Below are 115,343 nucleotides of genomic sequence, written 5' to 3'. Positions count from 1 at the left end.
GTTCCCGGCGGGCCGGTGATCAGAAGGACACGTTCGCCGCTGGTCAGCCACGATCGCAGTCGACTCGTAATCCATTCTCGCGGAACGAGTTCAGCACGCAGCCGCTCCTGGTCGGGGATGCCGAGGGTGGGGTCCACCGCGATCAGCCGGTGCGACGGTCCGGATCGACACCGACGGCCTCGCCTCCCGTTGCGATCGAATCGACTCTTACCGTGGAGTCGATCGAGGCGACGCCCGACGCGAGCGCACCCAGGGCCCCCGGTGCCAACGGATCAGACAATCCCCCACCGCCTTCGATCACTCGATGCCGAACCAGCACCGCGTCCTATCGTCCCACCACCGGGTCACCGCACAACTCGAATCCTCGATCACGGCCAGTGCGCCACCACCTCGATCGCACAGGGCCCGGACGGCCACACCAGCGGACAGCCACGACTCGGATCGCGAGGAACGGTTCGGTAATCGGGCCTCGGCCTTCGAGTCGTCGGCGGGGCCGGTGAGTTATCGTCGAGCCTCTGAGGGACATGCCAGCCGCCTCGAGGGACGGTTTGCCCTGGCGTCCAGTACTGACCTGAAATCGATGTCAGGGAGGAATTGTGGACATTACCGAGCTGATCCTCGACGACCACCACGAGCAGCGGCGGCTGTTCGCGATCCTGGAGCAGATCGATCGCACGGAGACCGGAGTGCTCTCCGCGATCTGGGGCAGACTGGCGGCCTTCCTCGAGCTGCACGCGCAGGCGGAGGAGGAGATCTTCTACCCCGCGCTGCTGCAGGCGGGTATCGCGGCCCGGCGCGCGGGCGGCGTGGAGGACGAGACGATCGACGCCATCCACGATCACAACGAGATCAGGGACGCGGTCGCCGAAGTGGCGCGTCATCAGGTCGGCACCGATGACTGGTACGCGGCTGTCGCGGCGGCCAACCTGGCCAACAGCGATCACATGGCCGAGGAAGAACGCGAGGGCCTCACCGATTTCCGTCGTCTGACCGGCCTGCCGCGCCGCCATCAACTGGCCGTCGCCTTCGCCGCCTACGAGGCGCGAAACTACGCAGGCGTCCAACCCGTCGACAAGGATCCCGTCGGCTACGTCCGCGCGACGGAGAAGAAGCTGCGGACCACCGCGAGCGGCTCGCTGAGTGTCGGCAGCATGAAACGGACCTGACCCGGCAGAGCGGCCGCGGCGCGAATATCCGCCGAAGCCGCTACAACGTCCGTCGCACCATGGCGAATCGGGTGCGCGCTACGGCACGGTGAACTTCTTCGCCTGTCCGGATACCACGATCCCGTCGCGGTCGACGAGTGCCACTCGCACCTGCGCCTCGGAACCCGAGGTCGGCTGGGGCTGGCTGGGGTCCGTTGTCAGGGGGACGGTGGCGCTCTGTGGCGAACCGTCGCACTCGACGGAGTTCTGGATGCCCTCGGCGGCGGGACGGTCGCCGTTGGGGTCGCCCATCATCGCCTGGATGCTCACCACCCCGGCGGAGTCGTCGCAGCTGTAGTCGACCTGGACCATGTTCGATCCGGCGCCGGTGATGTCGAGAGTCGCGGCGGCGAGCGCTGGAGCGGCGGCCACCACCGAGGCCGCGGCCATCGCGGTGAAGACAACGGCGACGCCGACAGGGCGCCGAGAGTTCGGGGTCGTCATCATGGGATTTCGTTCCTCCTGTGTGGCGGACATGGATCACGGAACACAACGGGAAGAGACGCGGTACGCATCGCACCGCCCGCATCCATGGTCCAGCCCATTGCTCGCCGCGGTGTCAGAACCGCTCGAATCGGCTGTCACGGCCTGCGCCGACCGGAATCGGGGAACCGGGCACGGGCGTCGAATGTGACGAAATCCGACCAGGGAACGTGATGCACGTCATTGCCCGAGAAGGCATGGTTGGGCATCGTCATCAATTCGTTATCGGAAGAACCTGGTTGGAGACGCCCCAATGGCCGACCACAATTTTGTTTACGACCTCACGCTGGACGAGGCACGGCGGCGCAGCGCCGTCGTCGCGGCGCTCGGTGACAACTGGGATCCGGTGGCCGCGCTCGCCGAGGAAGAGCGGGCGTACGACATGCTGTACTCAAATCTCGACGATGAGCAACAGCGAATCTACGACGAACTCGTCCAGGCCGGGATCCTGCCGGAGAGGACGACGGGCCGTATCGCCGGCTGATCTCACCTGACATTTTCGACCGCTGTGGCGTCGGAAGGTCGTAAGCACCTTCGGCAAAGCAGGAGTTCGGGACATGATCAGAATCGGCATCATCCTCGGCAGCACCCGGTCCAACCGCAACGGCCCACAGATCGCACAGTGGGTTCTCGACACGGCATCACAGCGCGGCGACGCCGAGTTCGAACTGATCGATCTGCGCGACCATCCACTCCCGCATCTGGACGAGGCCACCCCGCCGCTGTTCGGCCCATCGGTCAACGAACACACTCGAGCCTGGGCCCAGCGGATCGCCCCGTTCGACGGCTTCGTGATGGTGACACCGGAATACAACGGCGGCGCACCCGGCGTGCTGAAAAACGCCATCGACCACCTGTGCGCGGAATGGACCGACAAGGCGGTCGGATTCGTCTCCTACGGCGTGCACGGCGGCGCCCGCGCCGTAGTACAGCTGCGGACGGTCTGCGGCACGCTCGGCATGGCCGACGTGGGCTATCAAGTCGCCATTTCACTGCTCACCGACTTCGAAAACCACACGACCTTCACACCGCGCGACCACCACGCCGCCGCCCTGAGCAAAACACTGGACCAGCTCCTCGCCTGGAGCGCAGCGCTCGCGCCGTTGCGGACAGCCACCGAAACCACCCTCGTAGATTCCTGAGGAGCTGATCATCACGCAAGGTCGCCCGCGATAGCACCGCGGGCACCGGGCGCACGGCAAGTGGCCGAAATTCGCACCGGTCTCATTGGTGCAGCGCAGGCGATTTCCGGGAACCGGATCGAGATTCCTGACAAACTCCTCGCCGCTCTGACCGTCCCGCGAACCATCACGCGCGGATGAGGCCGACGCTCACGACAGAACAGATTCGCCGAGGAAGGCCGAGATGCACACAACCACAATGCCCCAGCAGGCGACCGACGAGAAGTCGGCCCCCGCCGCACGAAAAGACCGAGACTCGAGCCGGATCCGACTCATCGCCTTTTGGGCCACCACATTGGTCATAGTCTTCGAATTGGTCGCGGGATCGGTGTGGAACCTGGTGCCGATCGAATGGATCGAAATCCAGTTAAAACACCTGGGATATCCGCACTTCCTCGCCTACGTCCTGGGTGCGTGGCAGGTCGGCGCTGCCGTCGCGATCATCGCGCCGGGGCTGCCGCTGATCAAGGAATGGGCATACGCGGGTGCCTTTTTCCTGTGGTCGGGGGCCGTGGCGTCACATATGGCGGTCGGCGACGGCTTCGGGTCGTGGTCGGCGGCGATGTTCTTCACGATCTGCGCCATCGCGTCGTGGATGCTGAGGCCGGCCGACCGGCGGCTCCCGCGGACGCGGCTGCTTCGGGACCGCACCGTCGGCGCCGGACAAAACGAGGCCGGTCTGCCGGGAGCCGGCGTTCGCGGTTGGACCGTCGCGCTCGGGATCCTCGTTGTCCTGTATGCCGTTTCGTTCCTCACGCTGCCCGTCGTCGAAGACGTCATGCACGAGAATGCGGTCGAGCTCGGCTGGATCGACGAGTAGCCGCGCAGTCGGTGCTCACTGCCGGTCCGGCAGTGAGCACCGACAAGGTCTGACGGGATCAGCCAGGCAGACCCGCCTCGATGGCGGCGATGATGCGTGGGCGCATGTCGGAGGCGCTGATGATGGCGTCCACCGAACCGACTTCGACAGCGCGCTGGATGTTGTGCACGCGATCGAATTCCGCCGCCACCTCGCCGAGCTTCTCGGCGCGCACCGACGATCGGACCTCGTCCAGCTCCGCGGTCAGAGCCATGCGGTCGGCGCCGGCCGCGTTCGCCGCGCGCGCCTCCAGCTCCCGCACTCGGGGATCCGCCGCGGTCCGAGTGCCGACCTCACCGGAGAACACCACCGCCGCGGCCGGTGCGCCGCCGAGCACCGAGGCGAACGAACCTTCCAGCGCGAGCACGGTCATATTCGGGTTCAGCGCCTTCGAGAACACCACGAACGCGCCGCCGTGGTAGCGGGAGATCACGCAGAACACGATGGGCCCCTGGAAATTCACGATCGCGCGACCGATTTCGGCGCCGTATTCGAGCTGCAGCTTCCGCATCGATTCCGGTGAGCCGTCGAAGCCCGACAGGTTCGCCAGCACCACCAGTGGCCGGTTGCCACTTGCCGCGTTGATGGCGCGCGCGGCCTTCTTCGACGACTGCGGGAACAGCGTGCCCGCCGTGTAGGTGTCCGGACCGTCGGTGGACGGGAAGCCGCGCCTCGGCACGCCTCGGGATTCGATGCCGAGCAGGCACACCGGGATGCCGCCGAGCCGCGCGTCCTGCACCACCGCCGTCTCCGCGTCGGCCATGCCCGCCCAGCGTTCCAGCACCGGGTGATCCTGGTCTGACAGCGCCCGCATCACGGTCCGGATGTCGAAGGGCTTCTTGCGGTCCGGGTTGGCGGTGGCGGAGAAGATCTCGCCGACGGTCGTGAAGTCGCTGTCCGCCATGGCATGCGGGAAGTCGGAGATATCGCGATCGAAGGGGTCGTCGGTCCGCGACCGCCGCGGCGCTTGCTCACCGGGCGCCACATAGGTGTGGTCGTAGTGCGACATCAGCACGTCTCGCGCGGCGAGCAGATTCGGCGCCCAGTACTGAGCCTGCCCGTTGGGGCCCATCACGCGGTCGTAGCCGCCGATGCCGAAGTTGTCCTCGGCCGACACACCGCCGGAGAAGTCCAGCGACTGCTTGCCGGTGAGCACCATCGCGGATTCCGGCGTCATCACCAGGATGCCCTTGGTGTGCATGAGCATCGTCGCCTCGGCGTTCCAGTACGGCTGGGCGCCGACATTGATGCCCGCGACCACGATGTTGATCTCTCCGCCGTCCTGGGTGAACTCGACGATCCGCTTGAGCGCCGCCGCCACCCAGTCCATGTTCTCGGTGCCCGACGTCATCGAGATCCGGGCGCCCGAGGACAGCGCGTACCACTCCAGCGGTACCTGCATCCGTTCGGCGAGGTCCAGCGCGGCGATCACCCTGCGGCATTCCGGTTCGGACAGTGCGCCGAGCGATTTCGTGGGATCGCCGAGCAGCACCACCCTGGCGACGCCCTCCGGATGCCGCTCGGTCGGCGTGGTGACCACGCCTGCGACGATCGCGGCCGTGTTGTTTCCCTTGGGCCGGTCGACCGGAACGAGCGTGTGGTCGTCGTCGAGGTCGTACTCGGCGAACTCACCGAGCAGCCCGGTCAGTTCGTACGGGTACACGGTGTTGCGGCTGCCGGCTCGCAGCACCTTCTGCCGGTATTCGTCGAGCGGCTCGATCACCTCGTCGGTCCGTTCGCCGATGGTCACCGTGGTGCCGCCGGTGACGTCGAAGGCGACTCGCACGACGATCTTGACCAACTCGCCGGTCTCCGGATCGGGCTGGCGGGCGATGAGGAGGAGCTCCTCCAGCCCGGCGCCCACGGCCGTGGCTTCCACGCGCTCGACGATCGACTCCAACTCGGCGTGGGTGAGGTCGAGCGGGGGCCAGACGTACATCACGATCCGGTTGGTGTGCAGGCGTTTGCCCGACGGCCGCCGGGACTGCACTCGCCGAATCGCGTCGACGCAGGCGGTGATGGTGCTCTCGGCCGTCGGCAGCGCGAGCAGCCTGCCATCCTGCTCCCGCAGTGCGGCCAGATCACGGACCTGCGTGAACGCGATGAGTCGCTCGTCCGACGGATTCTCTTTCGCGACGCACCGGAACAGATAGACCTCTTCGTCCGAGGACGGCAGGCGGGTGAGGTCGAACTTGCGCAGCCGCTTCAACTGCATCCGCTCCGCGATGTACGGGTGCAGGCCACGGATCAATCGCTCTTCGGCCAATCCGGTGGCCGTCGGGCGGAAGGTGAAATGGTGGTGCATCACCGCACCGCCGCTACCCGCGACCGTCGCGGTGATTCGACTGACCTGATTCGGCAGCGGCTGTGCGCTGAGCGCCTCCTGCAGAGCCGCGGCCATCGCGTCGAAGTCTTCCGGCTGCTTCTCCCAGCCGAGGTAGATGTCGGCCTCGATGGACGGGGCGCCGCTCGCCAGTTCGGCGAGCCCGCGCAGCACGGTGCCGAGGGCGTCGAAGCGCACGGCGGCGGAGACGAGGGAGAGACCCCGGCGCTCGGCGATCACGAACGCGCAGCCGCCGACCTCACGGGTCCGAACGTCGGCAAGGCCCTTGTTGCCGTAGTACCGCCGGGTCAGCACCTCCAGCATGACCGTGTTGTCGGCGCTTCCGCGCGCCAGCCGCTGGCCGAGCAGCCGCACCAGCGGCTCGGTGCTCCGCACCATCTCGGCGAGGCGCTCGCCGCGATCGGGCGCGTCCGGGTGCGCGTCCAGGTGGCTCAGGTGCTTGCGAACATCGGCGTACACGCGGGCGCGATTACGCCGCAGCAGCGGCTGGCCGAACCACGCGTACACCAGTCCGCGAGTGAGGTCCGCGATGACGGGGAAGCGCACCTGTGTCGCGGCCACCAGCCGCTCCAACGTCAGACCGACGGGCTCGCGAAGCACCCGGTCCGGGACCGGCTCCCGCAGCCACTCGCGCAGCAAGGTCGTGATGATCGTGACGGTGTCGGCCGGACGTTGCTGGGCGAGGAAGATCCGGAAGACCGCGGCTTCGAGGTCGGGAGTGCGCGCCAGATCGGTGACGCCGTAGTGCTCGAGCGCCTTGCCGAGTTTGGCCTGGTAGGACGCGGGCAGCCCGGCACGCTCGACATCGAGGCTCTGCAGATAGGTGTGGAAGTACTCGCGGGCACTGTGGACGTGGCTTTGGCCGCCGTCCTCCTCCCAGGACCGGTTGTGGCTCAGTTCGGCGAGGTCGGCGAACACCTGCACGAGCTCGAGTTCTTCGGCGAGGGGCCTGCGGTTGTCGGCGATGGCGGCCCGGCGCGCGACGAGATAGTCGTCGACCACTCGGCGGTCGTCGTGCGGGTCGACGTCGAAGCCGAGGAGCAGGCTGCGCAGATCCTGCTGGCCGCGGGTCAGACGCTCGTGCGGTTGAACCGGTGCGGGCTCGCCGGGCAGATCCAGCTCGACCGAGCCGACCGCCGCGGTGTCCGCGTTCTCGTCGTCTTCGGCGAGCGGTTCCAGCCGCAGCAGTGGCGCGCCGGTCTCGACCTGAGTGCCGACGGAGACACCGCACTCCTTCAACCGGGCCCGGAACGGCGCGCGCAGCACGGTTTCCATCTTCATGCTTTCCAGCACCAGGACCGGCGCGCCCGCCTCGACCTCGTCGCCGACCTCGAGCGGCGTCGCGACGACCAGCGCGGGGGCCGGAGAGCGGACGACACCGCCCTCGTCGCGGCTGATCCGATGCGCCACGCCGTCGACGTCGACCATGTGGATCGGGCCGTGCGTGCCGGTGATCAAGCGGTACCGGGCACCGTTGACGACGATCTGCCCGGAGTGCCGATCGAAGCGTTCGAGATCCACGTCGGCGGTACGAATATCGCCACCCGCCTCGATACCGACGCGGAACCGATGGGCACCGACGCGCGCGACGCGCACGCGGTAGCCGACTCCGCGCAGCTTGAGGTCGTGCGGCCTACCGCTCTCGTGCTGCACCTGGGGTCGCCCGCCGGACGCCGTGGACAGCAGACGGTGCCGCTCCACCCGCTCTTCCTCTTCGTAGGCGTCGATGGCGGCAGCGGCCAGCGCGATGGTGGAGTGGCGGTGCGACACGAGACGGCCTTCGCCGCGTACACGGTCGATCCAGCCGGTGTCCGCGCTGGCATCGAGTACCTCGGGCTGGACCAGCAGGTCGAGCACGAAGCTCTTGTTGGTCACGCCACCCTCGATGACGACCCTGGTCTGCGTCAGTGCCCGGCGCAGCCTTGCCAGCGCTTCGTCACGATCGCGGCCGTAGGCGATGATCTTCGCGATCATCGAGTCGAAGTCGGCGGGAATCGTGTCGCCCTCGCTGACTCCGGTGTCGACGCGGATGCCCGGCCCGGCGGGCAGATCCAGCCGGGCGATGCGGCCGGGGGCGGGCGCGAAATCGCGGTCCGGGTCTTCGGCGTTGAGCCGGGCCTCGATGGCGTGCCCGCGTTCCGCCGGAGGTTCGCCCTCGAGCCGGCCTCCGGAGGCGACGAGCAACTGGGCCCTGACCAGGTCGAAACCGGTGGTGGACTCGGTGATCGGATGCTCGACCTGCAGGCGGGTGTTGACCTCGAGGAAGGCGAACTGCTTGTCACCGGGGTGGTACAAGAACTCCACGGTCGCGGCGCCGCGGTAGCCGACGGCGATGGCCAGCCGCTCGGCCGACGCCTTGAGCTCGGCCGTCTGCTCGGGGAGCAGGACTGGCGACGCCGACTCCTCGATGATCTTCTGGTTGCGCCGCTGCACCGAGCAGTCGCGCACGCCGAGTGCCCAGGCGGTGCCCTGGCCGTCCGCGATCACCTGAACCTCGACGTGCCGGGCGCCGGTGACCAGCCGCTCCAGGAAGACCACGCCGCTGCCGAAGGCGCGTGCGGCTTCCTGACGGGTGCGCTCGTAGGCGTCGACGAGTTCGGCTTCGTTCGTGATCACGCGGATACCGCGGCCGCCACCGCCCGCGGTCGCCTTCAGCATCAGCGGGTAGCCGATCTCGGCCGCGGCCGCCAAGGCGGCGTCCACGCTCTCGACCGCACCACGGCTCCACGGCGCGACCGGCACGCCCACCTCCTCGGCGATCAGCTTGGCGCCGATCTTGTCGCCGAGTTTGCGCATGGCCTCCGGGCTCGGGCCGATGAAGGTGACGCCGATCTGCTCGCACAACTCCGCGAACGCCGGGTCCTCCGCGACGAAACCCCAACCGACCCACGCGGAGTCGGCCCGGGTAGCCACCAGCGCACGCTCGAGTACCTTGAGATCCAGGTACGGGCGTGCCGACGCCGCACCGAGGTCGTAGGCGATGTCGGCCTCCCGCACGAACGTCGCGTTCCGGTCGACGTCGGTGTACAGGGCGACGGTTTCGATCGGTAGCCCGGTTTCCGCGGCCAGATCTCGGGCGGCGTGGATGAGGCGCATGGCGGCCTCTCCCCTGTTCACGATGGCGATGCGGCTGAACACTCGCCGGCTCCTTTCACAGAACTGGCCCGGGCGGGCGGGTTGGGACTACCGGTCCCGGGTAGTGTGCACCTCCATTTCCGCAGGTGCACGGCGTGCGGCTGTTACCCACGCGTAGCGTGGGGAATCTCTCCACTGAGGTTATGACAACAGTGGACGAATTCCCCGGCGGCTGACGGAATCGTTCGAACGCGTCGGTATACCTCATAGGTATTGACTCTGGACGCGGGAGCGTTTCGGGTCTTCGAGACGCGCACCGTCACTACCGTGACATCGACCTCGTAGGCGCAGGCTGCACGCGTACCCGGACGACGTGCCCGACGGTGACGAATCCAAGACGTCGGCAGATCCGTTCTCCGTACGGCGCGGCGGTGAGCACTACACGCCCGACGTCGGCTTCCAGCGCCAGCGCGACGGCGCGCTCGGTGAGTGCGGTGCCGATGCCCTGGGAGCGGTGCCGAACCAGCTGGACGGTTCGCCGCATTCGCTCGCGCAAAATGTGTTGTCTCCCGTTTCTCACATGGCGACTCGCTTGCCGGCTTCCAGATACATCCGGTCGGCGGGCTGGACACCGTACGCGGTGTAGAACTCCGGCATATTGCGAACCACCTGATTGACGCGGAATTCGACGGGAGAGTGCGAGTCGAGCCCGAGCATCATGGCCTGGTACTCGGGGCTCGCGCACTGCCGCCACATGCGCGCGTACGCCTGGAACAGCGAGCGGTAGTCCGGATTCGCCACGCCGCGACGCTGTTCGGCGAGCCGGAAGGCCGCCAGCGCCGTGGTCAATCCGCGCAGGTCGGCGAAATTCTCGGTGACGGTGAGCGTGCCGTCGACATGCTGCTCTGGTGTCAATCCTTCCGGTACGAGCGGGTTGTACTGGTCCACCACCAATCGCGCCTTTGCCTCGAAGGCCGCCTTGTCCTCCGGTGTCCACCAGTCACGCAGGATGCCGTCCGCATCGTATTTGGAGCCGCCGGTATCGAAACCGTGGCCCATCTCGTGCGCGATCACGACGCCGATGCTGCCGTAGTTGACCGCCGCGTCGGCATCCGGGTCGAAGAACGGCGGTTGCAGAATGGCCGCGGGCAGGCAGATGTGATTGAGTTCCCAACTGTAGCTGGCATTCACGTCGGCGGGTGTCATGAAATCCCATTCGCCGCGATCCACCGGCCGCTCCAGTTTCGCCAATTGCCAGGCGAATTCGAAGCCGTCCGCGGCGCGCAACGCGGCGACGAAATCGCCCTGCCGAATGGTCATTCCGGTATAGTCGCGCCCGCGCAAGGGCACGCCGACCAGTGCAACGACCTTGTCCACCTTGGCGACCGCCGTCTGCCGAGTGGCCTCCGACATCCACGAAGCCTCTCCCAGCGCGGTTCGGTAGGCACGCAGCAGATCCGCGACCAGCTCTTCGGCGAGCTTCTTGGACTCGGCCGGGAAATGACGTGCGGCATACGCACGACCGAGAGCGTCGCCGAGCCGTTCCCGTACCACCCGTACGGCCGTGCGCCACTGCTCCGGCGGCTGCTGGGTTCCCTGCAACGTCCGGTCGTTCCAGTCGAAGTGCGCCTCGGTGAACGCGGTGGACAGCGCCGGTGCGTAGCGTGAGATCACCCTGAGTCGCAGATAATCCCGCCACACGGCGATGTCTGTTTCGGCCCACAGCCGGGCGGCCACGGGCAGGTATCCGGGCTGGTCGACCACCACCGTCTCGAATCGCGCCGGCCGGTCGGTCACCCCCGCGAGCCAAGCGTCCCAGTCGAATCCCGGTGCCAGGTCGCGCAATCCACTCCACGAGTGGGGGTTGTACGACGACATGGATTCGATGACGGCTGCGAGATCCACGTGCCCGCCGGCGATTGCGTTCTCCAGCTCGTACACCCGCGTGGCGAGCACGTCCGGCTCCGGTACGCCCGCCGCGCGTCCGAGGCGTTCGAGGTAGGTACGGTAGGCGGCCTGCTGGTCGGCGTACCGCCCGTCACGGTAGAAGGAGCCATCGGGCATCCCGAGCCCGGATTGCGACAGGTAGACCCGGTGCCTGGTCGGATCCGTGCGATCGGCGTGGACTCGCACTGCGACCAGCCCCGGTACCCCGAGTGCGGTGAGCCTGCCCATCACCTTCGCGAGATCGGGTTTGCCGGTCGCTCTTTCGATATCGGCGAGCAGATCCGCGAGCGGGGTGATCCCGGCCCGGTCGCGCGCGGCGGTGTCGAGGCATCCGGTGTAGACCGCGTGCATGCGCTGTTCATCGGTCCCCGCCGCCGCGCCCGCCAACCCCTCGAGAATCTCGCGCAGTCGCAGCTCGGTGCGATCGGTGAGCTCGTCGAACGTGCCGTAGGTTGGCTTGTCCGGCGGTAATTGGAAATCCCGTAACCACGTCCCGTTGATATGCCGATACAGGTCGTCCTGCGGCCGGACGGCGGCGTCCACTCCCGACAGATCCGGTCCGGTCGATCGTTTCGGCGCAGTATCCGAGGTGCAGGCGGCGATCGACACCAGCAGTGGCACCGCCGCGGTGGCGCGAAGGAACCGCCGCCGATCCAGTCGCTGCCGTTGAAGTGATTCCGAATTACTGTCGCACCCAGTCATATTCGCGACAGTAAAAGCAGACGCGCGTTTCCGAATCGAGCAATCGGATGATCGTCGCTAACGCTGACGATGGACCCCGACCCTGACCGCACCCCGAGGCGAGCCCGTGATGGACAGTGCTTGTGCCCGCCTCGATCAAGCGGTCTTGTCGAGTTGGCTGCTCGCGCTGCGCAGTGCGTCGAAGTCCGATGGCCAGGCGGTGAGCTTGGAGGGGTCGGCCAGCACCGCGCCGTCGCGTACTTCGGCGCTCAGGTCCCGGCCGAGGATCGCGCTGGCCGCCTGCCGTCCGCTGAGCATGGCGCCTTCGGTCGCCGGGCCCCACGCGGTGCTGGTGCCGGCGAGGTACAGCCCTTCGACAGGAGTTCTGGTTCCCGGCCGCAGCGGGCCGATCTGCGTGGGAGTGACGTCGAGGCCGAACGGCGCGCCGCAGGTGTTCCCGACGTATCGTTCCTGGGTGGCCGGGGTGGCGAGTTCGCAGAATCTGATAGCGGACCCGGCTCCGGGGAACGCTTGCTCCATCCGCTGAGCCATGCCCTCGAGGAGGATGGCCTTGACGTTGTTGTAGGTGCGGTCGTTGCGGTATTCGTGGCCGTCGATGTCGTAGCCGTCGACGCCCCACAGACGCGGCCGGTGCGGGACGATCGACTGCACCTCGACGGTGGCGTGCCCGGCGGGTGCTGCCGCGGCGTGGGCGGGATCGCGCCGCGAAGACGATTGGACGAACATCGGCTGGCGGGCCGCGACTCGGCGCGCCCACTGCTCACCGTCAGCGAAGCCGGCGCCGCCCAGCAAGGTGCGTTGCATGTTGGCCAGCTTCAGCAGACTGGTGGCGTCGTCCCAGGTCGGAATTGCGAAGAAGTTGCAGTTCGGTGCGGTCGACAGATCCATCTCGATACCGAAATAGGCGTTGATGAACGGCAACGACATCTTCAGCTGACTGATGCGCGCTCGATACGGTAGCGGCAGGTGTTCGTGGCCTACCAGGTCACGGAAGGTACGCAGGATGTCGGCGGCGGAGACGACCGAGGACGCGGTGATCGTCTCGCCGCCGGCCAGGCGTACCCCTCGGACGCGGTTGTTGTCGATCAGGATCTTCTCCACGGCGGCGTTGCGGCGGATCGTGCCGCCGTGACTCGCGGTGACCTCGGCGAATCCGGCCGACAAGGCCTGCCCACCGCCGCGGGGATAGTAGGCGCCGCCACCGACGTAGTTGTGCAGTAGCACCGCGTACAGCGCGGTCGTCGCTCTGGTCGGGGTCGATCCCAGCAGCCCGCAGTGCACCGAGAGGGCGAGAATCGTGCGCGGTGCGAGCCCGCACATGGTGAACAGGCTGATCACCGGTAGTGCGGCGAAGGCGGCCGCGGGACCGGTCTTGCGGATCCACGACCACTGCGCGGAAATCGTGGCGGGGGTGCGGTCGCGGTCCCACGGTTCGCCGATGGCACGCAGAATCCGGACCATCCGGCGTAGCCCTGTGGCGTCCTGGGGAAAGGCGGCCACAAGGTTGGCCTCGTAGCCGTCCCAGTCCGCGGGCAGCCGGAATTCGAGATCCGGCCCTCGCACGGTGTCGAATCCGGCAGCATCGAGCGGAAGCCACGTGATGCGGTCGTCGAGGCCCAATCCCCGCATCAGCGTCGGGATCTGCCCGCCGGGCCCGCAATCGCCGACGTAGTGCACCCCGCAGTCGAACTCCCATTTGCCTTGCCGGCGGAAGACATGCGAGCTGCCCCCGAGAACCGAGTACCGCTCCAACAGAAGCACCCGCTGACCCGCGGCCGCCAGATGTGCGGCGGCCGAGGATCCACCCAGCCCTGATCCGATGACGATCGAGTCGAATTCCGGCATCGCAGCTTTCTCCTTCAGGTCGTGGTCGATCACACCGAGACGACAGAACCGCCCTGCATCGAGCGGCGGATCTGCTCGCCGAGCCGAATGTCTCTGGGGAAGGTGCGGATCTGCCGGCCTCTCAGGGCGGAGGCCCTGTGCAGGGACGAGACCGGCAGATCCGCTGGACGTCGGCGGGCGGCTCGAGCCTGTCCGACGTCGGTCTGGAGGTCGTTTGCGACCGTAGATCTATCTGTAACTGCCAGTGGCATGTAACTCTAAGGCTTCTGCCTGCCACTGGCAAGTAGTAGTGGTTCCGGCATAGTTGGACCATGGTTGCCACACGTAAAGCGCCGGCCGGTCGACGGCGGCCATCAGAGGTGCGCCGCGCGATATTGACCGCAGCAGCGGCCGAACTCGCCGACGTCGGTGCGGAACGGGCCAGCCTGCGATCGATCGCACGCCGGGTGGGTATCAGCCATCAGGCGCTGACCTACCACTTCGCCGACCGGCGAGCGGTTCTGACCGCAGTCGCGGTCGACGGCTTCACGCGGCTGACGGCCGACATCGCCGACGCGCTGGCGCAGGTGCCGACCGACGTGCCCCTCGGGGAACACGCCATCGCGGTCGGGGCAACCTATGTCGCGTTCGCCCGCGAGCATCCGGCGTTGTTCACACTCATGCTCGGATCCACCCAGGTCGACGACGCCAACGCCGAACTCGTCGACAAACGCCTGCAGATTTGGAACCTGCTCTTGCAGACGGCCGCACAAGAATCCGACCGCGGGTGGGGTGGCGGCGTCGAACCGCAATACATGGCACTGCTCGCCTGGACGGTCGTGCACGGCTTGGCCACCCTGGATCGCTCCGCCCCTCGAGCCGCCGACGTCGCCGACCTGCTACGGGTCCTCAACGGCGCCATCATTCGGCCCGACACGGATTGACCGCCGCGCGGAAGGGCCGAGCGTCGCCTGCTGAACAGCTCTGCGTTTCACCGAGAACGGCCGAGCGCGGCCGAACAACCTGCCCAAGGGCTCCAGCCCTCGGCGGCGAGTACCCGCTCGGCGACGGCGATCTGCTGTTCACGGGTGGCTTTGTCGGCAGTCAGCGCATACGCGACACCCCCATAGGCAGCCCAGGTGCCCGGCGAGAACTGCAGCCCGCCATGAAAACCGTTGCCGGTGTTGCTGCTCCAATCACCACCCGACTCGCACGCGGCGAGGCTGTCCCATTCCTGATCGGTAGCGGCGGACGCTTGGCCGACGTACGCCATGCCGACACCGCCGATGACCGCGCTGATGGCGACGATCTTTTCGAGTGGGGTGCCCAGAGCGCTCATGTCCAGTTTCCTTTCGAGTCAGCAAACCTGTGCAGGAGTCCAAGCATGAAAGGTGATCACTAGATCTTCGGGCCCGTTCGAGTCTGTGCTGGGCGCGGTGAGCTGGAGTGACGGTCCCTCGATATCGTGTCCACATCGAGATACGAACTCCTGTCGTACGTGGACCCCACTCGCGCGCGGCGGTGCGCCGATGAACACCGTCGTCGTGACCCCCTCATCCCGGTCGGCCGGTGCGGATATTCGCTGGCGGTAAGCAGCCTCGACGCGGGATCATTGCTCACCTGCATCGCTCGTTGACTCGAGACGCGAGGGGGGAGCATGAGTTCACGCGCAACGGCGGTCAAGCTGGTGCTGCGTTTCTACGGCCGGGAAATGGCCTCCCGCAAGGCTTTGACGATTCCGGCGCTGCTGGCGCCGGCACTCGGCAATATCTGCAACCTGTACATCGCACCGCTGATCGTCGCCATGGTGGTCGGCCGGGTCGCGGTGACCGGGGATACGAGTTTCGGGGCCCTCGCTTCGTACATCCTCGCCTTCGGTGGCGCCCTGCTGTTCGCGGAAGTGCTGTGGCGCATCGGGATTCACTGCCTGAACCGAGTCGACGCCTACGGTATCGAGCACCTGTACGTGCTCGCCATGGACGAGTTGCTCGCCAAGGACGCGGCGTTCTTCCACAACAACTTCGCCGGTTCGCTGACGAAGCGCTCGCTCAGCTTCGCGGCTCGGTTCGAGCAGTTCGTGGACACCCTTGCCTTCGAGGTCTTGGCAGCGCTGGTGCCGCTGGTGTTCGCCTCGGTTGTGTTGTGGCGCTACGACCCCGTGCTGGTCGTCGTGCTGATGGGAATGATCGTCGTGAGCGCGCTGGTCGTCATGCCATTGATCGCGCGCCGCCAGAAGCTCGTCGACGACCGCGAGGCCGCCATCGCGCGGGTTTCCGGGCATGTGGCCGACAGCCTGGCCAATATGCAAGTGGTGCGCGCGTTCGCCGCCGAACCGCAGGAGGCGGCCGAGCATCGGCGGCGGGTCGCCTCGTCGCGGCGTAAGTCGTTGCGCTCCTGGGATTACGCGAACCAGCGGATAGATACGCTGGTAGCGCCGCTGTTGGTGCTCACCAACGTGATCGGCCTGCTGATCGCTCTGGGCCTCAGCGGCGGGAATGCGGGAGTGGAGGCCATCGTGGTGGCATTCACCTACTACTTCAACGCCACCGGGATCATGTTCCGGTTCAACCAGATCTACCGACGGCTGGAGACCGTGCTCACCGAGGCGGCGCAGTTCACCGAACTACTGCTCGACGAACCGAAGGTGCTCGATATCGAACATCCTGAACCATTGCGGCCCAAGAGCTTCGACGTCCGGTTCGAGGGAGTGAACTTCACCCACGATGGTGCGCGGCAGCTGTTCCACGGCTTGGATCTGCACGTGCCCAGCGGCGCCAAGGTAGGCCTGGTCGGACGATCCGGTGGCGGCAAGACCACCATCACCCACCTGCTGCTGCGGTTGATGGATATCCAATCCGGAACGATCCGCATCGGCGGGCAGGACATCGCCCGGTTGCGGCAGGCGGATCTGCGCAGTCTGATCGCCTACGTGCCTCAGGATCCGGCCATGTTCCACCGGACCCTGAGCGAGAACATCCGGTTCGCGCGCCCAGACGCCACGGACGAGGACATCCTGCGGGCCGCCGAGGCCGCGCACGTCACCGAATTCGCGGACGCGCTGCCGCAGGGTATGGAAACGCTCATCGGCGAGCGCGGCGTGAAACTGTCCGGCGGCCAGCGCCAGCGGGTCGCGCTGGCCCGGGCAATCCTGCGGGACTCGCCCGTCCTGCTCCTGGACGAGGCCACCAGCGCACTCGACTCGGAAAGCGAATCGCTTGTGCAGCAAGCGCTCTGGGAGTTGATGGAAGGACGTACGGCGCTGGTCGTCGCGCACCGGCTCAGCACGGTGGCCGGGATGGACCGGCTCGTGGTGCTCGACCACGGGCGAGTCGTCGAGGAGGGGACACACGAGGAGCTGCTGTGCGCGCAAGGAACGTATGCGCAGCTGTGGCGGCACCAGTCGGGTGGCTTCCTCGGCGAGGACGTGGTCGCCCGTTGACCGGAGGTCGGTGGGGCCTGCGGCCGACGAGCGGACCGTGTGACCGTCCGAGCCCTGCAGACCAACCGTGACCGTCTTGTCCGAAAAATTCGGATCAATCGCGGAACGGTGTCGGTTGTGCGACGGATCGGTGGAGAAACCGCTCGTTGGCGTCTCGGCAGGCGCGTCGCTGCCACATGCTGGCGGACGGAGCGTTGGCCCTGCTGCACCCAGCGAAGGGAGTTACGCGGTGGTATTGGGACGTCGTCGGCTGCTGATCGGCTTCGCCGGTGCGGGTGGCCTCGCTCTGGCCGGATGCGGGCAGGAACCCGCGCCCCCCAAACCCGCCACCATCCGATTCGATCCGCCACCCGGCACCCTCGACGTCGATCCGCGCAGCCACGGCACGGTCACGGTCACCGACGGGACACTGCGGTCGGTCGAATGGATCGACGAAACGGGCAGATCACTGCCCGGCGCACCGGCACCCGATCATCGGACCTGGACCAGCGCCGAGCCGCTCGGCTACGGACACACCTACACCGCGAAAGCCGTGGCGCACGGCGAAGCCGGAGACGTCACCGCGACGACGACCTGCACCACGGTGCGACCGCGACAGCTCATCGACGTCTCCCTGCGCTCCGCCAATCTCGTCGAGCTGGCCGAGAACGACACCTACGGCGTGGGTTTCGTGCTCGTCGCCCGTTTCGACGAACCCGTCGACCGGGCCGCCGTGGAACGCCACCTGAAAGTCACCACCCAGCCCGCCGTCACGGGCGCCTGGTACTGGCTCGACGATCAGAACGCACACTGGCGGCCGGAGCACTATCACGCGCCGGGAACCAGGATCACGATCGAGGCCGAACTGTTCGGACGCGCGCTCGGCGAGGGCCGCTACGGCCTGCGCGACCAACGGGTGTCGGTGATGATCGGCCCCGCGCACGTCGCGATCGCCGACGACGACACCAAACAGATCGAGGTCTTCGACAACGGGAACCTGGTGCGCACCATGCCCACATCGATGGGCAAAGGCGGCACCACGGTCGTCGGCGGCCGATACCTGTCGTTCTGGACCCGTCCCGGCATCTACACCGTGCTGGACCGGAACAACCCGGTGATCATGGACTCCGCCACCTACGGCCTGCCCACCAACGCCGGCGGCTACCGCACCAGCATCGACCACGCGGTCCGCATCAGCCACGACGGCATCTTCGTGCACGCGCTGGCCGCGAGCATGTGGGCTCAAGGCAACACCAACGTCTCACACGGCTGCCTGAACCTCTCCCCCGCCGATGCCGCATGGTTCTACGACTTCGTCATCCCCGGCGACGTCGTCGAGGTCCGCAACACCGGCGGCGAACCCCTCGACATCTGGCAGAACGGCGATTGGAGCATCCCGTGGTCCGAGTGGCTTCGCGGCGGCACCCCGGCGTGAGTCGAGTCGGCGGACCGACCGCCGTCACACCCGGACCATGGCGACCAAGCGGCGGCGGCGCAGATGGCGGTAGCGTTCGGCCATTCGGCGCGCGGCGACCATAGCTGCCACGCTCGCCGCCGCGGCGGCCACTACGGCGGTGACCAGTGTGAGGCCGGTCGGTGGCTTTTCCAGGAGCACCCAGGCGGCGCCGACGACCGCGACCGCCGTCGCCGAAGCGCTGACGACGAGGCCCGCGGTGTTCGACGGCCCGCCGCGCCCGCGCCGCAGGGCACGGAAATTGGACTCCAGGTAGGCGATCGCGAACAACGCCAGCAACGCGACACCCACCGCCACCCCCGTTGTCGTCGAACGCTGTCGGGTGCGGAATTCGATTCGCTGCGTGGCGATTTCGGTTCCGCCGCGCAGCAGTGTCAGTTCCCCGGTGGTAGCCCCGGCCAGCACGTAGGGGTTGACCGGCGCCGCAAGCGATGCGGGAGTGCCGGGCGAGAGGGCGGTGGTCGATCCACCGAGCCTGGCGCCGAGGACGTTCAGCGACAACCGCGCCGCGTCGGCGTCGATTCCATCGACCTGTAGCGGAATCGGGGCGGAGAGGTCGAGCAGGACCGGTGTCGTCGTGACCGGGTCGGCGCCGGAGAGAGTGACCGCCCCCGGTGCGAGGTCACCGCCGACGGCCGGGCCGCCGAGGCCCAGCAGCGCGATGGCGCAGGCCGTGGCCGCCAGAACCGCCGCGATCACGAGCGGGATCCGTGGCGATTCGGCAACCATGACTTCCCGGATGGGCACCATATCGTCGCGGTCGATATCGATCAGGCGCACGCCGCTCGGCGCCTCCTCCTTCGGCCGCACGCGAGGCGAGGTCGCCGCCGCCTGTTCGGGCGCGGGCATGGTCCAGGTACCGACGTTCTGGCGCGTCGGTGACCCACCCGCCCCGGCGACCGTTTGTTTCGGGGGTCCATCTTCCGCCCGCACCGATCCGGGGCGACCGGGTCGGTGCGGGACTGTCGGGTATCCGACCGGACCGCGGCCGGTACCACCGGACGGACTGTGCCCGAGTACTCCCGGCGCATCGAACGCCGCGGTCGGCGGCGCGGCCATGCCCGACGGCGGCGCACCCACATCGCCGGGTCGGGGCACCGTGCCGGAAGCACCCGCCCTCCTGCCGATGCGCCGGCCGCCGCCGGTGGCGGCCGCCACGATGGTGTCCGCGCCGATGACCGGGATGCCGACCGGCGTCAGCCAATCACCGCCCCAGCAGTAGGCCGCGGGTTCGGCCAGCGCGATGCCGAAATCCTCGGCCGAGGCGAATCGCTGGGCTGGATCGGTGGCCAGACCCCGCATCACCACCTCGGCGATGGGCTGTGGAACACGCGGGGCGGTCTCCGCCAGGGGCACCGGCTGTCCGAAGGCGTGGGCGAGAAGGGTTGCCCTGGTGCTGTCCGCGGGCGGGAACGGCAGGACACCGGAAAGCAACTGATAGAGCATCGTCGCCAGCGAATAGACATCGGTGGCCGGGGAAAGTTCTTCTCCGAGTATCTGTTCCGGCGCCATGTAGGACGGCGTACCGATGATCTCGCCTGCCTTGGTCGCCAGGGTCTGATCACCGCCGACGATCTTCGCGATACCGAAGTCGGTCAGCTTGACAGCGCCGCCCGTACCGAACATCAGATTGGCCGGTTTGACATCTCGGTGCAGGATGCCGTGCCGATGCGCCGCGTGCAGTCCGGCGGCGCACGCCAGTCCCACCGCGACCGCCGAGGTGGCTGCGAAACCCTCGCCGTGGAATCGGCTACCGACCGTCCCGCCCGGCAGGAATTCCATGATCAGCAGACACAGCCCCTCGTGTTCGAGGTAATCGAACACCCGCACCACGTGCGGATGATCGATGGCAGCCATCACTCGCGCCTCGTCGACGAATCGTCTACGCACTTCGGCGTCGTCGGCGAACCCGGGCGGAATCTGCTTGATCGCCACCGACCGGCCCAATCGGCGATGGGTGCCCGCCAGCACGACCCCACAGCCGCCTCGGCCGACCTCCTCGCCGACGTCGTAGCCCGGCAGCGCCTCGCGCACCCGGTGGATACCGGCACTCACCGCGACTCCGCTCTCGCTCACGCGACCGGTCCCGCGTGCGGGACACTCCCGACTGGCGTCTCGCCGGCGCCGCCGAGGAAATCAATGTCCTCGGCGTCCGGCTCCTCGGACCCGGTCGCGGGTGTCGGCGACAGGTAGCCGAGCAGGAAGCCGACCGCCGCCGCGCCTCCGGCGACAGCCAGCCACAATCCCGTGGCGGGCACCCACCAGCGCAATACCGAGGCGGTGAAGCCGAAGATCAGCCCTACGCCGACGCCGGGCGCCAGCAGACGCACGCCGCGTTGCCACCGGTTCGCCGAAAGCCGGTGGCGGGCAATGCCCAACGCGGCGTCGACGGCGGCCAAGGCGGTGAGCACCGCGAGCGCGATCCCGAACAGACCGTAGACCGAGCGCATCGAGCCGCGTACGTCGGTCACGGTCGCGACGCTGGCCAACTCCTCGCCGTCGGCGCCGCTCACCGTGAGCCGACCGCTGATCAGCCCGGTGGCTTGCCCGTCGAGTCCGGCGAGATCCAATGCATAGCTCAGGGTTTCGGTCTTGCCGGGCGCGACTTCGAGACCCACCGCCGTCGAGTACGAGAAGAAGTTCAGCCCGAGCACGTGCCCGGTGAGCCCGACGCGCCGGACCTCGATCTGCTCACTGTTGTTGTTGGTCAGCGTGATCGCGATGCGCGCCGTGCTGTCCGGTGTGAGCTGGATCGGTTCGCGCCCCGACGCCCCACCGATATCCCGATCGTCGATGGTGGCGGTCATCTCGACACCGCCCGTATCCGCGTGCGCCGCACCCCCGCCGAGTAGTCCCGCCCCGGCGAACACGACGGCGATGGCGCAATGAGACAGGGTGGCGCGCAGTGTCCGGCCGATTCCCTCTCGGCCGCCGAGGTATTCGCGAAGGCTGTTCATTCTCTCCCCTTGGCGGGTTGACGCGATACGAGCCGATGGCCGAAGAACCAGCCACCGAGCAACAGGAAGAACAGGATCACCGCCACCGTCGCTGTGCCGCTGCCGACACTGCTGACCAGCACGATGTCCAATTCCGCGGCCAGCGCGCGACCGCACCACGCCTGCACGTCGTGGCGGCCCACCTCCAGCGCGGATAGCGTCAACGGGGCTTGGAAGGAGCCGTCCGATGCCGCTACCGCGTTGCCGACCGGGGCGTCGCCGATCTTCAGGGTCACCGCCGAACCCGGTGTGCAGCCGCGTCCGGCCGCGGTCACATCGTCACCGGGTGCGATGGCGCTCGGCGTCAGTTCCATTGCGACGGGCGGTGTTTCGGGTTTCGACGGCGGAGGCGGCGCGGAGGGCGGAGGCAGCGGCGCGACCGGCGGAGGCGGCGCGACCGGCGGAGGCGGCGCGACCAGAGGCGGCGGCGCGACCGGCGGAGGAGCGACCGGCGGAGGAGCGACGTGCGGAGGAGCGACGTGCGGAGGCGGCGCGACCGGAGGCGGCGGCGCGACGGGTGGAGGCGGCGCGACGGGTGGAGGCGGCGCAACCGGCGGAGGTGCGACCGGAGGCGGAGGCACAACCGGCGGAGGAGCAACCGGAGGCGGAGGCACAACCGGCTCAGGCCGCACAACCGGAGGCGGCGGCGCAACCGGCTCAGGCGGGACAACCGGCGGCGGCACTACCGGAGGCGGCGGCACAACGGGAGGCGGAGGCACGACCAGCGGCGGATCGACCGGCGGAGGCACGACTAGCGGCGGATCGACCGGCGGCGGAACGACCAGCGGCGGCGGATCGACGGTTTGGCACGACGGCGGCGGAAACTCGTAATCCGAGCAATCCATCTGAGCAACGAAACCTGGCTCGGCAACGCGCCCCGGATCGGGCGCCGGCTCGTACCCGCGTGCGGGCGTTGTGGCCGTAGCCGGGGAAGCGAGAGCAGTCGTCATGGACAGTTGTGGCACGGCGAGAGCGACACCGAGGCACACCCAAAGCCTCATCCATCGATGCGCGGCCCCGCCGCCGATATCGTGATCCGTCGTGTCCCGCAAGGCCGTCTGCCGACGGTTTCCGGCAGTCCACACGTGCAGCCGAGCCAGCATCCTCATCAGTCCCCTGCTGTCGATCGGATTCATCGTAATCCCCTGCGCGCCAACGTCGTGTGTTTCGCACGCAGTACGCATACTGATCGCGTTGCGCCCCTCCACCGCAACAGATTCCCGGCACCACATTTCCGCGAGTTCGGCCCACCCCACCGTCGGCAACCAGAACGATGCCATGACGCCCCAGTTCACGACAGGCGTCCGGTCTCACCGATCGAGCCGCCGACTGAGCCAGTCGATGGTGACCTCGGCCGAGTGGCTCCGCGGCAGGGCCTGGTGCGGTCGGCAACGGAACAGCGGCCGCCGCCGGGCATACGCGCGGCGGAACACGGGCAGGCCGACCCGGAGCATCGGCGCGGACCCCCAGCACCCCTGACGCCTACATCGTCGACCAGTTCTCGGTGCGGTCGGCAGCTTCTGCCGGGCGGGAGTTCACGGTCAGTCCCCAGCGGACGGCGGTCGCGGCGGCGACGGTTCGGTTGGGGACGTGGAGTTTCCGCAGGATGCGTTCGATGTGGGTGGCGATGGTGGAGGGTTCGACCCGCAGGTCGGCGGCGATGCGGGCGTTGGAGCTGCCTTGTGGGAGCAGTGCGAGCACGTGGAGTTCACGGGGTGTGAGGCCGTGGGGCGGATCGACGCGGCGGTAGGCGACCAGGGTCCCGCCGGAGTGGACCGGCTGCATCCGCGTCCGGTACACGACATCGCCGTCGAGCAGCAGATGGTCACCGGGACGGCCGGACACCGCGACCGCCCGCGCGAGTTCCACACCGGCGCTGCCGGATACGAACGGGTGCGCCGCGGCGGGCGCCGTCACCGGGTGCACTGTCCCGCCCGCGGTGGCGATCACCACCGACTCCTCTCGGTCGACTGGCGCCGCGATGCCGCGGCAGGGATCGATGGCGGCGCCGACCACGTCGGCCAGCAGCGCGAGCGCGGTCACCGACATCGTGGGGAACGGCGCGTGCGCGGTGGTGCTCATGTTCAGCATGCCGAGGTAGCGGCCGTCGGCGGCGAAGAGGGGTTGAGTCAGGCCCTCGCGATAGCCGAGCGGGAGGATGACCCGATCGAAGATCGGACCGTACCGCACCTCGGCCGGTACCTCGCACAGGCGAATCGGTAGCTGGTCGTGCTGGAGCCGGGTGAACAGCGGATGCGTGTGCAGGCAAGAGTTGGTGACCTCGAGCGCGGCCTGCGGGTAGCCGACGCTGGCCGCCGTGAGGTGCACCCGGCCGACCGGGTCCCACCGCGACAACGCGGCGTGCTGATAGGCGACGACCCGCGACAGCTCGAACAGCACCCGGCCCAGGCCCGACCGGTCCGGTGTGGCCGCCCTGATCGCGTCTCGCACTCGGACCGCGACAGCGGGGTCCAGATCTCGATCGGGTGCAGCAACCACTCCGACAGTATGACGCCGGTCACTTCGACCGGATCCGGCGGTCGCTCACGCCGACGCACAATCGCCGTTTCGCCGCGTCCGTCGATCGACGGACGCCGCGCCTCGCGCACCGCCCTAGGTTCTCCCGCACCAGCACAACGAACCGGGAGGTTACCGATGGATGTCGCCGATTACGCCGGACGAGACGCCACAGAGCTCGCCGAGCTGATCCGGCAAGGCCAGGTCAGCGCCGCCGAGGTGCAGGACGCGGCCGCCGCCGCGATCGCGCAGGTAGACCCCGAGCTCGGTGCGGTCGCGGGCGAGGTGTTCGAGCGACCGCTGGCCTACGACGCGGCAGGCCCGTTCGCGGGAGTGCCTTTCGCGATCAAGGACCTCATCCTCCACGCGGCAGGCGTGCCGCAGCGCAACGGCAGCCGGTTGTTCGGCCCCGGCGTGGTCCACGCCGACGACACGGCATTGATGACCCGCTTCCGGCGAGCGGGACTGGCGGCGATGGCGGTGACCACCTCCCCCGAACTCGGTTTCAACGCCACCACCGAAGCCGTGGCCTATGGCGCGCCGACGCGCAACCCGTGGGACCCGACCCGCGCCGCGGGCGGATCCAGCGGCGGCGCAGCGGCATTGGTCGCCGCCGGAGCGCTGCCATTGGCCCATGCCAACGACGGCGGCGGCTCCATCCGCATCCCGGCCGCGGCATGCGGGCTGGTCGGACTCAAACCGAGCCGCGGCCGCATCTCCGCCGGACCCGACTACGCCGATCCGCTGCTGGGCATGGGCGTGGAGTTCGCCGTCACCCGCACCGTCCGCGACTGCGCGGCGTTGCTCGACGCCGTGCACGGCAGCGAACCCGGCGACAAGTACCTGTTTCCCGCCGAGACGGCGAGCTACCGCGAACTGATCTCGCACCCGGTGCGCGCACTGCGCATCGCCGTCGCGGCCGACGTCTCCCAGGCCGACCCCGCCTGCGCCGACGCGGTCCACCGCGTCGCCGAACAATTGACCGCCCTGGGGCATCACGTCGAGGAAGCCGCTCCCCGCATCGACGCCGAAGCCTTCCATCACGCCAATCTCGACGCCTGGTGCAGCTTCCTCGCCCACACCGTCACCACCGCGGCGAAGGCGCTGGGCATCGACCCTGGGACCGACCATCTCGAGGCCACCACCCGCGCCTGCGTCGCCTACGGCGCCACCAGGACCGCGGCGGACCTGTACGTCGTAGAGGAGACGTTCAATCTCGCGCGCCGTGAAGTCGCCCGGCTCCTCACCGACTACGACCTCTACCTCACTCCGACCACTGCCAGCCCGAATCTGCCACTCGGCCACCTCGACGCGGACGACTCGGCCTTGACCGCACACGAGTGGTACCGCAAGATCTTCGACTTCGCGCCCTTCACCGCTCTGTTCAATGCCACTGGCAATCCGGCGATCTCACTGCCCTTGGCCCGCTCGGCCGAGGGCTGGCCGATCGGTGTGCAATTCGTCGCCCCCTACGGCGACGAGGCCACCCTGCTCACCCTCGCCGCCGATCTCGAACGGCGATTCCCCTGGCGCCAGCATCGCCCGGCGATCCACGCGCACTGACCACAGGCCGATCGATCGCGTCGCTCAGCCGCTGATCAGTTCGGCGGTGGGACGCAGTCCGTCGACGCGGCCAGGGGTGATCACGGCGAGTTCGTAGCCGTGGCGTGCGGACGGCTGCCATTGGCCACCGGCCAGCGGCACGACGGCGACGTTGGGGACCGGTCCCGAGGTCCAGTCCAGCCGTCCCGCCACCGTCTCCACGTCGGTGCGGCGCAGGGCCGCGGCGACCGAGGCAGGGTCGGCGGGGTCGTCGGCGATGCGCAGTGCGTGAACGGCGACCTCGAACAAGGCGTGCGCGAGGCCGAGGGGCTGCAACCACTGCCGGCCGGTCCGCTGTTCGTAGGCGTCGGCGAGTTCGGCGGCGGTGAGCCCGTCGATCGAGGATCGGTACGGGTGGCCGGGCGACCAGTAGACCAACGTGCCCACGTTCGCTTGCGGGGGCGGACCGTCCGGGCCGGTCGAGCCCGGCGGGTAGGCGAGCCAGCGCGAGCAGGTGATCAGGCGGGGTCGCCAGCCGGAATCCGCTGCGCTGGTTCGGAAGAGCTTCAGATCGCGGGCGGTGGCGGCGCTGGTCACCATGTCGACGCCGGCCTCGCGAAAAGAAGTCAGATGGGCGTCGAGGTCGGCGGCGGGCTCGCGATAGGCGTGGGGGTCCACGAGCTGGTGACCGCGTGCGCGGGCCGCGGGTGCGAAGCCGTGGCGGTCGTGGCGGGACCACGCGCCCTGCGGGCCGTCGTTCCACAGGCAGCCAACGGTACGGCCACCGCCGCCGGCGCGCTCCCATAGATCGGCGAAGACCTCGGCGATATCGTCCAGTCCCCAGCAGAAGTGAAAGGTCCGGCTGAACGGCCGCTCGCGGTCCGCACCCCGCCCGTAGTAGTACACCTGCCACGGAAAGGTGCTCGAGATGCAGACGACGCCGAGTTCTTCGCAAGTGTCGGCGACCACCGGCAGAACCTGCGTGCCCGCCAGAGTGAGAACGATGACCGCCCGCTCGTCGCGGACGAGCTGGACGACCGCCTCCCGCGCTCCTTCGGCGGTGGACCTGCTGTCACGGCTCGCGAGCCGGAGCCGATTGCCGTGCGGCGCCATGCGCTGAAGTTTCGGCTCCAGATGCGACATGACGAAGTCCAGCGGGTCGCCCAGACTCGACAGCCGACCCGAACGAGCGACTCCGACACCAACCGTCAGATCGCGTGAGACAGAATCCGCGACAGGTCGGTCGCCCGCCGCATTGTTCGCACCCGCCTTGCTTCCGTTCATCGCATGCCTTTCGGTGGAAGTAGCACCTGAATGCTGTCGGCTGCGCCCGCGCGGTAGGCCACGCGCGGCGTTGTCAGCGGTATCGAGAACCTCGATGACCGACGCCGCCGACCACGGGCCGAGCTACTGCCTCGACTGTTCCGGAAAGATCAACGAACGGTTGTTATAGCCAAAAGGTATCACCGGTTCTGTCGGTGTGTTGGGCTTGTCGTGACGAACGGCTGATGATCGCGCGAGGCGCAGTGCTCGACGGAGCGCCGCCGACCGGAGCCGTTGCGCGAGACCAGGGCGGCGTGCCTGATCGAACGGTGTAGGCCACGCCGCACCGGCACCGCAACCGCGGCAGGGGTCGCGGCGGAGAGGCCGACCCCCGGCGACCAGAAATACGGGCGACGGCGGGGTGCCTGCTTTGCGATCATGACCGGGTGACCGCATCGACGATCTTCGACGGCGACTTCGAAGCGCACCTCACAGTACGCGGCGCCGACGCCGAAAAGCTCGAACACTATGCCGCGGCAACGGGTTCGAAGTTCGTGCACATCGTGCTCGCGCGCGGTCGCGTGACCGAGCAGCCCATGCTCACCATCCGGGAATCCGGCCCCTTCGCCGCGGTGCGGGATTCGGTCGTGGCATCGCGGAACCGGCTGGAGGCGGCAGGTTTTCCGGTGGTCCGCACCAAGATCGAGGCCGTGCCGTCGGCCGCCGGAGTGCCCGCCACCGACGCCGAGGCCGTCGCGCTGGGCGACAGCTACTACTTCGAGCACCACATCAAGTTGCTGCTGGACCCCGACACCGACACGAGCGCCTTGGGCCACCTGGCCGCAGCGCACGCGGCACATCTGTCGGTGAATGCCCGGCGCGTCCGCAACGACGGCCTTGTCGAGCGCTTCGTGACCCAGCGGTGCCGTCTGGTGGGTGCGGCCGTCGCCGCCGCCCGCTGCACGGCCCTGGTGACCGCGCTCGAGGCGGAGAATTACCGAATACTTTCGGCTGAAAGAGAATTCGTCGTGTACGACAGTGACGAGTCCATCGATTCCGGATGGATCGACGAGCACGAGGAGCGATCGTGACCACGGAGGCGGACCGCTCGTGGAAGGAGCTGGGCATCGGAGGGTGGTCGGCGGACGCGGTCGTGCCGCACGATCCTCCGACGGAGCAGATCAGGACATGGATCGGTCTACCGCCGACACTGCGCCCGGTCCGGGCCGACGGCGTGCGCCAGACGCCGGTGTTCGACCCCGCCGCGAAGTCACATTTCGCGGCCATGCGCCTGACCGATCCCAGATTCGACGATCCGGAGGTCGCGGCGGCCTGGTTCGCCGCACGCCGCGCCGCGCTGGACACCGTGCTCGCTGCCATCGCCGCTTCCCCGTGGGCCCGTGATCTCATGCTGAACGGCAGCGCACTGCTCCGCGCCTGGCTCGGGGAGCGGGCTCGCGAGCCCGGCGACCTCGATTTCGTTGTGCTGCCGCGGGACTGGGAGTTCAACAGCGACCGTACGGACCAGCTGCTGACCGATGTCGCCACACGGGTCGCGGCCGCGACCGAGGCTCCGGACAGCCCCATCCGCGCCCGGGCAGAAGACGCCGTCGAGGACGACATCTGGACCTACGATCGGGTGCCTGGCCGCCGCCTCGTGCTGCCGTGGTCCGCGACACGCTCCGGGATTCCCGGCGGCACCGTGCAATTGGACTTCGTGTTCGACGACGCGCTGCCGCAGAGCCCGCAGTGGACCGAGATCCCGCGACTGGGCACCCCCGGCCCGCCCGGCACCCTGCTCGCCGCCACCCCAGACCTCGCCCTGGCCTGGAAGCTGCTGTGGGTCTACACCGATGCGTTCCCGCAGGGTAAGGATCTGTACGACGCCGTACTGCTGGCCGAGCACCGCACCCCCGATGCGGAACTGCTGCACACCGTGGTCCCGAACCTGTCCCTGTGCAGTCTGTTCGAGCGCGGGACCTGCACCGAATGGGACGAATTCGCCAAGGACCGCCCCGACCTCGCCGGCCGAGAGGAGGCCTTCGCGTGGCGGCTCGTGATCGCCCTCGACCCGGCCGTCACGGCCGGCTTCGGCGACTGGCGCAAGCGCTGGTCCGAGTCCATCCGCTCGACCGCGAAGACGATCACGGACCGAGCGTCGGATCCGGCATCCTTCGACGACGAGCTCGCGTGCCATCCCTGGCACTCGACGATGTACCAGCTCCTCGTCCTCCAAGAGAAGCACGACTGCTCCCTCATCGAGGCCGCGGACCGGCTTGCCGCCGCGCGACGCCGGAGCTGCGATCCCACAACCACCACACGGATCGACCCGCGCGCTATCGCCGAGACGCTACAGGGCTGGCGCCGCTCCGAGGCGCCGGAACCGAACGACGCCACCCCGTAGTCGCCCTCATCGGATTCGGCCGCGCGGGAGTGATCGCTCGCGTAGCGAACCTCCCTTCCATGGTCGGGGCACGTGTCGTTCGCCATGCCACTCACCGTTGCCCGCCGACTGTCGCCGAGCCGAAGTAGCGCACTACTTCGATTCCATCGCTGCCTGAAGGGTCTGAATTCGAGGTGAATCGGTGGCTGGCGCGTTGGTGCCCATGTAGCGGCCACGCTTCCCCGAAACAGTCGTTTTCGTCGGTGTCTCCGGGGGAATTGGCGTAGTCGACTACCCGTGTCAACCCCTGCCGAGGTTGGCATTCTTGGAAGCGCGAGACGAACAAGAATCGATTCCGTCCATCGGACCTGAACGACAACGAAGTCGGTGCGGCTGCCGGCGCAACGGCGCGGCGACATCCGCCTGAGTCCGATATCGAACCGGCCTTGGCGGGCCTACACCGAGGGGGTGGCTCGCCGCCGACGTTGGAGGCCGGGGTGGATGCCCGGCGGCAGCCCGGCATGCGCGGACAGGCGGCGCAGTTGCTGGACCAGGTGAGCACGCTCGGCATCGTCGAGCGGGGCGAGGATTTCGTTCTCGATGGCCTCGGCTTCGGCTTCGGCGGCGGCGAGTGCCCAGCGAGCCCGTGCGGTCAGATGGACCGCATGGGCGCGGCGGTCGGTGGGATGCTTCGCGCGGCGTACCAGTCCGCGTTCTTCCAACTCGTCGACGAGCCCGACCATGGCGTTGCGGTGCACTTTCAGCAGATCGGCGAGTTCCTGCTGGCTGCGCCCGTCGACCGCCGCCAGGTGGCTGAGGATTCCGAAGTGCGCGGGTTCGAGACCGAGCGGTGCGAGCCGTGCGGTGAACAGGTAGGCGATGTGGTGGCCGATCTGGGACAACAGGAAGACTCCCCGGTCGTCCAACGGCTGATTCGGCACACGTCAACAGTAGCAGGGATCCATATTGTCACTTAAGATGACAATATGAGTCTCCCAACCGGACACACCTCGGCCGGCACCGAGCAGCCGGTAACGCTCGTCAACGCCTTCTCTGTACCGATGTCGCAGAAGGATCGATTCCTCGACCGCTGGAAGGACAACGCGCGGTGCATGGCGTCCGCCCCGGGTTTCCTCCGCGCGCGCATGCTCCAAGCGGTCAGCGACAAGGCCGAGTTGACCTTCATCAACGTCGCGGAATGGGCCAGCGGCACCGCCTTGGACGCGGCTCGAACCGACCCGGAGTGGCAGCGATCGATCAAACGGTTGACCGACGACCCCGAGCTCGACGTCACCCCGCGTCCCATGGTCTACCGGACCGCGATCGACGTGGCGCCCGGCGACAAGCTCCAGTAATCGCGGCTACCGACCGCGCACCAGCCGGTCCCCGAGACCGGACGAGAATTCGAGAAGGGTTGTCCCCATGGATCTGGATCTCACCGGAAGGACCGCCGTCGTCACCGGCGCCGGGCGCGGTATCGGTCTCGCGGTCGCGGAGGCGCTGGCACGCGAGGGCGTTCGCGTGGTCGGCGGCGCTCGCACGATTACACCCGAATTGGAAAAAGTCAGTGTCGCAACGGTTTCCGCCGACCTTGCCACGAGCGAGGGAGCGCGAACACTCATCGGCACCGCGCTGGCGGCGCTCGGTGAGATCGACATCCTGGTCAACAATGTCGGTGGCACGAATCAGGATCGGAATGGGCTCGGCGGATTTCTCGACACCGACGACGACCGGTGGCGACGCCTTCTCGACCTCAACCTCTTCAGCGCCGTCTGGACCGCACGCGCCGCCCTGCCGAGCCTGCTACGCAGACGTGGCGTCATCGTGAACGTCTCGTCGGTCAGCGCGCGGCTTCCTTCGGTGGGCCCGGTCGGCTACAGCGAGGCGAAAGCGGCGCTCACCGCGTTCAGCAAGCGGCTCAGCGAGGAATTCGGGCCACGCGGCCTCCGGGTCACCACCGTCTCACCCGGAGTCGTCGGCACCTCGGTCTGGCGCAGCTCCGACGGTCTCGGCGCGGCAATCGCTGCGCGACAGGGCATTACACACGAGCAGTTCCTGTCGGCGATGCCCGAGCAATTCGGTATCGCCTCCGGCAGGATCGCCGAGCCCGAGGAACTCGCTGAACTGATCACCTTCCTGGTTTCGGACAAAGCCGCCAACATCGTCGGCGCCGATTACGCCGTCGACGGCGGCACGGTGAAGACCGCGTAGCCCACGATTACCGGACCCGAGCGAACATCCCGATCGGCATCGTGCACCCGGCGCAGGGTGTGGTGTCGGCGCCGGGAGACTGTTCAGGCGGTGAGCAGGGCGCCGGCGAGGGCGATCGAGGTGATCCAGGCCGTCGACGCGGCGGCCAGCAGGAGTGGGCGGATGCCGATTCGCGCGAGAGTGTGCAGCCGGACTCCGGTGCCGAGGGCGAACATGGCGGCGGTGAGCAGAGCGGTCTGGGTGAGACGCGCCGCGTCCAGGACTGTCGCGGAAAGCACGCCGCTGGTTCGTAATCCCGCGCAGACGAGGAACGCGAGAACGAACAGCGGAACCAGTGGCGCGGAGCGGCCTTTCGCCTGTTCGGCGTTCCGGCGGCGCAGCTGCCAGCTGATAGCGGCCAAGACGGGCGCGAGCAGCGCGACGCGAGCGAGTTTCACCACGACGGCGACGGTCAGCGCGGTGCCGCCGAGCGCGCCGCCCGCGGCGACGACTTGCGCTACTTCGTGGATCGCGGCGCCTGCCCAGACGCCGCTGGCGTGTTCGTCCATTCCGATCGCGTGCGCTGCGGGCGGGAGGAGCGCGATCAAGAGGGTTCCGAAGGCGACGACCAGTGCCAGTGTGGTGATGAGCTCTTCTTCTTTGGATTCGACCACGCCGTCGACAGCGGCGACCGCGGCGGCGCCGCAGATGGAGAACCCGCAGGCGATCAGTAGGCGTTGGGTCCAGCTCACACCCAGTAGCCGACCGAGCAGCATGGTCGCCCCGATGCCAAGGACGACGACCGCGACGACGACGGCGAGGGTGGCGGGTCCGAGCCCGAGGATGTCGGTGAAGGTCACCTGTAGGCCCAGCAGCGCGACGCCGATGCGGAGCAGTCGTTTGGCGCAGAACTGCAACCCGGGTTGGATACGTTGCGGCAGCGCAACGACATTGGCGGTGACCGCGCCGGCGATGATCGCGATCAGCAGCGGGCTGGCTCCGGCGATCCACCGTGCCGTCATCTCGATCACGAGGACGGCGAGCGCCGCGAGGGCGATTCCGGGCCAGTGCGCGTGTAGCAGGCCGACGGCGCCGCGTCGGTGATCTTGCTGCGCTCCTGGCGGCTGGTCGAGCCGGGCGTGGGGATTCGGCGCGGACGTGTGGTGGGCCATGGTCCTCGATCGGTGGTCGATGCGGCGGGCGGTAGGGATTCCTCGCGATTCGCGGCGAGCGCCGCACGCCGCCACAGCCACACCGGGCAAAAGTCCCGGTGTGGCTGTGGCACTGGTTATTTCGCTTGCGGTGCGGGCTGCTGCGCCGGGTCCTTGCACTGGGCGAGCTCAGGCGGGCACGGTGCGAGGATGGTGGAGAAGTATTGGATGGCGGAGAACAGGGTGATCGGTCCGCCGGCCAGCACGATCCCGGCCATCGAGCCGACCGCGCCGAGGGTGGCCATGCCGAGAACGCATCCGGCGATGGTCGCACCGACGAACGGCACCAGCAGCGCGATCAGCGGGCTGGAAATGGTCGCTCCGGCCGCCGCTCCGACCAAGCAGCCCACTCCCCCACCGAGGACGGCGCCGAGCACGGCACTGACAGCGGCGCCGATGGCGGCGCGCTGGGCGAAGACGCCGAGCGCTTGGGCGTCGCGGGGAGTGAACGATTCCGCGATCTGGGACGCGGCTTGCTCGACGGTCACGATGTCTGTCGCTGCCACCGGTGTGACGCGTTGGGGATCGTCCTTGGACGGCGTCAGTGTCGCGGTGGTGTCGTCGACGCGAGCGGTGATCGGGTAGGCGGTGTCATCGATCCGGTAGCTCAGCGGGATGGCGGCGACGAATCGTTCGTCGCGGTCGACGAGAACGAGTTGTTGGTCGAGCTGACGCAGTGTGCCGTTGCTGATGGTCAAGACGGCGGAATCGCCGGAGCGGGTGACTTCGTAACGCACCGCCGCTGCGTCGGGATCGTCCGCCGTCGGCGCGGCGTGTGCGGTGGCGGCGGTCGCCAGCGCCGCGGCGGCGAGCGCGGCCGTCACGGCCGTGTTCCTCATCTTCATGACGTGTTTCCTTTCGGTTCAGGCCACGGTGGTCAACGGCGCGGCGGTGGCCGCCCGGACTTCGGCTTCGGTGACGCCGGGAGCGCATTCGCGCAAGACCAACCCGGCGGCAGTGACGTCGATGACGGCGAGATCGGTGATGACGCGGTGCACCACCTTTTCCCCGGTCAGCGGGAGGGTGCAGTGGCGGACGATCTTCGGCGCACCGGTCTTGTCGGTGTGTTCCATGAGCACGATGACCCGCCGAGCGCCGTGCACCAGGTCCATCGCGCCGCCCATGCCCTTGACCATGCGACCCGGCACCATCCAGTTCGCCAGATCGCCGGTGGCGGAGACCTGCATGCCGCCGAGAACGGCGGTGTCGATGTGACCGCCGCGGATCATGCCGAAGCTGGTCGCGGAGTCGAAGAACGACGCGCCCGCGAGCACGGTCACGGTCTCTTTGCCCGCGTTGATCAGATCGGCGTCGACCTCGGCCTCGCTCGGGTAGGGGCCGGTGCCGAGGATGCCGTTCTCCGAGTGCAGGGTGACGCGGACGCCGTCGGGCAGCTGGTCGGGAATCATGGTCGGCAGCCCGATGCCCAGGTTGACGTATTCCCCGGCGCGCAGTTCCCGCGCGGCGCGCGCGGCCATGGCGGTGCGGGACCAGCCGCGAACGGTGATGGCAGTGGACATGTCAGTGCTCCTCGGCGACGGTGCGTTTCTCGATGTGCTTGGGTTGCGCTCCGGTATGCACGACACGGTCGACGAAGATGCCGGGCAAGTGGATGTGTTGCGGGTCGAGATCTCCTGCGGGGACGAGGTTTTCGACCTGGGCGAGACAGATGCGTCCGGCCGTGGCGGCGAGCGGATTGAAGTTGCGTGCCGACTTGTCGAACACCAAGTTGCCCTCGGCGTCCCCGACGAGCGCGTGAACCAGTGCGTAATCGGCGGTGAGAGCCTCTTCGAGCACGTAACGCCGATCGCTCCACCGGCCGCCGAAGGTGCGCACCTCCTTCGGTGGCGAGGCCAGCGCGACCGAGCCGTCGGGCGCGTATCGCCAGGGCAGCCCACCCTCGGCGACGGGCGTGCCGACGCCTGCGGGGGTGAAGAACGCTGGGATGCCCGCCCCTCCGGCGCGCAGTTTCTCGGCGAGTGTGCCCTGCGGCGTCAGCACGACTTCGAGTTCGCCGGACAGGTACTGGCGCGCGAACTCGCCGTTCTCTCCCACGTAGGACGCCGTGATGCGACGGATTCGCTTGTCCGCCAGCAGTATTCCCAGGCCGTGCTCGTCCGTGCCGCAGTTGTTGGAGATGATGTCGAGGTCGGTGACATCGCGGGCGGCCAGAGCCTCGATGAGCGCGTCGGGGATGCCGCACAGTCCGAAGCCGCCGACCGCCAGAGACGACCCGGAGGCGATGTCGGCGACCGCCTCGGCGGCCGAGGCGACGATCTTGCTCACCGGGCGGCCTCCGCACCGGCCGAGGCGACAGCGGTCAGCTCACCCAGCAGTTCTTCCGCGCCCGGCCAGTAGCCGTAGCCGGAGGCGGGGTTGAGGTGGCCGACGTCCCCGAGGTCGACCAGGCGGCTGCCCCAGGCCTCGGCCATGCCCGCCACCCGTCGAGACGACGCGAGCGGGTCGGTGGTGGAGGCGGCCACGATGCTGGGGAACGGCAGCCTGCGCCGTGGAATCGGGTTCCAGCCACCGGCCTCGAGCTCCTGGAGTGCCGGATAGCCCTGCGGCAGGGGCGTTTCGAGGTCCGGCGGCGTGGCCAGCAGGGCGGCGTGCACAGGGCGGGACGGCCGCTGCGCCCAGTGCACGGTGATCATCACTCCCGCGCTGTGCGCGACCAGCACCACGGGACCTTCGATTTCGGTGAGGACGCTGTCGAGCGCGGCGACGCGAGCGGCGAGTGAGAGCCGGTCGTGTTCGAGCGGCGCGACGGTGCGGACGTTGTCCAGTCGTTCGGCGAGCAGGGTCTGCCAGTGTCCGGGCACGTGGTCGCGCAGTCCGGGCACGATCACGACGGTGGGTTCGGCAGTGTCGTTCATGGTGTGCGGCTGTACCTTTCGAGATCAGTGCGAAGCCGTGGAGTCGACGGCCGCGAGGCGGCGCAGGCCGGCGGGGTAGACGCGTTTGCCCAGCAACAGGGCGGCGATGGCGCCCAGATAGGCCAGTGGCGCCAAGCGCAGCGCGGTCGCCAGACCGAGGTGATCGGCGAGGACGCCGACGACGAAGGGACCGAGGGCGAGCCCGAGCAAGCTGTTGGCCAGGGTCAACGTGCCGAAGGCCGACGCGCGCACCGAGGCATGGGTGAGGTTGGCGACCATGGCCGCGGTGGGTCCCGACGAGCCGCCGGAGAAGAAGGCGCCGACACCGATCAGCAGCAACTGCGCCGGGCCGGTTCCGAGGCTGAAGCCCACCGCAAGACAGAACAGCGAGATGGTGCAGAACACGATGGCGGCGGACCATTTCCGGGACATGTCCGCGCGGCCGACGCGGTCGGTGATCATGCCGCAGCTCACCATCCCGGCTCCGACGAGCAGCACGAACACCGAGGCGATCGCGCCCGCTCGATCCGGGGCGAGGTCGTAGTGACGGTTGAAGAAGCTCGGCATCCACGACAGCAGGACCGCGGCGGTGAAGATCTGCATGGCGCTACCCAGATAGGCGCACAAGACAGCGGGATTGGTGAACAGCGTCGAGACCGGTACGCGAAAACTGTTGCCGCCCTCAGGTCGTCGCTGCGTGGCGTCGGTGGCGTTCCGCGCGAGTTTCGCCTCGGTCACGACGGCGCGGAACACCAGTGCCAGGATCAGGCCGAAGATCGCCATGGTGGCGAAGGACCAGCGCCAGCCCAGCTGTACGGCGATGATTCCGCCCAAGCCGACGCCGAGCACCGACCCGAACGAGCCGCCCGCCATGAACGCACCGCTCAGCGCGGCATGCGCCCGCGGGGCGAAGACGCTGAGCACAACGGCGATGCCGACGCTGCCGTAGGCCGCCTCGCCCACGCCGACCAGGAAGCGGGCGGCCAGCATCTGCTCATAGCCCGCGGCGAGCGCGCACAGCAGGGTCGCGGCACTCCACAGAACGGCCATCAGGACCAGGCTGCGTACTCGTCCCCAGCGGTCTGCCAGCACCGACAGCGGCAGGGTGAGTATCCCGACCATGAGCGCGACCACGCTGGTGAGCGACGCCAGCTGCGAATCCGACAGTGCCCATTCGGTTTTCAGGAAGGGAAAGACCGCGCTGAGGACCTGCCGGGACATGTAGTCGGCCAGCAGCAGTCCGAAGGCCAGCGCGAAGACCACCCACGGATACCGGCGACGGGTGCGCGGTGCTGGGGCGGCCGCCGTGGCCGGGGCGGAGACCGAGCGGTCATCCGCCCCGGTGGCGGTAGTGTGCAACTCCATTGGTGCTCCTACGAATCCGGTGCGCCGAGACGGTGTGCGGCGCACCGGAGCTGGGAAGAAGAAGGGGCCGAAGCCCGTGGGCTCGTGCCCGGAGCCGGGCGGGGCGCACTGCCCCGCCCGGAGTCGCAGGCTCAGGCGTGGTGGGTGAATCCGACCTGGCCGGGCTTGCGGTTGGGGGCGTAGCCGAGCTTGGCGAGGGTCTCATCGACGCTCGAGTACTGCTCGCCGATCCGGTAGATGTCGCGGGCCTCCTTGCCGTCCGCCACACCGCGGCCCAGCTCATCGGCGATCCGGACCAGCTGCCGCACCTGATCGGCCGAACTCATCTTCTCGCCCTTGCGGCCCCACAGGGTGTCCTCGTTGCCGCAGCGGGTGTGCAGACCGAACGCGATCGCCATCGCGTTCACCGGCAGCACGCTGCGCATCAGCGTCTCCAGGGTCAGACACGCACCGTCGGGCACCCGCTGGATGAAGTTCATGATGTTGTAGGGATTGGGGCCGTCGAATCCGCCGCCGATACCCACCCAGGTCAGGTTCAGCGGACCCAGGTACTTGCCCCGCCGGATCAGCCGCTCGACCGTCTCGAGCTGCGGGATGCTGGAGAGCTGGAAGTGGGGCTGGATGCCGTTGGCGGTCAGCCGCCGCAGGTGCTCTTCGACCCACGCCGGGCCGGCGGGCACGGTCATTTCGCGGTAGGTGTCGTAGAGCTCGGGGCGCTGAAACGACGTGCCCGCGATGTCATCGTCGGTCATCAGCTCGACGATGTTCATCTGACTGGTGTTGATGGCGATGGTCACCTGGTCCGGCTTCGGGTCCAGCTCGGCGAGCATGTGCCGGGTGTCGTCGGACAGCCACTTCGCGTCGGCCCCTTCGCCTTCGGGGGCGAACGAGATCGACCCGCCGACCTGCAGGATCATGTCCGGCACCGCCTCGCGCAACCCGACGAGCAGCTCGTTGAACTTCGACAGTCGCTTGGAACCCTTGCCATCGAGCTCACGGACGTGGATGTGCAGCACGGTGGCGCCGGCCTCGTAGCAGTCCACCGCCTGCTGCACATGCTGCTCGATGGTCAGCGGCAGATCCTCGGGGAAGTCGTCGGGCTCCCACTCGGGGCCGTACGGCGCACAGGTGATGACCAGCTTGTCCTGGTTCTCCGGGAACAGCGCATCGTCGTGGAAATGCATGGTTTTCTCCGATCGGTGTCGAACAGTCGTGGAAAAGAGGAAGTCTCAGAACGGCTTGTCGCCGACGATGCCCGCGCGCTCCATCTTTCGGACCGCGGGCCAGTAGTCCTGGACCGCGTAGTGCTGGGTGGAGCGGTTGTCCCAGATGGCGAAGCTGTTCTTCGTCCACCGCCACCGCACCTGGTATTCGGGTACCGCGGCCTGCCGCATCAGGTAGTGCAGCAATTCGGCGGCCCCTGGGGCGTAGTCGGCGCCGAAGCGCACGTTCTCCGGGGTGTGATAGTTGACCAGGTGGGTGGTGAAGGAGTTGATGAACAGGATCTGCTCACCGGTCTCCGGGTGCGTGCGCACTACCGGATGCTCGGCGTCGGGAAACCGTCGCGCGAGGTCGTGGCGTTGGTCCATCGGCATCACCGCGCCGAAACTGGCCTCGATGCTGTGCCGGGCCCGCAGCCCCTGAATGCGTTGTTTGACGTGTTCGGGAAGCCGCCGGTAGGCCTCGACCATGTTCACCCAGATGGTGTCTCCGCCGACCGGCGGCGTCTCCACGCAGCGCAGGACGGCGCCCATGGGCGGGTGCTGCCGCCAGGTGGCGTCGCAGTGGTAGGCGTTCTCGTAGTGCTCGGGCGGGCTGTCGAGGTCCTTGTAGATGCGGACCAGACCGGGGTGGTCGGGATCGCTGCCCGCCACCGGGTGGTCCTCCAAGGAGCCGAAACGCTCCGCGAGAGCGACATGGTCGGCGCGACTGATGTCTTGGTCGCGGACGAAGAGCACTTTGTACTCGAGCAGCAGTGCGCGCAGCTCGGCGAACAGGGTGTCGTCATGGGCCGCTCGTGCGAGATCGATGTCGACGAGTTCGGCACCGATCGTGCACGTCAGTGGCTTGACGCCGATCGAGCCGCGCACTGTCGAAACATCCAGCGGGGCAATGGTTGTCATGGTTTCCTCCGGGAGGTGGAGTCCGGCCGGTGGCCGGGTGTCAGAGAGCGAAGACAGAGGAGCCGATGCTGCGGCCGGATTCCAGGTCGCGATGTGCGCCGACCGCGTCGGGCAGCTCGTAGCGCTGATTGATCTCGATGCGGATGCGCCCCGCCGCGACGTGGGAGAACAGCTCGCCGGCCAGTTCGGCCCGCTCCACGGGATCGGCGATGTAGTCCGCGAGCGCCGGACGGGTGACGAACAGCGACCCTTTGACGGCCAGCCGCATGGCGTCGATGGGCGGGATCGGCCCGGATGCGGTGCCGAAGCACACCAGCAGCCCGCGCCGCGACAGCGAATCCAGTGACGTGTCGAAGGTGGTCTTGCCGATGCTGTCGTAGACCACCGGCACACCCGCGCCGTCGGTGAGATCCCGCACCCGCGCGGCGACGTCCTCCCGGGTGTAGACCACCACGTGATCGCAGCCGTGCGCACGGGCGATCTCGGCCTTCTCCTCGCTCGACACCGTCCCGATCACGGTGAGCCCCAACAGCTTCGCCCACTGCGTGAAGATCAGGCCGACCCCGCCCGCGGCCGCGTGCAGCAGAACGGTGTCCCCGGCACGGAGCGGATGAATGCGGCGCAGCAGGTAGGCCGTCGTCAGTCCGCGCATCGTCATCGCCGCGGCGGTGTCGAAGCCGATTTCCGCCGGCAGTCGGATCAGGTGCTCGGCGGGCATCACCCGTTCGGTGCTGTAGGCGCCGAGCGGGCTGCCGGTGTACGTGACCCGGTCGCCAGGGCGGAAGCCGTCGACGCCGGCGCCGACGGCCTCGATCACACCGGCCGCCTCGACGCCCATCCCCGCGGGCAGCGGCGCCGGGTACAAGCCGCTCCGGAAGTAGGTGTCGGCGAAATTCAGCCCGACCGCCTCGTGCCGGATGCGCACCTGACCGGGCCCCGGCTCGCCCACTTCGACCTCCTCCCAGCGCAACACCTCTGGGCTACCGGTCCGGTAGAAGCGAACAGCTTGTGCCACAACAGATCTCCTCCTTCATGCCGGCACGCCGAGGCGCGGCCGGTCTCAGGTCCGACGGACGGGTATGCCGACGCCGCCCGCACCGCGCCCCGTCGGGCGCGCGTGGTGACGGGACTATCGAGAGCGAGATGTCGAGGGGAGACCGTGCCGGGTGCGCTCACCGATCACGATCTCCCCCTTCCGCCGATCTACCTCGCTGTGATGAGACCCACAGTAAGCGGCGAAGCGCACCGATGCTTATCCTGATGGGACATGAATCTGTTCATTTCGGGACCGTAGGAGGACGTGTTGAAGCCGCTGGCCCGCTATGCCGCGCTGCACGGCTACGTCGAACTGGGCCGATCGCTGGGCCTCGACCCGATCGCGCTGCTCCGCACAGCCGGTCTCGACCCGGCCGGCCTGAGCCTGCAGGACCGGTGGGTACCCGCCGCCGCCATCGCCGATGTGCTCGAACGCACCGCCGCCGCCTCGGGGTGCGAGGATTTCGGGCTACGCCTCGCCGAACGCCGCCGCTTCGCCAATCTCGGCCCGTTGAGCCTGGTCATCCGCGAAGAACCCGACGTCCGCAGCGCCCTGCGCGTCCTGTCCCGTCACGAGAACATGTACAACGAGGCCCTGCGTACCCGGCTCACCGAGCACAACGGCATCGCCACCATTCGCCTGACCCTCGACCTCGGCAGCCCGGGCGAAACCCGGCAAGCCATCGAACTCGCCGTCGGCGTTCTGCACGGACTCCTACGCGGATTCCTCGGAACCGCTTGGCAACCGGCGGAGGTCCGCTTCACTCACCCCGCGCCGCGCGACCGCCGTACGCACCACCGCATCCTGGGACCACAGCTCGCCTTCGAGCAGGACTTCAACGGAATCGTCACGTACACAGCCGATCTCGACGCACCCAACGCCATGTCGGACCCGCAGCTGCGCGCCTATGCCCAGCAGCTGTTCGACTCCCCCCGCAACGCTCCCGCGGCGACAACGCTGGAACGCGTCCGAGAGCTCATCGAACTACTCCTGCCCACCGGTCGCTGCTCGGTCGAACAGATCGCCCGCAGTCTGGGTGTCGACCGCCGCACCGTGCACCGCCGCTTGGCCGCCGAAGGCGAGACCTTCACCACCCTGGTCGACGCGACCCGCGCCGAACTCGCCCGGCACATGGTCGCCAACCGCCGCCACACACTCACCGAGATCGCCGAACTCCTCGCCTTCTCCTCACCCGGCAACTTTTCCCGCTGGTTCCGCCAACGCTACGGCTGCAGCCCCAGCCAATGGCGCGATGCCGCACACACCTCGCCGGACGCGCCGTCGTCGCGCCGCTGACCGAGCGTGCAGCCGACACGGGACGCGGCAGTTCTCCCTGGTCCTGCCGTGTCGACCGCTTAAGCTGTCTGCGCCGCAACGTGCGACAAACACTCGAGGTCCAGAAGCGCTAAGAGGTAGACGTCCAGGAGGTGCGGAATGCCGGAAGCCGGTCGTTGGCGGTCACGTCCGATGTTGATCGCGAGCATGTTGCCGCTTGCGGTCCTTCTCGGCACCGGAGTGGCCAACGCGTCCCCGGATGCCACCGCGCAGTCGCCCGCGGCGCACCACGAGCAGGGGCAAGATCCCGTTCCGCCACAGATCCTGATCGGTCTGGTCGACGAGTCGCCGGTCGATACCGCGGCGGCGGACACGGTGGTCGCACCCGACTCGCCGCCGACCGTGAATCAGGAGCAGCTCGAGGCGTTCTGCGCGCAAATCCCCGTCGATGCCGACCGATGCACCGTCACCACCGTGGACGCGGGCGTCGGTGCGGCCATCGGTGCGGGCCTGGCCGCGGGACTGTCCGCGCCCGTCGCGATAGCCGCCGCGATGGCGGGCGCGGCCGCCGGGTTCGTCGTCGGTATCCCATTCCTGCCGACCGGCTTGGTCGTCGGCCCGCTCCTCGGCGCGGCTGTCGGCGCCACTGTCGTCGCCGTACCCGCGGCCGTGCTCGGTGGTGCGCTCGGGGCGTCGGTCGGGGCGCTGCTGAGCATCACCGCGCCCCGCCCGCAAGCCGACGGCCGAACCGAGGGATCCGACGCGACCACCACCGCACCGTCGAACACGGACCTCACTCCAGTCGCGCGTCGATGATCCGGGCGATCTGAGCCAGCGCACCCGGCTCGGTCATCGCGAGGTGGGTCGCATCGATGTCGAAGACCGAGATCTCCCCTCGGACCACCCGTGCCCATCCCTCGTGACCCGCTGCGTCGGATCGCCTTTCCCGTGTCGCGGTGAAATAGAGCATGTCGCTGTCCAAGATCGCGGGCCGCCACACCCTGACCGCTTGGATCGCCAGGTTGTAGGCATCGGTCAGGCGCTCGATTCGTGCGGCGTCGATACCGAGGCCGCTCCCCAGGTGCCGTTCGATCAGATCCGCGGCCTCCTCGGCGGTCGCATCGGGGCTCACGAAATCGACGCCGAGGACCGGACCGAGATTGCTGATCAGTTCTCCGGCGGTGACCGCGGCGAACGTCGGCTCCTCGACACCGTCCGCCTCGGCGTCCAACAGCGCCAGCAGCGCGACCTGTTCACCGGCGGCGCGCATCTCGACGGCAACGGCGTGGGCGATCACACCGCCCAGCGACCAGCCGAGAACGTGATACGGGCCGTGCGGCTGAACCGCGCGAATCTCGTCGAAGTAGCGCCGGGCCATTTCTTCGATCGATGTCGGACCGGGGACCTCGCCGCCGATCTGCGGCGCCTGCAGGCCGTAGATCGGTCGGCCGTCCGAGAGGTACCGGTCGAGTGCGCGGTAGCACCACGACAGGCCCGCCGCCGGGTGGATACAGAACAGTGGCGGTCGCTCACCGCCGGTCCGGATCGGCAGCAGCACATCGAAACCGTGATCGGTCCGGTCGACGGCCGGGCCCGAGCGCATTCCGGATTCGATCCGCTTCGCCAGGTCGGCCGGGCAGGCATCCGACAGCATCCAGGCGATCGGAACCTCGTAGTCGAGTTCTTTCCGCAACTCGTTCACGACTTGCACCGACTTCAGCGAGTTACCGCCCAACGCGTAGAAGTCGTCGTCGGCGCCGACCCGCTCCGCTCCGAGTACCACTGCGAAGGCCCGTGCGACCGCCTGTTCCAGCCACGACGAAGGTTCCCTGAACTCCCCTACCGCGAGCACCGGCTCCGGTAGCCGCGCGTGGTCGAGCTTGCCCGACGCGGTCAGGGGCACCGTGTCGAGCACCACCACCGCGGTGGGCATCATGTATTCGGGCAGTTTGGTCGCCGCGTGCGCCAACACGGCCGCGGTGTCGACCGTGGCGCCCGCGGCAGGCGCCAGGTAGCCGACGAGGTGCTCCACCGCGCCGGTCGAGCGCACCACGGCGATCGCCCTGGCGATGCCGGGATGCTCGGCGAGTACCGCCTCGATCTCCCCGAGTTCGATACGCAGCCCGCGCAGCTTGACTTGGAAATCGGTGCGGCCCAGGTATTCCAGCTCGCCGTCGTGGCGCCACCGCACCAAGTCGCCGGTGCGGTACAGGCGGCCGCCGTCACCGTACGGGTCGGCCACGAACCGTTCCGCGGTGAGGCCCGGCCGGGAGCGATAGCCGCGGGCGAGCTGTGCGCCCGCCAAGTACAGCTCCCCGGCGACACCGGGCGGTACCGGATGCAACCGGTGGTCGAGGACGTATGCCCGCGCGTTCCATACCGGTGTGCCCATCGGCATGTTCCCGTTGTCCGCTTCGGTCACCCGATGCGCGGTCGCGCACACGCTGAACTCGGTCGGCCCGTACAGATTGTGCAACTCGACCCCGGGCACTGTTCGCCGCACCGCGGCCACCACCTCGGGGCCGAATGCCTCACCGCCGACCAGCAGCGTCCGCACCGACGCCAGCGACCCCACGGGCGCCGCGTCCGCGAATACCGCCAGCATCGACGGCACGAACGCGGTGACCGTGACCCGCTGGGTGGCAATGGTTTCGGCGAGATAGGTGGGGTCGGTATGTCCATCGGCTCGCGCGATCACCATGCGTGCCCCCGCCGCCAGTGTCGCGAACAGTTCCCACACCGACATATCGAACGTGGCCGCGGATTTCTGCAGCACCACGTCTTCCGGTGTCAGCGCGCAGAGCCCGCTGAACCACCGCACCTGGTTCACCACCGAACAATGCGGTATGGCAACGCCTTTCGGCCGCCCGGTCGACCCCGAAGTGAACAGCACGTACGCGACGTTGTGCGGCCGCAACGGTGCGAGCCTGTCCGCGTCGGTGACCGGCGCGTCATCGAATCCGGACAGCTCCAGCCCCTCGAGGGACGACAGCTCCAGCACCGGCGCGGCGATCGACAACATGTACTCGACGCGGTCGGCCGGCAGATCCGGATCGATCGGCACGTAGCCACCGCCCGCGGCGTGCACCGCGTACATGGCGGTGACCTGGTCCACGGAACGCCGCATCCGCAGCGCCACCAACGACTCGGGACCCACGCCCCGGGAGATCAACCACCGCGCCAATCGGTAGACGCGAGCCCCGAATTCCGCATAGGTGAGCGACTTTTCGCCGAACACCACCGCGGGCCGATCCGCGTGCGCCCGCATGGAGTCGGCGAAGATCGAGGGAAGCGTCTCGCCGGTCGGCAGCTCGTGTCCGGTCGAGTTCCACTGCGTCAGAACCGCTTCCCGTTCCTCGGCAGCGAGCAGATCCACCTCGTGCACCGGCTGCGCCGGATCGGTCGCCAGCGCGTCGAGCGACCGCAGCAGGCGATCCACGATCATGGTCGCCGTCGCCGCGTCGAAGAGGTCGCTCGCATAGATCATCGCGCCGCTGACGCCGGCCGGGGCACCGGTGGCGTCGTAGGAATCCGAGACCGTGACCTGCAGATCGAACAGCGCGGCGTCGGTGTCGGCCGTCATGGCCGACGCGGCGAGTCCCGGCAGTTCGAACTCGGCCCTGCCGATGTTCTGGAACGCCAGCATCACCTGGAACAGTGGATGGTGGGCGTGCGAGCGCACCGGATTCAGCTCCTGCACCAGCCGTTCGAACGGAACATCGGCGTGCCCGAACGCGGCCAGATCGGTTCCGCGCACCTGCTCGAGCAACTGGGTGAAGGTCATCCCCGGCGTCAACCGGGTCCGCAGCACCAGGGTGTTGACGAACATCCCGACCAGATCGTCGAGCTCCGGCTCGCCGCGTCCCGCGTACGGAGTGCCGATGGCGATGTCGTCCGTATCGGCCAGCCGGGCCAACGTGGCCGCCAGCGCGGCGTGGAAGACCATGAACAGCGTCGTGTTGTGCGCCCGCGCGACCCGCTGCAATCCCGCGTGCAGATCGGCGCCGACGGTGATCGGCACGCCCGCGCCCGCATGGGTCCGCACGGGCGGACGCGGCCGGTCGGCCGGTAACTCCAGTAGCGCGGGGAGACCCGCCAATTCGCTTGTCCAGTAGTCGATCTGGGCGCGGAGCAGCGAGCCGGGACGGTCTTCGGTCCCCAGCACGGTCCGCTGCCAGATCGCGTAGTCGGCGTACTGCACGGGCAGTGGCGGCAGGCTCGGTGCCTCCCCGGCCAGATGGGCCGCGTACGCGGCCATGGTGTCCCGTGCCAGCGGGCCGAGCGACGACCCGTCGCAGGAAATATGGTGCACCACTACGGCCAGGACCCACTCGTTCGGGGCGAGCTCGAACAACCGGATCCGTACCGGCGCCTCGACGGTCAGATCGAACACCGTCGAGACGAACGCCGACAACGCTCGAGCTAGTTCATCTTCCGCGATGGAGTCCACCGTCATCGGTGCCATCGCCTCGGCGGCGGGAAGGACGAACTGCGACGGCTCGCCCTCGCCGTACGGATATACGGTCCGCAGTACCTCGTGCCGGTTCAGCACATCCTCGACGGCCGCGCGCAGGGCGTCGATATTCAGCTGCCCGGACAGCCGTAGCAGGATCGGAATGCTGTAGGCCGCCGACCCGGGCTCGAGCTGGTTGAGGAACCACATGCGCTGCTGTGCGTACGACAGCGGAATGCGCTGCGGCCGTCGCTGGGCGGTCAGCGCCACCCGACCGGTGTCGGCCCGTGATTCGGCGCAGGCGGCCAACCGTGCGACCGTCGGCGCCTCGAAGATCATCGACGCCGGGATGGTCGCGTCGAGCGCGGCGCCGATCCGCGCGGCTACCCGGATGGCGACCAGGCTGTTGCCACCGAGTTCGAAGAAGTCGTCGTCGGCGCCTACCGGACCGTCGATGCCGAGGACGTCGGCGAACACGCCCGCCACGATCTCCTGCACCGGTGACGCCGGGGCCCGGAATCGCTTGGCCTGGACGACGGGTGCGGGCAGGGCCGCGCGGTCGAGCTTTCCGTTCGGCGACAGGGGAATCGCGTCCAGGATCATCACCGCGGCGGGCACCAGGTATGACGGCAGGACCTCGGCCAACGACGCCCGCAACTGTTCACCCGACAGACTCGCCCCTGGTTCGGGCACCGCGTAGGACACCAGCAGCACCGGACCGGTGTCGACCCGCCGCGCCACGGTGACCGCGTATGCCACATCCGCCCGCGCGCTCAACACCGCGTCGATCTCGCCCAGCTCGACCCGATAGCCGCGGATCTTCACCTGGGAATCGTTGCGCCCCAAGAACTCCAGGGCACCGCCGGTATTCCAGCGCACCACATCACCCGTGCGATACATACGACGTCCCGGTTCCCCGAATGGATGCGCCACGAACCGCGCCGCGTTCGTCGCCGCCCTGTTCAGGTAGCCGCGCGCCAGCGCGGGGCCCGCCAGATACAGCTCGCCGGCCACCCCCACAGGCACCGGCCGCAACCGGGCGTCCAGGACCAGCGCCTGCATTCCCGGCAGCGGCGCACCGATCGTCGGCCGGTCCTGCGGTCCCAGCGCACCCGTCGCCGTGGCGGCGATCGTGGCCTCGGTCGGCCCGTACAGCACCTGGAACTTCCTCGCGCCCGCGCTGTCGGTGCCCGCCCATCGGCTCACCAGATCCGCCGGTACCTCCTCGCCACCGGACATCACCAGCCGCAAGTCGTCCAGCCCGGCCGGATCCACCGATGCCAGCGCGGCCGGGGTCAGGAAGGCGTGGGTGACCCGTTGGGTTCGCAGCAGCTCGGCCAGCTCGCCGCCTCCGTATATCCCGGTCGGCGCAACGACCAGTGCCGCGGCCCGGCTGACCGCGATCAGGATCTCCATCAGTGCGGCGTCGAACGACGGCGACGCGAAGTGCAACACCCTGGACGTGGGCCGAAGCTCGGGGTCGGCGCGCCACAGCGAGACCAAATCGGCGATGCCGGAATGGGTGACGGCGACGCCCTTCGGCACACCGGTCGATCCGGAGGTGAAGATCACGTAGGCGACGTCCGCGGCCCGTAGCGGCCGCGTCCGCTCGTCATCGCCGATCGGGCCGCTCGCCGTCGCGTCGGTCCACGCGGCGATGGCCGGGTCGTCGAGCACGATCCAGTTCACCGAATCGGGCACCTCAGCACGAGCCGACGACACCGTAACGCCCAGCGTCGCACCGGAATCCGCGACCATCTGTTCGATCCGGCTCGCGGGATAGCCCGGATCCACCGGCACGTACGCGGCGCCCGTCTTGACCACCGCCCACCACGCGACGACGGATTCCATCGACCGCGCCACCGCCACCAGCACCGGACGCCCCGGTCCGGCGCCACAGCCGATCAGTAACCTCGCCAGGCGACTGGACCGCTCGTCCAGCTGCGCGTACGACAACGTGGCGTGCTCCGCGACAACGGCGATACCGTCGCCGTTGTCGCGTACGGCCGAGGCGAACACGTCAGGCAGCGATCCGAAGTGCTCGGTAACCGCCACGGTCCGCGCCCCCACCCGCGACGCGAGGGCCGCGCGCTCGTCGGCTTCCAGCCAGTCGATATCCCCGATCACCACGGCCGGATCGTCGGCGACGGCCTCCAGCACCCGTACCAGCCGCCGGACGATCGCCGCCGCGGTCGGCTCGTCGAACAGATCCCGCGCATAAGTCATCGTTCCCGAGATGCCTTGCACCGCACCGGTGTTACCGAACGAATCGGACAGCACCAATTGCAGGTCGAACTGGGTCGCCCCGGTATCCGCATCCACCCGGGCGACCCGGACGCCGGGCAGCGTCAAATCGGCCGTCGACACGTTCTCGAACGCCAGGGCCACCTGGAACAACGGATGCCGCGCCGCCGATCGCTCCGGGCTCAACGCCTCGACGACCCGCTCGAACGGCACGTCCGCGTGCTCGAACGCGAGCAGGTCCGTCTCGCGGGCGCGCATCAGCAACTCGGCGAACGGCTCGCGCGTATCCACCCTGGTCCGCAGGGCGAGGGTGTTCACGAACATGCCCACCAGATCGTCCAGAGCGGGCTCGCCGCGCCCCGCGACGGGAGTGCCGATCACTATGTCATCGCTGTCACCGAGCCGCGCCAATACCGTTGCCAGCGCGGCGTGCAACACCATGAACAGCGACACCCCGCGCGACCGTGCCAGTCCCAGCAGCCGCTCGTGCAAGCACGCGTCGATCTCCACCGGTACCCGGCCCCCGGACAGCGAGGCGACGGCCGGACGTGGTCGGTCCGCGGGCAGTTCCAGCCGGTCCGGTGCGCCCCTGAGCGTCGAGCGCCAGAACTCCAGTTGCGCGGACATCAACGACGCCGGATCGTTCTCGGCCCCCAGCATCTGCCGTTGCCACCACGCGAAATCCGCGTACTGCACGGCAAGCGGCTCCCATTCCGGCGCGCGCCCGGCCAATCTCGCGGCGTACGCCGCCATCACGTCACGGGCCAGCGGCCCCATCGACTGACCATCGCCTGCGATGTGATGGACCACCAGCACGAGCAGGAATTCTGCTGCGCTGCCGTCGAGTTGGAGCAACGCCACTCGCAGCGGCACCCCGGCCGTCACGTCGAATCCGCGCCGGACGAACTCGCCCACCACATCCTGGACCGAATCCGCGGGCACCCGCACCGGCTCCACCGGCACCGCGGGCTCGTCGACAACGACCTGCCGCGGCTCACCGGCGACTTCCGGATAGATCGTCCGCAGTACCTCGTGACGTGCCATGACATCCGCGAGCGCGGCCGCCAGCGCCGCAGTGTCCAACCGTCCCGACAGCCGCAGCATCACCGGAATGTTGTAGGCCGCGGAGTCCGGGTCGAACCGGTTCAGGAACCACATCCGCTGCTGCGCCAGCGACAGCGGAACGGGGTCGGGATGCACTCCGGGCCGTAGCGGCAACCGGCCCGCACCGCTGAGAGTACCTGCGAGCGCCGCCAATTCGCCGACTGTCGGCGCCTCGAACACCGACCGCACCGGCACTCGGACATCCAGGGCCGCGCCTAGGCGCGCCACCACCAGGGAGGCGCTCAGCGAATCGCCGCCCAGCGCGAAGAAGTCGTCGTCGACACCCACCCGCTCCACGTCGAGTACCTGCTCGAATGTCCGCGCGACCAACTCCTCCAACCCCGGCGACGGCGCCCGGAATTCGTGCGCGACGGCGACCGGTTCGGGCAATCGCTCGCGATCCAGCTTCCCGTTGGCGGTCAACGGCACCTCGTCCAGCACCACCACCGCGGACGGCACCATGTACCGGGGCAACGCCTCGGCCAGCGCCGAACGCAACTCCTCGCCCGATACCTCCGTCCCGGTAGCGGGCACGACATAGGACACCAGCAGCGTCGATCGCCCTTCGCCGCTCCGCGGCACGGTGACCGCGTATGCCACATCCGCACGCGCACCGAGCACCGCGTCGATCTCGCCGAGCTCGATCCTGGTGCCGCGCACCTTCACCTGAAAGTCGTTGCGCCCCAAAAACTCCAGCTCACCATCGGCGGTGCGGCGCACCATGTCACCGGTCGCGTACATCCGCTGCCCCGGCGTCCCGAACGGGCAGGCGACGAACCGCGCCGCGGTCAGCCCCATCTTGGCGACGTACCCATCGGCAAGGCCGGGGCCGAACAGGTACAGCTCGCCCGCGACACCGAGCGGCACGGGCCGCAACCAGGTATCCAGGACCACGGCCGCGACCGTGCCGACCGGCCTGCCGATCGTGACCGCGGCGCCCGGCGTCAGAGCGTCGCCGGAAGTCGACCAGATCGTGCATTCCGTCGGCCCGTAGACGTTGATCATGGCGCGACGCGGCGCCCATCGATCGACCAGTTCCGGCCCGACCGGTTCACCCGCCGCTGCCAGCACGCGCAACCCGTCGAGACCATCGAACGGGACTGTCGCCAGCGCCGACGGGGTCACTATGGCGTGCGAAATACTCTCGCGCCGTATCAGGTTGGCCAGCTCGGGACCGGCGTAGACATCGGCGGGCGAGATGACGAGCCGACCGCCCGAGCCGTGCGCCATCAGCAACTCGAAGATCGAGGCGTCGAAGCTGGGCGAGGCGACCTGCAGCACCACCGACGCCGGGCCGACGCCGAGAATTCGCCGCTGCGCCGCGACGATCGCGGCCAAGCCGCGATGGCTGAGGAGAACGCCCTTGGGCGTTCCGGTCGACCCGGAGGTGTAGCTCACGTACGCGGTTTGGTCCCGCCGAATCGGCCCGCCGCGTTCGGCGTCGGTGATCGGCGCGGCAGGGACCGAGTCCAGGTCGCCGTGCGTCTGCTCCGTGTCGAGGATCAGCCGGTCGACGCTCTCGGGAAGACGCGTACTGGTCGGCGTATCAGTCAGCGCGAGTATAGCTTTCGAGTCGGACAGCAGGAATTCAATGCGCTCCGCGGGCAGGATCGGATCGATCGGCAGCACTGCGGCGCCGGTCTTGGCCACAGCCCACAGCGCGACCGTCGCCGCCAGGGAGCGCGGAAGCACGGAGGCGACGACCTGGCCGCGCCGGGCCCCGTGCCGCAGCAGGATCCGAGCCAGACGTGTGGTCCGCTCGTCGAGCTGCCGGTAGGTCATGGCGCTCGTACCGCACCGCACGGCTACCGCGTCGAGTTCGGCGGCGGCGGACGCGGCGAGTATGCGGTCCAACGTGTCCGGAATCGCCGCGTCCGCAACCGAAACCGGCCACAACGGCCCCGCGCCCTCGGTGAGCGGCAGCTCGCCCAACCGCGCGTCCACGTTCGCCGCGATCCGGCACAGCAGTGCGACGAAGCGATCGAGGATGTGGCGCGCCGAGGCGGTATCGAAGGCCCGCTCGTGGAATCGGAGCACGATCCGCAGGCCCTGCGCCTCGCCGTCCTCGGACTGTTTCGGTTCCACGGCCAGGCTCAGCGGATACGGCGTGGCGTCGACACCACTGAGCTCGTCCACCCGCAGGCCCGCCGAATCGACGAGTTCCTGCAGCGCCGTCCGGTCGATGGGGAACGACTGGAAGGTGATGACGGTGTCGAAGAGCTCGGGCAGGCCGACGCTGCGGTGAATCTCGGGCAGGCCGATGTGGTGGTGCTCCAGCATGCGGGCATGCCGCGCCTGAATGCCTGTCAGCAACTCGCGCACCGTCATAGCGGGGTCGAGCGGGACGCGCACCGGAATCGTCGTCAAGAACATGCCGAGCATCCGATCGACCAGCGGCAACTCCGGGGGCCTGCCCGACACCGCGGCGCCGAAGATCACATCGGTGTCACCGGTCGAGACGCGCAGATTCAGCGCCCAGGCCGCGGCCACCGCCGTATTGAGGGTGACGGCCGTCTCCGCCGCCACTCGACGGAGTTCCGAGAAACGATCCGCCGTGAGTTCGGCCGCGACCTCGGCGACGGACGCGGGGCCCGCCGCGGCCGCCTCGCGAGATACCCGGGTCGGTGCGTGGACATACGAAAACTCCTGCGCCCAAGCCGCTTTGGACGCTGCGCTGTCCTGCAAAGCGAGCCAGGACAGATAGTCGCGATACGAGGGAGCGGGACCGGCGGAGTCCATATGCGCGGGAGATCCGTAGAAGTCCAGCAGTTCGCGCATCAGCAACGGCATCGACCAGCCGTCCAGGATCGCATGGTGATTCGTGACGAGCAGCCGGAAGGTTCGCGCATCGAGACGGATCAGCGTCAAGCGCAGGAGCGGAGGAGCCGACAGGTCGAATCCCGCCGCCGCGTCCGCCGCGGCGATCGCTCGCGGGTCGGCGGACGATTCCGCATCGCCATCACCGGCGAGATCGATTTCCCGGAACGGGATTTCGGCATGGTCCAGCACGATCTGACACGGCCCGGCCGCCGTTTCCACGAAGGCGGCCCGAAGGATGTCGTGCCGGTCGACCACGGCTTGGGCGGCACGTCGCAGGCGCTCACCGTCGACCGCGCCGGACAATCCGATCATCGTCTGGACGGTGTAGGTGTCCCCGGCCTCCGGGTCGTACGTCGAGTCGAAGTGCATCCCCGATTGCATGGGCGACAACGGCCATACGTCGGACAGGCCGCGATACTGTCGTTGCAGCCAATCGAGGTCCTTTTCGGCCAGCGTGACGAGCGGATCCGCCGTCGGGCGTCGCGGGGGTTCCTCGATCGTCATGGGAGCCGCGACGTCGTCCGCCAGTGCGGCGAGGGCGGCAACCGTCTTGGCTTCGAACACCTCTCGCGGCGTGAGCGTGAGCCCGGCGGATCTCGCCAGCGCTACCAGCCGCATCGAGACGATGCTGTCCCCGCCGAGCGCGAAGAAGTTGCTGTCGGCGGACACCGTGTCCAGATGGAGCACATCGGCGAAGAGTCTCGCCACGACCTGCTCCGTCGGCGTCGAAGGCGGGCGGCCGCCCGCGGCTCCGGCAGCGAAGCGGCGCTGCCGCAAGGCTTTCCGGTCGATCTTGCCCGTCGGCGTGCGCGGCATCTCGTCGAGGCGCACGATCGCGGCGGGATTCATATAGCGGGGTAGCCTGCCCGCGAGATCGTCGCCGATCGCCGCCACATCTACGGCGGAGCCCGGCGCGCAGACGACATAGGACACCAGAACCGGTTCGCCCGCGGGCCCTTGCACCGCGACGGTGGCGACGCTCGCCACGTCCGGGTACCGGGCGATGTGGGCGTCGATTTCGCCCGGCTCGATCCGCAGGCCGTGGATCTTGACCTGCTGATCGCAGCGGCCCAGGTATTCCAGTGCCAACCCGGCGGGTCCGCGCACCCAGCGCACGGAATCACCGGTGCGGTAGATCCGCTCGCCGCGGGTGGATCGCGGATCCGCGACGAACCGCGACGCGGTGAGGTCCGGTCGATCGATGTACCCGCGGGCGAGTCCGGGCCCACCGACGTAGAGCTCGCCCGCGACACCGACCGGCACCGGTCTCAGCCACGTGTCGAGAACCAGCGCGGACGCACCGCGGATCGGGCCGCCGATCGTCACCGGCTCGCCTGGTCGGAGGGCATCCGACCCGGTCGCCCAGATCGTGCACTCGGTCGGTCCGTAATGATTCATCAGCCGTCGCCCGGCGCCCCACCGGTACACGGTGTCCGGCCCGGTCGCTTCGCCGACGAGCGCGAGCGTTGTCAGCGAGGGGGTTCGGGACGGATCCATCGTGTTCAGCACGGACGGGGTGAGGATCGCGTGCGAAATCCGCTGGGAACGAATCAGTTCCTCCAGGTCGGTCCCGCCGTACACCTCCGGCGGGGCCACGACCAGGCAGGCGCCACTGCCGTGCGCCAACAGCATTTCCGACAGGCAGGCGTCGAATCCCGGCGACGCGACCTGCAGCACCCGCGAATCCGGATTCACACCGAAGGCGTCGACGTGCGCGGTGACCAGGTCGGCCAGACCTCGATGGCTGAGGTGCACCGCCTTCGGTGTACCGGTCGATCCGGACGTATAGATCGCGTATGCCGCGTTGTCGGCGGACAACCGGCCGGTCCCAATCGGACGATCATCAGCGTCCGAAGCCGGAGCGTCCAGCACCAACCAGTCGACAGTTTCCGGAAGTCGGTGTGCCACAGCGGTGGTCGTCACGCCCAGACGGGTTCGCGAGTCGGACAACAACTCCCCGATCCGCGCGGCGGGATTGCCGGGATCCACCGGCAGGAAGGCGGCGCCGGTCTTCGCCACCGCCCAGATCGCGACGATCAATTCGGCCGACCGGGGCACGGCCACCGCGACGATCGACTCGGCGCGAGCGCCGTGGCCCGCCAGCACGCGAGCGAACGCGTCGGCGCGACGCTCCAGCTCACGATAGGTCCAAGCGGTGTCACCGCACCGGACAGCCACGGCGTCCGGATACTTCCGCGCGGTTCCCCACAGGATGTCGCGCAGCACGAGTGCCGCGGCCGGATCCTCCCCACGTACCGAAAGCAGTTCCGCGCGTTCGGAATCGTGGCAGGAGGAGATCGCGGCGACCTTCCGGTCGGGATCCGTGACGATCTGCCGGAGCAGCAGCTCGAACCTTTCGAGCAGCGTGCGTGCCTCGTCCGCATGGAATCGGTCGGTGGCGAATTTCAGTGTGACCGTGTAGGTGTCGGACTCGTCGACGTCCAGTCGCCCGTCGCGGCCCGACCGCGGCGGGGTCACCTGCAGACTCAGCGGATACGGCGTGGCGTCGTGCGCGTCGACCTCGACGAGTCGCAAACCGGCGGCGGAGAGATTGCGTGCCAACAGTTCTCGGCCAAGTGGATAGGACTCGAGTACCGTCGCGGTGTCGAACATATCGGTGATACCGACGGCCCGTTGCAGCTCCGCCAGACCGATGTACTGATGATCCAGCATGGCTGCCTGCTCGGACTGCACCCGGACGAGCAGGTCACCGACGCTTTCGCCGGGTTCGAGCCGGACGCGGACGGGCAGCGTGTTGACCAGGAGCCCGACCATGCGCTCGATGTCCGGAAGCTGGGGCGGGCGCTGCGACATCGTATTGCCGAACACCACGTCCGACCGTCCGGTCAGGGCGGCCACCAGCAATGCCCACGCCACCTGCAGGGCCGTGTTGGCGGTGACGCCGTGCGAGCGGCCCAGATCGAGAATCGCGGCGGTGGTCGCGGCGTCCAGGTTCAGGCCGACCTCACCGGCGTCCGCGGTGGCTGTCCGATCCGGCCCGCCCGCGACCAGCGTCGGACCGTCGACTCCGGCGAGCATCTCCCGCCACGCGGCGGTCGCGGCGTCGCGATCCCGAGTTTGCAACCACCGCAGATACTCTCGATACGAACGAGGGGGCGCGAGTTCGGCGGTATCACCATCGGAGGTGTACAACGCGAGCAATTCGTGGATCAGCAAGGGCATCGACCAACCGTCCAGCACGAGATGGTGGTTGGTGACCAGCAACTGGAAAGTCTCGACGCCGGTGCGCACGAGGTGGAAACGCACCAGCGGCGGGCTGGCCGGGTCGAATGGAGCCGCAGCCGCCGTAGCGAGTCGCCGAAGCGCTTCCGTCTGCTCGGTGACATCGCCGACGCTCGACTCGCTCCAGTCGACCATGATGTCGCGCAACACGATCTGACGTGGCCCCTCGGCACTCTCGACGAACGCGGTCCGCAGGCTGTCGTGGCGGTCGACGAGCACCTGCGCGGCCCGCCGCATCCGTTCCGCGTCCACCGGCCCGGCAAAGGTCAGCGCCGCCTGCACGATGTAACCGTCGTCGCCGTCCCGGTCGTAGATCGTGTGGAACAGCAACCCGGACTGCAGGGCGGTGAGCGGCCACACATCGGTCATCGACGGATATTCCCGCAGCCAGTTGTCGATATCGCGCTGCGATACCGCGGTGAGCGGGAAGTCGGACGGGGTGAAACCCGGTCTGGTGTCGTATCGGACGTGATCGGCCAGCGCCAGCAAGGCTCGTGCCCACAGCCCGGCGAGTTCGTCGACCTCGTCGCCACCCAACACCTGCGAGGCGAACTCCCACGTCACGTCGAGTTCGGGTCCGTCGCTACCTTCCTCGGCGATCGCGTTGATGTCGAGGACGGCGGCCAGCGCCATCGCCGGATCGCTCGTCGCGGTCAGCGCGGTGAATTCGGTGGTGGGCGCCCACGGGCCCGAGTGTTCACCGACGCCCACCCGCCCGAGGTAGTTGAAGCTGATCTGCGGTTCGGGCAGGCCTTCGAGCTCGGCACTCCCCTTGGGATCGAGACAACGCAGCATTTGATAGCCGATGCCGTTGTCGGGCACCGCGCGCAGCTGCTCCTTCACCTGCTTGATCGCGTGTCCCGCACTCGGACCGCCGGCCAGCGCGTCGTCGAGATCGATCTTCTCCCAGCAGATTCGGACCGGGAAGCGGGTGGTGAACCAGCCCACCGTGGCGCTGAGATCCGCGCCGGACACCGCTCGCTCCTCGCGGCCGTGTCCCTCCAGCGAGATCAACTCTCCGGCGGCCGCCGCCGTGCCGCGCCTGCGCCGCCACTCACCCAGTGCCAGTACCAGGGCCGTCAGCAGCGGTTCGTTGGCGCTGCAGTGGAAGCGGTCCGGGATGGTGATGAGAACCGACTCGGCGACCGCTGCCGGGATGCGCTGACGGACCCGGCCCGCCGTGGCTCCGACGTCACGATCCGGCCGCAGACGGCGCGATCCGAGTAGCTGCTCGCCGCGCTCGAGCACGCCTTTCCACAGTTCGAGCTCCGCCGACCGCCTGCCCGGCGCCTGCACGACCAGGCCGTGCACCCACCGCCGGAACGACGTGGTGGCGGGGCCGAAATGCGCCTCACCGCCGGAGATTTGCGACCAGGCCTTGGCGAGGTCGGCGAGGATGATGCGCCAGGAGACCGCGTCGACGGCGAGATGGTGGACCACCAGCCACATCAGGTCGGGACCCGACCCGTCGCGATCCCGAATCCAGACGGCCTGCACGAGCACACCGCTACCCGGATCCAAGCGATCCGCGGCCTTCTGTAGGTGGCGGTCGATTTCGGCGGCGTCACGTCGATCGAGCCGGACGTCGACGAGCACGGCGTCGGGGTCGACGGCTTCCCGCTCGAGTACCTCGACGTACCGATCGACCGAATCGCCGCCGCGCAGCACCGCGCGCAACATGTCGTGGCGGTCCAGCAGCGATCCCAGTACGCGCACGAGACCGGCTCGATCGATCCCCTCGGGCAGCTGCACGAGCGCGGCCTGCGCGAATCGGTCGTAGTGACCCCGCTCGAGCATCGCGCGCATGATCGGCGACAACGGCATCGGGCCTACGCCCGCGCCGGGCAACTCGGCCAGCTGGAAGGTGTCGACGACTTCCGTCGCCGTCGCCGCCAGGCCCGCGACGGTCTTGTGCACGAACACGTCCTGTGTGGAGAAACTCAGGCCCTCGGCCTTGGCCCGCGCCACCAACCGGATCGACAGAATGCTGTCGCCGCCGAGTGCGAAGAAGCTGTCGTCCGCCCCGACCCGGGGCACGCCGAGCACCTCGGAAAACAGCTTGGCGACCGTCTTCTCCCGAGCCGTCGCCGGTGCCCGGCCGACCGTCGCGATCCCGAATTCGGGCTTCGGCAGAGCATGCCGATCGACCTTGCCGAAAGCGTTCGTCGGGAGCGCGTCCACCGCGAGGATCACTGCCGGAACCAAGTGCGGTGGAAGCGAATCGCGGGCGAAGCGCTCGAGTTCGAGCGGATCGATGCGACGGCCGCCGACCGGGACGACATACGACGCCAGCACGGTCGTGCCGACATTGTTCCGCACCGGCACCGTGACGGAGAGATCCACGTCGTCGTGGGTGGTGAGCGCGGCGTCGATCTCACCCGGCTCGATCCGGTATCCGCGGATCTTGACCTGAAAATCGCTGCGCCCCAGCAATTCCAGCGCCATCTCGGCGTCGTCGCCGGTCCAGCGCGCGATGTCGCCCGTCCGGTACATCCGCTCGCCGGCGTCGCCGTACGGATCGGCGACGAACCGGGCGGCGGTTTCGACGGGCAGCCGGCTGTATCCGCGGGCCAATCCCGGTCCGGCGAGATACAACTCGCCCGCGCTGCCCTTGGGCACCGGCTGGAGCGTTCGGTCCAACACCATCGCCGAGACGCCACGGAGGGGTCCACCGACCGTGTGGGCGCGGCCGGGTCTCAGCCTGGCGCCGACGGCGGTCACGGTGGTCTCGGTAGGACCGTATTCGTTGTACATGGACAACGAATGGGTCCACCGCTCGATGACGTGCGGCGGGCATACGTCGCCACCGACCACGACCACCCGCAAGTCGGTCGCCGGACGCGGGTCCACGGTCGCCAGCATCGCGGGGGTCAGCGTCAGGTGGGTCACGCGCTCGTCGGCGAGCAGTCGCGCGAGCGGCTCACCGCCGGTCACCTCGGGCGGCACGATCACCAGCGTGGCTCCGCTCGCGAAGCAGGTCAGAAACTGTTCGAGCGACGCGTCGAAACTCGGCGAGAGCGCGTAGGACACACGGGATGTCGTATCGATGCCGTACGTGGCGGCGCGGTCGGCAACGAGATTCGCGAGGCCGGTGTGGGTGACCTGGACTCCCTTCGGCTTACCGGTCGAACCCGAGGTATAGGTGATGTAGGCGATGTTGGACGGCCGCAGTGGACGGATACGGTCGTCGTCGGTGATCGGCCCGCTCGCAGCGTCGCATGCCCCCAGTATCGCGGCGTCGTCGAGAACCACACCGTGAATCGCTTGCGGGAGCCGCCCGCGCAGGGCGTCGACCGTGATCGCCACTGTCGCGCCGCTGTCGGCGATGATGTGGTCTATCCGCGTCGGCGGGTACTCGGGGTCCAATTGGACGAACGCCGCGCCGCATTTCGCGACCGCCCACGTCGCCACGATCGACTCGACCGAGCGGGACAGCATGATCGCCACCGCCGTGTCCGGCCCACAACCCAGAGTGATCAGATGCCGGGCCAGCCGGGTCGATCTGGCGTCCAGCTCGCCATACGTCATCGTCCGCCCGGCCGAGGCGATCGCGCACGCACTCCGGTTTCGGCGTGCGCTCTCGGTCAGAATGTCTGGGAGCAACCGTGTTTCGACCCCGTGCGGCCCACGCACGGGCAGCAGCGCGGATCGTTCCCGTGCTTCCAGCAACGGAAGCGCGCTGATCGGACATTCCGCTCCCCCGGCCAGGAACTCGTGCAGGAACATGAGAAACCGGCGATGGTGACCGGCGAGTTCCGCACGACTGTAAGCATTCGGGTTGCCTTGGAAGTCGATATGCGTACTGTCTTTGCCCGCGCCCGGATAGATATTGACGAAAAGGTCGGCGGTAGGGCCCGAGGTGAGAACATGCAGGCGGCCTGTCGTGTCGCCGAGCACGACCTCGTTCTCGACCATCATGAGGTTCACCGCCGGCCCGAAGGATGCCGCCTCGTCGCGCGCGATCCCCATATCGTGGAATATGTCCTCTTGGCGATAACGCTGCCGCCGAAGCGCACTCGTCAACTCGCTCAGCACAGCGGCGATCAACTCACCGACGCTGCGGCCCGCGACCCGGACGCGCAGCGGAACGACATTCGCCACCATTCCTCCGGAACGGCGCAGCACGGCGGAGTGCCGACCCGAAACCGGCAGGCTCAGCAAAACCTCGTCGCTGCCGGTCATCCGCGCGAGGTAAGCGGCAAACGCCGCGACGATGGTCGGTGTGACGCTCGGGCCGTGTCCGAATACGGCGTTTTCCAGCAAATGTGCTGTGGCCTCGGGCAATTCGGTGCTGACCAGCGTCGGGTGAATGGTGGCCTTGGCCATGCGACCGGAAAGGCTGACGACGGGCGGCGCCCCCGCCAGATGCTCCGACCAGTATCTGCGGTCGTTGTCGAAACGCTCCGAACCGCGGTAGGCCAGGTCCTGCTCGACGACGACCCTTAGGTCCTCCGCCGCGCACGGCGGCGCTTCCTCGGACCTCACCCACGCGTTGTACAGCTCGGTTATCCGGTGCAGCACGGATACCGCGGCGAATCCGTCGAGCGCGATATGGTGCGCCCTTTGATACCATAGGAAATGGTTCGCGCCGACCTGGAACACAATGCTCACCATCAGGTCGTCGTGCAGCAGGTCCAGCGGGGCAGAATAGTCCTGAGCCATGATTTCGTGCGCAGTCGCAACCGGATCGGCGTGTCGGCGCAAGTCCATTATCGACACACGAGGTCCACGTTCCTGGTCGATGAACTGACGCGGCTCTCCATCGACCTCGATCAGGCGCATATGCCCCGAGCCGAACTCACGGCTGGCGGTTCGGCAGGCCTCGGCGAGCAATTCCGCGTCCAACTCGCCCACGATATCGACGTATTGGGCTACGGATATCGGCGACGATTCCGCTAGATGCTGGGCGAACCAGATACCCCGCTGGGCCGCTGTCAGTGGAAGGATGCCGGGCGCTGGACGCCGTGCGTGTCCATTACCGTCGGAGTTGGCCCTGGAATCCATATCCGGGCTTCCGAAACAACCTGATGAGCTGATCTCCGACCTTTTCGACCGGTCCCGACTGCCTTCGATGCCACGCTTTCGGCCCATTTCGACCTCCGACGATATCGTTCATTTCAGGAGCTCAGTTGTATTGCCGTAAGGTTGCCTATATCGGATTGTTAGTGGTTTGCAACATGATTACGACAACCGGAATGCATGCTCAGGAAAATCATGGCGATCGGTAACCGATCGCCGAACAGCGTCTCACCGGCCGGACGTCTCCGTCATCCGCCCCATTGTCAGGTCACCTGGGGCGCGAGGCCCAGGACTGAGGTCACAGTTTTGGATACGATACAGCGTCTCGCAGCAAATATAGCGCAGGATCTTGCGACAAGGTCAAGACGACCGTAACCTGGCACGAAGTTTCCCACGAGCGCGAAGGAGCACTTCGGACCGAGACAGCAGCAATGGGTTGGCTAACATTCGCCTGAACAGTCCCGTCAAGCCGATCCCACACGCCGGTTCATCCGCGCGGCGCTACTGCGCCGTGTGGTGAAATCGCGGCTGTTCATCGAGAAGTACTCCTTTAGTTCGCGCGTCACGTCCAAAAGACGCCGTCTAATGATCAGTAACTTACGACTGCCTCGCGAGCGGGCCGCCTGGCAGAATTTCGGCTGGGCGTGAACAAGTGCGCCCGGCACATCTCGGTGATCAGCCGAGAAGGGTCGGAAGGCAGGGCCGATGGGCCGGTCGCCGATTCCTTCGCCGAGACCGACCGCAATCCGCCGGTCTTCGATCCGGCGACGCATTCGGTGCGATTGCCCGACGGGTTCAAGCGCTCGGTGCACGCCTGGTACGACGGCGAGTGGTGGCGCATCGGCAAAACCGAGGCCATCGGCGGCATTCCCGCCCCGCGGATGTTGAGTTGGGCCATCATTGAATTCGTGCTCGGAGCCCAGCCTGCCGCGTTCATGTACGCGGCCGGGCCCAGCATGGCCGACATCATCCACAGCATCGGCACCGAGGAGCAACGCCAGTGGGCCTCTACGAGGGCACCACCGCGATCCAGGCGCAGGACTTCTTCTTCCGCAAAATCGCTCGCGACCGCGGGGTGGCACTGGCCCATGTCGCGGGCAACGACCGCCTGAAGGCCGAGAAGATCCTGCTCGCCACCGCCCTGCAGGACGTACAGGCGATGGCGGGCGTGCTCACCCAACACCTGATCGACGCGCGGGAAAACCCCGCCGAGCTGTACAAGATCGGCTTGGAGTCGGTGCGTTTCCTCCTCGCCGTAGGCGACCTGTTGATCGGATGGCGTCTGCTCGTCGCCGCCGAGATCGCGATCACGGTACTGGATTCCGGCAACGGCGGCGCCGATCGCGCCTTCTACGAAGGCAAGGTCGCGGTCGCGTCGTTCTTCGCCAGGACAGTGCTGCCGCGACTGAGCGCTGATCGGGCCGTCCTGTCCGAGATCGACACCGCGATCATGGAACTCGACGAAGCCGCCTTCTGAGGCGTGGCGATCCAAACCGGGCACCCCGTCGAACACACCTTCTTACCGCCGAGAAAGGCAGAGCCCCGCATCCCGAAGGATGCGGGGCTCGTCTACTGCGTCGCTCAGATCGCGCGGACGTCCTGCGCCTGCGGGCCCTTCTGGCCCTGACCGATCTCGAACTCCACGCGCTGTCCTTCTTCCAGGGACTTGAATCCCGAGCCGGACACGGCGGAGTAATGAACGAAGACGTCGGCGCCGCCACCGTCTTGCGCGATGAAGCCGAAGCCCTTCTCGCTGTTAAACCACTTCACACTGCCTTGAGCCATTTGCTTACTTCATCTTTTCTGTAGATGAGCCAAGCGAATCACAACGATAAGCCTGATCTCACTCGTCCACCCTCTCATGGATCGGCGGTTTCCCCACCATGAATACCCGGGCTGTGAGCTAACCGACAACGACGGCACCGGCCGATCTCCGTCCGGCTCAGGCGAACGGCCAGCACGTCAGACGGTCCGCGGCGCGCGATTCGTAGGGCCGCGCGCCGAGCAGACGCGCCCGGTGCCGCGCGGCGATCACCTCGTCACGTGCGCCGGGAAGTCCGAGGATTCCGCGGGCGGTACCACGGTAGAGCCCGGACGGACCGAGACACACGAGCCCGGGCCATTGCACGATCAGCGTCTCGCCCCACCCCTGGGTGAACGGTTCGAGTTCGGCGGTGAGCTCGACCACCCGGTCGCGCAGGCGCGGCGCGCGTCGACCGACCGTGAGCAGCGCCTCCACCAGCAGTGGCACCCGCACGACCAGGCGCGGGCCGTGCAACCTCCCGGGCAGGGCGATGATCGACTCGATCGTCGACAGCGCGCGCTCGTGGTCATCGATCTCCGCCGCGGCCATCGCGACCACGAGCGCGAAGTCCTCGTCGAAGTCCTGAGCCATCCGGTCCACTTCGGCGAGTACCTCGCCGAGCCGTCCGCGATGCCACAGCTCGATCGAATTGCTCGTCAGCGCAGAGACTTCGGCGAGCAGCCGGGCGTGACCGTCGACCGCGCCGAGATCATCGGCGAAGCGTGTCATCAGCGCCTGCGACTCCCGGTAGTCGCCGCGTAGCACGGCGAGCATCACTTGCCACCACAGCTGCGTGGCCGCGAGGTCGATGTCGTCGGCCGAGGCGAGCCGGGCGAATTCGGCCGACAACCGGCGGACCAGCCGCATATCGCCCGCTTCCAGCGCACAGACGCGGCGCAGATGGACCGCGGTCGCCCGCGCCGTGCGGTCGTGGCCCGCGAGTTCCTCCAGTTCCTCGGCGATCTTGCGCCGGTCGGCGACGGTTGCCGGACCCCAGGTGCACAGGAATTCGGCCAGCAGTACCTGGGGCCACGACCCGCTGTCGGGTGCGCTGCGCGCCCGTGCCTCGGCCAGCGCGTCGAAATCCCCCGGCAGACCGTGGATCGCGCGGTCCGCGGCCTCGATCGCTTCCGCCTCGGCGACCAGCTCGGCGTCGAGATCGAGGCGATGCGCCAGCGCCTGCGCCCGTAGCGCCGACGAACCCGCGTGCACCACACCGTATCCGGAGAAGTAGCCGGCTACGCCGCGCGGCGCGGCCAGCAGCGCGGTCCGCGCCAGACCGGACCAATCGCTGCGTTCGGCGCAGCGCCGCCCGGCGCGGTCGAAGGACGCGGCGGCCGCGTCGTAGTGGCCGAGACGGTGATGCGCCTGTCCGGCGAGCCGATCCAATTCGATCAGCAACTCCGCGTCACCCGGATCGGCGTGCCGTAGCCCGCGGGCGGCGAGTTCGGCGCACTCGGTGGGCGCGTCCCGCCGCAGCGCGTCCTGGGCCGCGACCGAACAGGCATGCGCCGCAGCGGAATCCAGTGAATCGAGGGCGGCGGCGCTGCGATGCCGTGCTTGCGCCGTGAGCGCATCCGGTCGCAGGTCGGCCAGCGCGTCCGCGATTCGCCTGTGCAACAGCGCTGTCCGCACTTCACCGATGGTGGCGAGCACGGCATCGCGCACGAGTTCGTGCTCGAAGGCGACGGCGCCGTCGGCGAGCGCGACCACCCGCGCGGCGACGAGTTCGCCGATCCGATCGTCGAATCGTGGCGCGCCGTCGGCGGCGGCGACCAGTCCGATCGACGCGCGCGTACCGATCACGGCCAGCACTTCGGCGAGCGCTCGCGCCGAGGTCGAGACAGCGGACAGCTTCGCCGTCGTGATCTCGGGGGCCGCGCCCCCGACGTCCAAGGGGCCGCCCGCCCGAACGAGATCGCACAGTTGCGCCGCGACGAACGGGCTGCCCGCGCTCGACTCGATGATCTGGGCACGCACCTCCGGACCGGCCGAACCGAGCTCGGCGCGCACCAACTCGTCCACGGCCGCGTCGGACAGGGGCGGCAGGTCCACCACGACATGGGCGCCCGCGGATTGGAGAAAGCCGACCTCCGCCGAGAGCGGCTCGGGGCGAACCGTGAGATACAGCAGGACGGGATGGGCGCGCAGCACTCGCATGGCCGCCGCGATCATCCGAACCGAGTCGGGATCGGCCCACTGCACGTCATCGATGACCGCGATCACGTGTCCGGTCTCCCGCGCCACGTCGGCGAACAGCGCGGCGAGCGCACGCGGTGTCGGGACGTCCGGCACGGCGCGTCCGGCCAGCGCGGCCTGATCCAGCCACGGCATCAGCGTCGCAAACGCCGAGGCGCCCGTCCCGCCGACCCCCGCGGTGCGGAAGGCCGTGTCGCCGTGGCGTCGTACGGCGTCCTCGACGACGGCCGTCTTGCCGATGCCGGGTGCGCCGCGCACCGTCACGACGGTCAGTCCCCGCCGCGACCGGTTCCACGCACGATCGAAGACAGCGGCGACGTCGGCACGTCCCACGAGGGCCGACCGTTCCGCCGGAGCCGCCACGGGTTCGGCCGGGTTGCGGATCTCGTTCTCGACCCGGACGGTGTCGGGCGCGGGATCCAGCCCGAAATCCTCCCGCAGCGAGCGTCGCAATCGACCGAGAACGTCGAGCGCCTCCGAGACCCGTCCGCAGTCGCGCAGTGCCAGCGCCAGCAGCCGTGCCGTGCCCTCCCGCTGCGGATGCCGCTCGCATTCGTCGGTGAGCAGGGTGACCGCGTGCCGGGCGCGGCCGAGCACGATCAATCCCTCGGCGCACATCTCGACGAGTTCCGATCGCAGCTCGGTCAGACGCGCCCGCTCGGGAGCGAGTTCGGCGACGTCGTCGACATCGCAGAGCGCCTCGCCGCGCCACAGCCGCAAGGCGCGTTCGAGCAGATCGACGGTTCGTCCGACGTCACCGTCGGCGTGCGCCGCGCGGGCGTCCCTGGACAGCGTGTCGAGCAGGTCGAGGTCGGTGCCGGATCCGCCGCACCGAAGCACGTAGCCGTTCGGGCTGGTCTCGATCCGGAATTCCGGCAGTGGGCGCAGCGTCCGGCGCAACCGTGAGACGTAGCCCTGCAGCGTGACGAGGGCGCTCTCCGGCGGGCTGCCCCGCCAGAGCAATTCGCAGAGGTAGGGCGCGCTGCGGGCGGTGCGTTCGGCCGCGAGGATGACCAAGAGCTCGGCGTGTTTGCGCGCCGGGATGTCGAGGCGGGCGCCGTCCAGGCCGCGCACTTCCAGCGGCCCGAGCACCGAGATGGCCGGGCGGTCGTCGTCGGACCTGCCGCGCACCAGCGTCACACCAGCGCCCTGGTCGACCCTTGGCCCATGACACACACGCAAGCACTCCTACCAACCGAAACCACCGGCGACCCTCGGACCATCGGCCCCTCTCGCGAGACTGTACTGCGGATGTGCGGCGCCGCACTGGCCATCGCGGGCTCCCTGTGCATCGCGGGCGGCACGCTGCATCCGATCGTCGCGGGCAAAAGCCATTCGGTCGAGGCGCTCACCAGCCCCGGCTCGCCGCTCGCGCAGATCCTGCTCGGCATCGGGACGGTCCTGCTGATCCTCGGCCTGCCCGGGATGTACGCGTGGATGCGGCCGAGACTCGGCACCGCCGGATTCGTCGGCCTGATCTGCTACCTGCTCGCCAACATCGTCACCGCGGCCGGTCATCTCACCGTCGAACTGTTCGTCGCCTACCCGTTCGCGTCCGATTCCGGCACCGCGCACCTGATCGCAGGCAACGACAACATGATCGACACGACGGCGTTCGAATTGTTCAACATCATCGGCGCTGTCGTCCTGCTCGCCGGGCTGGGCCTGATGGGCGGGAGCATGCTGCGCAACAACACGGTGCCCCGCTGGATCGCGGTACTCACCCTGGTCGCCGGTGCCGGCTTCTTCCTGCCGGTTCCGCCCACCCAAGGCCTGACCGGATTCCTCTACGAGGCGCCGCGCGGCATCGTCGTCGCCGCCATCGGTGTGCTGATGCTGCGTTGGCCGGGCGGATTGCGGCGGTGGACGGAGGATCGGTAGCGGTTTTCCGTCGTCACGGACGTGCCGGTTCGAACGCGAACCCGACCTTCACGAGCCCATGGTCACCGGTGCCGCTCTCGCGGTGGTTCTCGAAATTCAGATGGTCGTTGTTGATGGTGAGCCCGTCGAACAGCCAGACGCGTTTGCGGCTGTTGTCGTAGAACTGTTCGCTGACGAGCACATGATCGAGGGATTCGCGAATGTCTTGGTGCACGTGGGTGTAGTAGACGTCGCGGGTATCGCGGTACTCCTGCAACGTCTGTGCGGTGTAGAGGCCGTTGTCCACGCCGCCGAGCGAGTCGCCGACCAGATAGCGGGGCTGTTCGGTCAGGATGTTGGCGGTGTTGCTGTGCTGGCCGTCGTTGATGTCGCCGAGCACGATGACCGGCGTCGCGGTGCCCTTCATCGCGCCGGTCAGCACGACGCGCAGCGCCACCGCCTCGGCGGTGCGCCGAATCGTCGAAAGTCCCGCGCCCAACGCCAGCTGATGCGGCTTGAAGGTATCCGGATCGTCCTGGAACCATTGCTCGCCGGCCAGGCTGGTCGGCAGCTTGGATTTGAGGTGGACGACGAACACCTCGGTCAGCTGACCGTCACGCAGTTCGACGCTGAAGTGCAGTACCGGTCGGGAGAACCGGTCGATGGAGACCCGGATCTGCGGTGCTTGCGGGTCGTTTCGGTCGTCGGTGGATTCCAGTCGGACCGCCTCGGAGAAGTCCGCGATCCACCGCGGGGCGCCGTGCAGCAGGCCTTTACGGACCAGCGCCGCGCAGATGATCCGGGAGCCGTCGGCGGGGTCGGCGAGCACATCGTAGGTCGCCTCCAAGCCACCGGCGGCGACCACCTTCTCCAACGCGGTCTTGCTCCACACCTCCTGCAGACCCACGATGTCGACGTCCAGCGTGGTGAGCTGACCCGCGATCCAATCCGCCTTCCGCGTGAATTCCGCTTCCGTCCAAGGACGTTGGCCCGGATTCATCGGTCGTCCGGGATCCTGCAGATTGAACATGTTGAACGTCGCGACGCTGAAACGATTCAGATTCATCGCGCACTCCCTCGAAGTCGATCGGTCGAGTCACCGCGCGGCCGAACTGTGCTTTTACCGCACCGATCATGCCGCCCCGGCAGGGTCTTGCCCTGCGTAGTCGACTACTCGAATGCCCCTCGACCTCGTCACCGCATCGGTGGCGGGCGCCTGCCGATTGGGCCCGCTGCATGCTCGACCTGATCGACGCACCGCAATCCGTTCGCACCCACGTGCACGTCGCGGGCTGATCACCGCTACCGGCGTATGCGAATGTTCTAGTCGCGTCGGCCGGCCCGCGTCTACACCTTCTCGACCGGGAGTCCGGCCAGCGCCCATTCCAGCATCCCCTCGTCGAGGCGTTTGACCTCCCGCCCGGACTGCTGCGCGATGCGGATCGCGTCGGGCGCCATGACGCAGTACGCGCCGCGGCAGTAGGCGACGATGTCCCGGTCGGCGGGCAATTCGGCGAGCCGGGCGGCGAGATCGGCGAGCGGAATGCTGATAGCGCCCGGAATGTGCCCGGCGTCGTATTCCTCGTGCGGGCGGACGTCGACGAGGACGATCTCCCCGGCGTCGCGGCGGCGGATGAGTTCGTCGCGGGTGATCGCGTCCTCGGGCGAGCCGAGCGCGGCGGCCGCCGCGACGGCGACGTCGGCGAGGTGCGCTTCGGCCACGCTCTGCACGAGCGCGAACAAGCGAGCGACGTCGGTTCCGGCGAGCCGGTAGTGCTGACGGGTACCGTCGCGTCGCGCCTCGACCAGGCCGCTGGATTTGAGTGTTTGCAGGTTCGCCGAGGCGGTGGTCAGGTTCATGCCGGTCGCGGTGGCGATCGCCTCGACCGTGCGCTCGCCTTGGGCGAGCAGGTCGAGGATTTGCAGCCGGCGGCCGTTGCCCAGCGCCTTTCCGACACGGGCGACCTGGTCGAACAAGGCGGCTTTGTGACCGGACGACTCGCTCACGCTTGCTTCTCCAATACTCTTTGGAATACCTTATTCCACTGTTCCTTGGAACAACATCGAACATGGCGATTGTATTCGTCACCGCTTGCCCCGCCCGCTCGACAGCGGCTGACCAGGGAGACCTTCTCGTGGCCACCGGCACCACCTCCGACACCCAGCTCCCCGACACCGCACAAGCGCAACGCCGCATCCTGATCGTGCTGGTCTCCGCGCAAGTCCTCAGCGGCGCGGGACTGGCCGCCGGGATCACCGTCGGCGCGCTGCTCGCCCAGGACATGCTGGGCTCCACCAGCCTGGCCGGACTGCCCAGCGCGCTGTTCACCGCCGGTTCCGCGCTCGCCGCCGTCGCCGTCGGCCGTCTTTCCCAAGCCCGCGGGCGCCGTCCCGGCCTGGCCGCCGGGTATCTCACCGGCGCGATCGGCAGCATCGGCGTCATCGCCGCGTCCGTCATGAACAACCTGGCGCTGTTGTTCATCGCGCTGTTCGTCTACGGCGCGGGCACCGCCACCAACCTGCAAGCCCGATACGCCGGAGCCGATCTGGCCACCGCCTCGCACCGGGGTCGCGCCGTGTCCACCGTGCTGGTCGCGACCACTCTCGGCGGGGTCATCGGCCCGAATCTGGCCGCCCCCACCGGCGAATTGGCCCGAACCTTGGGCATCCCCTACCTGGCCGGGCCGTTCCTGCTCGCCGCGGCGGCCTACGCTTTGGCCGCGCTCGTGCTGGCGATGTCGCTGCGGCCCGATCCACTGCTGCTGGCGCGCGAGCTGGGCGCGACGGAGGCAGCCACCACTCGGACCACCACAGCGCCCTCGCCCGTCGACGACTCCGGCAAGGGCATCGCCGCGGGCGGTTTGGTGATGGCGCTGACGCAGCTGGTCATGGTGGCGATCATGACCATGACTCCAGTCCACATGCTCGACCACGGCCACAGCACCGCCGCCGCGGGACTGGTGATCGCCATCCACGTCGGCGCCATGTACCTGCCCTCGCCTCTGACCGGCTGGCTCGTCGACCGCTACGGCCGCCTGCCCGTCGCCGCCGCGTCGGGGGTGACGCTGCTCGCCGCGGGAGTCCTCGCGGCCGCGGCGCCCGGCGACTCCATGGTGTTGCTCGCGCTCGCGCTGGCACTGCTGGGGTTGGGCTGGAATCTCGGGCTGGTGGCGGGCACGGCCATCATCACCGACACCGTTCCGCTGGCCACCCGCGCCAAAACGCAAGGGGCGGTGGATGTCTCGATCGCCGTCGCCGGAGCCACCGGCGGGATGGGGTCCGGGCTGATGGTCGCGGCGACCAGCTATCCGGTCCTCGCTCTCGCCGGTGGCGTGCTTGCGGTGGCGGTCGTACCGATCGCGGCGTTCACCGGGCGAGGACGAACCGTGTGACCTACCTACGTAGTGTCGTGACCTGAGCAGATTCGCAGGAAAGGGATACGCCGTCATGGCGAGCCGTGATCGGGAACTGGCCGATGCGCAGTTCGAGCATTGGCAGTCCACCTACGCCGCGCATCCCGGCATGTACGGCGACCAACCCTCGGCGCCCGCCGTGCACGCCGCCCGGCTGTTTCGAACGGTCGGTGTCGCGGACGTGCTCGAACTCGGCGCCGGACACGGCCGCGACACCCTGCACTTCGCGCGCGAAGGGTTTTCCGTCGTGGCGACCGACTTCAGCTCCGTCGGCTTGGATCAGCTCCGGCACAGGGCACGCGAGCAGAACATCTCCGGTCGAATCACGACCATCGTTCACGACGCACGTGATCCACTTCCGCTGCCCGACGGCTCGGCGGACGGGGCCTTCGCGCACATGCTGTTGTGTATGGCTCTGTCCACCAAGGAAATTCGCGCTCTCGTCGCCGAGGTGCGGCGCGTTCTGCGTCCCGGCGGAACCTTCGTCTACACGGTTCGCCACACCGGCGACGCGCACTACGGCGCCGGCACCGCCCGCGGCGACAGCATCTACGAACACGGCGGGTTCGCCGTCCACTTCTTCGACCGAGCCATGATCGACGACCTCGCCGACGGCTGGACCCTGACCGACATCGACGCCTTCGAGGAAGGTGACCTGCCACGCCGGTTGTGGCGGGTCACCCTCATTCGCCCCACATAGCCCGGCGCCGAACCGACGGCCTCGTTCAGCTCTGCGCTTCGGCGGTCTTGGCGAACAGCTCCAGCAGCGTGCTCCAGCCACCGCCGCGCTCCACGATGGTGTCCGCGATGGCCTTGCCGTCGACCAGGCGGTCGAGATGGCGGTGTTCGAGGGTGACGGTGGTCTGCTCGGGTCCGTCGGCGGTGAACCGGATCTCGATCTCGCTGGCGCGGTCCGGGTCCGGGTCGAACTGCCAGTGCCCGTTGATCTGCCAGGTCAGCACCAGCCGATGCGGTGGCTCGCACGTCAGCACGCGCCCCCAGTCGCATTCGCTGCCGTCGACGCCGCGTTCGAACCAGCGCCCGCCCTCGCGAGGTTCGAGAATCGCATCCGCCATCTCGGCCGTACCGATGTGGTAGGCGGCAGGCCACCAACTGCCGAACGACTCGGTGAAGAACGCGAACGCCCGCTCCAGCGGCAGCGCGACGGTGGCCTTGCCCTGCAGGACAGGAAGGTCCGGAGTGATGCTCATGGTCGATTCTCCTGTTCGGGATCGTTGGCCGCCGCGTCGGCGGCCTTCTGAAAAGCGGTCAACGCGTCATCCCAGATCTGCTGGAAATACGCTTGAATCGCGGCCAAGCCCTCCGGATCGATCCGGTAGATCCGCCGCGTGCCCTCGGGTGTGGCCACCACCAGACCGCCTTCCTTGAGCACCCGCAGATGCTGCGACACCGCCTGCCGGGTGATCGGCAGCGATTCGGCCAGCTCCCCCACCGACGACGGCCGCCGCGCCAAACGCTCGAAAATCGCCTTGCGCGTGGGATCGCCCAGGATCGCCAAATCGACATCTCTGAAAGTAGCCACTTTCGTAAGTCTAGGCTTTCAAAATTGCCCCGACAAGGGGGATACGGGGAGCGCATCCGCATGCATTTCTACGGCTTCCGGCCGGTGCGGAATGCCACCGAATGCGGGATCGGTCACACCACTTGCACATACCCCCAGGGGGTATTACCTTGTTCCATATCGGAGCAACAAGATCGAAAGGACGAAACGATGACGACGCAGACTCACACCACGCACGGCGGGGCGCACGGGGCGCACACGGGGCACGGAGAGCACGCCCACCACGGGGCTCGCGCCGCGCATGCCGGTCACGGTGACCACGCGGCACACGGGAACCACAACGCCGCGGCCGAGTTGCCCGGCGGGCTCCAAATCACCCAGGACGGTTACACATTGGCGATCGCGGAGCCGATCGTCGGGGCGGGCGAGATCGACTTGCGGTTCCGCATCCTCGGCCCCGACGGCGAGCCCGTCACCCGCTACGACGCCATCCACGATCGCGAGCTGCATCTGATCGTGGCGCGGCGTGAGCTGACGGGCTTCTGGCATGTGCATCCCGAACTCACCGCCGACGGCACCTGGACTGTGACGCTGAATCTTCCGGAAGCGGGGGCATACCGCGTCTTCACCGACATCGCCCCGCGGGCCCTGGGCAAGACCATCACCCTCGGCGCGGATCTCGCCGTGGCGGGCGCGTACGAACCGCGGCCGACACCACCCGCCGCACGCACCGCGATCGTGGACGGATACGAGGTGACCCTCGACGGCGATCTGGTGCCCGGCGCGGGACGACTGCTCACCCTGACCGTGCGCAAGGACGGACGGCCGGTCACCGACCTGCAGCCGTATCTGGCCGCGTACGGACACCTGGTGATCTTGCGAGCGGGAGATCTGGCCTACGTTCACGTCCACCCCAACGGCGAGCCCGGCGACGGGGTGACCGCGCCCGGACCGGACATCACCTTCCACACCGTCGTGCCCGGCCCCGGAACCTACCGGCTCTTCCTGGATTTCCAGCACGGCGATGTCGTACGAACCGCCGCCTTCACCCTGCCCACCACCGACCACTGAGCATCGAAAGCCGGTGAGCGGGATCGAGTCTCGCCCGCTCATCCCCTCAAGAGGAGACCGGCGTGTGTGAGTGCCGCTGTCGAAGAAGCCGTGATCCACCCCGAAATCGACTACCAGGAAGTGTTTCCGATGCGCTTTACCAGCACCTCGCTGTTCGGCAACCACGACTATCTGCGGCTGTTCACCGCTCAGGTGTCGGCTCTGTTCGGCACCGGACTGACCACGGTCGCTCTCGGACTGCTCGCCTACGAACTCGCGGCGGGCGACGCCGCCGCCGTCCTCGGCACCGCGCTGACGATCAAGATGGTGGTCTACGTGACGGTCGCGCCCCTCGTGGCCGCCTACGCCGACCGATTCCCCCGGCGGTCGTTCCTGGTCGGGCTCAACGTCGTTCGCGCCGCCGTCGTGCTCGCACTGCCCTTCATCGACCAGATCTGGCAGATCTACGCGCTGATCGCCCTGCTGCAAACCGCCTCGGCCGCGTTCACGCCGACCTATCAGGCGGTCATCCCCGACATCCTGCCCGACGAACGCGAATACACCAGAGCGCTGTCGGCCGCCCAGCTGGCCGCAACCATGGAAACCCTGCTCAGCCCGATGCTGGCCGCGGCCGCACTGGCCGTGATCAGCTTCCACTGGCTTTTCGTCGGCACCGCCGTCGGATTCGCGGTCTCGGCCGTCCTGGTGATCACTACCCGTATCCCGAACGCGACCGCGGCCACCGGAGGCTCGTTCCGGGAACGCATCACGCTGGGCATGCGGATCTTCGCCGCGACACCGCGGCTGCGCGGGCTGCTCGGGCTGAACCTCGTGGTCGCCGCCGCTGGATCGGTGATCATGGTCAACACGGTCAACTACGTCCGCGACACCCTCGGCGGCACCCAGTCCGGAGTGGCACTGTTGCTGGCGGCCAACGGGTTCGGCACCATGCTCGTCGCGCTGTCGCTCCCCCGCGTTCTCGATCGCGTCGGCGCGCGGCCGGTCATGCTGGCGGGCGCGGCCACACTGTTCGCCGGACTCGCCGCGGCCATCACCCTGTCGCTGGCGAACACCGGTGACTGGCGCTGGGAAGCCGCGATCGCGGTGTGGGCCACCGTGGGCGCGGGCACCGCGGCGGTGCTCACCCCGACCGGACAGGTGCTGCGGCGTTCGTCGCGGCCTGCCGATCGGCCCGCGCTGTTCGCCGCTCAGTTCTCGCTGTCGCACCTCGCCTGGTTGATCACCTACCCGATCGCCGGATGGCTGACGACCGCCGCCGGTTTCACCGCCACCTGGATCACCTTGGCCGTGCTCGCCGGTGCGGGAATCACCGTGGCGCTGCGCATGTGGCCGCGCCACGACCCGGAGGAGCTGACCCACCTGCACGAAGTCGGCACCATCGACCCGGACCGGCTGGCCGATGCGGTACGCGTGGACGACCGCTTCTACCGGCACACCCACGCGTACGTCATCGACGCCGACCACCGCCGCTGGCCGACCCCGGCGGAGCGTCGGCTCGTCTCGGCCACCGCGGCCTAGCCCCGGCATGCACCGGCGGTCGCCGAGGGGCTCGGCCTCGGCGACCGCCGGTTCGGTCGGTCGAGAGTCCCTCCCCGGTCCGGCCGAGCCTTCGACCCCGGTGTGCTCCACCTCAACCGATGTCCCGGCGCACTCACGGACGACGACGAGCAGCGCCGAGGCGAGCCATCCGAAAGATCAAGTCTGTTAACTCGTTTGTTGCCGGTCTGTGGGATTGCGCTAGTGCGAGCGGAACAGACTGAGCCGTCGGATCTGTGGCGGTGAAAGCGTTGGTGCTGATGAGGATTGATCACGACGTGGCGGCGAGCGGTGTCCGGCACGAGATATTTCCGGACGACCGTGGACGATTCGGCGTATTCGGCGGCCGATTCGTGCCCGAGGGATTGATGGCCGCGCTGCTGGATCTGGAGGCGGCCTACGTTCTGGCGCAAGCCGATTCGAGTTTCGAGGCGGAGTACCGGGAACTGTTGCGCGACCGTGTCGGCCGGCCGACGCTGCTGCATCAGGTGCGTAGGTTCGCCGAGTTGCTCGGCGTGCCCGGCGTGCGGGTGTACCTCAAGCGCGAGGACATGGCCCACACCGGAGCTCACAAGATCAACAACGCGCTCGGGCAGGCGCTGCTGGCGCGGCGCATGGGCAAGCGACGGATCGTCGCCGAGACCGGTGCGGGCCAGCACGGCGTGGCCGTGGCGACGGTGTGCGCGATGCTCGGCCTGACCTGTGTGGTCTACATGGGCACCGACGATATGCGGCGCCAGGAGTCGAACGTGATCCGGATGAATCTGCTCCGCGCCGAGGTGCGACCGGTCGACAGCGGATCGCGCAGGCTCAAGGATGCGATCAGCGAGTCGGTCCGCGACTGGGTGGCGAACCTGGACACCACGCACTACTTGTTCGGCACCGCGGCCGGCCCCGCGCCGTACCCGCGCATCGTGCGGGATTTCCAGACGGTGATCGGCGCCGAGACCCGGGACCAGATCACGCGCGTCGAAGGCAGGCTGCCCGACTACGTGCTCGCCTGCGTGGGCGGCGGCAGCAACGCCATCGGCGTCTTCTACCCGTTCACCGACGATCCCCACGTGCGGCTGATCGGCGTCGAGGCGGCCGGGCTCGGCGTCGACACCGGCGCGCACGCGGCGACGCTGAGTATGGGCAGCCCTGGTGAGATCGACGGCTCCTACAGTTATCTGCTGCAGGACGAGGACGGCCAGATCGCGCGGACCCACAGCATCGCGGCCGGACTCGACTATCCGGGCGTCGGCCCCGAACTCAGCCATCTGAAAGACAATGGCCGCGTGAGCTATCGCGCGGCCACCGACGCCGCCGCACTGCGCGGGATGCGGGCGCTCAGTCACACCGAAGGCATCCTCGCCGCGCTCGAGTCGGCCCACGCCGTCGGGCATCTGCTCGAAATGGCCGACCGCGGCGAGATTCTCGAGGATTCCGTCGTCGTGCTGTGCCTGTCGGGTCGCGGTGACAAAGATCTCGCCGTCGCCGCCGAGCGCCTCGGCGTGTGACGACCGCTGCTATCGTCGGAAGTGTTCATGGCGCCGGGTGAGGGACCGCGCGCTTCATCCGCGCGCGAGGACGAACCCTCTTGAAGTATGTACCACGCTTGGTCCTGTTCCTGGCTGTTCCGGCCCTGCTGATCGCGCTGCCGTGGTGGACGTTGGTGGCGGCGCCGACCCAGGGAACCGGCTCGCTGTTCTGGCTCGGCTCGGCGCTGTTCGCGCTGACGTTCTGCTGCCTGCCCGCAGCGATGTATCTCGGCCACGGCCCCGCGCAGTCGGATGCCGCCTCGATCGTCGGCGACACGCTGCTCGGTGTGATGTGGGTGGTGTTCAGCTGGTCGGTGCTCGGCAACCTCGCGCGCCTCGGTCTCGCCGTGGCCGGCGTTGATGATCCGGCGCGCTCTCGGATCGTCGCCGCGGGCGTGTTCGCCGCCTCCGCCGCGCTCGTGGTGTGGGGCGTGGTCGAAGCGCGGCGGGTGCCGCGGGTTCGCACCGTGGAGGTATCCATTCCAGGACTCGGTCCGGCGCTGGACGGCTTGCGTCTGGTGGTCGTCACCGACACCCACTTCGCCGCGCTCGACCGATTGCGCTGGTCGGAGCGCGTTGTCGACGTGGTCAACGCGCAACGTCCCGATATCGCTTGCCACGCGGGAGATCTCGCGGACGGCTCGGTGGCGAAGCGGCACGCGCAAGTCGATCCGCTCGGCAAGGTCGAGGCCGAGCTCGGCCGGTTCTACATCACGGGCAACCACGAGTACTTCGGCGACGCGCCCGGCTGGATCGACCACATGAGTTCGCTCGGCTGGCAACCACTGCGCAACCAGCACGTGACGCTGCGCCGCGGCGACGATCGCCTGGTGATCGCCGGTATCGACGACCCGACGGGCGTCGGCTTGACCGGTCACGGCCCGGACCTTCCCACCGCGCTCGCCGGTGCGGATCCCGACACTCCGGTTGTGCTGCTCGCCCACCAACCCAAGCAGATCACCGACGCCGTCGCCGCCGGTGTCGCACTCCAGATCTCCGGCCACACCCACGGTGGCCAGATCTGGCCCTTCCACTATCTCGTCCGGCTCGACCAGCCCGTCGTCGCGGGACTGAGCCGCCACGGCGACACCCAGCTCTACACCAGCCGCGGAACCGGCTTCTGGGGCCCGCAACTGCGTGTCTTCGCACCGAGCGAGATCACCGTGCTGGTCCTGCGTCCGCAGTAGACCGCTCCACGCCGTTCCGGCAAGCCGGCATCGGTGCCAGCCGGTGAAGGAGTCCGCCGATCTTCCGGTGCGGTGTCCTCAGGCGTACGCTGAACGATGCAGTTTCGATGCAGCTTCGGTTGTCGGCAGCCGGGTACTCGACGCGAAGCGGTGCACTCCGGGAGACGCGAGGTGCGGATATGCGATGCGTGATATTCGGCGCGACCGGATACATCGGCGGCCGTCTGGTTCCCGAGCTTCTGCGCGCCGGTCATTCCGTCCGGGTGGTCGCGCGCAGCCCGGGGAAGCTCGCCGACGCGCCCTGGCGCGATCGGGTCGAGATCCTGCGCGGCGATGTCCTCAGCGATGAGGACGTTCGCCGGTGCGTCGCCGGCCAGCAGGTCCTCTACTATCTCGTCCACTCGCTCGACCGGGCGGATTTCGGCGAGATCGACCGCGCGGCGGCCACTCGGGTCGCGACCGCTGCCGCGGCGGCGCGGGTCGGTCGCATCATCTACCTCGGCGGCATCACCCCCACGGGACAACGACTTTCGCGCCACCTCGCATCACGAGCGGAAGTCGGCGAGATCTTCCTGGCCTCGCCCGTCCCCACGCTGGTGCTGCGGGCCGGTGTAGTCATCGGGTCCGGCTCCGCGAGCTTCGAAATCCTTCGCTACCTCACCGAGCGGCTGCCTGTCATGGTCACTCCCCGGTGGGTGCGGAACAGGGTTCAACCGATCGCTGTCCGCGACGTCCTCTACTACCTGGTGCGGGGTGCGGGGCTGACGCCGGACCAGACCGGCGCCTTCGACATCGGAGGCCCGGACATCGTCACCTACGAACAAATGATGCGAACCTATGCCGAGGTCGCGCGGCTGCCTCGCCGCGTCGTCATTCCGGTACCGTTGCTCACTCCCTGGCTGTCGAGCCAGTGGGTCAACCTGGTGACACCGGTGCCGCGCGCGATCGCCGTTCCACTGATGGAATCGCTGATCAACGACGTCGCATGCGCCGACCACTCGATAGCGCGGCTCATCCCGGACCCGCCGACGGGGCCGATACCCTTCCGCGAGGCGATCTCATTGGCGCTCACCAGAATTCGAGATCTCGACGTTCCTACCCGATGGTCGGACGCCAGTCCCCCTCGGACGCCGTCGGATCCCCTGCCGTCGGACCCCGACTGGTCGGGCGGCTCGCTGTATCGCGATGTCCGCGAACTCTCGACTTCCGCGGATCCCGAGGTCCTGTGGTCGGTGGTCGAGTCGGTCGGCGGGGAACACGGCTGGTATTCGTTCCCCCTGGCGTGGGCGCTTCGCGGATGGCTGGATCGGATCGCGGGCGGTGTCGGTCTCCGTCGAGGGCGACGGGATCCACACAAACTTCACCAGGGTGAGGCGCTGGATTGGTGGCGCGTGGAAACACTGGAACGCCCTCGGCTGCTTCGGCTGCGGGCAGAGATGCTTCTTCCCGGACGAGCGTGGCTCGAACTGTCCGTCACGCCCACACCCGGCGGTGGCGCGCGCTACCGGCAGTGCGCGGTGTTCGAACCGCGGGGACTGGCCGGGCATGCGTACTGGCACTCGATAGCGCCCTTCCACGCCGTCGTGTTCGGCGGCATGGCCCGCAACATCACGGCGAAAGCCGAAGCGGCGTAACGCTATACCCCGTTTCGCGGACCGGCTATCCGATCGACCGCGTCCGCCAGCGTGGTCACCGGAGTCGCGTGCGCCGGAAGGACGACCGAGTCCCAACCCGGTCCGCCGACGAACACTCGGGCGCCCGCCGCCGCGCAGGCCCGTACCGCCGACATCAGCGCCGTGGACTCGTGCTGCGACCAGAGCACGGCGTCGGGGCGGCGATCGGTCCGGGCGAGGGCATCGGCGAGGGCGGCGGTGGGCACATCGGCGCCGAGCATCCAGGCGCGCAGGCCGCGCTCGGCAAGCGCGGCGCGCAGGATCTCCAGCGGGAGTACGTGGGTCTCGCCGCCCGTACATGCGAGTACCGCGGCCTGCGCCTTCGTGGGGGTGGTCGGTGGGACGTAGCTGTGCAGGATCGCGGTGGTCGACCACGACAGCAAGTGCTCGACGTCGACGCAGGCCTCGCCCGCGAGCTGCCGTGCGACGATCGCCGCGAAGGCGGGGCGGCACAACATGTTCCAGGTGTCGACGACACCGTAGGCGATCAGATGCTCGTCGAGCAGCGCCGGCAAGGCCTCGGCATCGAGCGCGAAGGCGGCGGTCAGCAGCGACTCCCAATCCCCGCGGGTGGCGGTGGTTCGCCGCCGCTCGGTCACCACCGCCGCGGCACCGGCCGGACTCGCGCCCGCGCGGATCAGCGCGAGCATCCGCCGCAGTGCCGCGATATCGGATTCGCCGTAGCGGCGATGTTTTCCGGGTTCGCGGCTGGGCCCGATGTCGTAGCGGCGGTTCCAGCTGCGCAGCGTCGCGGTCGGGATGCCCAGGCGGTCGGCTACCGCGCGCACCGAGTACCCGTGCACGTCGGGAGGGAGGTCCGCGGGCCGGAGCTCGCCTCGTCCGCCTGGTGTTCGGGCTGTGGACCGCGCGCCGCGACCGGTCGGCGGCGAAGCCGCCTCCGGGTCGGATCCGGGCGTCGCATCGTTGGGAGCCACGAGCCCTCCTCGCTGACAGGAACCGTCTCCACAATTATGCATCGTTAATGCATCGTTTAGTGGTACTGTTGGCCTGAACGGAAAGCGAAAGACGCGAGGGGAACGATTCGACGGCACTTGCGGCGACCAGCCGCCCGACACGAGTGGTGAACGACATGAACAACACGAAAGCCGTACTGGCGACAGTCCTGCTGACTTTCTCGGTCGCGTCCGCCGCGGCCTGCACGGATGACGACACGGACTCCGCGCCGACCACAGAGCAGACCACCGCGCCGGCGCAGCCGACGGCAACAGCGCAGGGCACAACCCCGCCGAGCGGTGACCCGGCCGCCGGGTTGGTCGGGCCGGGTTGCGCGGCGTACGCCGAGCAGGTCCCAACGGGACCCGGTTCCATCGAGAGCATGGCGCAAGAACCGGCGGCCGTCGCGGCGTCGAACAGTCCCTTGCTGACCACGCTGACGGCCGCGGTATCCGGCCAGTTGAACCCGCAGGTCAACCTGGTCGGCACCCTCGACTCCGGCGAGTTCACGATCTTCGCCCCCGTCGACGAAGCGTTCGCCGCGGTCGATCCGGCGACGATAGAATCGCTGAAGACCGACGCTCAGGCGCTCACGACCGTGCTGACTTACCACGCGGTGCCCGGTCGGCTCGCCGCGGACCAGGTCGCGGGAACCCATAAGACGGTGCAGGGCTCCGAAGTCACCGTGACACGATCCGGCGACGAGATCCGGGTCGCCGACGCCGATGTGCTGTGCGGCGGCGTTGAGACCGCGAACGCGACGGTATATCTGATCGACGCGGTGCTGATCCCACCCACGAGCTGACCCAACACTCACCGCGAGGAAAACCGACTCGGCGCGCCGGCGCACGCGATCGAGCGAAAGGCGAACCGATGACCAAGCGCAGATGCCGTAAGGGCGACAAGGTCGAATGGGATAGCCACGGCAGCACAGCCAAGGGCACGGTGGAGGAGAAGATCACCTCCGACACCGAGGCGGCGGGACGCACGGTCCGGGCCTCCGAACAGGATCCGCAGTACCGGGTGCGCAGCGAGAAGTCCGACCGCGACGCGGTGCACAAACCCGACGCCCTGCGTCCCCGCGACGACTGAACTGGGGACACGACCCCGCCAAGAGCTGACCGATCCCGCCGCCGTACGGCCGTTGCGGCAGGCACTGGTTGCCGCAGCCTCAGCTGACGGTTCGATCGCTGGCCACGATCGGCTGCGTATTGCCGGATTCGGTTGTGGCGGATGGTAGGAACGGAGGCATGGAGCTACGAACCGCGGTAGCTGGGCTCGCCGATCCCGCTTTCCGCGCGGAGGCGGTAGAAGCGATAGTGGCCGCGGGTGACGATCTGATCGAGCTGCTTCTGTGGGAGCTGCTGGATCCGGATCCGCGAGTCGACCGGGTGGGCGGTATCGCGGTATTGCGGCGGTTCGGGCCGGTCGCCTACCGCGCGGTGACCGAGCAACTCGCGATCGCGGAGACGCCGGATGCCGTCGAATTGTGTTGTCAGGTACTGGATATCCCGGTAACGCCGGATGCCACGAAGTACGCACTCGAGATTTGCAGTGAGGATCCGGAGGATCGGGCGGGCAGCGCATTCGTGCTCGGCTACCGCCGCCGTCGTGAGTACGCGCCCTTGCTGGTGCCGCTGCTGGCGGATCCGGTGCAGCGGGTGCGTGCGGAGGCGATCAGCGCGTTCGGTCGCCTGGGACGTTCCGCGGTGCCGTTGCTGCGCCGGGTGCGAGGCTCCCGGATGCCCGAGCGGCGGTATGCACTGGCGGCGCTGAACCAGATCGGTTGGGACACAACGGAACCACGCGACCTGAAGGTGCTGGCCCGGTGGATGCGGTCCAAGATCGCGGCAGAGGTTGCCGAACCCTTTGTCCCACAAGATGGATGGTATGCCATCCGAACCGCCGACCGAGCCGCAGTGCTGGAGGCCTTCGGCCTGTCCGATCCGGTCGCGGTTACCTGGTCGATGGGTACCGACACCTGGCGGGAACACGACTCGAGACACAGCCGCACCGCGTATGGCGAGCACGCCGATTGCGCCCGGATGTATGTGAGCCCGGTGCTCGACGGTTGGACTCTGGTATTCGGCACACCCGTGATCGAGAGGGAGCTCGATCGTCACGATTACGAGATGAGCCGGATGCTCGACCTCGATGCCGACTACACCCCGGATGGACGCGAACACCAGGAACGGCGGGCCCGCTGCGCGGCGCTGAGTGAGCGGTTCGGCCAGGCGCACTGGTACGGCCAGAACCACGAAAGCGGCTGCGACGACTGGTGGGGCTGGTGCCTGGCAGCCCACGGCGAGATCCTGCGCTACTACTACCGGGACTTCGACGAGCATGTCGACCCGATTCGGGTCGGCTCGAGACATGCCGCGGAAGCCGGAGTGCTTTTCGATTCGACGAAAATCGAGGACCGCGAGGACTTCCGGCAGCAGGATGGGCTTTCCGACATGGCGACACCGCTGCTCGTCGCCGGACGGACCTCGGTCGATCCGTCACGGATCGGCGCGAACACTCGTACACAGGGGCACGGTGTGCTGGCACTGACCGCCTGCGGTCGTCGCCTGGGACACCGAGGTGTATTCGGCATGTGAGCTCACTGTCCACCCGAACCCGCGAGGTGTCAGCAGACATGAGGAGCGGAGGCGTCGTTACGGCACGACTTCGATGATGTCACCGGGCGAGAGGTAATCGAAGAATTCGCGCGCACCGTCGGGTGTCATGCGGATGCACCCGTGCGACTCCTCCTCGATCGGGCCGATGTGAGTGGCGATGTCGCCGTCGAAGAAGACCGCGTACTTCATCCAGACGTGGTGCATGGTGCTCCAGTGGTCCTCGCGCTTGAAATCCACGTCGAAGACGCCCACCCGGGTCCGGAAGCCGGGCCTGCCGTGCGAAATCGGGGTCGGGCCGTAGACGACCCTGCCGTTGTCCATCAGCCACGCCTCGTTCGTCGACAGGCGCATGCACCCGCGCGCCGCCTCGGCGGTGCACGGCGCCACCACCGGCGCGGGCGGAGCCAGCGGGGGCAGGACCAACGGGGGCACGCCCGGGATGTCGGGTCCACCGGGCCACAGCGGTTCACCCTGCGCCGGGGCCGCGACGGCGAGTCCGGTGACCGCCGCGCCGATCAGCAGCGCGATCCGCGCCACGGGGCGAAGTCGTCTCTGGGACTTCATGAATCAGACCTGCCTTTCCCTCACCCGGTAGTTGGGACGTGCCGCCCGCGGGGCGAGGGGACGCGCATGGGCGACACGAGGTCCGAGCTGACCTGAGAGTGTTTTCGATCATTCTGAAGCGGCTCTCTACCCCAACGTGGCAAATCGGGCACGACCGGTAGGCAACCGAGTCGATCTCGATAGCGTCGCGTGATTGCCATTTTCGGATTGTTGTGATCGCGCCGGTAGTGCGCCACCACCCGGGCGATCGGTCGGCACGGCGTGGCGCGCCGAAAATCCAGCAATCCGCCAGCTACGCTGACGGGTCAGCAATCGGACAGCTACAGTGACGGATCATCGGCACGGGCTCGGTTGCGGTCGAGCTTCGTGCGGTGCGTGCACGACCGAGTGGTTCCGGACGGAGACAGGAGCTCCATGCGAACACGGAAGTGCGGATACGCCCTCGTCACCCTCGCCATGACCGCGACCGTGGCGCTCGCGCCGGGGGCAGTTCCCTCGGCGCACGCGACCGTCGCGCCGTTGGGCGACGAATTCCTCTGGGGAGTCGCGTCATCCGGCTTCCAGTCGGAGGGCCACGCTCCCGACAGCAACTGGACCCGCTACATCGACTCGGGCGAGGCCGGGGACGAATACCTGAATTCGGTCGACTTCCTCGAGCGCCATCCCTCCGACATCGAACTGGCCGCCCGGCTCGGGGTTCAGGTGTACCGGATCGGGATCGAATGGGCCCGCCTCCAGCCGGAGCCGGGAATCTGGGACTCGTCGGCGTTCCGGTTCTACGACGATGTGATCGACCGTATCGTCGCGGCCGGCATGCGGCCGATGCTGACCCTGGACCACTGGGTCTATCCGGGCTGGGTGAGCGATCGCGGCGGCTGGCGCAATCCGGGCATCGTCGAGGACTGGCTGACCAATATGCGAAAGGTGGTTGACCGCTACGCCTCTCGCAACCCGCTGTGGGTCACCTTCAACGAGCCCGCCGCCTACGTCGGCACCGAGCTGCGTATCGGCGCCATCACCGTCGACGAGGCGCCCGCGATGCTGGACCGAATGGCTCAGGCCCACAACACGATCTACGACGTCATCCACCACGCCGCGCCCGATGCGCAGGTCACCAGCAACCTCGGCTACGTGGCGGGCGCCGAGACCGAGGTCAACCAGCCGATGGTCGACCGCATCGCGGACAAGCTCGACTTCATCGGCGTCGACTACTATTTCGCGGTACTGCCGGAGTCCGGTCAGTCGGTACAGGGCGGTTCGAACCAGGGTCCGGCCATCTGGGAATTGCCGATTCGCACCGAGGGCATCTATTACGCGTTGCGGCACTATTCGCGCCTGTTCCCGGACCGCCCGCTGTACGTCGTGGAGAACGGCATGCCCACCGAGAACGGTGGCCCCCGTGCCGACGGTTACACCCGCTCCGAGCACCTCCGCGACACCGTCTACTGGCTGCAGCGCGCCAAGGCCGACGGCATCGACCTGATCGGCTACAACTACTGGAGCCTCACCGACAACTACGAATGGGGTTCCTACACACCGCGTTTCGGCCTCTACACCGTCGACGTTCGCACCGATCCCACGCTCGCCCGCCGACCGACGGACGCCGTCGACACCTACCGCACGATCATTCGATCCGGCGGCGTCCCGACCGGCTACCGGCCGACTCGTCCCCCTGCCGAATGCGAACTGGTGGACCCGCCGGAGAGCTGCGATCAAACGGTCGGTCTGCCCGACTAGCCCGCGAGCACATCGTTCTTCGTGCGTACCCGTGCGCACGAAGAACAACCCGCAGCAGAGTCAGTCGAAGGGCGACTCGTCGACCGCGCAGCCGGTGCCTTCCGCTGGAAGTCGGCCGGTGAACAGGTACTCCCGTTTGGTTCGCTCGGCACAGGTGCTCGGCACGTACATGCTGCTGTGCCCGGCGCCTTCGATCACCACCACCTGGGCGTCGGCCAGCTGGGTCGCGCCCGCCAAGGCGCCGGACAACGGGGTCGCCGGGTCGAATCTGCTGTTGAGCACCAGGATCGGGGCGGCGGTGCGGCGGTTCCACGGTCCGGTGTACCGGTCGGCGTCGTGGCCTTGCCAGAACGCGCAGGTCGTGGTGCCGAAGACGGCGATTCGCCCGAAGTGCGGCACCCGCAGATCCTCCGATATCGCCGCGCGACTGTAGGCGCCGGTGTCGGTCGGGACGACGCTGTCGGCGCACTGAATCGCGTGGTACGCCTCGGTGCGGTTGCCCAGATAGGACTCGCCGCGAGCGACCGGCAGCAGTCCCGGGACGCTGGTGCCCGCGTCGAACAACTTCTGCAGCAGCGCGGCGAGATCCGGGAAGGTCGACGGCTGCGCGAGACTCGACGCGGCAGCGAGAACCGCGGCGTACGTCCACGTCTGGTCGTCGAGCCTGATCGGCGCCACGCGAGCCCGCTCCGCGAGCACCGTCCACTTCACCCTCGGATCACCGGAGGAGAACGCGCACCGCGGCCCGGCCGCCGAACACTGCCGCAGGAAGGCGTCGAAGGTGGCGGCGATCGCGTCGGCCACGCCCTGTCGAGTGTCCAGCGGAACCGTCGCGCCTTGCCCGTCGTGACCGTTGACGTTGCCCTCGAAGTCGATCGATCCGTCGAAGACCATCGCCCGCACCCGGCTGGGATACATGTTGGCGTAGATCGCGCCGAGCTGCGTGCCGTAGGAGATGCCGTGATAGGTCAGCTTCGGATCGCCGACGGCGCGGCGCAAGAGTTCGAGATCCCGCGCGGTGTTGGCGGTCGAGGCGTGGTTCAGTATCGGACCCGCGTTCCGCCCGCAGCGGTCGGCGAACTCTTTGGACCAGCCGTAGAACGCGGCCTCTTCGCTTGGGACCGTTGGCATTTGGGGCATCGCGCCGAGAAAGGCCGCTTGTTCGTCCATCGTCGGGAAGCAGCGCGCCGCCGCACTGCGGGCCACCGATCGACTGTCCCAGGAGACCACATCGAACCGCGCGCGCAGTTCGTCGGAGAACAGCCACGGCCACCGCGCCCGCTCCCGCAGACGGTCCACCCCGGACGGGCCGGGACCGCCGAAGTTGACGAACAGTGTGCCGATCCGCCGACTCGGATCGGCGGCGGGCAGTTTGATCACCGCCAACTCGATCCGGTCGCGGTGCGGCTGGTTGTAGTCCAGTGGCACCTGCGCGGACGCGCACTGGAAGCCGTCCTGGCAATCGGACCACCGCAGCGCCGGGGTGTCCGCCGCCTCGGACAGGCGATCGATGTAGGAGTCGGCGACGTCCTCCGCGGACGCCGACACGGGCACCCCGAGTAGTCCTACCCCCACCGCGAGCGCGAGCACGGCACGCCGGATCCGATGAGATCTGTTGGGTCCCAAGCGTAGATCCAAGCGAAAGCCTCCTGCGCACAGCTCGACGAACCGGGCGATCTTGTCATACGCGCGGCGACGACTGCCAGCTACCGAGGGCAGGGGCACAACGGATTCGACGAATTTCGAGCCGGGCGGTGTCGATGCGCGCCGATTCCGAGGTCGGCGGCTAGGGTCGAGTCGGCCCGCGAACGTGGCGGCGTTTCGCGGCCGTCGGGGAAGGGGTCCGTCCTCCGCACGTCGACGTCGGGGGACGGGCCTCCCGCGGACAAATGCTTGACTCGTTCCAGAAAACGGACAAGACTTTCGTCCGTGCACACTGCCGAGGAATTCCAGCAGATGCTGCAGGGAGCTTCGCTCCGCGTGACCGCTCCGCGAGTCGCGGTGCTCGGCGCGGTGCACGACCACCCGCACGCCGACACGGATTCGATCATCCGCGCCGTGCGTTCGCGCCTGTCGGCGGTGTCACACCAGGCGGTGTACGACTCGCTGCGCACGCTCACCGCCGCGGGCCTGATCCGATGCATCCAGCCGTCCGGCTCCGTGGCGCGTTACGAGTCGCGGGTCGGCGACAACCATCATCACGTCGTGTGCCGGGCGTGTGGGTCGATCGCCGATGTCGACTGCGCGATCGGCCATGCCCCTTGTCTGACCGCATCCGAGGACCACGGTTTCGCCATCGACGAGGCCGAGGTCATCTACTGGGGTCTGTGTCCCGACTGCGCCGCATCCCAACGTCCCTGATCGCAGCCCGCACCTCATTCAGGAAGGAATGTCGTGACATCAGATAGTCGTCCCCCCGCTCCGGATACCGGAACTCGAAGCACGAGCGAGACCGAGAACCCGGCGATCCCCTCCCCCACGCAGAAGACCGAACATCGCCCCCGCTCCAACAAAGACTGGTGGCCGGAGCAGATCGATGTCTCGGTGCTGCACGCCCACTCTTCCAAGTCCAACCCGCTCGGCGAGGACTTCGACTACGCGGAGGAGTTCAAGAAACTCGACGTCGACGCCCTCAAGGCCGATGTCGCGGCGGTCCTCACCGATTCGCAGGACTGGTGGCCCGCCGATTACGGCAACTACGGTGGCCTGTTCATCCGGATGAGCTGGCACGCGGCGGGCACCTACCGCATCGCCGACGGACGCGGCGGCGGCGGTCAGGGCGCCCAGCGCTTCGCGCCGCTCAACAGCTGGCCGGACAATGCCAACCTGGACAAGGCTCGCCGGCTGCTGTGGCCGGTGAAGCAGAAGTACGGCAACAAGATCTCGTGGGCCGACCTGCTGGTGTTCGCGGGCAACGTCGCGCTCGAGTCGATGGGATTCAAGACCTTCGGCTTCGGCTTCGGCAGGCCCGACATCTGGGAGCCGGAAGAGGTCTTCTGGGGCCCGGAGGACACCTGGCTCGGCGACGAGCGCTACAGCGGCGACCGTGAGCTGGCGAGCCCGTTCGGCGCGGTCCAGATGGGCCTGATCTACGTGAACCCCGAAGGCCCCAACGGCAGGCCCGATCCGGTGGCGGCCGCGCGCGACATCCGCGAGACGTTCGGCCGCATGGCGATGAACGACGAGGAGACCGCCGCGCTGATCGTCGGCGGCCACAGCTTCGGCAAGACCCACGGCGCGGGCGACGCGAGCCTGGTCGGCGCCGAACCCGAAGCCGCCCCGATCGAGCAGCAGGGCCTTGGCTGGAAGAGCGCCTACGGCACCGGCAAGGGCAAGGACGCCATCACCAGCGGCCTCGAGGTCGTCTGGACCGCCACCCCGACCAAGTGGGGCAACGGCTTCCTGCAGAACCTGTACGGCTACGAGTGGGAGCTCACCAAGAGCCCCGCCGGTGCGTGGCAGTGGAAGCCGAAGGACGGCGCGGGCGAAGGCGCGATCCCGGATCCGTTCGGCGGCCCCGCGCGGACCCCGACCATGCTGACCACGGACCTGTCCCTGCGCGAAGACCCGATCTACCGCGAGATCACCAGTCGCTGGTTGGAGCACCCGGAGGAGCTCGCCGAGGCGTTCGCCAAGGCGTGGTACAAGCTGCTGCACCGCGACATGGGTCCGATCAGCCGCTACCTCGGTCCGTGGGTCGCGGAGCCGCAGCTGTGGCAGGACCCGGTGCCCGCCGTCGACCACGAGCTCATCGACGACCAGGACATCGCGGCCCTCAAGAGCGAGGTTCTCGAGTCCGGCCTGTCGGTCCCGCAGCTGGTCAAGACCGCGTGGGCGTCGGCCGCCAGCTTCCGCAGCACCGACAAGCGCGGCGGCGCCAACGGCGCCCGGATCCGCTTGGAGCCCCAGAAGAACTGGGAGGTCAACGAACCGGCCGAACTGGCCAAGGTGCTGCCCGTGCTCGAGCAGATCCAGCAGCGCTTCAACAGCTCGGCGTCCGGCGGCAAGAAGGTCTCGCTGGCCGATCTGATCATCCTCGCCGGGTCCGCGGCGGTGGAGAAGGCGGCCAAGGACGCGGGCCACGACGTCACGGTGCCCTTCACACCGGGACGCACCGACGCGTCGCAGGAGAACACCGACGTGGAGTCGTTCGCGGTGCTCGAACCGCGGGCCGACGGATTCCGCAATTACGTGCGGACCGGCGAGAAGGCTCCGCTGGAGCGCCTGCTGGTCGACCGGGCGTACATGCTCGATCTGACGGCTCCGGAGCTGACCGTGCTGATCGGCGGCCTGCGCGCCCTCGGCGCCAACTACGGTGGCACCGAGCACGGCGTCTTCACCGACCGGCCGGGCACGTTGACGAACGACTTCTTCGTCAACCTCCTCGACCAGGGCACGGAGTGGAAGGCGTCCGAGTCGGCGGAGAACGTGTACGAGGGCTCCGACCGGCGCACGGGCGAGTCCAAGTGGACGGCGACCGCCAACGACCTGATCTTCGGGTCGCATTCGGTGCTGCGTGCGATCGCCGAGGTCTACGCGCAGCAGGACTCGCAGGCGAAGTTCGTGAACGACTTCGTGGCCGCGTGGGTCAAGGTGGTCGACAACGACCGCTTCGACGTCCGCTGAGTTGTCGTGGTGTATCCCAGGGCGGCCCTTCGGGGTCGGCCTGGGATTTCCTTTGCTCGAGCTGAAGGAGCGTCTTGTCCGTACCGGTGGCCCCGTCGCGATTCGGTCGCGCACTCGGTGTGCTCGGCGCACTCGCCGTCGTCCTCGCGGCCGCGTTCGTCGTCGTTCCGCCCACGCTGGCGGGCGATTTCGCCGACGAGCGCGATCTCCGCGAAGCTTTCCGCGAGGCGTTCGTCGAGTACTGGCGTTCCGGCGCCCGGGACTTCTCCCCGGCCTTGGAAAGCGCTGTGGACTACTGGTTTTGGTACCACGTGACCAAGGGAGTGATCGCCGCGCTCTTGCTGATCGTGTTCGTCGCGCTCGGCGTTCTGCTGTGGCGGGCATTCCTTCGGGCCCGCGGTCTCGACGCGGGCAGAAATGTCGCACTCGCCTCGTCCGGGATGATCGTCACGGCGCTCGGGGTGTTCTCGTTGCTGGCGGTGATGGCCAACGTTCAGGGTGCGGTAGCGCCCTACGCCTCGCTGTTGCCGATGCTGACTGGCGGCGACACGGACGGTGAGCTCGCCGAGACGCTCGATCAGGTCAGGCAGCGACTGGCCGAGTCCCTCAGCGGGGGTGGCGAAACTCCCGCGCTGGCGGTGATGATCAGCGACTTCTCGCTCTATCACGTGGCGATGGCCGTGATCGCCGCGGTCGTGGCGATCGTTCTCCTCGCTTTGAATGTGGTGGTGTGGAAGCGATTCGCGCGAGCGACCGACACGCGAGCGAGGCGCGTATCGGGGTCCTTCGGTGTTCTCGCGGCGTTGTCGTCGCTGGCCTCGATCGTTGTCGTCGTCGCGAACACGACCACCGCGGCGGATCCGGGACCGGCGCTCTCGGCGTTGTTCGACGGCGGATGGTGAATGCCGACGCCGGTGTCATGAGGCGGAGCGCGCCGCCCGGTGCCGTGTCGCGTCGTATGGCTCGAAATACGTCTCGCCGACGGCGAACATGCCGCGTTGCGGCAACCAGAAATCACCCAGCTTCGCCTGCTCCGCCAACGGTCCCGGCGGGCCGATATCGATGCCGTCGATGCGCGCGCGACCGTTCTCGACGGGCCACAGCATCCGCGGATCGGCACGGAACCACTGCCCGTTCGGCGCGGTGCCGCTGAGCCGCACCCGCCCGACACCCAGCGCCGGACCGGCGACGCGCGACATGAGCGCCAGGACCGCGGGGCGTTGCCGCCAGGTCGCGGGCACCATCCGGCCGAGACCCGTCATCGCCGCCGTCGCCGCCGATCGGCCGAGCTCCAGATCCCACACGATGTCGTCCCCCACCTCGACCGTGAACGCGGACGGACCCGTCCAGGTCACCGAGATGGGCGCGACCCGCGCGTCTGCGAGGGCCGCACCGAAATAGCGGGCGCAACTGGCCTCCGGGGCGACACTGCTGTAGATCACCCATTTCCCGGCCGGGCTTCGATACCAGACCGCGTCGTATCCCGCACCGACCGAGCTGGCGGGGAAGTGCCGAAGCGCCAGATAGTGGCCGCTGGTGAAGGGCATCCCCATCACCCCGTAGCCGGAAAATCGCTCCTGGTCCGCACCCGGCGGGAGCGTTATGTCGCTTTCGGCGATCGATCGTGGGCTGTCGGTCATCGCCGCCTCCTCGAGGAGTGGGCTGGTAACGGCCATCCTACGTCCGGCATTCGGCCGATCGTCGCGCGTCGCCGGGGAGATTTCCGCCGCGTGCGCAACGCCTTCTGCCGCACACCGGAGTTTGGGAACTATCGTTCTTGACTGAATGTTCCCAAACTCGGTAAGGTGGTGACATGGCGCGACCGAGAACATTCGACGAGGTTGCTGTCGTCGAGTCGGCAGCGGAACTGTTCGCCCGGCGTGGATTCGACGCCGTGTCGATCGACGACCTCGTCGGCCACCTCGGCGTACACCGTCACAGCCTGTATCGCACCTTCGGCAGCAAGCGCGGTCTGTATCTGCGGGCGTTGCGAGCGGTGCGGAAGCAGAACTCGAGCGCGATCGCGGCCGCCGATGATCCGTTGCGAATCCTCTGTGCCGCAGTGGTTTCCGAGGGGATCGGCGGCCTGGACCTGCTGCTGATGGCCGCCATCGAGCAGGGTGCGGCGGATCCGGAAATCGCCGCCGAGGTGACGGGCGCGTTCGCGGAACTCGATGCGGTCACCGCGGCGCTGGGCGACGGAACAATGTCGACCGCGACATTGCTCGGACTTCGGCTGCGCGCCCGCGCCGGTGACGATGTGGCCCGCCTCGCGGACGAGTTCACCGGACGAACACAGACCGATCGATAGAGACGAACGAAGGAGAACGGCATGGCCGAGGTCAGCATCGACGGCACGGATCTGGTGGTCCGCATGGCGGGCCTGGACAAACTGTGGGCGCTGAAGAGCCGCCTGGTGATCCCGCTGGCGAACGTCCGCGGCGCGACCGTCGACCCCGGAATCATCAAAGAGCGCAAAGGCATTCGCGCGCCGGGCACGCACCTCCCCCGCGTGATCACGGCGGGGACCTTTCACATCGACGGAGAACGAGTGTTCTGGGACGTCCGCGATCCCGACAAGGCCGTGGTCATCGAACTGGCCGACGAGCGCTACGCACGGCTCGTAGTCCAGGTCGACAACCCCGCCGATGTGGTAGGGATGATCGAAAAGGCCTGCGCTCGTTGATTTTTCGCCGGACATGAACGCCCCGAACGGGCGCGCCGACACGCTCGCCGAGGTGGCCGCCACGAGCCGTTGGGGCGCGGAGCCGACCGCCTCGGCGGGGGGAACGCCGCCCGTCCGGTGCAGGCCGCACGGCGAAACCACTCGGACTACCCGGACGCCTGCATATCGGCCACGATCTTCGCGACTCGATCGCTGGCCTGTGTCGCCCAGTGCGGATGGGTGGTGACATAGAGACGGTCGGCCTCGACCGCCGACAGGATGATCTCCGCGGCACGCGCGGCGGGCATGGCCTCGTTCGCCAGATGGGTGATGGCCTCGAATCCCGGTGCGAGACGCTCCCATTGCTCCGGGGTGAGCGTGCCCAACCATCCTTCGGTGGGTTGCGCGGGGACGTCGCCGTCGCCGAGCAACGATCCGATGCCGTCGGTGAGCCCGCGCAGCATCTGCGTGTCGACCGGCCCCGGGCACACCACCGTGGCTCCGATCCCGGGCGCGAGTACGGCCAACTCGCCGTGCAGCGCCTCGGTCAGCGAGACGACCGCGTGCTTGCCGGCGGTGTAGGGGGCCCGCCGACGCCCATTCCGGCATTGTTGAACACCAGGTCGACACGACCGAAGCGCTCCACAGTGGCGTCGGCCAGTCGCTGAACCTGTCGCGGATCGGCGACATCCGTCTGCACCGCGAGGTGCTCCGACCCGAACTCGTCGGCGACCTCGGCGACGGCGTCGCCATCGATATCGGCGAGCACCACTCGAATCCCGCGATCGCACAGCGCCTGCGACACCGCTCGTCCGATGCCGTTGGCGGCGCCGGTCACCACCGCGACCTGTCCCGGTTCCAGTTTCATTGCTTCCCTTTCGGTTCGGCGATCATGGACGGTCCGACGTCACTCGGTATCCAGTGTGCGTTCCGGAGCGGTCGCCCGATCGAACAACGTAACAAGTTGCGCCGCATAGAAATCGACATCGCTCACCTGCCCTCGGCATATCGGATCGCGATGGTCTCGATGGCCGCGCGCAGCGTCACCGCCATCACATGGGCATCGAAATCGCCGCATTCGCCCGCTGCTCGGCCCGCGCGGAGACCTTCCTCCAGCGGCGGCAGCGGCGAATCGGCGCCCCGTCGTCGAGAAACGGCTCCCCGATCGCCGCCCGGGCATTGCTGTTGAGCTCGATCAGTGCCCGCAGGACGGTCGTTCGATCCCGCATGAACTCCATGTTCGCGGTGATGTACGCCGCCAGCTGCGCCCGATGGCCGGAGGCGGCCAGAATGCGCGGCGCTCGAGGCCGGTTCTCGGACGGCGCGCGCGACCCACCGCGCAAATCCGTCGCAACCTTCAGGCCCGGGGTGCCGCCATCACCGTCCAGCAGCGGTGTACGAAACGGGTTGTCGGGTATCGGCCGAATATGACGAAGCTCGAGGAGAACGAGATACTCAAGCCGGGCCAGAAGGCGCCCGCCAGCGGGATCTACGAGTGCTGCGGCCCCACTTCGTGTGGACACCGGTTCAGCACCGATGTCGCCGGACACCGGCTGCCCCCGCTGCCCGCCGACTGCAAAGGCGGCGGCTGGCGGCTCCAGCAGCCCACCCCGCACATCCATGCCGCCGAGGGCTGAACTCGACCACGCCCCACCGATCGGCGGAGTCTGGATCACGCCGCGTTTGCCGTCCCCGTCGAGGGGTACGGCGGCAGCGGCGTGATTTGCGCCGAGCCGACCAGTCGTTCGAGGAGGTAATCATGGAAGCTACGACGATCAACACCACCGATGATGCCGTCGCGTTCCTGATCGATCAGCACGTGCGCATCCGCGAACTGTTCGCCGAGGTCGAGCAGGCGCCGACAGCGGAGCAACGTGAGCAGAAGTTCTACGAACTGCGCCGCCTGCTGGCTGTCCACGAAACCGCCGAGGAAGAGATCATCCACCCTCGCTTCCGGCGGGAAGTCGATGACGGCGCCAAGATCATCGACGCGCGTCTGGAGGAAGAGAACAAGGCCAAGCGCCAACTCGCCGACATCGAAGCCGTCGACATCGACTCCCCCGAGTTCGACGCCAAACTGGCGGCCCTGCGCGACGGCGTGCTCGCCCACGCCGAGCACGAAGAGCACGAAGAGTTCAACCGGCTGCGTGCGGAACTGGAACCCGACGAACTCCAGCGCCTGCGCAGCGCCGTGAAGTTCGCCGAGGCGATGGCGCCGACCCGCCCGCATCCCGGCGTCGAGTCCGCCACCGCGAACATGCTCGTCGGTCCGTTCGCGGCCATGATGGACCGTGCCAAGGACGCCATCACCAAATCACGCACTTCGTGATTCCCCGAGCCCGTCGTCCCCGGCCTCGCGCGACTTCGTCTCGAGCTCAGGCCTCGAGGGTCGCGCCGGGGTCGGGTCGGGTCGCGAAACGCGACAGTGCCACGAGACCGGGCTGGTAGCCGTGGGTGGTGTCCACGGTCAGGGTGGGCAGCTCGTCGATCGCTGGGTCGAAGTCCGCTTCGGAGGCCGTATCGGGATCGATCCCCTCCAAGAGTTCATCGCTTCGGGCCCGACGGTGCGGGTTGGTCGCGATGCGCTGGGTGATGCGGCCGCGGACGATCGACGTCGGGGCGGTGCAGCGCAGAATGCGGATCTCGGCGAGCTCGGTGAGTGCCTCGAGGCGCGGCTGCCACAGCTTGCCCGGCAGCGCGGCTTCGGCGACGAGGGTGACTCCCGCCCGCGCCAGCGCGGCGATGATGTCGAAGAAGGCGTCCAATGCGGGACGCTCGAAGGCTTCCCCGACGCCCGCGGTCCGGGTCGGCGAATTGGTCAGGACCATGCCCTGGGTGATCTCGTCGTGGACGATCGCCGGGCAGCCGATCTCGCGCGCGAGGCTGTGGGCAAGGGTCGTCTTCCCGGTGCCCGGGCGACCGGTCACCACGGTCAGGGCTGGCGAGGCCATACCCCATTGTCCCCCACTCGCGGGAGTGGGCACACGGTCGGCAACTAGGCGCCCGGCGCGCGCCGGTCCGGTGGCTGGTCGCGGCCGCCCTGGATCGCGGCCGCGCGTGATTCTCGCAGTACGGAGGCGAGAATGGCGCAGCCAAGGGTGGCGGTCAGCAGCAGCAGAACGATCGGCGGCGCGCCGAGGGCGGCGATCAGCGCCAGGCCGGTCGGCAACGCGAGGGCGTACCGGTAGCGACCGAGGGGATCGGTGCTCGTGCCGGTGTCAGTAGGCGAGAGGGTATTCGTCGTCATCGGGTAGCGGCGTGATGAAGGATTGGTCGATTCGATCGGTCGTGTCGGCGGCGTCGAAGGCGGCGCGAATGCGTTCGGCCAACGGGTGCAGCGCGCGGGTGTCCAGGCCGATGTGGCGGTCGGCGTCGTGGACGAGGGTGCGCTGCTCGGCGTAGTCTGCGTCGTCGCGAGCGGGAATCGTGGTCATGGCCAACCTCCTTGCGTCGTGCACTGGTCACTCGGATGACAGGGGGGCGGGCCCCGGTAATCGCTCCGGGCCCGCCCCGGCGAAGGAAGACGTGACTTGCGAGAGATTCAACCGCAGTCGTGTCTATGACATCACCTCACTTCCACCTGTTCACCAATCGATCCGTTCGGTCCGAGTGCGCGGAGGACCGCGCTGGGTCGCACGCGTTCTCGGCGGCGCCCGTCCTGTCAATCTCGGTGTCCGCCAACCGCGCTCGACGTCGGCGGGCGGGCGGGGTGCTCGTGCCCGAAGTCCGGGACGCCCCGAAACGCGCTTGGGCGCAAGGGCTTCGGACAAGACCTCGTCGACCTCGGCGAACAACGGTTCGAGGTCGGGGTCGAGCAGCAGCAGCCGCGCGTCGAGCGGGTCGTAGACACCGAGAGCATCGATGCCGGTCATGGCCCTACCTCCGAGGGGAAGCGTCGAGCCGGCGCGGCTCAGGCGTTGATCGCCTTGTGCCCGTTGCCGTGGGCGATCTCGATCCTGCGCGGCTTGGCCTGCTCCGCCACCGGGATCGTCAACCGCAGCACGCCGTCGGTGTACTCGGCGTCGATGCGATCGACATCGAGGGTCTCGCCGAGGAACAACTGGCGGCTGAACACACCGCGTGAGCGTTCCGCGGCGATCATTTCCCGGTCGCCCTCGAGTTCAGGGCGTGTGGCGCGCACCGTCACGACGTTGCGCTCGACGCCTAGATCCAGCGAATCGGGGTCCATGCCCGGCAGATCGAACTCGACCACGAACCTGTCGCCCTCGCGCCAAGCGTCCATCGGCATCGCCGCGGGATGGGCCGCTGTGCCGAACACCTGCTGCGCAAGGCGGTCCAGATCGCGGAACGGATCGGTACGCATCAGCATGATCGTCACCTCCAACCAACCGTCTTCTCGATAGTCGGATCCGGATCTATGCCATCCGGTATAGATTTCTTATAGCACTGTCGGCAGCTGCATGCAAGGGTCTACCATAGAAAACCTGAGCAGTAGGAAGCAGTATCGAGGAGCAGGATGGTTCGCCCGCAGCACCAGCCGCCGCAACCCGACCCCACGCGCGCGGTGTACGCGATCTCGGTGGCCGCCGATCTGGCGGGCATCGGCGTACAGACCCTGCGCCTCTACGAACGCCACGGCCTGATCACCCCCGCCCGCAGCGACGGCGGCACCCGCCGCTACAGCGGAGACGACCTCACCCGGCTGCAGCGCATCACGGCGCTGGTCGCCGAAGGGGTCAACCTCGCGGGGATCGCCCGCATCCTCGACCTCGAAGACGCCAACGCCGAATTGCACGCCGACAATCACCGCCTGCGGGCAGGCAAGCGCAACCGGCGATAGCCCACAGTCGCCGCCGCTTCAGCGCCGAAAAGGTCTCCGGAGGGACTGCCATTCGCTGGTCGGTGCCGTTACCGGCCGTGCCGGCGAACTGAGCCCTTCACGCCATCGACTTGGTGGCCCACAGGACCACGTTGGTGCCGAGGAATTTCTTGCTCCACCCGATGTCCTGAAAACCGAGCCCGCGGAGGATTTCGGCGACGCGCTCCGGTGTGGCGAAGGCGAGCGTGCTGGATTCGAGATAGGTGTAGGACGACCGGTCACGAGCCACGACCTGGCCGAGCAGGGGAACGACGATGCGCATCCCCCACTCCACGATCGGCTTCACCGGCCCGCTCGGCGGACACGTTTCGAGTACGACGATCCGGCCGCCGGGCTTGAGCACCCGGTGTTGTTCGCGGAGCACGCCCTCCAGGTCTTCGACGTTCCTGAGCAGATAACCCTCGGTGATCCCGTCGAAAGTCTCGTCGTCGAACGGCAGGCGAGCCGCGTCCGCGCGTTGCCATCGGACCGACTGCGCACCGGGTTTGTTCTGGGCGCGCGCCAGCATCTCCTCCGAGAAGTCGACGCCCGTCACCGTGACGGAGGGATACCGCCGTGCGGCTTCCAAGGCGATCGCGCCGGTCCCGGTGGCGAGATCCAAGAGCTGTCCGCCCGCGGGCGGCGCCACCCGCTCGGCCACTTCACGACACCATCGCCGGTGACTGCCCAGCGTCATGAGGAAGTTCATCCGGTCGTAGTATCCGGCGATCTTCTCGAAGATCCCGTGTACTTCGGCGCCTTTGCTCTTGTCGATGGTCACTGGGTCTCCACTGCTGCTCATCCGGACTCGCGACCGGACCTGTCGACGGAGCCGAAATATGGCGCTGGCCAACAGAAGTCGGCGGAGTCCGAACCTTGCGTACGACAGCGTATCGAGCCAGGTCGACGGCCACGAAGGCGGGTGCCGACCCGGCAGCGGGCGGGGATCTTCGGCGTTCTCGTCCGAAAGGGTCGGCGGAGCGGCGCGGGTTTGCTACGAATATGGGGCGGCGCTTCCGCTCACCGTTCAGCCAGCGGTCAGCGGGTGGACACCGCTCGGATACGGCGGCATCGCCGGGGGCGGTCAAACAGTCGGCCCCGCCCGACGATGCCGCGCCGAAAGCGACCGACCTGGATGTCAGGGGCGTTCGTGCACGGTGAGCAGCAGATGGTCGAACCGGGTGCGAGTGCTCACCGAACCCCCGCCGAAATCGCGCAACGCGCTGACCAGCTTCTCGGCGATGGTACGCAGCTTGGTGTTCGTCTCCTGCGAGCGCCAGGCCAGCACGTTGAACGCCTGCTCGGCGCTGATCCCGTACACCAGCATCAGCGCGCCCTTGGCTTGCTCGATCACCGCCCTGGCCTCCACCAGCTCCGGCAACGCCTCGTTCAGGACCGCGCGCCGGGTCTCGTCCACGCTGTCGCTGACGTCGACGTAGAAGCCCGCGGTGCCCACCAGCGCACCGGTGTGATCGCGCAACTGGTCGCCGACCACCAGCACGTGGTGCTCGACCCCGGCGGTATCGATGATCCGGTGACGACTACAGAACGGCTGACCGGTCTGCACCACCGTGACCAGGGTGTCGGCGACCTCGGCGCGGTCGTCGGGATGCTTGTGCGCCAACAGCAGCTCCGTGGTCGGGACGACGGTGCCCGGTGCGTACCCGTGCAGGACGGCGACCTCGTCGGACCACTCCCAGCGCTGGTCGGCGAACCAGAAGCGGAAGCTCCCGGCCAAAGGCGGCTGCTCGAGGCTGGCGTCCACCGTATGGAGCCCGGCTGTTTCTGTCACCTGGCAAGTATCCCTGGCGCGCGCCGCGAGCGGGTCGATCGGGTCCGGAGAACGGATCAGGTACTTGCCACCAGAATCTGCTCCGACTCCGCAGGTCGCAGTCCGTCGGTGCGGTCGGCGAAGTAGCGGCGGGTCAGCTCCTCGGACGAAATGTGGTGGGCGGAAGCGAAGCCCGACTCCTCGGCGAGCGCCACTATTTCGCCGGGCCGGAAGAAGCTGACGAACGGGGTGCCCGAGGCGCGGGCGCCCTGCTCGGCGAACCGGCGCATGTGCTGTTCCCCGGCGCCGACGAGTTCGAGTGGCAGCATGAACGTCACAGCCAGCGTCGAACCCGGCGCGAGCGTCGCGAGCTGTCGCAGGGTGGTGACGTTCGTCTCCCGGTCGAGATACATGGAGACGCCGGTGGAGGCGACGACCGCGGGGCGACCCGGATCGAAACCGGCGGCCGTGAGCCGCTCCCACCACGAGTCGACCTCGAAGTCGACGGGCACCCAGCGCAAGCCGTCCGGAACGGCCGATCCGAGCTCGCCGAGGCGTTGCCGCTTCCACGCTTGCGTGCCGGGCTGGTCGACCTCGAACACCGTCAGCCGCGCGGCGAGCTCGGGCCGGCGCTGCGCGAAGGTGTCCAGCCCGGCGCCGAGGAGAACGTACTGATCCACACCGCGGTCGATCTGCTCGGCGAGCAGATCCTCGACGAAGCGGGCCCGCGCCACGATGCCCGCCCGCATCGGGCTCGTCGTCCGCGGGTCCATATCCGGGCGGTCCCGCCAGCCGTCCTCGGGCGCTGCCAGTCGCAGTCCGATCCGGTCGTCGAACACACTCGGCCGCGCATCGATTTCCGCGTGCAGAGCCCGCCACAGCGCGACGCGGACCGCGGTGTGGTCCGGAGCGATGATCGGCATCGCGCTCACTCCTCCCCCGGCGCCTGGAGATTCCACAGTCGCCCATCAGGGTCGCGGACGGTCATCTCCTGGGTGCCGTAGTGGGTCGGCTCGAACTCGCTGACGATCTCGACGTCGCCACCGGGGCGCTCCGCCGTGTCGGCGGCCTTCAGAACCAGGAGCGTCCGCGGCTCGCTGGTCGGCGGGATCTCCGCCACGAAGACATAGGGTCCGTCGCCGTTGCGGAACTGGCCGGAGCCGTGGTCGGTCTCGAACTCCACCTCGAATCCCAGTTCGCGCAGGAATCGCGCCTGCTTGCCCCAGTTGTGCGTCTCCAGGAACACGGCTTCGATGCCTTCGGTCTTCATGTCAATCCTTTCCCGGCGGTGTCTTCGGGTGGGTGTCGTCGAGGTAGGCGCGCAGCGCCTCGGCGACCAGCGCCGACAGCGACATTCCCGACTCGATCGCCTGGAACTTGACCTGCTTGATCAGTCCGATCGGCAGGTAGACGTTGAACTGCTTCACATCCTCGTCGCCCACGGGACAAATGCTAGCACGCTAGCTTGCTAGTTTGCTAGCACGAGTTGGGTCAGGTCAGGATCGCCGAGCACCGCGGCAAGCCGCCGGATGACCGGGTGAGAATGAGCTGTACGCCTCCGGCGTGTCAGTTGACTGGACCGAATCGTTCGAGACCGGTCACGCGGAGTAGTTCGAGGGCCGAGGCCTCGGGCGTACCGGGTGCGGCCGAGTAGACGACGACGGTCTGATCCGCCTCCGGCACCAGCAGGGCGTCGCAATCGAGAGTGAGTGCGCCCAGGTCGGGGTGCGCGATGGTTTTGCTGAGGCTGCGCAGCCGCCCGGAGCGCCCCGCCCGCCACAGCTCGTCGAATCGCGCGCTGCCGGAACGAAGTTCGTCGATCAGCCGGGCGAGATCCGGATCCTTCGGGTACTTGGCCTGCACCGTGCGCAGACAGCCGACGCAGTCGACGGCATTGGCCGCTTCCTCCTCCGGCGTCATGACCACCTGGTCGAGACCGGTGCCGAGAAATCGTTGCCACATGATGTTGCGCTGGATGGGCGGGCGCTCGGAGAAGTCGCCGAAGAGCGCCGCCGCCAGCGAATTCCACGCCAGCACATCGGATTTGGCGGACAGCACGAGGGCGGGCAGGTCCGCCATTCGGTCGAGCAGGCGCATGACGCTCGGCCGGATCAGCATGGGAATGCGCCCGGCCTGTGGTGGACCGGATCCGGCGAGCCGGAAGATCAGATCGCGGTCCGGGTCGCTCAATCGCAGCGCCCGAGACAGTGCGCCGAGCACCTGATCGGAAGGTTTGGGGCCGCGCCCTTGCTCGAGCCGGACGATGTAGTCGACGCTGAGACCGGCCAGCTGCGCGACCTCCTCGCGTCGCAGCCCGGGAACCTGTCTGCGGGAACCACTCGGCAGCCCCACGTCGGCGGGTTCGACGCGCGACCGCGCGGTGCGCAGCACCATCGCCAATTCCGCTCTGTCCACCGTTCCATCGTGCCGTAGGACCGACCACCCGGGGTGGTACCGCCAGTCCCATGCCTCGCCGACCCTGGAGCCGGACGGCGACCGGCGCGAGGCTCCAACCATGACGACGACGACTGCCCTGGTGACCGGAGCGAACAAAGGACTCGGACGCGAAACGGTGCGCCGACTTGCCGGATTGGGCTGGGAGGTGTTCCTCGCCGCCCGCGATCCCGCTCGCGGCGCCGAGACGCTGGCCGAACTGGCCGAGGAGGGGGTGCGCGTGCGCTTCGTCACGCTGGACGTGACGTCGGACGAGTCCGTGACCGCGGCGGCCGACGCGGTGCGGGCCTCCGCCGGCCACCTCGACGTCCTGATCAACAATGCCGCTGTCGGCGGCCCGCGCACCCATCCGGCCGATACCCGAGTCGACGAGCTGCGTGAGGTCTTCGAGACGAATGTCTTCGGCCCGGTCCGGGTGACGCATGCCTTCCTGCCGCTGCTGCGCGCCTCCGGCCATCCGCGCATTGTCATGGTCTCCAGCGGCATGGGCTCGATCGCGACCGTCACCGACCCGCGATGGAAGGATCTCCTGCCGCCCGCACTCGGCTACCCGACGACCAAAGCGGCGCTGAACATGCTGACAACCAGGTACGCCGCCGCCTTGCCCGAGATCCGCATCAATGCGGTCGACCCGGGCTATACGGCCACTGACCTCAACGGGCACACCGGTTTTCAATCCGTCGTGGAGGGCACCGACGCCATCGTCGAGCTGGCATGCGTGGATCCCGGCGGACCCACCGGAGGCTTCTTCGACAGGAATGGAACCGCGTCGTGGTGAGGGCGGCGCTGGCCGCCACTGTGGGTGTCGGCTTGGTGCTGTTCATGTTCGTGGCGAGAACGGAGGATCATACGGTGGAACGACGGCATTCGACCGTGTTGTCGATCGGGCTGCATCCCAGCGCCGTCGACTACAGCCGGTATCCGGGTATCGATCAAGCGACCCTTACCGCACGCATCGAGGCGGGCGAGTCCGCGCTCCGTGCCGCCGGATTCGACATCGTCTCGTGTCAGGTGCCCGCGGACCCCGATGCGGCCGAGGCGCAGCTGCGGGAATGCGCTTCGCGCGGGTCGTTCCGAGTCGCCATGATCGGTGCGGGCGTACGCATGGCGGCCGAGCACACCCTGCTGTTCGAGCGTCTGGTGAATGTGGTTGCCGAGATCGCGCCGGGGATCCGCTTTTGTTTCAACACCTCGCCGGAGACCACCATCGACGCTCTGCGCCGCTGGGTCGAGCCTGCCGATCGCTGAGGGGGCTCGGCCACGCGAGGCGCCGCGACCACGCTGATTCGCCGGAATCGGGTTGGATCGCGCCGAGCGGGTACGCCAGGCATGAGCAGCGAGAGACGAGATCGAGATGGGATGATCTGATGAGCGAGCTCGGTCCGTTGGATTCGGGATTCATGGAACTCGAGGACATCGATCAACACGTCAACCTCGGCATCGGCGCGGTGGCGATCCTGCGCGGAAGCCCCGGCTCGCGTGCGGAATTCACCGACCGCATGGCCGAACGAATCGGCGCGAACCCGCGACTGCGCCAGAGACTGCGGCGGGCGCCCTTCGATCTGAGCGCCCCGCGGTGGGTCGACGACCCACACTTCGATATGGGCCATCACCTGCGCTGGGCGGCGCTGCCGCAACCGTGCGACGAAACCACGCTGTGGGAGATGGTGGCCACCGTCATGACGGAACGCCTCGACCGCGACCACCCGCTGTGGCGCTGCACCGTGGTCGAGCACCTGGCCGACGACCGGTGGGCGTTGATCGTCACCGCCCACCACAGCATGGTCGACGGCGTCTCCGGCATCTCGCTTTTCCAACGCTTCTGCGATCCGACACCCGACTCCCCGACTCCGAAACGCGACGAGCCGGATGACGACGCCGACCGCGGCCGGGATTGGCGGGCCCTACTCGCCGATGGTCTGCGACTGCCGGTCCAGGCGCCGGCGGCGCTGCTGCGCACGGTGCGCGCGGCGGTGCCGTTGGCGTGGAACGCGATCGTGCCCGAGAGCGGGTCCTCGCTGACCGGACCGATCGGGCGCCAACGCCGCTACACCGTCGCGCGGGTGTCGTTGGACCAGGTCAAAAGGATCGGCGCCGTGTTCGATGCGACGGTCAACGACGTCGCGCTCGCCGCGGTGACCGCCGCGTTCCGGGCCATGCTGCTCGCCCGCGACGAGGAACCCGACACCGAGACCGTCCGGATCCTGGCGCCGGTGTCGGTGCGCACCACCGACGCCGACGGCGTGCTCGACAACCGGGTCTCGGCGATGCTGCCGCAGCTGCCGACCGAACTCGACGACCCGCTCGACCAACTGCGCACCGTGCACCAGCGCCTGAACAAGCACAAGGCCAGCGGCGAAGCGGGCGCGGCGAATTCGATTCTGTCGCTCGCCAAGTGGGTGCCCTTCGCACCCCTGGCCTGGGCGGTGCGCACCGCACTGCGCTTCCCGCAACACAGCATCGCCGGACTGGCCACCAACGTGCCCGGCCCCGCCCGCACCCTGCGGCTGCACGGCCACGAGGTCCTGGAGATGTTCCCGTACGCGCCGATCGCGATGCGCCTGCGCACCGCCATCGCGATCCTGAGCTACCGCGACCACCTCGGGTTCGGCATCACCGGTGACTACGACACCACCCCCGACCTCGACCTGCTCGCCGACACCATCACCACCACCGTCGACCGCCTCCTGGACAGCTGCCCCCAAAGCTGAGCATCGGGAATCCGCCGCCACGGTGCCGCCCGGCGCTCTGCCACCACGTCAGCGAGGACCCCGCCTGACGCAATCCGGCTGCCGCAGAGGCGACGTCGTCAACGAGGGGCACGCTGTTCCCGGGGTGCCAAAAGACCCGCATTCCTATATAGTCGAATTCGACTAGACGAACTCGACTAAAGGACGCCGGTGGCCCGAGAACTGCGCGCGCTGCAAACGCCCCTGACGATGGTGGTGCTGACGATGCTGGCCGAGCGGCCGCGTCATCCGTACGAGATGAAGATCGCCATTCGCGAGCGGCACATCGAGGACGTGGTGAAGATGCGCGGCGGCTCGCTCTACGACGCGATCGGCCGCCTCGAACGGGCGGGGCTGGTGCGGCAAGCCGGTACGGCGCGCGAAGGATCCCGACCGGAGCGGACGGTGTACGAGATCACCGAGCCCGGACGGACCATGCTGGACGAGCTGCTGGAGCGGTTCCTCACCGAGCCGGTGAACGAATATCCGCGCTTCGTCGCCGCACTGGCCCACCTCACCGCGCTCACGCCGCAAGCCGCGGCGCAGTCGCTGCGCCGACGTTCGCGACGACTGCGCGAGGGGCACGCCGATACCGCCCGCATGCTGGACGAGCACTCGGCCGGACTCCCGCGGGCGGTGCTGCTGGAAGCCGAGTACCTCCAGCATCTGCGTGCCGCGGAGATCGCGTGGCTGGACGGCGTCGCGCGCGATATCGAAGACGGAATGCCTTGGCCGGACGACCAATTCACCGATAGTGACAAGGAGTAATCATGACCAGCGAGAACGATCGCCTGCGGCGGCGAATGAAGCCGCTCAACCGCGTGGTGGTCGCCCTGCAAGGCGTCGGCTTGGCCCTGGGCACCATGCGGGTGCTCTCGGTTCCGGGCCGAAAGACCGGAACGTTGCGCACCACCCCGGTCTCGCCACTGACCGTGGACGGCGTGACGTACGTGGTCGCGGGATTCGAGGACGCGGACTGGGTGCGCAACGCGCGCGCCGCGGGGTGGGGCGTGCTCGCGAAAGGGCGACGGAAACAGCGTGTTTCGCTGATCGAGCTGCCGATCCCCGAACGTGCCGCGGTGTTGCGCGAGTTCCCGCGGAAAGTGCCGCACGGGGTGCGGTTCATGCTGAACGCTGGTGCGGTCGAGTCCGCCGACCCGGACGCGTTCGCCGCGGCCGCACCGCGCTGCCCGGTGTTCCGGGTCGAACCGTCGCGCGCCGTGGAAGCGCCCGCCGATTCCAGGCGGTGACATCGGTCGAGACGCTGCGGTGTCGCGGATGCTCGTCGGTGGGCCCGGCCAAGCGTCGGCCGGGCCCCCGTGTCAGGCGTTGACGGCGGCGACGAGCGCGTCGAGTTCTCGCGCGGGCTCGGGCTCCAGCGGCAGCAGCGGCCTGCGCGGGTCACCGGCGTCCAAGCCGGTCGAACGTAGCGCGGACTTCACCGTGACAGGCAGGCCGCGGCTGACGAGCGCGGTCAGCAGCGGCTCGAGCTTGCCGAAAAGCGCTGTCGCGCTGTCCGTCTCCCCCGCCCGCAGCAAGCGCCAGAACTCCACGACTCGTTCCGGCACCAGACAAGGTGCGGCGGTGCACCATCCGGCCGCCCCGGCGGCGAAGGCCCGCAGCGCCAACGGATTGCTTCCGTTGAAGAACGGCACGGTGCCGCCGCCTAGCTCGACGATCCGGCGCATGCGCCCGATGTCGCCGCTGGACTCCTTGATCATGGCGATGTTGGGCACCTCGTGCACGAGGTCGACCAGGAACTCCGGTGGCATGTCGATGCCGGTGGTCCCCGGGTTGTTGTAGACCATCACCGGCAGGGCGGTCGATTCCGCCACGGCGGTGAAATGCGCGCGCAGCTCGGCCTGGGTGAGCGGCCAGTAGGAGATCGGCAGCACCATCACCGCGGTGGCGCCGGTCCGCTCGGCGAACCGCGCGCGACGCGCGGTGGCCGCGGTGGTCAGATCCGAGACGCCGACCACCGTCGGCACCCGGCCATCGGTGTGCTCGACGCAGGCGGCGGCGACCTGCTGCCATTCGCGCTCGTCGAGGTACGCGCTTTCGCCGGTGCTGCCCAGCGGGGCGATCGCGTCCACGCCCGCGTCGATCATCCGGTCGAGCAACCGCGCGAGCGCCGGCGTATCGACCCGCCCGGCGACGTCGAACGGTGTGACGGGGTAGGCGACGATGCCTTCGATGGCGCGAATCATGCGGTTGCTCCTGTCGTGTCGATGGCGTCGGGGTGGTTGCGCAGCGCTTTGCGCGCGTAGTAGGCGAAGTTGGCCTGACTGCGGCGCGGCGTCAGCGTCCAGTCGTGCGCCTCCTTGGCCAGGCGCGGCGGCAGCGGCTTGATCTCGCCCGCGGCCATCGCGAGCAGTTGCAGCCGCGCCGCGCGTTCGATGAGGTGCGCCAGCGAGCAGGCTTCCTCGATCGTCGCCCCGACGACGAGCTGACCGTGGTGGGCGAGCAGGATCGCTCGCTTGTCACCGAGGGCGGCGGAGATGATCTCGCCCTCCTCGTTGCCCACCGGCACGCCCGGCCAGTCCGGCAGGAAGGCACAGTCGTCGTAGAGCGGGGCGATGTCCATCTGCGACACCTGAAGCGGCACTTCGAGCATGGACAGCGCCGCGCAGTGCAGCGGATGAGTGTGCACGATGCAGTGGACATCCGGGCGAGCGCGATAGATCCAGCTGTGGAAACGGTTGGCCGGGTTGGCCATTCCCACGCCTTCCAGCACGGTCAGATCCTCGTCGACCAGCAGCAGGTTGTCCTCGGTGATCTCGTCGAAACCGAGACCGAGCCGCTGGGTGAGGAAGGTGCCCGGTTCCGTGCCGCGCGCCGAGATCTGCCCGGCCAGACCGGAGTCGTGCCCGGCGTCGTAGAGCGCGCGGCAGGTCAGGGCGAGTTTCTGGCGGTCGTTCCAGTCGCCGGGCGACAGTTCGGTCTGCATGGACCGGGTCGCCATGGTCATCAGCTCGGACTTTCCGAGGTTCATGGTGGTGGCCATCGACTACCTCCTTATCGAAGACACACGTTGACGATAGGACACTTTGTGTCATTCCGCTAGTCTTGTGTCCTGTCGTGACCGTCACCAGCGAAAGGAGAACGGTGGCCGCGTATCTGAAGGCGCACCGCAAACGCGCCGACCTGACGCTGGACGCGCTCGCGGAGCGGACCGGGTTGACCAAGAGCTACCTGTCGAAAGTCGAACGCGGCCTGAGCACTCCGTCCATCGCCGTGGCCCTCAAGATCGCGCGGGCGCTCAATACCGATGTCGGGCAACTGTTCTCGGACGATCCCGATCCCACGCTGATGCAGGTGGATCGCGCCGACGACCGTACCGGCGAGCCCGCGACCTCGACCGCGCACTACCTCGCCGTCGCCACCGGCGTGTCCCGAAAGACCATGCAGCCGTTCGTGGTTCGACCGACCACCGAGCCGGACACGAAGTATCTGGAACACTCCGGCGACGAATTCGTGTTCGTGCACAGCGGCAGCGTCGAGATCTCGGTTCCCGGCGAACAGATCGTGCTGCACGCGGGCGACAGCCTCTATTTCGCCGCGACCACCCCGCACCGGATCAGGTCGATCTCCGCCGAACGCGCCGAGCTCATCGTCGTGGTCGCCGAACGAGAATCGCAGACCGACTGAGACCGCAGGGCCGTCGTCCCGGTGCGTACCGGGCTTATGGGATCAGGACCGCGGCTCCGTCGAATCGGCCGTGGGCGAGGTCGTTCAGCGCGTGGTCGGCGCGGTCCAGTGCGTAGCGGTGGGTGGCGACGTGCAGGCGGTGTCGTTCGGCGAAGGTGAGGAATTCGCGTGCGTGGGTGCGAGTGTTGGAGGTGACGCTGCGTAGCTGGCGTTCCCGGAACAGGTGGCGTTGGTAGTTCAGCGGCGGGATGTCGCTGAGATGGATTCCGGCCAGGGCCAGGGTGCCGCCCGCGTCGAGGGCCTCCAGTGCGACAGGGACCAGTTCTCCGGCGGGAGCGAACAGGATGGCCGAGTCGAGGGGTTCGGGCGGGGCGTCGGTCGCGCCCTGCACCGAGGTCGCGCCGAGAGCGCCGGCGAGATCCCGCGCCGCCGCACCTCGGGTCATCACGTGCACTCGCGCGCCCTGGGCTGTCGCGACCTGCGCGGTGAGATGCGCGCTTCCGCCGAACCCGTAGATGCCCAGCGCGCCGCCCGCGGGCAATGCCGCACGCAGCAGCGCGTGGTATCCGATGATGCCCGCGCACAACAGCGGCGCCAGTTGCTCGTCGGTGTAGCCCGCTGGCAGACGGAGGGCGAAATCTGCCGGGACCGTGGTGTATTCGGCGTATCCGCCATCGGCGTCCCACCCGGTGTAGCGCGAGCGCGGGCAGAGGTTCTCCGCACCGCGTCGGCAGTATCGGCACACCCCGCAGGTGTGGCGCAGCCAGGGGATGCCGACTCGGTCACCGATCGCGAAACCGTCGCGGGCCGGAGGAACGGCGAGCACTTCGGCGACGACTTCGTGCCCGGGGATCACGCCGGCGCGATGGACGGCCAGGTCGCCTTCGACCACGTGCAGATCGGTGCGGCACACCCCACACGCCAGCACCCGGACCAGCAACTCGTCCGGCCCCGGTTCGGGGATGGGCTCGTGCGCCATACCGAGGGGATGGCTGTCCAGTGCGCCCGGCGCGCGCACCCGCCACGCCCGCATAGAGTTCGGTGCTCCCATGACAGGCTCCGATCGGTTGTGCCCGGCAGGCGCGCCCTTCCGGGCATCGAGACGGTCCCGTATGTGCCGGGTATGCCCGGTCGTGCGTCGGTCTCACACGATTACCCGGATGCGTGCGCCGACACGGCCACCCGCGAGGGGTGGTCGGTTACTCGTCTTCGCCGCGGCGCTCGGCCGCATCCGGTGAACAGCGCGCTCGCAGGGTGGGCAGGCCCGGGCCTGCGAGGTCGTCGCAATACGTGTGTCTTCTCGCCATGGCCATGGTCAGCGCGAGGGTCGTTCCGTGGATCAGCGGTCCGGCGCCGACGGCGAAGGAGCTGTCGGTCGCTTCGAGGCGCAGGCCCTCGACGAGGCTGCGGCTGGGCACGGTGAAGTCCCGGGCCGCGAAGAAGCGGGCCACTTCGAGGCACGCCTCGATCGAGGGTGTGCGGGACAGCCCGAGTGGGTGTCGGATGTCTTGGGCGTGGACGATCACCTCGCCGAGCCATGCCGCGGTATGCCCCGACGCGGCCGTGGTGCTCGTGATGATCGAACGGAACCGTTCGAGGGTTTCGGCCGGGTTCGCACCCCGGTGCTCGGCCAGTCGCCGATCGTTGTGCCGATCGAAGTCGAAGCGGGCGCCGACGACACTGATCAGCCAACGCGCCCGGCCGATACTGGCCGCCGCGGTGAGGTGGGCGACGACCTCCTCGACCACCCAGTCTCCGCACAGCGAGGGCGCGACCCACTGCTCGTCGTCCAGCGCGGCGAGATCCTCGGCCAACGCGGCGCGCTCGGCGTGCGCCATGGCCCACAGGTCTTCGCGAGACACAACATTCGACACCGGGTTCTTCCCTTCGCGTGCGGCCGGCGGAGCCGGCGATGTGGTCGATCCGCGTCTCGGTCGGCGCGGATCGCCGTTCTCGGATGCAGACGATCCCGCCTCCCAGAATTCATCGGTTGCCCGCGTGTGCATCGTGGTGGCGCGCCCGGATCGACCAGCGTTCGCCGCCCGTTGGTCCTCAGCGGCCGCCCGCTAGATGGAGGAAGCTGCCCGTCGTATAGGAGGCGGCCTCCGACATCAGCCACGCGATCGCCTCGGCCACCTCGTCGGGATGCCCGCCCCGGCCCATCGGCAGGGTCGGGGCGAGGCGGTCGACTCGCTCGGGGTCGCCGCCGAGGGCGTGGATATCGGTGTGGATGTAACCGGGCCGGACCGCGTTGACGCGGATGCCCTCGCCCGCGACCTCGGCCGCCAAGCCGCGCGTGAAGGTGTCGATCGCGCCCTTGCTCGCGGCGTAGTCGACGTATTCACCAGGCGCGCCGAGCCGGGCGGCGACCGACGACACATTGACGATCACGCCGCCCGCACCGCCGTGTCGGCGCGACATCCGCCGGACCGCCGCGGCCGCGCACAGCATCGGGCCGACGACATTGACCGCCATCACGCGGTGCAGCCGGTCGGCATCGAACTCCTCGACGCGACACTGGTTTTCGAGCATCCCCGCGTTGTTCACCAACCCCACGAGCGGCTCGTGACCCATGTCGACGGCGCCGAACAGCGCGTCGATGTCGGCCGGGCTGCTCAGGTCGGCGCGAGTCGCCCTGGCGCGTCCGCCCTCGGCGACGATGGCGCCGACCACGTCGCCGGCGGCATCGGCGTCCGTGCGGTAAGTCAGGTGGATGGCATGACCCTCGCGGGCGAGCCTGCGCGCGGTGGCCGCGCCGATGCCGCGGCTTCCTCCGGTCACGATGATCGTCCCTCGTCCCATCGGAATACCTCCTAGCATCGATGACAGTCGGTCGCGTGCGTTGCTCACCACGCCCCGGGGCACCGTACCGCCGACCGTTCCATCGATGCGGTCGTCGGTCCCGGCAGTCGGTGACCAACGACCAGCGCGCGTGGGACACGCGCTGCCCAGCCTGAAAGAGCCGGTTACCTCCGATCCGCAAGGGACAGAGAGGCACACGCACATGTCAGACACCACCGACCCGCCCGTCGTCGTCGGAGTCGACGGTTCCGAGCAGTCCCTGACCGCCGTGCGCTGGGCAGCGCAGTACGCCGCCCGCCACCGATCCCCCGTGCAGCTGATCCACGCCCTCGGCGTCCCCGCCTTGGGGCCCAGCATGGCAGGCCCGATCTTCGACGTCGAGTCCTGGCGTCACACCGGACGCGATCTCCTCGCCACCGCGGCCGACACCGCGCGAGCCGCGGCAGCACCGATCGCGACCATCGAAGTCCGCACGGTCGTGGACGATGCCGCCCCGGTACCTGTCCTGGCCGGCCGGGCCGCCGACGCGCGCCTGACCGTCGTCGGCACCCACGGCCACGGCGTGTTCGGCCGTATGGTGCTCGGCTCGGTGAGCACCGCGCTGGTCCGCCACGCCCACGGACCCGTCGCGGTCGTCCCCGAAGCGAAATCCGAATCGTGGCGCGGGCCGGTCGTCGTCGGCGTCGACGGCTCGCCCTCCAGTGCGCAAGCCGTCGAGGTCGCCTTCGACGAGGCCTTCCTGCGCGGCGCCGAGGTGATCGCCGTGCACACCTGGTCGGAGTTCGGCCGCTACGAATCCCGCGCGGAGATGCAGACCGAAGCCGAGACGCTGCTGGCCGGGAGCCTCGCCGGATACGTCGAGAAATACCCCGAGGTTCCGGTCACCCGCGTGGTCGCCGAAGACCGTCCCGCCCGCCGCGTGCTGCGAGCCGCCGCCGGTGCGCAGCTGATCGTGCTCGGCAGCCACGGCCGCGGCGGATTCCCCGGCATGACCCTCGGCTCGGTCACCCACGCCGTCCTGCACCGCACCGAATGCCCCCTCCTCGTCGTCCGTCCCCGCACGACCGGTTGACCCCGCCGAGCAACGACACCGCGGCGCTCACGCCGGTCCCTGATGGGCTCGGCCGTTGTCGTTGAGGTGGCGGTGGGCGCCTGTTCGACGACGACCACGCGCTCGGTCGACGTGCCGTCCTGTCGACGATGTCGCTGATCGTCCAACACTATGACGATGGTTCTCGGATCGAACGCTACAGCGCCATCGACACCCCCCAGAAATCCGCGTAGCGCCCGCCCCGCCGCAGCAGTTCCTCGTGGCTGCCGTCCTCCACGATCCGGCCGCCGTCCAGGAAGACGATCCGGTCCGCGCGCTGGACGGTCCGCAGGCGGTGGGCGACCATCACCACCGTCCGCCCCGCCATCAGCCGCTCGATCCCCTCGTGGACGGCCGCCTCGTTCACCGGGTCCAGCGCGGAGGTGACCTCGTCCAGCAGGACGATGGGCGCGTTCTTGAGCAGGGCCCGGGCGATCGAGACACGTTGGCGTTCACCGCCGGACAGCAGGGCGCCGCCTTCGCCGACAGCGGTGGCCCAGCCGTCGGGCAGTCGCTCGATCACGTCGTCGAGCCGCGCCGCGGACGCGGCCGCGCGCACCTCGGCGTCGTCGGCGTCGGGACGGGCGAGACGTATGTTCTCCTCGATCGTGCCGTCGAAGAGATATACGTCCTGGAAGACGATGGCGATCCGCGCCATCAGGTCCTCGGTGTCGATCGCTCGCACGTCCACCCCGCCCACGCGCACCGCACCGGCGTCCACGTCGTAGAACCGCGCGACCAATTGCAGCAGCGTGCTCTTGCCCGCGCCGGACGGACCGACGACGGCGAGCCGCTGTCCCTCGGGCAGGCGCAACGACACGTCGCCGAGTACGGTTCGGTCGCCGTGCCGGAAGGCGACGGAGTCGAACTCGAGGTCGTGGCGTCGCGGCCGGACGGGTTCGCCGGGTTCCGGCAGCGGCTCGGTGCGCAAGACCGCCTCGAGCCTGCTCAGCTCGGAGCGTGCGCTCCGGAGCCGACCGCCCATGTCGGCCAGCGACAACAGCGGGTCGGCGCAGCGGGCGGCGAGCACCAGGATCGTCAAAACCTCTGCGGCGCCGATGTTTCCGCCGAGCGTGAGGTAGGCGCCGAGAATCAGCAGCGCGGTGAACATCGCCTGCACGACGAGCGCCATGCCCACGACGCCGGGCAGCGTCGACAGCGTCTGCCTGCGGGACGCGCGCCCGACTTCGCGCAGCGAGTCGTCGAGCAGCTGGAAGCGTTCGACGGTCCGGCCGCCCGCTCGCAGAACCGGCTGGGCCTGGAGGTATTCGATGACTCGACCGGCCGCCTCCTTGTCGCGTTCGTGCCGCTCGGCATCGGCCGCGGCCGTCGCGCGTCCGGTCCAGACCTGGGCCACCGCGACGATCGGCACGGCCGCCGACGCGGCCAACCCCAGCCGCCAGTCGAAGGCGAGCATCACGACGACGATCGTCAGAGGCGTCACCGCGGCGGAGACCAGCGGCGCAAGCAGATGCGCGATGACGCTCATCGCCTGCAGCACACCGCGACTGGCCAGCACGGACACCTCCCCGACGCGTCCCGCCGTGTACCAGCCGATGGGCAACCGGGCCAGATGATCGCCGAGCCGGTGATAGACGCCACGCAACAGCGTGGTCCCGCCGTGGAAACCGGACAGATCGCTGACGTAGCGCAGCACCGCGTAGACCGCGACCACGCCTCCGAACGCGATCAGCCAGGGCCACGCGTCCGCCGGGGTGTCGCCGAACAGCGCCCGCAGCACCGGAACCAGCAGCGCGTAGGACAGGCCCTCGACTATCGCGGTCGTCGTCATCAGGGCAACGGTGCGACGCACCGGCCGGGCGTACTCGGGTCCGAGCACGCGCAACAACATTCGGATCATCGGGGCCACTCTCCTAGCGGTGTCTGATCGGCGGAGTTCGCGTGCGCGGCGCTCCGCTGGGATTGCCAGAGCGCGGCGAACTTTCCGTTCCGCGCCAGCAGTTCGGCGGGTCGGCCACGCTCGACGATCGATCCGTTCTCCAGCACCACGACGGTGTCGGCGTCGGCGACCGTCTCCAGACGATGGGCGATGACCAGGATCGTCCGGTCGCCGCCCCACGTCGAAAGGGCTCGGCGGACGGCTTGTTCGGTCTGCGGGTCGGCGAACGCGGTCGCCTCGTCGAGCACCAGGACGGGCGCGTCGGCGAGCAGCGCCCTGGCGATCGAGATGCGTTGGGCCTCACCGCCGGACAGTCCGGCGTCTTCGCCTAGCACGGTCTCGTATCCGCGCGGCAGCTCGAGAATCCGTTCGTGGATGTTCGCCAGCCGAGCGGCGCGCACCACGTCGTCGAGGTCGGCGTGCGGCACGGCCAGCGCGATGTTGTCCGCGACCGACGCGCGCAGCAGCCGAACGTCCTGGAAGACGAAGGAGACCGTCCGATAGAGCTCCCGGCTGCCGAGGTCGCGGAGATCGACGCCGCCGAGAACGACCGAACCGTGGGTCGGGTCGAAGAACCGCGGCAACAGCTGAACCAGCGTGGATTTCCCGCTGCCCGACGGCCCGACGAGCGCGGTGACCGTTCCGGGCTCGAGCACCAGGTCGATGCCGCGCAGCACCTCGTGATCGGCTTCGTAGCCGAATCGGACGTCCCGCAGTTCCACCCGGTGCCCCTGCGGCGCGACGGGATGCGCGGGCTCGGGTAGTGACGGCACCGCGAGCACGTCCCGGATCCGTCCCACCGCGCGCCCGGCGGCCTGCATGTCGTCGAAACCGTGACCGAGCGCCGCCACCGGGGCGGTCAGTCCCAGCCCCAGCAGGATGAACGGCAGCAGGTCGGCCGGGGCCATACCACCGGAGGTGATCAGCACCGTGCCGCCGATCAGCACGACGAGCAGCACGAACGGCGGTGACAGCGCCACCTGCATCCCGGCGGCGACCCCGGCGAGCCCGCGGACCATCCGCAGGAAGATGTCGGCGAAATCGTCCGCGGCGGTGACGAATTTGCGATGCGCGCGCCCGGATCCGCCGAACGCCTTGACCACCGCGATCCCCTGCACGAACTCGACGACCGAACTCGCGATCCGGCCCATCGCCGCGTCGAACGCCGCCTGCTCGCGCAGCCGGGTCGGGGTCATCATCAGCGGGACCAGCGCCACCGCGAGCAGCACCGGGACGAGGGTGATCAGCGTGAGCCGCCAGTCGACGGTGAACAAGTAGATCAGCGACACCAGCGGCACCACGAAGGCCGAAACGAGTTCACCAGGGGTGTGGGCGATGAACGGGTGCACGGCGCTGACGTCCTCCCCCACCACCTTCGCCAATTCACCGGTCCGGCGGCGGGCGAACCAGCCCAGTGGTACCCGGCCCAGTCGCTCGGCCAACTGCCTGCGAAACGACAGTTGCACTCGGTCGTCGAGCAAATGTCCGATTCCCGCCGACGCGGCGGTGCACAGCAGCCGGACCAGCAAGCCGACCGCGCCAGCGATCACCACGAACCAGACATGGTCGTGATCGATCGCGCCGGGCGACAACAGGACTCGGCCCAATTCCGCGACCGCGAGCAGCGGCGCCAGACCGGCGACGGCGCCGAGGACCTGAAGAACCACGACGGCGGCGAAACCACCCAGATACGGGCGTAGCAACCGCGCCATGCTCGGTTTCGCCGCGGAATCGGCCTCCGCCGTGGGTCGCTCGCTCGTTCTGGTGAGTTCGGTGGTGGTCATCGGGTACCGGTCTTCCGCGACGCGAACGCCCGCGATTCGGCGAGACGACCACGGAGGAACTCGAAGATCTCCGCACGCGCCGCTTTGGCCTGCGGCACCACCCCTGGCATGGCGAGGTATCCGTGCGTCGCACCGGGATGTTCGACGATCCGCGCGGAAGTGCCGGACTCGAGCAGCCGTTCGGCGTACCGGCGGCCGTGGTCCGCCAAAGGGTCGAGGGTCGGTACCACGACGAGCGCGGGAGCCAGCCCGCCGAGGTCGTCGGCGCGCAAGGGCGACACCGCACGAGAATCTGCCCCCGGCGGAACGGCCAACCTGTGGAACAGCCGCATCTGCGCCATGTTCAGCGTCGGACTGTCCGCGTAGCGGGTGATCGAGTCGTAGTCGAGCATCGTCTCGCTCAGGTCGGTGACGGGATTGACCAATACCTGTGCCCGGAGCTCCAGGCCGGATTCTCTGGCCCGGATCGCGGCCAGCGCGGCGATCAAGCCGCCGGTGCTCTCCCCGACGACCGCGGTCCGCGCCGGGTCCACTCCCCACTCCGCGGCGTGCCGCACCACATGCAGCAGCACGTCCCAGCCGTCGTCGACAGCGGCCGCCAGCGGAGTCCCCGGTGCGAGGAGACGGTGCTCGACCGAGACGACGACCGCGGGCAAGCGCGCGGCGAAATAGCTGTTGGCCCAGTCGCATTGGGCCGCCGTACCGACGAAACCACCGCCGTGCACGTGCAGCACGAGCGGCAGGTCGCCGCCCCCGGACGACTGCCGGTACTCGCGGACCGGAATCCGACGATCGGGCAACCGCACCTCCCGCCAGCCGATCGTGGCGTCGCGATCCGGGAATCCGGTGATCACCCGTGCGGTTCGGGACGAACGCTTGCGGTTCTCGGCCTCGCGGAAGGTGGCCAAGTCCTCGGCCGTCATCGTCGACCAGTCGGGCGCCTTGCCCAAAGCGTGCAGCAGCCGAATACCCAGTGGCGGCCGTTCGGTGCCGGTGACGTCGTTCATGTTTCCTCCAAATGGGCTTTCGCCTGCCGTCCCGGCGCGCGGCTCGACAGCACCCCGCGCCGGGTACGACTGCCAGCATCGCCAGCGCGGCGCCGGATGTATTGGAGAAATGTTCCGTTCTGGCGGTCAGCGCCGAAGGGCCACGCCGCCTGTCCCGATCCGGTCGGGGTCGGCCCACGCGACGTCGTCGACCGCCAGCCACGGCGCGACGGCGA

Annotated in this window: 96 protein-coding genes and 2 pseudogenes (2 of these 98 running past the window's edge); 42 read left to right on the top strand and 56 right to left on the bottom strand. The window is 68.5% G+C overall.

Annotated elements, in window-relative coordinates:
- Positions 1-137: the 5' end (the start) of a P-loop domain-containing protein gene (locus tag FB390_RS20560; protein ID WP_141810400.1), read on the bottom strand. The gene continues 3,592 nt to the left of window position 1, outside the view; the window shows 137 of its 3,729 coding nt (coding positions 1-137); it begins with the start codon at positions 135-137; the stop codon falls past the left edge of the window.
- 459 nt (positions 138-596) lie between these two features.
- Here FB390_RS20560 and FB390_RS20555 point away from each other — a divergent pair, with 459 nt between their 5' ends.
- Positions 597-1,166: a hemerythrin domain-containing protein gene (locus tag FB390_RS20555; protein ID WP_141810399.1), complete on the top strand. Its 570-nt coding sequence runs from the start codon at positions 597-599 to the stop codon at positions 1,164-1,166.
- Between the two features lie 78 nt (positions 1,167-1,244).
- Here the strand turns inward: FB390_RS20555 and FB390_RS20550 are convergent, their stop codons facing one another.
- Complete coding sequence (locus tag FB390_RS20550; protein WP_141810398.1) at positions 1,245-1,652, bottom strand: hypothetical protein; 408 nt, start codon at positions 1,650-1,652, stop codon at positions 1,245-1,247.
- 289 nt (positions 1,653-1,941) lie between these two features.
- Between FB390_RS20550 and FB390_RS20545 the strand changes: the two genes are divergently transcribed.
- From FB390_RS20545 to FB390_RS20535, 3 genes are all read left to right on the top strand, one after another.
- Positions 1,942-2,172: a DUF6400 family protein gene (locus FB390_RS20545; RefSeq protein WP_141810397.1), complete on the top strand. Its 231-nt coding sequence runs from the start codon at positions 1,942-1,944 to the stop codon at positions 2,170-2,172.
- A 73-nt stretch (positions 2,173-2,245) separates the two neighbouring features.
- Complete coding sequence (locus tag FB390_RS20540; protein ID WP_141810396.1) at positions 2,246-2,830, top strand: NADPH-dependent FMN reductase; 585 nt, start codon at positions 2,246-2,248, stop codon at positions 2,828-2,830.
- A 238-nt stretch (positions 2,831-3,068) separates the two neighbouring features.
- Positions 3,069-3,689, top strand: coding sequence for a DoxX family protein (locus tag FB390_RS20535; protein ID WP_246124124.1), 621 nt, complete (start codon positions 3,069-3,071; stop codon positions 3,687-3,689).
- A gap of 58 nt (positions 3,690-3,747) precedes the next feature.
- On the opposite strand, the gene FB390_RS20530 is transcribed toward FB390_RS20535, so the two are convergent.
- The 4 genes from FB390_RS20530 to FB390_RS20515 all read right to left on the bottom strand — a co-directional run bounded on the left by FB390_RS20530 (position 3,748) and on the right by FB390_RS20515 (position 13,641).
- The gene (locus FB390_RS20530; protein ID WP_141810394.1) at positions 3,748-9,210 is read right to left on the bottom strand and encodes an ATP-binding protein; all 5,463 of its coding nucleotides are present in this window, start codon (positions 9,208-9,210) and stop codon (positions 3,748-3,750) included.
- 259 nt (positions 9,211-9,469) lie between these two features.
- Positions 9,470-9,691: a GNAT family protein gene (locus FB390_RS20525; RefSeq protein ID WP_141810393.1), complete on the bottom strand. Its 222-nt coding sequence runs from the start codon at positions 9,689-9,691 to the stop codon at positions 9,470-9,472.
- A gap of 32 nt (positions 9,692-9,723) precedes the next feature.
- Entirely contained in the window at positions 9,724-11,796 is a 2,073-nt protein-coding gene (locus FB390_RS20520) for a M13 family metallopeptidase (RefSeq protein WP_141810392.1), read from the bottom strand.
- 135 nt (positions 11,797-11,931) lie between these two features.
- Entirely contained in the window at positions 11,932-13,641 is a 1,710-nt protein-coding gene (locus tag FB390_RS20515) for a phytoene desaturase family protein (protein WP_141810391.1), read from the bottom strand.
- A gap of 374 nt (positions 13,642-14,015) precedes the next feature.
- Here FB390_RS20515 and FB390_RS20510 point away from each other — a divergent pair, with 374 nt between their 5' ends.
- Positions 14,016-14,564 carry a TetR/AcrR family transcriptional regulator gene (locus FB390_RS20510; RefSeq protein ID WP_185757103.1) on the top strand — a complete coding sequence of 183 codons (549 nt, stop codon included), beginning with the start codon at positions 14,016-14,018 and terminating at the stop codon, positions 14,562-14,564.
- Between the two features lie 53 nt (positions 14,565-14,617).
- On the opposite strand, the pseudogene FB390_RS20505 reads toward FB390_RS20510, so the two are convergent.
- Positions 14,618-14,959: pseudogene (locus FB390_RS20505) on the bottom strand (transglycosylase family protein); the annotation flags it as partial.
- Positions 14,960-15,277: 318 nt separating this feature from the next.
- Between FB390_RS20505 and FB390_RS20500 the strand changes: the two are divergent.
- Positions 15,278-17,059: an ABC transporter ATP-binding protein gene (locus FB390_RS20500; RefSeq protein WP_246124123.1), complete on the top strand. Its 1,782-nt coding sequence runs from the start codon at positions 15,278-15,280 to the stop codon at positions 17,057-17,059.
- 229 nt (positions 17,060-17,288) lie between these two features.
- On the top strand, positions 17,289-18,473 hold the full coding sequence (locus tag FB390_RS20495) for a L,D-transpeptidase (RefSeq protein ID WP_246124122.1): 1,185 nt from the start codon (positions 17,289-17,291) through the stop codon (positions 18,471-18,473).
- A 24-nt stretch (positions 18,474-18,497) separates the two neighbouring features.
- On the opposite strand, the gene FB390_RS20490 is transcribed toward FB390_RS20495, so the two are convergent.
- The 4 genes from FB390_RS20490 to FB390_RS20475 form a co-directional block, all read right to left on the bottom strand.
- Positions 18,498-20,567 (bottom strand): serine/threonine-protein kinase, encoded by a 2,070-nt coding sequence (locus FB390_RS20490; RefSeq protein ID WP_141810387.1) that lies wholly within the window; start codon positions 20,565-20,567, stop codon positions 18,498-18,500.
- 17 nt (positions 20,568-20,584) lie between these two features.
- Entirely contained in the window at positions 20,585-21,469 is an 885-nt protein-coding gene (locus tag FB390_RS20485) for a hypothetical protein (protein ID WP_141810386.1), read from the bottom strand.
- The gene (locus tag FB390_RS33610; RefSeq protein ID WP_185757102.1) at positions 21,466-21,822 is read right to left on the bottom strand and encodes an Ig-like domain repeat protein; all 357 of its coding nucleotides are present in this window, start codon (positions 21,820-21,822) and stop codon (positions 21,466-21,468) included. The genes FB390_RS20485 and FB390_RS33610 overlap by 4 nt, the downstream gene beginning before the upstream one ends.
- Before the next feature lie 1,168 nt (positions 21,823-22,990).
- On the bottom strand, positions 22,991-24,007 hold the full coding sequence (locus FB390_RS20475; protein ID WP_141810385.1) for a helix-turn-helix transcriptional regulator: 1,017 nt from the start codon (positions 24,005-24,007) through the stop codon (positions 22,991-22,993).
- A gap of 156 nt (positions 24,008-24,163) precedes the next feature.
- Between FB390_RS20475 and FB390_RS20470 the strand changes: the two genes are divergently transcribed.
- A complete protein-coding gene (locus FB390_RS20470; RefSeq protein WP_141810384.1) occupies positions 24,164-25,588 on the top strand; it encodes an amidase in 1,425 nt (474 codons plus the stop codon).
- Positions 25,589-25,612: 24 nt separating this feature from the next.
- Here the strand turns inward: FB390_RS20470 and FB390_RS20465 are convergent, their stop codons facing one another.
- A complete protein-coding gene (locus FB390_RS20465; RefSeq protein WP_342780420.1) occupies positions 25,613-26,710 on the bottom strand; it encodes an ABC transporter substrate-binding protein in 1,098 nt (365 codons plus the stop codon).
- Between the two features lie 566 nt (positions 26,711-27,276).
- On the opposite strand from FB390_RS20465, the gene FB390_RS20460 reads away from it, so the two are divergent.
- The gene (locus FB390_RS20460) at positions 27,277-27,921 is read left to right on the top strand and encodes a hypothetical protein (RefSeq protein WP_141810382.1); all 645 of its coding nucleotides are present in this window, start codon (positions 27,277-27,279) and stop codon (positions 27,919-27,921) included.
- On the top strand, positions 27,918-29,234 hold the full coding sequence (locus FB390_RS20455; RefSeq protein ID WP_221639328.1) for a nucleotidyl transferase AbiEii/AbiGii toxin family protein: 1,317 nt from the start codon (positions 27,918-27,920) through the stop codon (positions 29,232-29,234). The genes FB390_RS20460 and FB390_RS20455 overlap by 4 nt, the downstream gene beginning before the upstream one ends.
- 434 nt (positions 29,235-29,668) lie before the next feature.
- On the opposite strand, the gene FB390_RS20450 is transcribed toward FB390_RS20455, so the two are convergent.
- Positions 29,669-30,154, bottom strand: a complete 486-nt coding sequence (locus FB390_RS20450) for a MarR family winged helix-turn-helix transcriptional regulator (protein WP_141810380.1) — start codon at positions 30,152-30,154, stop codon at positions 29,669-29,671.
- Between the two features lie 45 nt (positions 30,155-30,199).
- Between FB390_RS20450 and FB390_RS20445 the strand changes: the two genes are divergently transcribed.
- Together FB390_RS20445 and FB390_RS20440 are read left to right on the top strand one after the other, a co-directional pair.
- Positions 30,200-30,568, top strand: a complete 369-nt coding sequence (locus FB390_RS20445; RefSeq protein WP_141810379.1) for an antibiotic biosynthesis monooxygenase family protein — start codon at positions 30,200-30,202, stop codon at positions 30,566-30,568.
- Between the two features lie 67 nt (positions 30,569-30,635).
- The gene (locus FB390_RS20440; RefSeq protein ID WP_141810378.1) at positions 30,636-31,424 is read left to right on the top strand and encodes an oxidoreductase; all 789 of its coding nucleotides are present in this window, start codon (positions 30,636-30,638) and stop codon (positions 31,422-31,424) included.
- Between the two features lie 83 nt (positions 31,425-31,507).
- Here FB390_RS20440 and FB390_RS20435 read toward each other — a convergent pair whose 3' ends face one another.
- The 9 genes from FB390_RS20435 to FB390_RS20395 all read right to left on the bottom strand — a co-directional run bounded on the left by FB390_RS20435 (position 31,508) and on the right by FB390_RS20395 (position 39,993).
- Complete coding sequence (locus FB390_RS20435) at positions 31,508-32,575, bottom strand: YeiH family protein (RefSeq protein ID WP_141810377.1); 1,068 nt, start codon at positions 32,573-32,575, stop codon at positions 31,508-31,510.
- Between the two features lie 116 nt (positions 32,576-32,691).
- Positions 32,692-33,459 carry a DUF8020 domain-containing protein gene (locus FB390_RS20430; protein ID WP_141810376.1) on the bottom strand — a complete coding sequence of 256 codons (768 nt, stop codon included), beginning with the start codon at positions 33,457-33,459 and terminating at the stop codon, positions 32,692-32,694.
- A gap of 18 nt (positions 33,460-33,477) precedes the next feature.
- Positions 33,478-34,134, bottom strand: coding sequence for a 3-oxoacid CoA-transferase subunit B (locus FB390_RS20425; RefSeq protein WP_141810375.1), 657 nt, complete (start codon positions 34,132-34,134; stop codon positions 33,478-33,480).
- Position 34,135: 1 nt separating this feature from the next.
- Positions 34,136-34,900, bottom strand: coding sequence for a CoA transferase subunit A (locus FB390_RS20420; protein WP_141810374.1), 765 nt, complete (start codon positions 34,898-34,900; stop codon positions 34,136-34,138).
- Positions 34,897-35,490, bottom strand: a complete 594-nt coding sequence (locus FB390_RS20415) for an RBBP9/YdeN family alpha/beta hydrolase (RefSeq protein WP_141810373.1) — start codon at positions 35,488-35,490, stop codon at positions 34,897-34,899. The genes FB390_RS20420 and FB390_RS20415 overlap by 4 nt, the downstream gene beginning before the upstream one ends.
- 24 nt (positions 35,491-35,514) lie before the next feature.
- Positions 35,515-36,855 carry an MFS transporter gene (locus FB390_RS20410; protein ID WP_141810372.1) on the bottom strand — a complete coding sequence of 447 codons (1,341 nt, stop codon included), beginning with the start codon at positions 36,853-36,855 and terminating at the stop codon, positions 35,515-35,517.
- A 131-nt stretch (positions 36,856-36,986) separates the two neighbouring features.
- Complete coding sequence (locus FB390_RS20405; protein WP_141810371.1) at positions 36,987-38,039, bottom strand: beta-keto acid cleavage family enzyme; 1,053 nt, start codon at positions 38,037-38,039, stop codon at positions 36,987-36,989.
- Positions 38,040-38,084: 45 nt separating this feature from the next.
- On the bottom strand, positions 38,085-38,978 hold the full coding sequence (locus FB390_RS20400) for a TauD/TfdA dioxygenase family protein (protein ID WP_141810370.1): 894 nt from the start codon (positions 38,976-38,978) through the stop codon (positions 38,085-38,087).
- A gap of 40 nt (positions 38,979-39,018) precedes the next feature.
- Positions 39,019-39,993 (bottom strand): quinone oxidoreductase family protein, encoded by a 975-nt coding sequence (locus FB390_RS20395; protein WP_141810369.1) that lies wholly within the window; start codon positions 39,991-39,993, stop codon positions 39,019-39,021.
- Positions 39,994-40,281: 288 nt separating this feature from the next.
- Here FB390_RS20395 and FB390_RS20390 point away from each other — a divergent pair, with 288 nt between their 5' ends.
- Positions 40,282-41,310: an AraC family transcriptional regulator ligand-binding domain-containing protein gene (locus tag FB390_RS20390; RefSeq protein ID WP_141811916.1), complete on the top strand. Its 1,029-nt coding sequence runs from the start codon at positions 40,282-40,284 to the stop codon at positions 41,308-41,310.
- A 138-nt stretch (positions 41,311-41,448) separates the two neighbouring features.
- Positions 41,449-42,105 carry a hypothetical protein gene (locus tag FB390_RS20385; RefSeq protein ID WP_141810368.1) on the top strand — a complete coding sequence of 219 codons (657 nt, stop codon included), beginning with the start codon at positions 41,449-41,451 and terminating at the stop codon, positions 42,103-42,105.
- Here FB390_RS20385 and FB390_RS20380 read toward each other — a convergent pair.
- Positions 42,083-60,157 carry an amino acid adenylation domain-containing protein gene (locus tag FB390_RS20380; protein WP_141810367.1) on the bottom strand — a complete coding sequence of 6,025 codons (18,075 nt, stop codon included), beginning with the start codon at positions 60,155-60,157 and terminating at the stop codon, positions 42,083-42,085. The two genes, FB390_RS20385 and FB390_RS20380, sit on opposite strands and share 23 nt — an antisense overlap.
- Before the next feature lie 716 nt (positions 60,158-60,873).
- Here FB390_RS20380 and FB390_RS33605 point away from each other — a divergent pair.
- Positions 60,874-61,649 (top strand): annotated as a pseudogene (locus FB390_RS33605) (acyl-CoA dehydrogenase C-terminal domain-containing protein); the annotation flags it as partial.
- A gap of 104 nt (positions 61,650-61,753) precedes the next feature.
- On the opposite strand, the gene FB390_RS20370 reads toward FB390_RS33605, so the two are convergent.
- The gene (locus tag FB390_RS20370; protein WP_040741190.1) at positions 61,754-61,957 is read right to left on the bottom strand and encodes a cold-shock protein; all 204 of its coding nucleotides are present in this window, start codon (positions 61,955-61,957) and stop codon (positions 61,754-61,756) included.
- A gap of 157 nt (positions 61,958-62,114) precedes the next feature.
- The gene (locus FB390_RS20365; RefSeq protein WP_185757101.1) at positions 62,115-65,315 is read right to left on the bottom strand and encodes an ATP-binding protein; all 3,201 of its coding nucleotides are present in this window, start codon (positions 65,313-65,315) and stop codon (positions 62,115-62,117) included.
- Positions 65,316-65,426: 111 nt separating this feature from the next.
- Between FB390_RS20365 and FB390_RS20360 the strand changes: the two genes are divergently transcribed.
- Positions 65,427-66,056, top strand: a complete 630-nt coding sequence (locus FB390_RS20360) for a hypothetical protein (RefSeq protein ID WP_246124121.1) — start codon at positions 65,427-65,429, stop codon at positions 66,054-66,056.
- Positions 66,057-66,069: 13 nt separating this feature from the next.
- Here FB390_RS20360 and FB390_RS20355 read toward each other — a convergent pair whose 3' ends face one another.
- Both FB390_RS20355 and FB390_RS20350 read right to left on the bottom strand, forming a co-directional pair.
- Entirely contained in the window at positions 66,070-67,101 is a 1,032-nt protein-coding gene (locus tag FB390_RS20355) for an endonuclease/exonuclease/phosphatase family protein (protein WP_141810363.1), read from the bottom strand.
- 281 nt (positions 67,102-67,382) lie between these two features.
- Positions 67,383-68,042, bottom strand: a complete 660-nt coding sequence (locus FB390_RS20350) for an ArsR/SmtB family transcription factor (RefSeq protein ID WP_141810362.1) — start codon at positions 68,040-68,042, stop codon at positions 67,383-67,385.
- 128 nt (positions 68,043-68,170) lie between these two features.
- Between FB390_RS20350 and FB390_RS20345 the strand changes: the two genes are divergently transcribed.
- Together FB390_RS20345 and FB390_RS20340 are read left to right on the top strand one after the other, a co-directional pair.
- On the top strand, positions 68,171-69,427 hold the full coding sequence (locus FB390_RS20345) for an MFS transporter (protein WP_246124120.1): 1,257 nt from the start codon (positions 68,171-68,173) through the stop codon (positions 69,425-69,427).
- A gap of 55 nt (positions 69,428-69,482) precedes the next feature.
- The gene (locus FB390_RS20340; RefSeq protein ID WP_141810360.1) at positions 69,483-70,148 is read left to right on the top strand and encodes a class I SAM-dependent methyltransferase; all 666 of its coding nucleotides are present in this window, start codon (positions 69,483-69,485) and stop codon (positions 70,146-70,148) included.
- A gap of 25 nt (positions 70,149-70,173) precedes the next feature.
- Here the strand turns inward: FB390_RS20340 and FB390_RS20335 are convergent, their stop codons facing one another.
- Together FB390_RS20335 and FB390_RS20330 are read right to left on the bottom strand one after the other, a co-directional pair.
- Complete coding sequence (locus FB390_RS20335; RefSeq protein ID WP_141810359.1) at positions 70,174-70,659, bottom strand: SRPBCC family protein; 486 nt, start codon at positions 70,657-70,659, stop codon at positions 70,174-70,176.
- On the bottom strand, positions 70,656-70,991 hold the full coding sequence (locus tag FB390_RS20330; RefSeq protein WP_141810358.1) for an ArsR/SmtB family transcription factor: 336 nt from the start codon (positions 70,989-70,991) through the stop codon (positions 70,656-70,658). Before FB390_RS20330 ends, FB390_RS20335 begins: the two co-directional genes overlap by 4 nt.
- Positions 70,992-71,180: 189 nt before the next feature.
- On the opposite strand from FB390_RS20330, the gene FB390_RS20325 reads away from it, so the two are divergent.
- The 5 genes from FB390_RS20325 (at position 71,181) to FB390_RS20305 (ending at position 77,918) form a co-directional block, all read left to right on the top strand.
- Positions 71,181-72,041 (top strand): hypothetical protein, encoded by an 861-nt coding sequence (locus FB390_RS20325; RefSeq protein ID WP_246124118.1) that lies wholly within the window; start codon positions 71,181-71,183, stop codon positions 72,039-72,041.
- A gap of 129 nt (positions 72,042-72,170) precedes the next feature.
- Positions 72,171-73,559 carry an MFS transporter gene (locus FB390_RS20320; RefSeq protein WP_141811915.1) on the top strand — a complete coding sequence of 463 codons (1,389 nt, stop codon included), beginning with the start codon at positions 72,171-72,173 and terminating at the stop codon, positions 73,557-73,559.
- A 278-nt stretch (positions 73,560-73,837) separates the two neighbouring features.
- Positions 73,838-75,076 (top strand): tryptophan synthase subunit beta, encoded by a 1,239-nt coding sequence (gene trpB, locus FB390_RS20315; RefSeq protein WP_141810357.1) that lies wholly within the window; start codon positions 73,838-73,840, stop codon positions 75,074-75,076.
- 80 nt (positions 75,077-75,156) lie between these two features.
- Positions 75,157-76,284 carry a metallophosphoesterase gene (locus FB390_RS20310; RefSeq protein WP_141810356.1) on the top strand — a complete coding sequence of 376 codons (1,128 nt, stop codon included), beginning with the start codon at positions 75,157-75,159 and terminating at the stop codon, positions 76,282-76,284.
- Between the two features lie 179 nt (positions 76,285-76,463).
- Entirely contained in the window at positions 76,464-77,918 is a 1,455-nt protein-coding gene (locus tag FB390_RS20305) for an SDR family oxidoreductase (RefSeq protein ID WP_141810355.1), read from the top strand.
- Between the two features lie 2 nt (positions 77,919-77,920).
- Here the strand turns inward: FB390_RS20305 and FB390_RS20300 are convergent, their stop codons facing one another.
- Positions 77,921-78,892, bottom strand: coding sequence for a MerR family transcriptional regulator (locus tag FB390_RS20300; protein ID WP_246124117.1), 972 nt, complete (start codon positions 78,890-78,892; stop codon positions 77,921-77,923).
- A 155-nt stretch (positions 78,893-79,047) separates the two neighbouring features.
- On the opposite strand from FB390_RS20300, the gene FB390_RS20295 reads away from it, so the two are divergent.
- The 3 genes from FB390_RS20295 (at position 79,048) to FB390_RS20285 (ending at position 81,511) form a co-directional block, all read left to right on the top strand.
- Positions 79,048-79,716 (top strand): fasciclin domain-containing protein, encoded by a 669-nt coding sequence (locus FB390_RS20295; protein WP_141810353.1) that lies wholly within the window; start codon positions 79,048-79,050, stop codon positions 79,714-79,716.
- 68 nt (positions 79,717-79,784) lie between these two features.
- The gene (locus FB390_RS20290) at positions 79,785-80,003 is read left to right on the top strand and encodes a hypervirulence associated TUDOR domain-containing protein (RefSeq protein ID WP_141810352.1); all 219 of its coding nucleotides are present in this window, start codon (positions 79,785-79,787) and stop codon (positions 80,001-80,003) included.
- A 158-nt stretch (positions 80,004-80,161) separates the two neighbouring features.
- Complete coding sequence (locus FB390_RS20285; RefSeq protein WP_141810351.1) at positions 80,162-81,511, top strand: HEAT repeat domain-containing protein; 1,350 nt, start codon at positions 80,162-80,164, stop codon at positions 81,509-81,511.
- 57 nt (positions 81,512-81,568) lie between these two features.
- Here the strand turns inward: FB390_RS20285 and FB390_RS20280 are convergent, their stop codons facing one another.
- Complete coding sequence (locus FB390_RS20280) at positions 81,569-82,096, bottom strand: L,D-transpeptidase (protein WP_141810350.1); 528 nt, start codon at positions 82,094-82,096, stop codon at positions 81,569-81,571.
- A 414-nt stretch (positions 82,097-82,510) separates the two neighbouring features.
- Between FB390_RS20280 and FB390_RS20275 the strand changes: the two genes are divergently transcribed.
- On the top strand, positions 82,511-83,833 hold the full coding sequence (locus FB390_RS20275) for a family 1 glycosylhydrolase (RefSeq protein WP_141810349.1): 1,323 nt from the start codon (positions 82,511-82,513) through the stop codon (positions 83,831-83,833).
- Positions 83,834-83,893: 60 nt separating this feature from the next.
- Here the strand turns inward: FB390_RS20275 and FB390_RS20270 are convergent, their stop codons facing one another.
- On the bottom strand, positions 83,894-85,381 hold the full coding sequence (locus FB390_RS20270; RefSeq protein WP_246124116.1) for an alpha/beta hydrolase: 1,488 nt from the start codon (positions 85,379-85,381) through the stop codon (positions 83,894-83,896).
- Positions 85,382-85,789: 408 nt separating this feature from the next.
- Here FB390_RS20270 and FB390_RS20265 point away from each other — a divergent pair, with 408 nt between their 5' ends.
- The 3 genes from FB390_RS20265 to FB390_RS20255 all read left to right on the top strand — a co-directional run bounded on the left by FB390_RS20265 (position 85,790) and on the right by FB390_RS20255 (position 89,361).
- Positions 85,790-86,194 (top strand): Fur family transcriptional regulator, encoded by a 405-nt coding sequence (locus FB390_RS20265; RefSeq protein WP_174554798.1) that lies wholly within the window; start codon positions 85,790-85,792, stop codon positions 86,192-86,194.
- A gap of 33 nt (positions 86,195-86,227) precedes the next feature.
- Positions 86,228-88,459: a catalase/peroxidase HPI gene (katG, locus tag FB390_RS20260; protein ID WP_141810348.1), complete on the top strand. Its 2,232-nt coding sequence runs from the start codon at positions 86,228-86,230 to the stop codon at positions 88,457-88,459.
- Positions 88,460-88,533: 74 nt separating this feature from the next.
- Positions 88,534-89,361, top strand: coding sequence for a hypothetical protein (locus FB390_RS20255; protein ID WP_221639324.1), 828 nt, complete (start codon positions 88,534-88,536; stop codon positions 89,359-89,361).
- Positions 89,362-89,376: 15 nt separating this feature from the next.
- On the opposite strand, the gene FB390_RS20250 is transcribed toward FB390_RS20255, so the two are convergent.
- Positions 89,377-90,099: a hypothetical protein gene (locus FB390_RS20250; protein ID WP_141810347.1), complete on the bottom strand. Its 723-nt coding sequence runs from the start codon at positions 90,097-90,099 to the stop codon at positions 89,377-89,379.
- Between the two features lie 173 nt (positions 90,100-90,272).
- Between FB390_RS20250 and FB390_RS20245 the strand changes: the two genes are divergently transcribed.
- Both FB390_RS20245 and FB390_RS20240 read left to right on the top strand, forming a co-directional pair.
- Positions 90,273-90,770, top strand: a complete 498-nt coding sequence (locus FB390_RS20245) for a TetR/AcrR family transcriptional regulator (protein ID WP_141810346.1) — start codon at positions 90,273-90,275, stop codon at positions 90,768-90,770.
- 21 nt (positions 90,771-90,791) lie between these two features.
- Entirely contained in the window at positions 90,792-91,145 is a 354-nt protein-coding gene (locus FB390_RS20240) for a hypothetical protein (protein ID WP_141810345.1), read from the top strand.
- A gap of 146 nt (positions 91,146-91,291) precedes the next feature.
- Here the strand turns inward: FB390_RS20240 and FB390_RS33600 are convergent, their stop codons facing one another.
- The 3 genes from FB390_RS33600 to FB390_RS20230 form a co-directional block, all read right to left on the bottom strand.
- The gene (locus FB390_RS33600; RefSeq protein ID WP_185757281.1) at positions 91,292-91,618 is read right to left on the bottom strand and encodes a hypothetical protein; all 327 of its coding nucleotides are present in this window, start codon (positions 91,616-91,618) and stop codon (positions 91,292-91,294) included.
- Positions 91,619-91,671: 53 nt separating this feature from the next.
- Complete coding sequence (locus FB390_RS33595) at positions 91,672-91,992, bottom strand: SDR family oxidoreductase (protein WP_185757100.1); 321 nt, start codon at positions 91,990-91,992, stop codon at positions 91,672-91,674.
- 184 nt (positions 91,993-92,176) lie between these two features.
- Positions 92,177-92,362 (bottom strand): hypothetical protein, encoded by a 186-nt coding sequence (locus FB390_RS20230; RefSeq protein ID WP_141810343.1) that lies wholly within the window; start codon positions 92,360-92,362, stop codon positions 92,177-92,179.
- Between the two features lie 189 nt (positions 92,363-92,551).
- On the opposite strand from FB390_RS20230, the gene FB390_RS20225 reads away from it, so the two are divergent.
- Positions 92,552-92,761, top strand: coding sequence for a hypothetical protein (locus FB390_RS20225; RefSeq protein ID WP_141810342.1), 210 nt, complete (start codon positions 92,552-92,554; stop codon positions 92,759-92,761).
- Positions 92,762-92,883: 122 nt separating this feature from the next.
- Positions 92,884-93,453: a hemerythrin domain-containing protein gene (locus FB390_RS20220; RefSeq protein WP_141810341.1), complete on the top strand. Its 570-nt coding sequence runs from the start codon at positions 92,884-92,886 to the stop codon at positions 93,451-93,453.
- A gap of 46 nt (positions 93,454-93,499) precedes the next feature.
- On the opposite strand, the gene FB390_RS20215 is transcribed toward FB390_RS20220, so the two are convergent.
- The 5 genes from FB390_RS20215 to FB390_RS20195 all read right to left on the bottom strand — a co-directional run bounded on the left by FB390_RS20215 (position 93,500) and on the right by FB390_RS20195 (position 95,454).
- On the bottom strand, positions 93,500-94,075 hold the full coding sequence (locus FB390_RS20215; RefSeq protein WP_141810340.1) for a P-loop nucleotide/nucleoside kinase family protein: 576 nt from the start codon (positions 94,073-94,075) through the stop codon (positions 93,500-93,502).
- A gap of 44 nt (positions 94,076-94,119) precedes the next feature.
- A complete protein-coding gene (locus FB390_RS20210; RefSeq protein WP_141810339.1) occupies positions 94,120-94,371 on the bottom strand; it encodes a hypothetical protein in 252 nt (83 codons plus the stop codon).
- A complete protein-coding gene (locus tag FB390_RS20205) occupies positions 94,343-94,558 on the bottom strand; it encodes a hypothetical protein (RefSeq protein ID WP_141810338.1) in 216 nt (71 codons plus the stop codon). Before FB390_RS20205 ends, FB390_RS20210 begins: the two co-directional genes overlap by 29 nt.
- Before the next feature lie 150 nt (positions 94,559-94,708).
- Complete coding sequence (locus tag FB390_RS20200) at positions 94,709-94,996, bottom strand: hypothetical protein (RefSeq protein WP_141810337.1); 288 nt, start codon at positions 94,994-94,996, stop codon at positions 94,709-94,711.
- Positions 94,997-95,034: 38 nt separating this feature from the next.
- On the bottom strand, positions 95,035-95,454 hold the full coding sequence (locus FB390_RS20195; RefSeq protein WP_141810336.1) for an Hsp20/alpha crystallin family protein: 420 nt from the start codon (positions 95,452-95,454) through the stop codon (positions 95,035-95,037).
- A 147-nt stretch (positions 95,455-95,601) separates the two neighbouring features.
- Between FB390_RS20195 and FB390_RS20190 the strand changes: the two genes are divergently transcribed.
- On the top strand, positions 95,602-95,925 hold the full coding sequence (locus FB390_RS20190; RefSeq protein ID WP_141810335.1) for a MerR family transcriptional regulator: 324 nt from the start codon (positions 95,602-95,604) through the stop codon (positions 95,923-95,925).
- A 97-nt stretch (positions 95,926-96,022) separates the two neighbouring features.
- Here the strand turns inward: FB390_RS20190 and FB390_RS20185 are convergent, their stop codons facing one another.
- From FB390_RS20185 to FB390_RS20160, 6 genes are all read right to left on the bottom strand, one after another.
- Complete coding sequence (locus FB390_RS20185) at positions 96,023-96,724, bottom strand: ubiquinone/menaquinone biosynthesis methyltransferase (protein WP_141810334.1); 702 nt, start codon at positions 96,722-96,724, stop codon at positions 96,023-96,025.
- Between the two features lie 357 nt (positions 96,725-97,081).
- Entirely contained in the window at positions 97,082-97,735 is a 654-nt protein-coding gene (locus FB390_RS20180) for a PAS and ANTAR domain-containing protein (protein ID WP_141810333.1), read from the bottom strand.
- 56 nt (positions 97,736-97,791) lie between these two features.
- The gene (locus tag FB390_RS20175; protein ID WP_141810332.1) at positions 97,792-98,637 is read right to left on the bottom strand and encodes a class I SAM-dependent methyltransferase; all 846 of its coding nucleotides are present in this window, start codon (positions 98,635-98,637) and stop codon (positions 97,792-97,794) included.
- Positions 98,638-98,642: 5 nt separating this feature from the next.
- Positions 98,643-98,984, bottom strand: coding sequence for a VOC family protein (locus FB390_RS20170; protein WP_141810331.1), 342 nt, complete (start codon positions 98,982-98,984; stop codon positions 98,643-98,645).
- Position 98,985: 1 nt separating this feature from the next.
- Entirely contained in the window at positions 98,986-99,156 is a 171-nt protein-coding gene (locus FB390_RS20165; protein ID WP_141810330.1) for a ribbon-helix-helix domain-containing protein, read from the bottom strand.
- A 124-nt stretch (positions 99,157-99,280) separates the two neighbouring features.
- The gene (locus FB390_RS20160) at positions 99,281-100,129 is read right to left on the bottom strand and encodes a helix-turn-helix transcriptional regulator (protein WP_141810329.1); all 849 of its coding nucleotides are present in this window, start codon (positions 100,127-100,129) and stop codon (positions 99,281-99,283) included.
- Between the two features lie 100 nt (positions 100,130-100,229).
- Between FB390_RS20160 and FB390_RS20155 the strand changes: the two genes are divergently transcribed.
- From FB390_RS20155 to FB390_RS20135, 5 genes are all read left to right on the top strand, one after another.
- Positions 100,230-100,946 (top strand): SDR family NAD(P)-dependent oxidoreductase, encoded by a 717-nt coding sequence (locus FB390_RS20155; RefSeq protein ID WP_141810328.1) that lies wholly within the window; start codon positions 100,230-100,232, stop codon positions 100,944-100,946.
- Between the two features lie 74 nt (positions 100,947-101,020).
- Positions 101,021-101,416: a hypothetical protein gene (locus FB390_RS20150; protein WP_221639323.1), complete on the top strand. Its 396-nt coding sequence runs from the start codon at positions 101,021-101,023 to the stop codon at positions 101,414-101,416.
- Positions 101,417-101,535: 119 nt separating this feature from the next.
- Positions 101,536-102,879 carry a wax ester/triacylglycerol synthase family O-acyltransferase gene (locus tag FB390_RS20145; RefSeq protein WP_141810327.1) on the top strand — a complete coding sequence of 448 codons (1,344 nt, stop codon included), beginning with the start codon at positions 101,536-101,538 and terminating at the stop codon, positions 102,877-102,879.
- A 189-nt stretch (positions 102,880-103,068) separates the two neighbouring features.
- Positions 103,069-103,665, top strand: coding sequence for a PadR family transcriptional regulator (locus FB390_RS20140; RefSeq protein ID WP_246124115.1), 597 nt, complete (start codon positions 103,069-103,071; stop codon positions 103,663-103,665).
- 2 nt (positions 103,666-103,667) lie between these two features.
- Entirely contained in the window at positions 103,668-104,147 is a 480-nt protein-coding gene (locus FB390_RS20135; protein WP_141810326.1) for a nitroreductase/quinone reductase family protein, read from the top strand.
- Positions 104,148-104,219: 72 nt separating this feature from the next.
- Here the strand turns inward: FB390_RS20135 and FB390_RS20130 are convergent, their stop codons facing one another.
- Complete coding sequence (locus FB390_RS20130; protein ID WP_141810325.1) at positions 104,220-105,104, bottom strand: dihydrodipicolinate synthase family protein; 885 nt, start codon at positions 105,102-105,104, stop codon at positions 104,220-104,222.
- Positions 105,101-105,901 carry an aldolase gene (locus FB390_RS20125; RefSeq protein WP_141810324.1) on the bottom strand — a complete coding sequence of 267 codons (801 nt, stop codon included), beginning with the start codon at positions 105,899-105,901 and terminating at the stop codon, positions 105,101-105,103. The genes FB390_RS20130 and FB390_RS20125 overlap by 4 nt, the downstream gene beginning before the upstream one ends.
- Positions 105,902-106,002: 101 nt before the next feature.
- On the opposite strand from FB390_RS20125, the gene FB390_RS20120 reads away from it, so the two are divergent.
- Positions 106,003-106,545, top strand: a complete 543-nt coding sequence (locus FB390_RS20120) for a helix-turn-helix domain-containing protein (protein ID WP_141810323.1) — start codon at positions 106,003-106,005, stop codon at positions 106,543-106,545.
- Positions 106,546-106,579: 34 nt separating this feature from the next.
- Here FB390_RS20120 and FB390_RS20115 read toward each other — a convergent pair whose 3' ends face one another.
- The 3 genes from FB390_RS20115 to FB390_RS20105 form a co-directional block, all read right to left on the bottom strand.
- Entirely contained in the window at positions 106,580-107,578 is a 999-nt protein-coding gene (locus tag FB390_RS20115; RefSeq protein WP_141811910.1) for a zinc-binding alcohol dehydrogenase family protein, read from the bottom strand.
- Positions 107,579-107,744: 166 nt separating this feature from the next.
- Positions 107,745-108,419 (bottom strand): maleylpyruvate isomerase family mycothiol-dependent enzyme, encoded by a 675-nt coding sequence (locus tag FB390_RS20110; RefSeq protein ID WP_141810322.1) that lies wholly within the window; start codon positions 108,417-108,419, stop codon positions 107,745-107,747.
- Positions 108,420-108,597: 178 nt separating this feature from the next.
- Positions 108,598-109,347 carry an SDR family oxidoreductase gene (locus FB390_RS20105; RefSeq protein ID WP_141810321.1) on the bottom strand — a complete coding sequence of 250 codons (750 nt, stop codon included), beginning with the start codon at positions 109,345-109,347 and terminating at the stop codon, positions 108,598-108,600.
- Between the two features lie 202 nt (positions 109,348-109,549).
- On the opposite strand from FB390_RS20105, the gene FB390_RS20100 reads away from it, so the two are divergent.
- The gene (locus FB390_RS20100) at positions 109,550-110,419 is read left to right on the top strand and encodes a universal stress protein (protein WP_141810320.1); all 870 of its coding nucleotides are present in this window, start codon (positions 109,550-109,552) and stop codon (positions 110,417-110,419) included.
- 175 nt (positions 110,420-110,594) lie between these two features.
- Here the strand turns inward: FB390_RS20100 and FB390_RS20095 are convergent, their stop codons facing one another.
- The 4 genes from FB390_RS20095 to FB390_RS20080 form a co-directional block, all read right to left on the bottom strand.
- A complete protein-coding gene (locus FB390_RS20095; protein ID WP_141810319.1) occupies positions 110,595-112,298 on the bottom strand; it encodes an ABC transporter ATP-binding protein in 1,704 nt (567 codons plus the stop codon).
- Positions 112,295-114,121, bottom strand: coding sequence for an ABC transporter ATP-binding protein (locus tag FB390_RS20090; RefSeq protein ID WP_141810318.1), 1,827 nt, complete (start codon positions 114,119-114,121; stop codon positions 112,295-112,297). Before FB390_RS20090 ends, FB390_RS20095 begins: the two co-directional genes overlap by 4 nt.
- Complete coding sequence (locus tag FB390_RS20085; RefSeq protein WP_141810317.1) at positions 114,118-115,128, bottom strand: alpha/beta hydrolase; 1,011 nt, start codon at positions 115,126-115,128, stop codon at positions 114,118-114,120. The genes FB390_RS20090 and FB390_RS20085 overlap by 4 nt, the downstream gene beginning before the upstream one ends.
- A 126-nt stretch (positions 115,129-115,254) precedes the next feature.
- A protein-coding gene (locus FB390_RS20080; protein WP_141810316.1) for a helix-turn-helix domain-containing protein crosses the window boundary here: on the bottom strand, positions 115,255-115,343 show its 3' portion. The gene runs 778 nt beyond the window's last position; the window shows 89 of its 867 coding nt (coding positions 779-867); its start codon lies beyond the right edge, outside the window — the gene reads right to left on this strand; the stop codon is at positions 115,255-115,257.

It is taken from the genome of Nocardia bhagyanarayanae (assembly GCF_006716565.1).
Classification (GTDB): domain Bacteria; phylum Actinomycetota; class Actinomycetes; order Mycobacteriales; family Mycobacteriaceae; genus Nocardia; species Nocardia bhagyanarayanae.
This window is presented reverse-complemented; position numbering and strand designations above follow the sequence as displayed.

Coding starts and splice junctions, on each gene's coding strand:
- FB390_RS20550 (WP_141810398.1), bottom strand. CDS start 1,652: ATGATGACGACCCCGAACTCTCGGCGCCCTGTCGGCGTCGCCGTTGTC.
- FB390_RS20545 (WP_141810397.1), top strand. CDS start 1,942: ATGGCCGACCACAATTTTGTTTACGACCTCACGCTGGACGAGGCACGG.
- FB390_RS20540 (WP_141810396.1), top strand. CDS start 2,246: ATGATCAGAATCGGCATCATCCTCGGCAGCACCCGGTCCAACCGCAAC.
- FB390_RS20535 (WP_246124124.1), top strand. CDS start 3,069: ATGCCCCAGCAGGCGACCGACGAGAAGTCGGCCCCCGCCGCACGAAAA.
- FB390_RS20525 (WP_141810393.1), bottom strand. CDS start 9,691: ATGCGGCGAACCGTCCAGCTGGTTCGGCACCGCTCCCAGGGCATCGGC.
- FB390_RS20520 (WP_141810392.1), bottom strand. CDS start 11,796: ATGACTGGGTGCGACAGTAATTCGGAATCACTTCAACGGCAGCGACTG.
- FB390_RS20515 (WP_141810391.1), bottom strand. CDS start 13,641: ATGCCGGAATTCGACTCGATCGTCATCGGATCAGGGCTGGGTGGATCC.
- FB390_RS20500 (WP_246124123.1), top strand. CDS start 15,278: ATGAGTTCACGCGCAACGGCGGTCAAGCTGGTGCTGCGTTTCTACGGC.
- FB390_RS20485 (WP_141810386.1), bottom strand. CDS start 21,469: ATGAACAGCCTTCGCGAATACCTCGGCGGCCGAGAGGGAATCGGCCGG.
- FB390_RS33610 (WP_185757102.1), bottom strand. CDS start 21,822: ATGGAACTGACGCCGAGCGCCATCGCACCCGGTGACGATGTGACCGCG.
- FB390_RS20470 (WP_141810384.1), top strand. CDS start 24,164: ATGGATGTCGCCGATTACGCCGGACGAGACGCCACAGAGCTCGCCGAG.
- FB390_RS20465 (WP_342780420.1), bottom strand. CDS start 26,710: ATGTCGCATCTGGAGCCGAAACTTCAGCGCATGGCGCCGCACGGCAAT.
- FB390_RS20445 (WP_141810379.1), top strand. CDS start 30,200: ATGAGTCTCCCAACCGGACACACCTCGGCCGGCACCGAGCAGCCGGTA.
- FB390_RS20440 (WP_141810378.1), top strand. CDS start 30,636: ATGGATCTGGATCTCACCGGAAGGACCGCCGTCGTCACCGGCGCCGGG.
- FB390_RS20435 (WP_141810377.1), bottom strand. CDS start 32,575: ATGGCCCACCACACGTCCGCGCCGAATCCCCACGCCCGGCTCGACCAG.
- FB390_RS20430 (WP_141810376.1), bottom strand. CDS start 33,459: ATGAAGATGAGGAACACGGCCGTGACGGCCGCGCTCGCCGCCGCGGCG.
- FB390_RS20425 (WP_141810375.1), bottom strand. CDS start 34,134: ATGTCCACTGCCATCACCGTTCGCGGCTGGTCCCGCACCGCCATGGCC.
- FB390_RS20415 (WP_141810373.1), bottom strand. CDS start 35,490: ATGAACGACACTGCCGAACCCACCGTCGTGATCGTGCCCGGACTGCGC.
- FB390_RS20410 (WP_141810372.1), bottom strand. CDS start 36,855: ATGGAGTTGCACACTACCGCCACCGGGGCGGATGACCGCTCGGTCTCC.
- FB390_RS20405 (WP_141810371.1), bottom strand. CDS start 38,039: ATGCATTTCCACGACGATGCGCTGTTCCCGGAGAACCAGGACAAGCTG.
- FB390_RS20400 (WP_141810370.1), bottom strand. CDS start 38,978: ATGACAACCATTGCCCCGCTGGATGTTTCGACAGTGCGCGGCTCGATC.
- FB390_RS20385 (WP_141810368.1), top strand. CDS start 41,449: ATGCCGGAAGCCGGTCGTTGGCGGTCACGTCCGATGTTGATCGCGAGC.
- FB390_RS20380 (WP_141810367.1), bottom strand. CDS start 60,157: ATGGATTCCAGGGCCAACTCCGACGGTAATGGACACGCACGGCGTCCA.
- FB390_RS20370 (WP_040741190.1), bottom strand. CDS start 61,957: ATGGCTCAAGGCAGTGTGAAGTGGTTTAACAGCGAGAAGGGCTTCGGC.
- FB390_RS20360 (WP_246124121.1), top strand. CDS start 65,427: ATGTGCGGCGCCGCACTGGCCATCGCGGGCTCCCTGTGCATCGCGGGC.
- FB390_RS20355 (WP_141810363.1), bottom strand. CDS start 67,101: ATGAATCTGAATCGTTTCAGCGTCGCGACGTTCAACATGTTCAATCTG.
- FB390_RS20340 (WP_141810360.1), top strand. CDS start 69,483: ATGGCGAGCCGTGATCGGGAACTGGCCGATGCGCAGTTCGAGCATTGG.
- FB390_RS20335 (WP_141810359.1), bottom strand. CDS start 70,659: ATGAGCATCACTCCGGACCTTCCTGTCCTGCAGGGCAAGGCCACCGTC.
- FB390_RS20325 (WP_246124118.1), top strand. CDS start 71,181: ATGACGACGCAGACTCACACCACGCACGGCGGGGCGCACGGGGCGCAC.
- FB390_RS20320 (WP_141811915.1), top strand. CDS start 72,171: ATGCGCTTTACCAGCACCTCGCTGTTCGGCAACCACGACTATCTGCGG.
- trpB (WP_141810357.1), top strand. CDS start 73,838: ATGAGGATTGATCACGACGTGGCGGCGAGCGGTGTCCGGCACGAGATA.
- FB390_RS20305 (WP_141810355.1), top strand. CDS start 76,464: ATGCGATGCGTGATATTCGGCGCGACCGGATACATCGGCGGCCGTCTG.
- FB390_RS20295 (WP_141810353.1), top strand. CDS start 79,048: ATGAACAACACGAAAGCCGTACTGGCGACAGTCCTGCTGACTTTCTCG.
- FB390_RS20290 (WP_141810352.1), top strand. CDS start 79,785: ATGACCAAGCGCAGATGCCGTAAGGGCGACAAGGTCGAATGGGATAGC.
- FB390_RS20285 (WP_141810351.1), top strand. CDS start 80,162: ATGGAGCTACGAACCGCGGTAGCTGGGCTCGCCGATCCCGCTTTCCGC.
- FB390_RS20280 (WP_141810350.1), bottom strand. CDS start 82,096: ATGAAGTCCCAGAGACGACTTCGCCCCGTGGCGCGGATCGCGCTGCTG.
- FB390_RS20275 (WP_141810349.1), top strand. CDS start 82,511: ATGCGAACACGGAAGTGCGGATACGCCCTCGTCACCCTCGCCATGACC.
- FB390_RS20265 (WP_174554798.1), top strand. CDS start 85,790: ATGCTGCAGGGAGCTTCGCTCCGCGTGACCGCTCCGCGAGTCGCGGTG.
- FB390_RS20250 (WP_141810347.1), bottom strand. CDS start 90,099: ATGACCGACAGCCCACGATCGATCGCCGAAAGCGACATAACGCTCCCG.
- FB390_RS20245 (WP_141810346.1), top strand. CDS start 90,273: ATGGCGCGACCGAGAACATTCGACGAGGTTGCTGTCGTCGAGTCGGCA.
- FB390_RS20240 (WP_141810345.1), top strand. CDS start 90,792: ATGGCCGAGGTCAGCATCGACGGCACGGATCTGGTGGTCCGCATGGCG.
- FB390_RS33595 (WP_185757100.1), bottom strand. CDS start 91,992: ATGAAACTGGAACCGGGACAGGTCGCGGTGGTGACCGGCGCCGCCAAC.
- FB390_RS20230 (WP_141810343.1), bottom strand. CDS start 92,362: ATGGAGTTCATGCGGGATCGAACGACCGTCCTGCGGGCACTGATCGAG.
- FB390_RS20225 (WP_141810342.1), top strand. CDS start 92,552: ATGACGAAGCTCGAGGAGAACGAGATACTCAAGCCGGGCCAGAAGGCG.
- FB390_RS20220 (WP_141810341.1), top strand. CDS start 92,884: ATGGAAGCTACGACGATCAACACCACCGATGATGCCGTCGCGTTCCTG.
- FB390_RS20215 (WP_141810340.1), bottom strand. CDS start 94,075: ATGGCCTCGCCAGCCCTGACCGTGGTGACCGGTCGCCCGGGCACCGGG.
- FB390_RS20210 (WP_141810339.1), bottom strand. CDS start 94,371: ATGACGACGAATACCCTCTCGCCTACTGACACCGGCACGAGCACCGAT.
- FB390_RS20205 (WP_141810338.1), bottom strand. CDS start 94,558: ATGACCACGATTCCCGCTCGCGACGACGCAGACTACGCCGAGCAGCGC.
- FB390_RS20200 (WP_141810337.1), bottom strand. CDS start 94,996: ATGACCGGCATCGATGCTCTCGGTGTCTACGACCCGCTCGACGCGCGG.
- FB390_RS20195 (WP_141810336.1), bottom strand. CDS start 95,454: ATGCTGATGCGTACCGATCCGTTCCGCGATCTGGACCGCCTTGCGCAG.
- FB390_RS20190 (WP_141810335.1), top strand. CDS start 95,602: ATGGTTCGCCCGCAGCACCAGCCGCCGCAACCCGACCCCACGCGCGCG.
- FB390_RS20175 (WP_141810332.1), bottom strand. CDS start 98,637: ATGCCGATCATCGCTCCGGACCACACCGCGGTCCGCGTCGCGCTGTGG.
- FB390_RS20170 (WP_141810331.1), bottom strand. CDS start 98,984: ATGAAGACCGAAGGCATCGAAGCCGTGTTCCTGGAGACGCACAACTGG.
- FB390_RS20155 (WP_141810328.1), top strand. CDS start 100,230: ATGACGACGACGACTGCCCTGGTGACCGGAGCGAACAAAGGACTCGGA.
- FB390_RS20145 (WP_141810327.1), top strand. CDS start 101,536: ATGAGCGAGCTCGGTCCGTTGGATTCGGGATTCATGGAACTCGAGGAC.
- FB390_RS20135 (WP_141810326.1), top strand. CDS start 103,668: ATGACCAGCGAGAACGATCGCCTGCGGCGGCGAATGAAGCCGCTCAAC.
- FB390_RS20130 (WP_141810325.1), bottom strand. CDS start 105,104: ATGATTCGCGCCATCGAAGGCATCGTCGCCTACCCCGTCACACCGTTC.
- FB390_RS20125 (WP_141810324.1), bottom strand. CDS start 105,901: ATGGCCACCACCATGAACCTCGGAAAGTCCGAGCTGATGACCATGGCG.
- FB390_RS20115 (WP_141811910.1), bottom strand. CDS start 107,578: ATGCGGGCGTGGCGGGTGCGCGCGCCGGGCGCACTGGACAGCCATCCC.
- FB390_RS20105 (WP_141810321.1), bottom strand. CDS start 109,347: ATGGGACGAGGGACGATCATCGTGACCGGAGGAAGCCGCGGCATCGGC.
- FB390_RS20100 (WP_141810320.1), top strand. CDS start 109,550: ATGTCAGACACCACCGACCCGCCCGTCGTCGTCGGAGTCGACGGTTCC.
- FB390_RS20095 (WP_141810319.1), bottom strand. CDS start 112,298: ATGATCCGAATGTTGTTGCGCGTGCTCGGACCCGAGTACGCCCGGCCG.
- FB390_RS20090 (WP_141810318.1), bottom strand. CDS start 114,121: ATGACCACCACCGAACTCACCAGAACGAGCGAGCGACCCACGGCGGAG.
- FB390_RS20085 (WP_141810317.1), bottom strand. CDS start 115,128: ATGAACGACGTCACCGGCACCGAACGGCCGCCACTGGGTATTCGGCTG.